Source organism: Nevskia sp. (assembly GCF_051860985.1).
In the GTDB taxonomy this organism is placed as follows: domain Bacteria; phylum Pseudomonadota; class Gammaproteobacteria; order Nevskiales; family Nevskiaceae; genus Nevskia.
The window spans coordinates 52994-167572 of record NZ_JBIMKV010000008.1 but is presented as its reverse complement, the minus strand read 5'-3'; the positions used below and the strand labels follow the sequence as shown (position 1 = coordinate 167572).

Below are 114579 nucleotides of genomic sequence, written 5' to 3'. Positions count from 1 at the left end.
TGAACCGCCGCATGTTTTCATCGTCCGTTCACGGCGAGCGTCGGCTTCGTAGCGTATTCTGACCACTACCGCTCCAAAAAAGAGTGCATTTCCCGTGACCATCAACAAGGAACTCACCCCCGTCACTGCCAGGGGCGAAGCCACCCGTCGCAAGCTGCTGGCCGCTGCGGAAATCGAAATCGGCGAAAAAGGCTTCCACGTCGCCTCGGTCAGTTCGATCACCACCCGCGCCGACGTCGGCCAGGGCACCTTCTATCTGTACTTCCATTCCAAGGACGAGATCTTCCTGACCCTGGTCCGGGACATCGGCTCGCGGCTGCGCAAGCACATGGCACTGGCCATCGAAGGCATCCGCGACCGCGTGGCCGCCGAGCGCCGCGGCCTGGAAGCGTTCTTCGAGTTCGCCCACGCCCATCCCGGCCTCTACCGGATCGTCCAGGAATCCCAGTTCGTCGACGAGGCAGTGTTCCGCGAGTACTACGAGCGGCTAGCCGAAAGCTATGCCGAAGACCTCGCCGAGGCGACCGGTCGCGGCGAACTGGCGCCCGGCAATGCCGTAGCCCGAGCCTGGTCGATCATGGGCATCGGCCACTTCATCGGCATGCGCTGGTGCCTGTGGCAGAAGCAGGTGCCGGGGCCGGACGTGGTCGACGGCGTGATGGACCTGATCGCGCGCGGCATCGCGCCGCGCTGATCGCGGCGGGCGGCCGGGGCATCCGACAGCGCGTTCAAGTCGCTGGCCGGCGGGGGCATCCGTATCATCAGTACGTTTGTTTCCCTTTTCGTCGATCCGCCCCATGTCCCGACCCGATGTCATCGGCTTCGCGCGCCTTGCCCTGCCCGGGCATGCGGCGATCCGTGCCGGTGACCAGGTCTGGACGTACCGGGATCTGGCGTTCCGCGCCCGCCGGCTGGCCTGGCGCCTGCACGAGCGCGGCATTGGCGGCGGCGACCGGGTGGCGATCCTCAGCCAGAACCACATCGCCCACTTCGACCTGCTGATCGCCGCGCCGATGGCGCGCGTCATCGCCGTGCCGCTGAACATCCGTCTCGGCCCGGCGGAACTGGCGGCCCAGGTCGCGCAGGTGACACCGAAGCTGCTGCTGGTCGACGCCGGATCCGAAGCCGTTGCCGCCACGCTGGGCCTGCCGACCTTGCGCCTGGCCGACTACGAGCGCTGGCTCGCCGACGTTCCGGCCGCCGCCCAGCCGCCGGCCGGCGACGCGCCGGGGCTCGACGACATCCACATGATCCTGTTCACCGGCGGCTCCACCGGCGCGCCGAAAGGCGCCTGCCTGCCATACCGGCAGACGCTCGGCAACGCCGACGACAGCGCCGAGGCCTGGGCGCTGCGGCCGGGCGATGTCGTGATCCAGGCCACGCCGTGTTTCCACGCGGCCGCCAACGTGCTGAGCCTGCCGCTGCTGCGGGTCGGCGGCACCGTGGTGCTGGTGCCGCGCTTCGATCCGGCCGACTACCTGCAGCAGGCGGTCGCCCACCGGGCGACGATCCTGTTCATGGTGCCGACCATGTTCGCGGCGCTGGCCGATGACCCGGGGTTCGCCAGCGCCGACCTGTCCTCGGTGCGCATGGCGCTGTCCGGCGGCGCGCCCTGCCCGCAGACGCTCTGCGACCGCTACCTGCGGCGCGGCATCCGCTTCCGCTGCGGCTTCGGCATGACCGAGGCCGGCGTCAACTGCTTCCTCGGCGGCGATCCGGCGGTCGACAACCCGCAGGCGGTCGGCCTGCCGATGCCGCGCGTGCGGGTCGACGTCCGGCGCGGCGACGGCAGCCGCACCGACGACGGCGAAGTCGGCGAACTGTGCCTGTCCGGCCCACAGATCTGCGCCGGCTACTGGGGCGCACATGATGCCGCCGCCGCGTTCCGCGACGGCTGGCTGCACACCGGCGACCTCGCCCGCCGCGACGCCGCCGGGCGCATCACCATCCGCGGCCGGCTCAAGGATCTCTACATCTCCGGCGGCGAGAACATCTATCCGTCGGAAATCGAGGCCGCCGTGCTGGAATCGCCGGAGATCGCCGAGGCCTGCGTGTTCGGCTGGCCCGACGCCCGCTGGGGCGAGGTCGGCATCGCTTTCGTGGTCCGCCACCCCGGACTGCCGTACGACGAGGCCCAGCTGCGCGCGGCACTGCGCCAGCGGCTGGCCGGTTACAAGATTCCGGCCGCCTTCGTCGTGGTGCCGTCGCTGCCGCGCAGCGCGGTCGGCAAGGTGCTGAAGACCGAAGCCCGCGAGCAGTACCGCGCGATGCTGCAGGACACCGGCCGATTCGGAAACGTGGCCTGATGCCGACGCCGGTCCGGGCCCGCGCCGCGCTGGCGGCCCTCGGCATGCTGGTCTGCGGACCGCTGGCCGCCCATCCCGACCTGCTGCTCGACAGCGGCCGCTACCTGGCCCGGCACCCCGGCCTGACCGTCGGCCTGAGCCTGCTGCACGACCCGCGCGACCGCAGCTTCGGTGCCGACGGCCAGCGCCAGCCGGGCGTAGCGCCCGCCTACGGACCCGGCAGCGAGTTTCCGCTGACCCAGGTCACGGTCGACCTCGAAAACCATTTCCCGCTGTTCGAAGCCGAAGCCCTGCCGTTCGTCTCGTCTCGGCTGTGGACCGCCCGCGCGATGTTCGGCTATGCCGAAACCGCGACCCGCGGACCGCTCGGCGCCGCTGCGGTGGCCGACGGCGCGCCGGCGTCGAAGTCCGGCATCCACGACCTTGACCTCGCCTTCGGCCCGGTGCTGTTCGGCTCGCAGGACTGGCGCAGCCGCAGCGCCACGCCGCTGTCGCTGATCCTGCTCGGCGAGCTGCGGGTGCCGATCGGTGCGCAGGACCCGGCCGCGCCGAACAATGCCGGCGGCGGCGTGTTCGCCTGGGGCGTCCGGCTGGGCGGCCACTGGCAGGCACAGAACCCCCAGCTGCGCGGCCTGCGGCTGGACGCCGGCCTGCGGCTGCGCTGGTACGAGGCCGACCAGGAACCGGCCTTCAACGCGCAGACGCCGACCCAGGCTGGCCGTGATCTCGAATTCGACGCCACGCTGGCCCAGCGGCTGTGGCGGAACGTCCACGCCCAGGTGTCGTACTACCGCCGAGACGGCAGCGCCAACGAGTACCGCCGGATCCGCAGCAGCGCACAGCCGCCCGCAGCTGGCCCGCTGCAGGACAGCTTCCCCGACCCCGCACCGCTGCGCGACACCGGCAGCCGCGAGCAGCGTCTGCAGCTTGGCCTTGGCGCCTTCCTGACGCCGCAGCTATGGCTGTCGTTGGCCTGGACGCGGCCGCTGGCCGGCGACAGCGGCCGCATCACCGTGCCATACCTGCAGCAGCCCGCCGGCTGCGGGGCGCTCGGCAGCTGCCGGCCGACCGCGAACGGCAGCGACGTCGTCGATGGCCTCGGCAACGCCCGGACCTATGCGTCGGACAGCGTGCTGCTGCGCCTGCGCTGGCAGCCGCGCGCCAGCCGGGCACAGCCGTGAGGTGGCAGCTGGCGGGTGCCGGCCTGCTGCTGGCCGCGCCGGCGCAGGCCGCGATCGTGTTCACCCCGCATGTCTCGGAATACGCCGTGCTGCCGCCCGGCGCCTACCTCGACACCACGGCGGTGCATAGCGCAATCGACCGGATCTGGGACGCCGACGGCCACAAGGTGCCGCTCGGCAACGCGGCGATCGCGCCGGGCGAGTCGATCAGCGCCACGCTGCTGCTGGGACGCTACCTGTGGATCGGCAACCTGTTCGAGGACAGCGGCCTGCCGTTCTTCGACGACCGCAACCAGGTGCTGCGGGTGATCGGCACCGCCGGCCGGCAGTCGGCCAGCGGCGCGATCAACGATCTGTCGCGTGAATTCGGCCAGACCTCGCGCGGCAGCGGCTTCGGCGACCTGTTCCTGCTGGCCGGCGTCTACGGCCGGCCGTATCACCGCGGCCCGCTGCACGGCAATGGCCTGTACACGCTGACGGTGAAAGCGCCAGTCGGCAGCTTCCAGCGCGATTCGCTGCTCAACCCGGGCACCCGCTACTGGAGCGTGATGCCGCAGCTGTCACACCACCAGGACTGGTTCGGCCGGCTGTCGATCGACGCCACCGCCGCGCTGCAGATCAACAGCGCCGCCTCGGAAACCGCCTACGGCGGGCTGACGCCGTCGAAGCCGGCCAGCGTGGTCAACCTGGAAGCGACCTTCGCGTGGAAGTTCAGTCCGCACTGGTTTGCCGAGGCCGGCCTGAGCCACTACCGCAGCCTCGGCAGCAACCGCTACGACGAAGTCAGCCTGAACCTCGCCGACCAGCCGGTCCCGCCGAGCACTGCCTGCAACAAGCTGCTGGTGCCGGCAGCGCAGTGCAGCCTGGCCGGCCTGTTCTACCTGGCGCCGGTGGCCGGCGAGTACCGCGATCGCGGCATCCGCAACAGCATCGCCACCGCCGGTTTCAGCTATGTCTACCGCAGCGCCGCCGTGGCCAGCGTCCGCGCCGCACTGCCGGTGGCCGGTCGCGGCTCGCAGTTCACGGTGCCCTACCACGTCTGCCTCAGTGCGCCCTGCACGGCCGACAACGAACTGCCGGGCCTGCGCCAGACGGCCCGCCTCAGCGGCGTGCAGGAAGCGGCGGCGATCAGCGCCTCGCCATATTTCGAGCTGCGCCTCGTGCTGCTGCTGTTCGCGCCTTGAAGCGCGCTGCACCGCTGCTGGTGCTGGCACTGGCCGCCTGCGCGACCGGCGGCGAGCCGCCGCCCCGCCCGCATGAACGCGCCTTTCCCGATGGCTTCCGGCCGCCGCTGAGCCAGGCCACCGGCCGGCCGGTTTACGGCTGGGGCGGCGCCCGCCGGCAACCGGAGGCCGCCGAGAACGCCAGCCCGAGCCGAACGCCGGTGCTGTTCATCCACGGCAACACCGAGGACGCCACCTTCTGGGAGGCCGCGCGTCGCAGCTTCCGCGACGCCGGCTGGAACGACGACGAACTCTGGGCGCCGAGCTACGGCTGGGCCTCGACCGCCCGCTTCGATGCCAACGACGCCACCGCCGTGACGCTCGACGCCTTCGCTGACGAGGTGCTGCGCTATCTCGGCGAGAAGAGCGGCCGGCCGATCCGCCAGTTCGACATCGTGGCGCATTCGCTCGGCGTCACCGCCGTGCGCCAGTGGCTGACCCAGAGCAACCGCTGGCACCAGGTGCGCAGCTTCGTCGCCGTGGCCGGCGCCAACCACGGCGTCTGGACGGCCAGGCCGGACGCGCGCGGCCCCAGCCGCACGTCGAGCTTCGAGCTGTATCGCGGCAGCCCGTGGCTGGCCCAGCTGAATGCCGGCGGCGAAACCATCGGCGCGATGCGGACGATGACGCTCTACGACGGCACCGGCCGCTACGACGCGCTGTTCCCGGCCGAGGACGCCGACAGCCCGGCGCTGGCCGGCGCGGTCAACCTCGCCTTCAACCGCGAGGCACGCGGCTGGGCCGGCGGCCAGGACCACCGGGAACTGGCGCGCGCACCGGCGACCCTGGCAGTGATCGCCGATTTCCTGCGTGCCGGTGCCGAGCCGCTGCCGAACGCCGCGCCGCCGACCATCGTCCGCGACGGCGACCAGCTGCGCGCCGCGCCCGCCGACGCCCGGCTGCACTGCGCTGGCGAAGGCCGCGATCCCGATCGCCAGACGCCGCCGCAGACCACGGTGACGCTGCCGCCGGGCCAGTGGCTGAGCTGCTACGCGCACAGCCCGGTCAGCGGCCTGTCGAGCCCGCTTGCCCGCCATGCCGCTGCGGCCGGGCGTGGTGACGGCGCCGCCCTGCGGCTGACCGCCGATCCCGCTGCCGGGCCGTTTCCGCAGCCGGTGACGGTGACGCTGCGCGCCAGCGATCCGGCGGCGCTGATCGTCTACTCGATCACCGGCCGGCCGCCGGACAGCGGCAGCGCCCGCTATCGCGGCCCGCTCTACCTGCCGGGCCCGGTGGCGCTGACCGCCGTCGCCATCGCCCCGGACGGCCGGCGCTCGGCACCGCTGCGGCTGCGCTACGACATCGGCCTCGAGGTCGACGAGGCGCTGCACAGCCTGCAACGCCAGCTCGATCCGACCGCCGCGCTTGACGACCAGGGCGATCGGGGCAACCGGCCTAACGGCGACTGAGCCGTGCTGCGCTGCGGGAACGGGCACAATTCGCGCCGGTCCTGTCGCTGTCCACGCACTCCCATGGAATCGAAAATCGTCTTCGTCACCGGCGCCAGTGCCGGCTTCGGTGCCGCCATCGCCCGCCGCTTCGTCGCCGAAGGCCATCGGGTCATCGCCGCCGCCCGCCGCACCGATCGCCTGGACGCGCTGCGCGCCGAACTGGGCGACGCCGTGCTGCCGGTGGCGCTCGATGTCACCGACCGCGCCGCAATCGAAGCGGTGATCGCCGGCCTGCCCGCCGACTGGGCGGCGATCGACGTGCTGGTCAACAACGCCGGCCTGGCGCTCGGCCTCGAACCGGCGCAGCGCGCCAGCCTCGAGGACTGGGAGCGGATGGTCGACACCAACATCAAGGGCCTGATGACCATGACCCGCACGGTGCTGCCGGGCATGGTCGCGCGCGGTCGCGGCCACGTGATCAACATCGGCTCGACGGCCGGCGAGTGGCCGTATCCGGGCGGCAATACCTATGGCGCGACCAAGGCCTTCGTCCGCCAGTTCACCCTGAACCTCCGGGCCGATCTGGTCGGCACCGGCGTGCGCGCGACCGACATCGAGCCGGGCCTGTGCGGCGGCACCGAGTTCTCGACCGTGCGCTTCCACGGCGACCAGGCCAAGGCCGATGCGGTCTACGCCGGAACCCAGCCGCTGTCGGCCGACGATGTCGCCGACGCCGTCTGCTGGGTGGCCTCGCGCCCGGCCCACGTCAACATCAACCACCTGCAGCTGATGCCGGAATGTCAGGCGATCGGGCCGCTGGCGGTGAAGCGTCGCGAGGCGGCGAACTGATGGCGGCGTTCAAGGATCACGGCGTCATCGTCATCGACGACGACGAATTCCACTGGAAGGTGCGCCACTGGGTCGGCGGGCCGGTCGCCGGTGGCGGCTGCGGCGGGCTGTCGGTGACGGTGTCGACCGATCCCGGCAAGCGCCGCGAGCTGATCGTCGAATTCCCGTACGTCGAATTCGGCCAGGGCAAGCCGAAGTCGGAGATCGGCTTCGCGAACCGGCTTCAGGGCTGCATCGAGGCCGCCATTGCCGATGGCTACCGCCCGAACTCGCGCGGCCGGCCGTGGATCTGGGAAGCCGAGCCGGTCTGAGCCCGGCAGCCCGCGCCGTACAATGTGCTGCTCCCACTGAAAGCCCGGCCGCAAGGCCGCCTGAACGCGTTCCGATGAAATCCCAATTGCAGGACCTGCTGCGCGCCGCCGTCGCCACCGTGATCGAGGGCAGCGCAGTACCCATGCCGCGCGACATCCTGGTCGAGCCGGCCAAGGACAAGAAGAACGGCGACTTCGCGACCAATGTCGCGATGACCCTGGCCAAGCCGCTGGGCAAGCCGCCGCGCGCGGTCGCCGAAGCGATCGTCGCCGCGCTGCCCAAGGGCGGCGTCATCGACAAGGTCGAGATCGCAGGCCCTGGCTTCATCAATTTCTTCCTCGCGGCCGGCGCGTTGCAGCAGGTGGTGGTCGAGATCCTGAACGCCGGTGACGCCTTCGGCATCGACCGCTCCGGCGCCCGCGGCAAGGCGATGGTCGAGTTCGTGTCGGCCAATCCGACCGGCCCGCTGCACGTCGGCCACGGCCGGGGTGCGGCGGTCGGCGACTGCATGGCGCGGGTGCTGGCGGCCGCCGGCTGGCAGGTGTCGAAGGAGTTCTACTACAACGACGCCGGTAACCAGATCGCCAATCTCGGCGTGTCGGTGCAGGCGCGTGCGCGCGGCATCAAGCCCGGCGATGCCGGCTGGCCGGAAGACGGCTATCGCGGCGACTACATCGACGATGTCGCCCAGTCCTACCTCGCCGGCGACACGGTGACCGCCGACGACCGCGCAGTCACCGCCAAGGGCGATGTCGACGATCTCGACGCGATCCGCGACTTCGCGGTGGCCTATCTGCGCCGCGAGCAGGATCTCGATCTGAAGGCATTCGGCGTGGCCTTCGACGTCTACTACCTCGAAAGCTCGCTGTACACCGAAGGCAAGGTCGACAGCACGGTGGCCGCGCTGCAGGCCAGCGGCCATACCTACGAGCAGGACGACGCGCTGTGGCTGCGCACCACCGGCTTCGGCGACGACAAGGATCGCGTGATGCGCAAGCGCGAAGGCGGCTACACCTACTTCGTGCCCGATGTCGCCTACCACGTCACCAAGTGGCAGCGCGGCTTCGTGCGGGTGATCAACGAACAGGGTGCTGACCACCACGGCACCATCGCCCGCGTGCGCGCCGGCCTGCAGGCACTGGACATCGGCATCCCCCAGGGCTGGCCGGAATACGTGCTGCACCAGATGGTCACCGTGATGCGCGGCGGCGAGGAAGTGAAGCTGTCGAAGCGCGCCGGTTCCTACGTGACCCTGCGCGACCTGATCGACGAGGCCGGACGCGACGCGACGCGCTATTTCCTGGTTGCCCGCAAGAGCGATTCGCAGCTGACCTTCGACATCGACCTGGCCCGCGCGCAGACCAACGACAACCCGGTCTATTACATCCAGTACGCCCATGCCCGGGTCTGCGCGGTGCTGCGCCAGCTCGGCGAACGCGGCCTGCAGTACGACCAGGCGCAGGGCTTCACGGCACTGGCCCAGCTGGCTGAGCCGGAAGCGGTGGCGCTGGTGGCGCTGCTCGGCCGCTTCCCGGAAACCGTGCAGTCGGCCGCTGCCAATCTGGAGCCGCATGTCATCGCCCAGTACCTGCGTGATGTCGCCGCCGCCTTCCACGGCTACTACCACGCGCTGCCGTTCCTGATCGACGACGCCGCGCTGCGCAACGCCCGTCTGGCGCTGGCCCAGGCCACCGGCCAGGTGCTGCGCAACGGGCTGGCGCTGCTTGGCGTGTCGGCTCCGGAGAAGATGTAGGCCATGGCGCGCGACTACGCCAAGCCGCGCAACCCGAACGCCGGCCGCAACGGCAACGGCCGGGGCGGCAACGGCCCGCGTCGGGGCGGCAACGGCGGGAGCGGCGGCGGTGGGGCACTGCCCGGCTGGGTCTGGCTGATCGTCGGCCTGGCGATCGGGCTGGTGGTAGCCGCCTTCGTCTACATCGACCGGCCGCAGCACAAGACCCGGCTCGGCGAGGCCGCGCAGGACGAGGCCAGCCTGAAGCCGCTGCTGGACGGCGACGACAGCAAGCCCGCCAAGCCGGCTGCCGGCAACGATGCCGGTGCGGCGAGCGTCGCCGGCAAGAACGGCAGCAAGCCGGCCCCCGCGCCGGTGCCCGCGCCAGACAAGGTGCCGCCGCGCTACACCTTCTATAACGAGCTGCCGAAGATCGAGGTGGCGATCCCGCGCGAGTACGCGCGTCCGGCCGCCGCGCCGGCACCGGGCAAGCCGGCCCCTGCCCCGGTGCAGCCGCCGCCGGCCGAGGTCAGCCGAGCACTGGCCGACCCAGGGGGCGCGTATCTGGTGCAGGTCGGCGCCTACAAGTCACGCGAGGAAGCCGACCGCCAGCGCGCCAAGCTGGCGCTGATCGGCTACGAGTCGCGGATCGAGCAGGTGACCCTGGCCGAACGCGACATCCGCTTCCGGGTGCGCGTCGGCCCGCAGCCGAACCTGGCCGCCGCGCAGGACGTGCTGGCGCGGCTGGAAAGCAATTCGATCAACGGCTTTCTGGTCAAGATCAAGGACTGAACACGATGGCCGGCCCCGGCTCCACGCAGCCCGACGACGCCGATTTCGGCAGCGCCGAGGAACGGCTGGCGTTCGCCGAAATCGCACTGGCCGGTGCGCCCGTTCATACGGCGCGGCCGGACGATCCCACCGTATCTCAAGCGCCGCCGGACGATCCGCTGGCGGCCTTTCCGGACTGAGCCGTTACGCGCGTTTCGTGCCGGCCGACTGCGGGTTCAGCGTCGTGGTCTGAGGTCGCACGTGCTGGATTCCGGCTTGCGCCGGAATGACGACGGGAGTTGAGGCCGTGGACGGGCGCCTCGACGCGAAGGCGCGAAGGCGCGAAGGCGCGAAGGCGCGAAGGCGCGAAACGATGCTTTTGCTGTCATTCCGGCGAAAGCCGGAATCCGGAGCCCGCCACGCCGCCGCCCCGATCAGCGTCGCAAACCTGCCTCGCGGCAGTCTCGATCAGCCCCGCAGGCCGGCCAGCACAGCAGCCGTCTCCGGCCGTACGCCGCGCCAGCGCTGGAACGCCTCGGCGGCCTGCTCGACCAGCATGCCGAGGCCGTCCGACACCCGGGCCGCGCCCTCGCCCTTCGCCCAGACCAGAAACGGCACGGCGGCCTGGCCGTAGTTCAGGTCGTAGGCGACACCGCCCTCGGCAAACAGCTTCGGGGGGAGGCGCGGAATCGCACCCGAGTGGCCGGCGCTGGTGGCGTTCAGGATCAGGTCGTAGCGGTCGCCCTTCAACGACAGATGGGTGCGCGGCACGATGTTGCCGAGCGGCTTCAACGCGGCAGCGATTTCTTCCGGCTTCCACGGATTGCGGTTGGAGATCGCCAGCTCCGCCGGGCCTTCGGCGAGTAGCGGCGCGAGGATGCCGCGCGCGGCGCCGCCGGCACCGAGCACCAGCACCCGCTTGCCCTTGACCGTCACGCCGAGGTTGGCGAGCAGATCGCGCAGCAAGCCGGCGCCATCGGTGTTGTCGCCATGCCAGCCGGTCGCGGTACGGATCAGCGTGTTGACCGCGCCGGCGGCTTCTGCGGCTTCCGAGCGGCTTTCGCACAGCGCGGCGCCGGCCTGCTTGTGCGGCACGGTCAGGTTGAAGCCGGCCCAGCCTTCGGCGTGAAGAGCCGACAGCCGTTCGGCGAGCGCGTCGGGGGCGACTTCGATCGCCTTGTACTGCAGCGTCTGGCCGAGGCTGGCGGCAAACGCCGCGTGGATGCGCGGCGACTTCGAATGGCCGACCGGCTGGCCGAGGACAGCGTAGCGATCCATCGGCTTCAGGCGTCCTTGAGCCAGGCAGCGGCCTGCTTCGAGAAGTAGCTGAGGATCATGTCGGCGCCGGCGCGGCGGAAGCACAGCAGCGATTCCATCACCACCTTCTTCTCGTCTAGCCAGCCGTTCTGCGCGGCGGCCTTGAGCATCGCGTACTCGCCGGACACCTGATAGGCGGCGACCGGTACGCGGAATTCGTCCTTCACGCGACGGATGATGTCGAGGTACGGCATGCCCGGCTTGACCATGACGATGTCCGCGCCTTCGGCGATGTCCATGCCGACTTCGCGCAGCGCCTCGTCGGTGTTGGCCGGGTCCATCTGGTAGGTGCGCTTGTCACCCTTCAGCGCTGTAGCCGAGCCCACCGCATCGCGGAACGGGCCGTAGAAGCCGCTGGCGTACTTGGCGGCGTAGCTGAGGATCATCGTGTTGTGGCGGTTGTCGCGCTCCAGCACGGCGCGGATCTGGCCGACCCGGCCGTCCATCATGTCGCTCGGCGCCAGCACGTCGGCACCGGCGCGGGCCAGCACCACGGCCTGCTTGCGCAGCGCTTCGACGGTGATGTCGTTGGCGACATAGCCGGCCTCGTCGAGGATGCCGTCATGGCCGTGGCTGGTGTACGGATCGAGCGCGATGTCGACGATCACGCCCAGTTCCGGGCAGGCGTCCTTGACCCGCTTGATGGCGCGCGGGATCAGACCGTCCGGGTTCAGCGACTCGCTGCCGGTGTCGTTCTTCAGCTCCGCCGGAATGACCGGGAACATCGCCACCGCCGACACGCCAAGCGCGGCCAGCGCGCGGCATTCGGCGACCAGCTGGTCGAGATCGAGGCGCGCCTGCCCGGGCATCGAGGCCACCGGGCCGCACAGCGGACCTTCGGCGATGAACAGCGGCTGGATCAGCTGGCCGGCGGCGAGGCGCGTCTCGCGGCTCAGTTCGCGGGAAAAGGCGGCCGAGCGCAGGCGGCGCGGGCGGGTGGCGGGATAGGCGGTTGGGACCACGACGGGCTCGAAGGGCGGACAGGTTTTCGGAAGCCGCGATTATAGGACGCGCTGCCCGCGACACCGGCATTTGCAGTGTCATCCGAAGTTGACGATCCGCCTTGATATGCTGCGCGCACGACATCTGCAGGTTCGACCGTCTGATGAGTTACAGCACCGCCGAAAACGAGCGTCTTGTTCGCCTGCTGGCCGATACCGGCCTCGGCGACCAACGGGCGTTCGCGCAGTTGTACGAAGCCTGCAGTTCGCATCTGTATGCGCTGCTGCTGCGTATTCTCAAACGTCGGGATTGGGCCGATGAAGCGCTGCAGGACTGCTTCCTGCGGGTCTGGCAAAAGGCCGACACCTATGCACCGGACAAGGGCACGCCGCTGACCTGGCTGCTGACCGTCGCCCGGTACCGCGCGCTGGACCTGCTGCGGATGAAGCGGCCGGAAGTGGAAATGCCCGAAGAGGGCGAGGAAGCGCCGATGACCTTTGCCGATGCCAGCGAAAGCCCGGAAGACCGAGCCGTGGAGCGCGAAGGCCTCGGCATGCTGCGCGACTGCATGCAGGATCTGCAGGACGAACAGAAGCGCAGCGTGCTGCTGGCGTACTACGAGGGCTACACGCACCAGGAGCTGGCGGTGGTGATGAAGGCACCGCTGGGCACGGTGAAGAGCTGGGTGCGGCGCGGGCTGGCCCGCCTGCGCGAATGTCTGGAACGGTAACGGCGGCGCGAGCACATCGATGAAGTACGACAACCCCAAGCTGCGCCAGATCCTGGCGGCCGAGTACGTGCTGGGCACGCTGCGCGGCCGGGCACGCCACCGCTTCGAACGGCTGGCGCGCGGCGAAACCGCTGTGCGCAGCGAGATCCGTTTCTGGGAATCGCGACTGGCCGGCCTGGCAGCGGATCTGGAGCCGAAATCGCCGCCGCCGTCGGTCTGGTTCGCGCTGCAGCACAAGATCGACAGCGCACGCGCCGTGGTCACGCCGATCCGCCGCCCGCTGCCGCCGCCGGTGCAGACCAAGGACGTGCCGCCGCCCACCTCGCCGTGGCGCATCCTGGCCGGCCTGGCGACGGCCGCCGGCGTGGTGCTGGCGGTGCTAATCGGCACCCGGGTGCCGCTGCCGGGCGAGCCGGCCAGCGGCCCGGTCGCGGTCGCCCCGCCGCCGGCGGTCAGCCCAGCACCGGCGCCGGTACCAGCGCCGATCTACGTGTCCCTGCTGCGGCTGCCGGAATCCGACATGCAGTGGACGCTGGCCGTGCGGCCGGCAGCGGATGAAGTGCTGGCGGTGGCCAGCGGGGCCTATCCGAAGCTCGGCGCGCACAGCCTGGAGCTGTGGCTGATCACCGAGGCCGGACCGGTGTCGCTGGGCCTGCTGCCGACGGCCGGCGAAGGCCGCCTGAAACTGCCGGCCGGCGTCAGCGGCGCGCAGCTGACCCTGGCGGTGTCGCTGGAACCGGTCGGCGGCTCGCCGACCGGCCAGCCGACCGGCCCGGTGCTGACCTCGGGCCCGGCGCTCAAGGCCGCCTGATCGCAGCGGGCGGCAAACAGAAACCGGCGACCCGCTCGCCGGTTTTTGTTTCTGCCGGCGCAGATCGCTAACGTGCGCCCGGCAGCATTCGACAGGCACAGCGCACCGGAGCATCCATGAGCACAGCGACACGCGGTTCGGCCTTGCTGGCGATCGACCAGGGCACCACCAGCACCCGCGCCATCGTCTTCGACCGGCTTGGCAACAAGCTCGGCGTGGCGCAGCGCGAGCTGCCGCAGTCGTTCCCGGAACCGGGCTGGGTCGAGCACGACGCGATGCGCATCTGGGACGACACCCTGGCCTGCGCCCGTGGCGCGCTGGCCGATGCGCAGCTGACGGCCGACGCGCTGGCCGCGATCGGCATCACCAACCAGCGCGAAACCACCGTGGTCTGGGATCGCGCCAGCGGCCAGCCGATCCATCCGGCCATCGTCTGGCAGGACCGCCGCACCGCCGATTTCTGCGCCGAGCGCAGCGAAGCCTTCCTCGGCCGGCACCTGAACGTGCGCACCGGCCTGCTGCTCGATCCGTATTTTTCAGCCACAAAGATCGCCTGGATTCTCGACCACGTGCCGGGCGCCCGGGCGCGCGCCGAAGCCGGCGAACTGGCCTTCGGCACCATCGACAGCTGGCTGCTGTGGCAGCTGACCGGCGGCAAGGTGCACGCCACCGACGCCACCAATGCCTCGCGCACGCTGCTCTACAACCTGCACACGGCCGACTGGGACGACGCGCTGCTCGCCTTCTTCAAGCTGCCGCGCGCCCTGCTGCCGAAGGTGCTCGACTCCGCCGCCGACTATGGCCGCACCGATCCGTCGCTGCTCGGCCACGCCGTGCCGATCGGCGCCCTGGTCGGCGACCAGCAGGCGGCGACGGTCGGCCAGGCCTGTTTCCAGCCGGGCATGATCAAGAGCACCTACGGCACCGGCTGCTTCGTGGTGCTGAACACCGGCGCCCAGGCCGTGCAGTCCCAGCACCGGCTGCTCGGCACGGTCGGCTATCGGCTCGGCGGGCAGACCACGCACGCGCTGGAAGGCTCGATCTTCGTTGCCGGCGCCGCCGTGCAATGGCTGCGCGATGCCGTGCACCTGATCGGCTCGGCGGCCGAGACCGAAGCGCTGGCGCGCACCATTCCCGACACCCAGGGCGTCTACCTGGTGCCGGCCTTCACCGGTCTCGGCGCGCCGTACTGGGACCCGCGCGCGCGCGGCGCAATCCTCGGCCTGACGCGGGATTCCGGCATCGCCCACATCGTCCGCGCGGCGCTGGAATCGGTCTGCTACCAGACCCGCGACCTGCTCGAGGCGATGGCCAAGGACGCCGTCGCGCCGACCGAGCTGCGTGTCGACGGCGGCATGGCGGTCAACGACTGGCTGATGCAATTCCTGGCCGACATCGTCCGGGTCACCGTGGTGCGGCCGCAGACAGTGGAAACCACGGCACTCGGCGCCGCCCAGCTGGCCGGGCTTTCGGCCGGCGTCTATGCCTCGCTCGACGAGATCGCCGCGCTGTGGCGCGCCGAGGCGCGCTTCGTCCCGCAGATGGACGCCGCGCGTGCCGATGCGCTGTACGCTGGCTGGTTGGAAGCCGTCGCGCGAACCCGCTGCGCCTAGACCGAAAAGCCTTTGCAATCAGCGGCGAACCAGAAGTTGCGCAGTGCAACATCCGGGCGTAACGTCGCGGCCTTGAACAGCCTGCCCCACTTTTCCCCGGCATGAAGATCGTGATCCTCGGCGCAGGTCAGGTCGGCTCGACCCTGGCCGAGAACCTGGCCCGCGAGGCCAATGACATCACAGTCGTCGATGCCAGCCGCGCGGCGCTGAACCACCTGCAGGAACGGCTCGACATCCGCACCGTGCTCGGCCATGCCTCGTATCCGGACACGCTGCGCCGCGCCGGCGTCAACGACGCCGACATGATCATCGCGGTCACCGACAGCGACGAGACCAACATGCTGGCCTGCCGGATCAGCCAGACGTTGTTCCACACGCCGACCAAGATCGCCCGCGTGCGCGCCGCCGAGTACCTCAACGAGGAAGACCGGCTGTTCCTGCCCGATGCGCTGAGCGTCGACATGCGGATCAGCCCCGAGCAGCTGGTCACCGAGGCGATCCTGCGACTGATCGAATACCCCGGCGCGCTGCAGGTGGTCGATTTCGCCGATGGTCGCGTGCAGCTGGTCGGCGTGCGCGCGTACTACGGCGGCCCGCTGGTCGGCCACGAGCTGAAGGAACTGCCCAACCATCTGCCGACCGGTGTCGACGCCCGCGTCGCGGCGATCTACCGGCGCGGCAAGCCGATCATTCCCGAAGGCTCGACGGTGATCGAGGCCGAGGACGAGGTGTTCTTCCTCGGCGCCCGCGAGCACATCCCGAAGATCATGGCCGAGCTGCGCAAGATCGACCGGCCGGTGAAGCGGGTCATGCTGGCCGGCGGCGGCAACATCGGCATGCGGCTGGCGCGGGCGCTGGAAAAAAAGCTGCAGGTGAAGATCATCGAGCGCAGTGGCGAGCGGGCGCGCTATCTGTCCGAGCAGCTGAACCACGTCGTGGTGCTGGCCGGCGATGCCGCCAACGAGGCGCTGCTCGAGGAGGAAAGCATCGAGGACACCGATGTCTTCTGCGCCGTCACCAACGACGACGAGGCCAACATCCTGTCGGCGATGCTGGCCAAGCGACTCGGCGCGCGCCGGGTGCTGTCGCTGATCAACCGGCTGGCCTATGTCGATCTGGTCGAAGGCGGTGCGATCGACATCGCCGTGTCGCCGCAGCAGGCCACCGTGTCGGCGCTGCTGGCGCACGTGCGGCGCGGCGATGTCGCCAAGGTGCACAGCCTGCGGCGCGGCGCGGCCGAAGCCATCGAGGCGGTGGCCCACGGCGACCGCCACAACTCGAAGGTGGTCGGCCGCCGGCTCGAAGAAATCAAGCTGCCGCCGGGCACCACGATCGGCGCGATTGTCCGAGGCGACGACGTGATCATCGCCCACCATGACGTGCTGATCGAAGCCGAGGATCACGTGATCCTGTTCATCGTCGACAAGCGCCGCACCAAGGATGTCGAAAAGCTGTTCCAGGTCGGCCTGACCTTCATCTGAGGTCGCGCCCGCTTCCGTTGCGGGGTCGGTCAATCCTTCCAGAACGTCGGCGTCAGCAGGACCACCAGCACGAACACTTCGAGACGCCCGATCAGCATCGCGGCCGTGCAGGTCCAGGTCTGGAAGCCGGTCAGCGTCTGATAAGTGCCGGCCGGGCCAACCACGCCAATGCCGGGCCCGGCATTGTTGATCGAGGCCAGCACGGCGCTGAACGAGGTCGACATGTCCATGCCGGACAGCACCAGCAGCAAGGTCAGGCTGACGATGCTGATCGTGTACAGGTGGATGAAGCCGAACACCGACAGCACCGTGCGGTCGGCAATCACCTGGCCGCCGACTTTCAGCGTCGACACCGCGCTCGGATGAACCAGGCTGGTCAGTTCGCGCGCGCTCTGCTTGAACAGGATCAGCAGGCGGATCATCTTGATGCCGCCGCCGGTGGAGCCTGCGGCACTCAGCACGCAGGACAGCATCAGCATCCAGAGGCTGGCGAACACCGGCCACTGGCCGTAGTCGGTGCTGGCCAGGCCGCAGGTCAGGCCAACCGATACGACGTTGAACCAGGCATGGCGAAGCGCCGTCCAGTAACTCGGGTAGAAACCGAGCAGCCAGACATACAGCGCGAGGCCCAGGCTGCTGACGACCACCAGCAGCAGCATGGTGCGGATCTCGGCGTCGCGCATGTAAGGCTGCAGGGAGCGGGCGCGCCAGCAGACGAAATGGGTGGCGAAGTTGATGCCGGCCAGCAGCATGAAAACGGCGGCGATCGTTTCGATCAGCGGTGAATCGAAGAAGCCGATGCTGGCATCGTGGGTCGAGAAGCCGCCGAGCGACAGCACCGAGAACGCATGGCAGACGGCATCGAACCAGCGCATGCCGCCGAGGTGGAAGGCGACGATGCAGGCCAGCGTCAGGCCTAAGTAGATCAGCCAGATCGAGCGCGCGGTCTGCACGAAGCGCGGCGTCAGCTTGGAGTCCTTGATTGGCCCGGTGGCTTCGGCGCGATACACCTGCATGCCGCCGACGCCGAGCAGCGGCAGTACCACCATCGCCAGGCCGATGATGCCGAGGCCGCCGAGCCAGGTCAGCTCGTGCCGCCAGAGGTTGTGGGCGTGGGGAATGTGATCGAGCCCGGTGATCACCGTGGCGCCGGTGGTGGTGACGCCGGACACGGTCTCGAAATAGGCGTCGGTGAACGACATGCCGAGCCCGAGGATCATCGGTACCGTGGCGGTGGCGGCGACCAGCATCCAGATCAGCGCCACCAGCAGGAAGCCGTCTCGCGATTTCAGTTCCCGCCGATGCCAGCGGCCGGCGAGCCACAACAGGAAGCCGACCGTGAAATTGACGGCGGCACCGGCCAGGAAAGCCGGCAGCGCGCCTTCGTCGAAATACAGCGACACGCCGATCGGCGGCAGGAACGCCACCGAAAATGCCATCAGCAGGATGCCGAGCGGCCGGATGACGTGGATCAGATCCTTCAGCAAGGCGAGCGATCGGCAGCGGGGACGACCGCAGTTTACAACGGCCGCCGGGCGGCTCCGCCGGCCATCCCTGCAACGGCGGCATTCCGTAAACTGCGCGGCGATCGTCCGATCGAAAGCCCACGCCGCTCATGTCCGTCTTCACCAAAGTCAGCCACGCCGAACTCGAAGCCTTCCTGCGGCACTACGATCTCGGCACGCTGATCGGCTACACCGGCATCGGCGAAGGCATCGAGAATACCAACTACTTCGTCGACACCAGCCACGGCCGCTGGGTGCTGACGCTGTTCGAACGACTGAACTACGACGACCTGCCGTTCTTCCTCGGCCTGATGGAACATCTCGCGCGCCACGGCTACGCCAGCGCGCTGCCGGTGGCCGACAACGACGGCCGCACGCTGTCGAGCCTCAACGGCAAGCCGGCCGCTCTCGTGGCCCGGCTGACCGGCCAGAGCGTGCTGTTCCCGACGCTGGCGCAGTGTGCGGCGGTCGGCCATGCGCTCGGCGAACTGCACAAGCTGACCGCCAGCTACAGCGGCACCTGCGGAAACAGCCGAGGCGTGGAATGGCGGCGCGCCACCGGCGAAACGCTGCTGCCGAAGGTGCCGGAAGATGCCCGCACGCTGATCGCCGACGAACTGGCCGCGCAGGCCCGGCTCGATCTCGCGGCACTGCCGCAGGGCGTCATCCACGCCGACCTGTTCAAGGACAACGTGCTGTTCGTCGACGAGCGCCTGACCGGCGTCATCGACTTCTACTACGCCTGCAACGACGCGCTGCTCTACGACCTGGCGGTGACGCTGAACGACTGGTGCGCCGAAGCCGACGGCAGCCTGAACAAGGCGCACGCGGCTGCCCTGCTGTCCGCGTACCGCGCCTGCCGGCCGCCGAACGCCGCCGAGAAAGCCGCGTGGCCGCTGGTGCTGCGCGCCGCCGCATTCCGCTTCTACCTGTCGCGGCTGTACGACTGGACCTTCCCGCGCGAAGGCGATCTGGTGCACATCAAGGACCCGGAGCCGTACCGGCGGATCCTGGTTCATCACCGCACGCAGGCGGCGCCGGCGCTATAGGTCGCCCGCCGCCGCCTCAGGCCGCTGGATAGCGTTGCAAGCGGGGCTAGACGGTCACCTCGCAACCGCAGCCCAGCCGCCGCGTGACCGGCGACACCAGCCGTTCGGTGCGATCAGCCGTGGCATGCAGCACCAGCAGGGTTGCCGGGTCGAAGACCAGCACATCCTTGACGCCCTGCGACAGGTAGAAATTCGGTGCGAACTGCAAGTCCTTGGCCTCGTAGCCCTTGCTGACCACTTCGACGACCGCCTCGGGAATCAGGGTCAGTGCTTGCGCGGCTTCCGCTTCAGTCGGTTCGCGGCAAAAGATCGACACGTCGGGGCGCTTCAGTCCGTCGCGGAACTGCACGTAGACGTCGATCGCATGCACGCACTGGCAGTCGACGACATCAGCCGTGGGACGAACGCTGCCGGCGATGCGTTCGACATGCTTCTGATGGCCATACAGCGGCATCGCTTCCCAGATCGACAGCCCGTTCATCACTTCGAGGCGAATGCCCAGTTGGTCAGCGCGCAACAAGTCTTGCAGGGTCATGGCTCGGTGCTCGAAAGGACTCACACCGAGTATAGGGAGAGGCTCGCCTCAGCAGCAGCGCGGATTGGCCGCCGAGCCGTAGCGCGCGTCCTGGCGTTCGCGGAAGAACTCCGCATAGCTCATCACCGGCTCGCCGGGATGGGCGGCGCGGCGGTGGCGGACGTAGGTGTCGTAGTCCGGCATGCCGACCGCAAGATTGGCGGTCTGCGCAGCCTTCTTCCAGGCGGCGTGCAGCCGCGCGATCAGGCTGGCATCCGGGACCTCAGGCGGCGGCCGGCGCATCGTCCACGGCCACGTACGGTGCTTCGCGGGCGGTGACCTCGCCGGACCGCAGACTTGCCCATGCGGTACGCACGGCCAGCAGGAAGACGATCACCACGACGCTGATGAACAGCAAGGCCAGCGTCGCGTCGATGCGGTCGTTGAGCACGATGCGGCTCATCTGCGCCAGCGACTTGGCCGGCGCCAGCACTTCGCCGTGGGCCAGTGCGGTGCCGAACTTGTCGGCATGGGCGAGAAAGCCGATGCGCGGATTGGCCGAGAACACCTTCAGCCAGCCGGCGTACAGGGTGCAGGTCAGCAGCCAGGTCATCGGCACAGCGGTGATCCACGCATAGCGGGCGCGCTTCATCTTGATCAGCACCACGGTGGCGAAGATCAGCGCGATGCCGGCCAGCATCTGGTTGGCGATGCCGAACAGCGGCCACAGCGTGTTGATGCCGCCGAGCGGATCGGTGACGCCCTGCATCAGGAACCAGCCCCAACCGGCGACGCACAGCGTGGTCGCCACCGCGTTCGCGGCCCAGCTGCGGGTGTTCTTCATCGGCGCGTAAAGGCTGCCGAGGAAGTCCTGGATCATGAACCGGCCGATGCGGGTGCCGGCGTCGATCGTGGTCAGGATGAACAGCGCTTCGAACAGGATCGCGTAGTGGTACCAGAAGGCCATCGAGGCCACGCTCGGCACCACCTGGTGCAGGATCATCGCCATGCCGACCGCCAACGTCGGCGCGCCGCCGGCCCGGCTCAGGATCGTGGTCTCGCCGATGTCCTTCGCGGTCTGCGTCAGCAGTTCCGGCGTCACCACGAAGCCCCACTGGGCAATCGCCGCAGCGGCGGTTTCGGCGCTGGTGCCGATCACGGCAGCCGGGGCGTTCATCGCGAAATAGATGCCGGGTTCGAGGATGCAGGCGGCGGTCAGCGCCATGATCGCCACGCTGGCCTCCATCAGCATCGAGCCGTAGCCGATCGGACGGGCATGGGCCTCGTTGGCCAGCATCTTCGGCGTGGTGCCGCTCGACACCATCGCGTGGAAGCCGCTGACCGCGCCGCAGGCGATGGTGATGAACAGGAACGGGAACAGCGGCCCGGCCCAGACCGGCCCGCTGCCGTCGATGAACGGCGTCACCGCCGGCATCTTCAGATCCGGCGCGGCGATCAGGATGGCGATCGCCAGCACGGCGATGGTGCCGATCTTCATGAACGTCGACAGGTAATCGCGCGGCGCCAGCAGCAGCCACACCGGCAGCACCGAAGCGGCGAAGCCGTAGGCGATCAGCATCCAGGTCAGGGTCGGCGCATCGAAGGTGAATGCCGCCGCCCAGTGCGGATCGGCGGCCACGGCGCCACCGGCGATCACCGAGGCGATCAGCAGCAGCACGCCGATCGCCGACACTTCGCCAACGTGGCCCGGCCGCAGGTAGCGGGCGTAGACGCCCATGAACAGGGCGATCGGGATGGTCGCGGCGACCGTGAACAGCCCCCAGGGGCTTTCCGCCAGCGCCTTGATGACGATCAGCGCCAGCACCGCGATCAGCATGATGGTGATCGCCAGGATGCCGCCCATCGCCACCATGCCGGCGACCGGGCCCAGTTCGCTCTTAATCATCTCGCCCATGCCACGGGCGTCGCGACGGGTCGACAGAAACAGCACCACGTAGTCCTGCACGGCACCGGCGAACACCACGCCGACCAGGATCCACAAGGTGCCCGGCAGATAGCCCATCTGCGCGGCCAGCACCGGGCCGACCAGCGGGCCGGCGCCGGCAATGGCGGCGAAGTGATGGCCGAACAGCACGGTGCGGTCGGTCGGCACGTAGTCGAGGCCGTCGTTGCGCAGCGCCGCCGGCGTCGCGCGGCGCGGGTCCACCTGCAGCGCCACGTCGGCGATGTAGCGGCTGTAGAAGCGGTAGCCGATCAGGAACACCGACGCGCTGGCCGCGATCAGCCACATCGCGCTGATGGTTTCGCCGCGCCGCAGCGCGACGGTGGCGAGGCAGGCGGCGCCGAAGATCGACAGCGCCAGCCACAGGGCGCGGCTCAACAGGGTGTTCATCGGATTCGGACAGACCTAGCGGGATCGAGGCAGCGTCCCGGACGGCGCTGCTGGCCGGCAAGATTCCGTGCTGCGCGCGGCCCGGTCAAGGCGGCGCACCGGCAGTTCCTTATGCTGGAAGCGCGTAGCTGCCGGTGGCGTGGGCGACCAGCGTGTCGTCGCCTTCGCTGTACATCAGCACCTCGACCATCGCCAGCCGCCGGCCGAGCTTGAGGATGCGGCCTTCGGCGATCACCGCCGCCGGCTTCGGGCGGCTCAGGAAGTTGATGTTGATGTTGGCGGTCACTGCCATCACCTGGTCGCCGATATGGGCCAGCACCACCGCGAACATCGCGGTGTCGGTGGCCAGCATCAGCACCGGCCCGGCCACGGTGCCGCCAGGACGGACCATCCAGGTCTCGTACGGCAGCCGCACGATCGCCAAGCCGGGGCCGATGTCGGTGACGCTGAAGCTGGCAAAGCTCGCCATCGGCAGCGCGTCGTAGATGATCTTCTCGACCGCAGCGGCGTCGAGCACCGGCAGCAGCGGCCGCGCGGAGGTTGGGCTTGCGCTCATGCAGGCATCAGGGGCAAAGGGCGGTGCCCGGCAGACAGGTCGAGATCAGTGTCGGTTGGCCGGTCTGCACCGCGTTCATGGTCACCGTGGCGGTGCCGAGTTGAATCCCGAGCAGCGCGAGCAGCGGATCGACCAGCGCCGTGGTCAGTCCGTTGACCAGATTCAGCAGCGGATTCAGCAAACCAACGATACCGTTGAGCAAATTCGAGACAAGGTCGGTCAGTACACCGACCAATCCGGTACCGGTCTGACTACTGGTGAGATCAAGACTGATATCGATTGTCGTCGGTGCCGAGATCGTCTGCGGGTTGGCAGCCACAGGCGCCTGCGGCGGCACGCCATCGGCTATGAACACCGGCTGCAGACGCGATCCGTCGACGGTTACCGGCGTGAATGCCACCACGGGATCCAGTGGCGCAGGCGCCGTCGCACCGACACCGACTCCGGTCAGCCCGAGGCCGACGCTCAGATTGGTGTTTCCCAGATTCAACAGGCACAGCCCGAGGGCGCCCACACATCTGGCGTCGATACCGACCGATGCAATCGGAAAGCTGTTGGTTGCCGTGTTCAATGCGGGAGCAGAAGAAGCCGCGCCAGTGAACGTGCCCACCGCGACGGTGGCGGTTGCGATCCGAGCGTCAAGATGGGCAACAGGATCGGAACGTCCGGACGTCGGGCATTCGAGCCGTTCAAGACTTGCTGCCCCCCCCGCCACTTCTACGTCGACTCCAAGGTTGAGCGGCGGAGGCACCACGACGACCGAGACATTGAGACCGAGCAGCGCGCCAACCAGGTTGAGAAGCCCATTCAGAAGATTATTGATGGCCCCCAGCAGCCCGTTCAGGATGCCGCCGGCCTCGATGCGGATCAGCAGGCGAATCTGCGCCGTTTTCGCTTCGGCCTGACCGGGGCGGCCGATGCCGAACTGCGGCGGCTCCAGCACGTTGATGAAGGTGGCGACATTGGCCACCCCCGGCACGCTCAGATTGATCGGCAGATTGATCGGCGTGACGCCGGTCGGATCGGCCACCGTGGCCTGGCCGGCGGCGATCAGCAGATCGAACAGGTTGACGATCGGGGTATCGCCGCCGAGGCCATCGACGACGCCGAGCAACTGGCCCAAGGGCACCTCGCGCGGGTTCGACGCGGCATTGGCCAGCCCCTGCACAAGCCCGACCACCGAACTGCTGGCGGTATCGCCCAGCGCACCGACCAGGCCACCGAGCAGTTCCGACAGGATCGGCGTCTGCGCCGCCAGGGTCAGCGGATCAGACAGGTCCTCCACCGACACACCGAGCGCCGTCGCCAGCTGGCCCAGCGAGATCTGCGTATTGACCAGACCCTGCGTGCCGCTGACCAGATTCAGCGACACGATCTTGTTCTGGCAGGTGACATCGCCCGGCGCGCACAGCAGCCCGCCGAGCAGGCCGTTGACGATGCCGCCGTTCAGCGACAGCAAGCCGGAACCGACGTTGAAGGTGCCGATCGCCGCCTGCTGCGCCGTCGCCGAGGCGTACAGATTGCCGGTGCCGAACACGGCGCCGAGCGGCCGCAGGAACGGCGCCGGCTGCGGCCGGGTCAGATTGATCCGCACCGCGTTGATCGTCGGATTGCCGTCCACCAGCGGCACGAAGCGGCGCAGGCCGCCGACCACATCGATGCGGCCCAGTTCGACGCCGGGGGAATCGTTGATTCCGGATGCCAGCAGCGCCGCCGCGCCGGCGGCGTCTCCGCGATTGTTGGCGGCGATGATGCGAATGACTTCAGCAGTGACGGCGGCCAGCTGGCCGGGCCGGCCATCGTTGGCGCAGCCGCTGGCGACCTGGGTCGCGGACAGCGCCGCCAGCGTCGCCTGCTTCTCGAGGTCGCGCTGGGCGTAGTAGAGCTGGCCGATGTTCAGCGCCAGCGCCAGGATCGGCACCAGCAGCAGCAGCGAGATGATCAGGAAAACGCCGGCCGCGCCGCGCTGCCGCGATCGCGGCGACGCTCGGCGCTGGGCGCGTTCGGACGAGGTCTGCACGGGATCGTGACTCCGGAAGGTCGGGAAGCGGGCCGCTGGAAGTGCCGGCCGCAGCAAATTAGAACCTAGTCACCGCAGCCGTGAAAGGCGCCGCCCGGATGCCTTGAGCCGGCGGCGGATGGACGGCCGGATTGCAGCGCCGAGCGGCGACGGCTGATGCAGCGTCGGGCCCCGGCGGGGCTCCCGGCGGCCTCAGCCGCCGACCGCCGCCTTCAGCTTGAGCATCTTCTTCTTGATCCGCTCGCGCTTCAGCGACGACAGGTAGTCGATGTAGAGCTTGCCGTCGAGGTGGTCGATCTCGTGCTGCACGCACTGCGCCATCAGCCCTTCGCAATCCAGCTCGAACGGCTGGCCGTGACGGTCCAGCGCCCGCACCCGCAGCCGGTTGAAGCGCTCGATGGTGTCGCGGATATCCGGGACCGACAGGCAGCCTTCTTCCATTTCCTGCCGCTCATCGGTCGACAGGATCTCCGGGTTGATCAGCACCATAGGCTCGGTCTTCGCTTCCGAGCAGTCCATCACCGACAGCCGCAGCAGCACGCCACACTGGTTGGCGGCAAGGCCGACGCCGGGGGCGTCGTACATGGTGTCGAACAGGTCGTCGATCAGCTTCTGCAGCTTGTCGTCGAACACGGTGACCGGCTTGGTCTTCTGGCGAAGACGCGGATCGGGATGGGTGAGGATCGGGAGAAGAGCCATGATGGACGACCTGCAGCATTGACGTAAGAGATCGACGACAACCAGGTGTCCCGGCAGGTTTGAGCGTCGGCATTCATGCCAGAATCCGGCGTCCGTCGAAGGGGCCGCACGAGAGTACTCGCCGCCATGTGGAAGTATAGCGCCTCGCCATTTCGGCTCCCGCGCCGCCGCCCGGCCCCGCTGGCCGCGTTCGCGCTGGCCACTGGCGCCCTAGCCGGCTGCGCGGCGACGCCGCCCGTCTCCGATGGCGCGCCGGTGGCACCCAGCATCGTGCCGGCATCGACCGCCGCCACCCGGCCCGCGCCGGCCGTCGCCACGCCGCTGGCCGACCTGCAGGCTGCGACTGCGGCCGCCGGCACGGTGGCGCTGCGCGAGGACGCGCCGCTGCGCTATGTCGTCAAGCGCGGCGATACGCTGTGGGACATCGCCGGCCATTTCCTGCGCGACCCCTGGCAGTGGCCGGAGCTGTGGTACGGCAATTCGCAGGTCCGCAATCCGCACCGCATCTACCCCGGCGACGTGCTGACGCTGGTCAGCATCGACGGCCGCACCCGGCTGGTCAGCGACGGGCCGCTGGAACGGCTGTCGCCGCAGGTCCGCGAGGAAGCGCTTGACACGGCGCTGCCGGCAATCCCGATCGAGGCGATCCGCAATTTCCTGCGCGGCCCCCGGCTGGTGACGCTGGAGGAAACCGAACGCGCGCCGTATGTCGTCGCTTTCGTCGACGAACGTCTCGCGGTCGGCGCCAACAGCGACATCTATGTGCGGAACCTGGCCGCCCCGGCGGCCGACCGCTACGCCGTGGTGCGGGTCGGCGAGCCGTACCGGGATCCGGACACCCGCAAGCTGATCGGTTACGAGGCGATTCCGGCCGGCGAGGCGGAGCTGCGCGCCCCCGACCTGCCACCCGGCAACCCGGCAGTGATGCGGGTCACCCAGTCGAGCCGCGAAGTGCTGATCGCCGACCGCCTGCTGCCGATCGAAGCGGAAAGCTTCGAGGCCCATTTCTATCCGCACGCCCCGCAGTCTGCGGTCAACGGCCGGATCATCTCGGTGTTCGACGGGCTGTCGCAGATCTCGCAGTACCAGATCGTCGCGCTCAACCGGGGCACCGAGCACGGCATCGATCCGGGCACCGTGCTCGACATCCTGCAGGCCGGCCGGGTGGTCGCCGACCCCTACACCCGGGAGGCCGTGCCGCTGCCTGACCAGTACGCCGGCGTGCTGATGGTGTTCAAGGTCACGCCCCGGCTCAGTTACGCGCTGGTGATGAATGCGACCCGGCCGCTGCACGTGCTCGACAAGGTCGTCCGGCCATCGCCGTCGGCCCGGCGCTGATGCGAGCCTGAAGGCCAGCGGCAAGGACGCCGCCCATGACCGACCACCCGCTTCCCACGCTTGCCCGCCTCTGCCTGCTCCGGGTACCGGGGCTCGGGCCGGCGCGGCAGCGCGCCCTGCTGCGCCGCTTCGGCAGCGCCGAAGCGATTCTGGCCGCCGGACCCAAAGCCTGGGCCGACGCCGGCTGCAGCGAACCGCTGATCGCCGGGCTGTCAGCACCGGACCGGGCCGCCGCCGAGCGCGACCTGCAATGGCTCGGCCGTTCGCCGCAGCACCATTTCATCGCCGACGACGATGCCCGCTATCCGGCCCGGCTGCGGTCCATCGCCGGCGCGCCGGTGGCGCTATTCGCGATCGGCGATCCCAGCCTGCTCGACGAGCCGCAGCTGGCCATCGTCGGCGCCCGGGGTGCCTCGAGCCAGGGGCGTGAAAACGCCCGTGCCTTTGCCGATGCCGCCAGCCGCATCGGTCTGCTGGTGACCTCGGGGCTGGCGCTCGGCATCGACGCGGCCGCCCATGCCGGCGCGCTCGACAGCGGCGCCGCCACGGTCGCGGTCTGCGGCAACGGGCTCGATCGCATCTATCCGCCACGGAATCAGGCGCTCGGCGAGCGCATCGCCGCCTGCGGCGTGCTGCTGTCGGAGTACCCGCCCGGGACGGTGCCCCGGCCGCAACATTTTCCGCAGCGCAACCGGATCATTTCCGGCCTGAGCCTCGGCGTGCTGGTGGTCGAGGCGCAGCTCGGCTCCGGCTCGCTGATCACCGCACGGCTGGCTGCCGAGCAGGGCCGCGAGGTGTTCGCCCTGCCCGGCTCGATCCACAACCCGCTGGCGCGCGGCTGTCACGCGCTGATCCGCGACGGCGCCGCGCTGGTCGAAAGCATCGACGACATCGTCGCGGCGCTGGCGCCGCAGTTGCGTCCGCTGCTGCCGACGCCGGCGAGTGCGACGGCAGCGACGGTCGAGTTGCCGGTGGACGACCCGCTGCAACGACGGCTGCTGGCGCAGCTCGGCGACAGCCCGGTCAGCCTCGACCAGCTGGCCGCGCAGCTGTCTTCCGGGGTCGCGGAACTCGGCGCGGCGCTGCTGGGTCTGGAGCTGGAAGGCCGCATCGAGGCCCTGCCCGGCGATCGTTTCGTCCGCCTGCATCGCCGCGTTTGAGGCGCTACACTGAGTCGGAGGCAGTTCGTCAACAACTGCACGCGCCTGGTCCCGGCGCATGTGAGAGCGCATGAAAGAGACCCTGCTCGATGTACTGATGTACCTCTTCGAGAACTACCAGGACGGCGAGTTCTCCGACTCCGACAACCAGGAAAACCTGCGGGTGGAGCTGTCCGCCGCCGGCTTCCCCGATGAAGAAGTGGCGCACGCATTCGCCTGGCTCGACGGCCTTGCGAACCAGCGCAATGCGCCGAGCCTCCGAGGTCGCACCGACACGCTGCGGCTGTACGCGCCGCAGGAGCAGGAGCGGCTGTCGGCCGAGTGTCGTGGCTTTCTCCTTTATCTGGAGCAGCTCGGCATCCTCAACAGCGAGAGCCGCGAACTGGTCATCGAACGCCTGCTGGCCTTCGAGGACGAGATCGACATCGAGCGCGTCAAATGGGTCTGTCTGCTGGTGCTGATCAACCAGCCGGGCTCCGAGGAAGCGGCCGTCCACCTCGAAGACATGGTCTATTACCACGGCGAATTCCTGCACTGACACGCCGCCGGGCGCACCTGCCCGGCGCTGCTGCGCGACAGCCGCCGTACTAGCCACTGGCAAGCTCTTTGCCGTATAAGCTGCCGCTCCACGCGTCACCGGGACGCGGGACAGGTGTGGGACACGCGGCGTCAATGAGCAAGAATCTGGTCATCGTCGAATCGCCCGCGAAGGCGAAGACGATCAAGAAGTACCTGGGCAAGGACTACGAAGTGCTGGCTTCTTATGGCCATGTGCGCGACCTCGTGCCCAAGGACGGCGCGGTCGACGTCACGCGCGGCTTCGAGATGAAGTACCAGCTGATCGACAAGAACCAGAAGCACGTCAACGCCATCGTTGCCGAGCTCAAGCGCTCCGACAACCTGTTCCTCGCCACCGACCCTGATCGCGAAGGCGAAGCGATTTCCTGGCACCTGCTCGAGCATCTGAAAGAGAAGGGGCTGGTCAAGAACAAGCCGGTCAAGCGCGTCGTCTTCTACGAGATCACGCCGCGTGAAGTGCAGCGCGCGATCGACGAAGGCCGCGACGTCGCCCAGGACCTGGTCAATGCCCAGCAGGCCCGCCGCGCACTCGATTACCTGGTCGGCTTCAACCTGTCGCCGCTGTTGTGGCGCAAGGTCGGGCCGGGGCTGTCGGCCGGCCGCGTGCAGAGCCCGGCGCTGCGCCTGATCTGCGAGCGCGAGGAAGAGATCCGCGCCTTCAAGCCGCAGGAATACTGGACGCTCGACGCCCGCGCCGAAAAGGACGGCACTGCGTTCAATGCCCGCCTGCTGGAGTTCGATGGACTGAAGGTCGAGCAGTTCACGCTCGGCAACGAAGGTTCGGCCGAAGCCGCGAAGCGGGCGATCGCCGAAGCGGCCAAGGGTGTACTCAAGGTCGCCAAGGTCGAGAAGAAGCAGCGCAAGCGCACGCCCGGCCCGCCGTTCACCACCTCGACCCTGCAGCAGGACGGCAACCGCAAGCTCGGCTTCACGGCCCAGCGCACGATGCGCACCGCGCAGCAGCTCTATGAAGGTGTCGACATCGGCGGCGAGACCGTTGGCCTGATCACCTACATGCGTACCGACGCGGTGAACCTGGCGCAGGACGCCCTGGTGGAACTGCGCGATGCGATCATCAAGCGCTACGGCGCGGCGGCTGCGCTGCCCGAGCCGCGCTACTACAAGACCAAGTCGAAGAACGCGCAGGAAGCGCACGAAGCGATTCGTCCGACCTCGTTCCTGCGCAGCCCCGAGGCAGTGGCCAAGTACCTGACGCCGGATCAGGCGCGTCTCTATGACCTGATCTGGAAGCGCACCGTCGCCTGCCAGATGCAGCCGGCGGTATTCGACACCGTGGCCGCCGAACTACGCGCCAGCGCCGACCACGCCTTCAAGGCCAATGGCCAGGTGCTGGTCGAGCCAGGCTTCCTCGCCGCCTATGGCATCGCCGTCGACGACGAGAACGAGGCCAAGGAAGACGACGAGAAGCGTCTGCCGCCGCTGGAAGTCGGCGACGTCGTCACGCTGCTCGAACTGCTGCCCGAGCAGCACTTCACCCAGCCGCCACCGCGCTTCACCGAAGCCAGCCTGGTCAAGACGCTCGAGGAATACGACATCGGCCGCCCGTCGACCTATGCCTCGATCATCTCGACCCTGCAGGCCCGCGACTACGTGCGCCTCGACGGCAAGGCGTTCACGCCGACCGACGTCGGCATGATCGTCAACCGCTTCCTGACCGAGCACTTCACCCGCTACGTCGACTACGAATTCACCGCCAAGCTCGAAGACGATCTCGACGCCGTGTCGCGCGGCGAACAGGCCTGGGTGCCGCTGCTGGCGAAGTTCTGGGGCATCTTCAAGCCGATGGTCGACGAGAAGATGGAACTGTCGCGCTCGGAAGTGTCCGAGACGCGCACCATCGGCATCGACCCTGCCAGCGGCAAGCCGGTCACTGCCCGCCTCGGCCGCTACGGGCCGTACGTGCAGATCGGCGCTCGCGTCGAGGAAGGCGACACCACCTCCGAGAAGCCGCGCTACGCAAGCCTCCGGGGCAACCAGCGCATCGACACCATCACGCTTGAAGAGGCGATGGAGCTGTTCAAGCTGCCGCGCAAGCTGGGTGCGATGCCGAACGGCGACGAGGTCGAGGTCAACATCGGCCGCTTCGGGCCGTATGCGCGCCACGGCAAGAGCTTCGTGTCGCTGAAGAAGGACGACGATCCCTACACGATCGAGCTGCCGCGCGTTATCGAGCTGATCGAGCAGAAGGCCGCCGCGCTGGACGCTGCGACCATCAGGACCTTCGACGGTACCGGCATCCGCATCATCAAGGGGCGTTTCGGGCCGTACATCACCGACGGCACGCGCAAGGCGCCGATTCCGCGCACCCGCGACGCCGAGAAGCTCAGCGTCTTCGAATGCGAGGCCTACCTCGCTGAAGCCGAAGCCGCCAAGCCGGCCAAGAAGGGCGCCAAGAAGAAGGCCGCTGCCAAGAAAGCTGCACCGGGCACCGATGACGCCGTGGTGGTCAAGAAGGCCGCCGTGAAGCGCGCGCCGGCCAAGAAGGCGGCCGCGAAGAAGAAGGCGACCAAGAAGGCAGCGCGTGCGCCGACGCTGACCAAGCGCACCGTCTACGCCAAGAAGGGCTGAAGGGTTTCGCCACCATGCTGAACGCAAGCAAGCTGGCACTGGCTGGTCGTCTGATGCGCACCGGCGGCGTCGTCGTCTACCCGACCGAAGCGGTCTGGGGCATCGGCTGCGACCCGCAGAACCGTCGGGCGGTCGAGCGGCTGCTGAAGATCAAGAACCGCGAATGGCAGAAGGGCCTGATCCTGATCGGCTCGACCCTGGAGATGATCGAGCCATACATCGAAGTGCCGTCGCGGATGGCCTGGCGGCGCGCCACGGCGACCTGGCCCGGCGCTTCCACCTGGGTGTTTCCGGCCAGCGAGCACTGCCCGCTGTGGATCAGCGGCGATCGCGACACCGTGGCCGTACGGGTCACCGCGCATCCGGTCGCGGCCAGGCTCTGCGATGCGTTTGGTGGGGCCATCGTGTCGACCAGCGCCAACCGCGCCGGCGATCCGCCGGCAGCAAGCCCGGGCGCGGCGCGCATCCACCTGCGCAACCAGTTCGACCTGCTGGTGCCCGGCGCCCTCGGCGGGCTCGACCGGCCGACTATCATTCGCGACGCCACCAACGGCAACATCCTGCGGCGCTGAGCCGGAAGCACGTCTAGCGCGCGCCGCGCCCACGCCGCACTACACTTCGGCGCATGACCAAGACTGAAACGCCCCGTCCGAAGGACGTCGAAACCTATCTCCGCAGCCTGCAGGACCGCATCTGCGCCGAAGTCGAGCGCATCGACGGCCGCGCGAAATTCCTTCGCGATGCCTGGCAGCGCGATGAGGGCGGCGGCGGCGAATCCCGGGTGCTGGCCGATGGCGCGGTGTTTGAACGCGCCGGCGTCAATTTCTCCGACATCCGCGGCACCCGGTTGCCGCCGGCGGCGACCGCCGCGCGGCCGGAACTGGTCGGCCGTGGCTTCCGGGCGATGGGCGTGTCGCTGGTCTTCCATCCGCGCAATCCCTATGCGCCGACCGTGCACGCGAACGTCCGCTTCCTGATCGCGGAGAAAGAGGGCGAGGAGCCGGTCTGGTGGTTCGGCGGCGGCTTCGATCTGACACCGTACTACGGCTTCACGGAAGACGCCGTGCACTGGCACTCGACCGCCCGCGACGCCTGCGCGCCGTTCGGCCCGGAGGTGTTCGGCAAGCTGAAAGCGCAGTGCGACGACTACTTCTTCCTCAAGCACCGCAACGAGCCGCGCGGCATCGGTGGCCTGTTCTACGACGACTGGACGGTCGGCGGCTTCGAGGCCAGCTTCGCGCTGATGCGGAGCGTCGGCGATCACTTCTTGCCGGCCTATGTGCCGATCGTCGAGCGCCGGCTCGGCATGCCGTACACGCAGCGCGAGCGCGACTGGCAGCTGTACCGGCGCGGCCGTTACGTCGAGTTCAACCTGGTCTGGGATCGCGGCACCCTGTTCGGGCTGCAGTCCAAGGGCCGCATCGAATCGATCCTGATGTCGATGCCACCGCTGGTGGCCTGGCACTACAACCACCAGCCCGAACCCGGCAGCCCGGAAGCGGCGTTCCTGGCCGACTTCCTGCGGCCGCGCGACTGGCTGGCCTGACATCGCAGCGCCACGCGCCCTGCGCCGGCAGCGTCCCGCTGCCGCGCCGCCCGCCGGCAGGCGGCTGATCCCGGCCTCGGTCTGCTTCGGCCTGGCCGGCTTCGGCGGCCTGTCCGGCTTTGCTGCGGCCGCCAGCGGCCAGCACGGGCTGGCGCTGATCGCCTACGGCATCACCGCACTCGGCGTGCTGGCCTGCCTGCTGTCGATCGTCCATGCCGTCGTGCAGCGGCTGCGGCAGCTGCTTGGCTGATCGACGGCAGCCTGCGACGGTCTAGAATCCGGCCCATCCGGCAGACGCCCGCAGCGGCGTCCGGCGCCCGCTCCCGTACCGATCGCCCATGACGCTGACCGAACTCCGCTATCTCGTGAACCTCGACAAGGAGCGCCATTTCTCGCGCGCCGCCGAGCGTTCTTTCGTCTCCCAGCCCACCTTGTCGGTGGCGCTGAAGAAGCTCGAGGACGAACTCGGCGTGACGCTGTTCGAGCGCATCCGCGGCGAAGCCAAGCCGACGCCGGTGGGCGCGCGGATCATCGAGCAGGCGCGCAAGGTGCTGGCCGAGGCCAAGCGCGTCGAAGACATCGCCCGCGAAGGCAAGGACGAGCTGGTCGGGAGCTTGCGGCTGGGCGCCATCTACACGGTCGGCCCTTACGTGCTGCCGACCCTGGTGCCGCTGATGCGCGACGCCGCACCGCTGATGCCGCTGATGATCGAGGAGAACTTCACCGGCGTGCTGCTCGAACAGCTGCGCGACAACGAGCTGGACGTCGCACTGCTGGCGCTGCCGATCGACCTGCAGGGCCTGTCGGCCTGGCCGATCTACGACGAGGAATTCGTGGTCATGCTGCCGCCCGGTCACCGCTGGGCGGCACTGCCGAACCTGCCGGCCAAGAAGCTGGCCGAAGAGCACCTGCTGCTGCTCGGCCCCGGTCACTGCTTCCGCGAACAGGTGATCGCCGCCTGCCCGAAGTGCGTGACCGCCGAAGGCGACGGGCCGCGGCCGGTGACCGGCAGCTCGATCGAGACGATCCGCTACATGGTCGGCTCCGGGCTCGGCATCACGGTGATGCCGAACGGCTCGATCGCCAACCGGCCGCCGGAGCCGAACCCGCTGCCGACCGTGCCGTTCGCGGCACCGGCACCGGGCCGCACCATCGGCATGGTCTGGCGGCGCAGCTTCCCGCGCCTGGCCGCGATCCGTGCGCTGCGCGACGGCATCCTCGCGTCCGGCATCAAGGGCGTGAAGCCGCTGCCGGATGCCGAACCGCAGCATCCCTGACGAGACCGCCCCATGTTCCAGGCCCTGATCGACGCCACCCGCAGCCAGTTCCAGGGCCGCATGCTCGGCCTCGTGCTGTGGCCGCTGGTCGGCTCCCTGCTGCTGTGGACGGTGCTGCTGATCCTGTTCTGGTCGCAGGGCATGGCGGCGCTGCGCAGCTTCGCGGAGTACCAGCCGGTCGATGCCTTCCTGAACGAATGGGGCATCTCGTGGATCGTCGGCGCGCTGACGCTGATCGTGATCTTCCTGTTCCTGCCGACCTTGGTGGCGGCGACGGCGATCTTCATCACCTCGGTGTTCGCGATGCCGGTCATGGTCGAGCACATCGCCCGCACCGAGTACCCCGAACTGGCGCGCGGCCGCTTCGGCAGCACCTGGGGCAGCGTCGCCAACAGCCTGGGCGCGCTGCTGGTCTACCTCGTGCTGTGGGTGATCGCGCTGCCGCTGTGGCTGATCGTGCCGTTCGCTTTCCTGATCCCGATCGCGCTGGCCGGCTACCTCAACGACCGCGTGTTCCGCTACGACGCGCTGGCGGAACACGCCACCGCCGAGGAATACCAGGAAATTCTTCGCCGCCACGGCAGCCCGCTGTTCGGGCTCGGCGTGGTGGCGGCGCTGATCCAGCTGATTCCGATCGTCAACCTGATCTCGCCGGTCTACTCCGGCCTTGGCTTCATCCATTTCGCGCTCGGCGAACTGCGCCGGCTGCGGGCCGAGCGGCCCGGCGCGCTGCTGATGCCGCGCGGCTGATTCCGGCACCCGCCGGCCGACCTACAGCCCCATCCGCCTGGCGACCGCGCGCGCCAGCGCCACCATGTTGCGCACCGTCGCCGACTCATCGCCGCGCCGGTAGACCAGGCTCATGCGCGCTTTTGGTGCATCGCCGACGATCCGCCGGTAGGCCACGCCGTCGGAATGGATCTGCTGCATTGAGGCCGGCACCAGCGACACGCCGAGGCCGGCGGCAACCAGGTTGACGATCGACGTCACCTGCGAGGCTTCCTGGCCGATGCGCGGGCTGAAGCCGGCGCGCCGGCAGGCGGCAAGGATGTCGTCGTACAGCCCGGCACCGACCGGCCGCGAAAACAGCACGAAGGCTTCCGCCTTCAGCTGCTCGACGCGCAGCTCCGGCTCGGCGGCCAGCCGGTGCGCCTGCGGCAGCGCGATCAGCACGTCCTCGTCGAACAGCGCTTCGCTGACCAGGTCGGGCTCGTCGCCCAGCAGCGGCCGGACGAAGGCGACATCGAGCTGATCCGCCAACACAGCGGCGGCCAGCAGTGGCGTCGAGTTCTCGTCCAGCGACAGCGCCACCTCCGGATACTGCTGGCCGTACTCGCGCAGCACGCGCGGCACGAACGGGTGGAACGGCGCCGAATTGATCATGCCGACGCCGATGCGGCCGAGATCGCCGCGGGCGACTCTGCGGGCGTGGTCGGTGGCGCGCTGGACGTGGGCCAGGATCGCCCGCGCGTCATCGAGAAAGCCGCGTCCGGCATCGGTCAGGGTCACAGTGCGCGCCTTGCGCTCGAACAGCGGCGTGCCGATTTCCGTTTCCAGCGCGCGGATCTGCTGGCTCAGCGGCGGCTGCTCCATGCCCAGCCGCTTCGCGGCACGCGTGAAGTGCAGCTCATCGGCCACGGTGACGAAATAGCGCAGGTGTCGCAGCTCCATGATAGGTACTCAGAAAGTATTGAAAGTGCTTGTTACATATATTGGACGTATCGAATAGCCCGGTCTAATGTCCGCGCCTCAGGTCGGCTGCTGGCCGACATCGTTGGGCGGACGGCATCGGCGCATCATCGGGATGCCGATGGAACGCCCGCCCTCACAGGATTGCGACTGCCATGACCGGACCCACAAGCTCTCCCCCGCCCGTCGTCGCCGACCGGGACCCGCAGGAAACCCGCGAATGGCTGGAGGCGCTCGCGGCCGTGCTGGAACGCGAAGGCCCGGAGCGCGCGCATTTCCTGCTCGAAGCGCTGCAGGAGAAGGCGCGCCTGAGCGGCGCCTACATCCCGTTCTCGCCGAACACCGCCTACGTCAACACCATTCCGCCGCACCTGGAGGAGCGTTCGCCGGGCGACCACGCGCTGGAGTGGAAGATCCGCTCGATCATCCGCTGGAACGCGATGGCGATGGTCATCAACGCCAACCGCGAGCACTCCGGCATCGGCGGCCACATCGCCAGCTTCGCCAGTGCTGCGACGCTCTACGACGTCGGCTTCAACCATTTCTGGAAAGGCCCGGACCACGCTGACGGCGCCGATCTCGTCTACTTCCAGGGTCATTGCACGCCGGGCATCTACGCCCGCGCCTTCCTTGAAGGCCGCCTGAGCGAAGACCAGGTCCGCCATTTCCGCATGGAAACCGAGGGCAAGGGCCTGCCGTCGTATCCGCATCCGTGGCTGGCGCCGGAGCTGTGGCAGTTCGCCACCGTCAGCATGGGCCTCGGCCCGATCCAGGCGATCTACCAGGCACGCCTGATGAAGTACCTGGAGAACCGTGGCCTGATGAAGCCGAGCGGCCGCAAGGTCTGGTGCTTCTGCGGCGACGGCGAGATGGACGAGCCGGAAAGCCTGGGCGCGATCGACATCGCCGCGCGCGAGAAGCTCGACAACCTGGTGTTCGTCGTCAACTGCAACCTGCAGCGCCTCGACGGCCCGGTGCGCGGCAACGGCAAGATCATCCAGGAGCTCGAAGGCGTGTTCCGGGGCGGCGGCTGGAACGTCATCAAGGTGATCTGGGGCGGTCTCTGGGACGGCCTGCTGGCGGCCGACCGCTCGGGTCAGCTGGTCAAGGTCATGAACGAGACCGTCGACGGCGAGTACCAGAACTACAAGGCCAAGGGCGGCAAGTACACGCGCGAGCACTTCTTCGCCAAGCATCCGGAAACGCTGAAGCTGGTGTCGACGATGTCCGACGAGGACATCGGCCAGCTGAACCGCGGCGGTCACGATCCGCACAAGATCTACGCCGCCTACGCCGCCGCCTCGAAGCACGTCGGCACGCCAACGGTGATCCTCGCCAAGACCGTCAAGGGCTATGGCATGGGCGAAGCCGGCGAAGGCCAGAACATCACCCACCAGCAGAAGAAGATGGGCGAGGACGCGCTCCGCGCCTTCCGCGACCGCTTCCGGCTGCCGATCTCCGACGATCAGATCAAGGACACGCCGTTCTACCGGCCGGCCGATGACTCGCCGGAAATCCAGTACCTGAAGGCGCGCCGCGCCGCCCTGGGCGGCTGCCTGCCGTCGCGCCGCGCCGTCGGCGAGTCGCTGGAAATCCCGGGCCTGTCGATCTTCGACCGCCTGCTGGCAGCGACCGGCGAACGCGAGATCTCCACCACCATGGCCTTCGTGCAGGCACTGCAGATGCTGCTGCGCGACAAGAAGATCGGCCCGCGCATCGTGCCGATCGTGCCGGACGAGGCGCGCACCTTCGGCATGGAAGGCATGTTCCGCCAGCTCGGCATCTATTCGGTGGTCGGCCAGAAGTACAAGCCGGAAGACGCCGACCAGCTCGCCTTCTACAAGGAAGACGTCAAGGGCCAGGTGCTGGAGGAAGGCATCACCGAATCGGGCGCGATGAGCTCCTGGATCGCGGCCGCCACCAGCTACTCGAACCACGGCGTGTCGCTGCTGCCGTTCTACATCTTCTATTCGATGTTCGGCTTCCAGCGCGTCGCCGATCTCTGCTACGCGGCCGGCGACATGCGGGCACGCGGCTTCCTGCTCGGCGGCACGGCGGGGCGCACCACGCTGAACGGCGAAGGCCTGCAGCACGAGGACGGCCACAGCCACCTCGCCGCCGCCACCATTCCGAACTGCCGCGCCTACGATCCGGCCTACGCCTACGAAGTGGCGGTGATCCTGTCCGAAGGCATGCGCCGCATGTACCCGTCAGACGGCAGCCCGCAGAAGGACGAGTACTACTACCTGACCCTGCACAACGAGAACTACGCGCATCCGGCGATGCCGGCCGGCGTCGAAGCCGGGATCATGAAGGGCCTGTACCTGCTCAGCGCCTGCGAAAAGCCGGCGAAGCTGCACGTGCAGCTGCTCGGTTCCGGCTCGATCCTGCGCGAGGTGATCGCCGCCGCCGCGCTGCTGAAGGCCGACTGGGGCGTGACCAGCGATGTCTGGAGCGCGCCGAGCTTCAACGAGCTGGCCCGCGACGGCCGCGATGCCGAACGCTGGAACCTGCTGCATCCGAACGAGGACGCGCGCGTGCCGTACGTCACCGAGGTGCTGACCGGCATGAGCGGCCCGGCGATCGTCGCCACCGACTACATGAAGGCTTATCCGGAGCAGATCCGCCCGTTCGTGCCGATGCCGTTCCATGTGCTCGGCACCGATGGCTACGGCCGCAGCGATTCGCGCGAGGCGCTGCGCAACTTCTTCGAGGTCGACCGCCGCTGGATCACCGTCAAGGCGCTCAGCGCGCTGGCCGACCTGAACCAGCTGCCGCGCGCGAAGGTCGCCGCCGCCATCAAGAAGTACGGCCTCGATCCGTCCAAGCCCAACCCGGTCACCGTCTGAAGCCATGGCAAGCGAACTGAAAGTCACGGTCCCCGACATCGGGGATTACAAGGACGTGCCGGTCATCGAAGTGCTGGTTGCCGTCGGCGATACCGTCGAGAAAGACCAGGCGATCGCCACGCTGGAATCGGACAAGGCCACGCTCGACGTGCCGGCGCCGGAAGCGGGCGTGGTGAAGTCGATCGCCATCAAGGTCGGCGACCGCGTGTCGATGGGCCATGCCGTGCTGGTGCTGGAAACCGCCAGCGCCGAACCTGCGGCGGCGGCAGCAGCACCGACCGCTGCACCAGCGGCACCGGCGAAGCAAGCCGCGCCGGCAAGCGCTGCCGCTGCACCGGCGCCTGCGCCTCCGCCAGCAGCGGCCGAAGCGCCGCCCGCAGCGGCAGCGGCGGCACCGATCGCGGTCACCATCCCGGACATCGGCGATTACAAGGACGTGCCGGTGATCGAGGTGCTGGTCGCCGATGGCGATACGGTCGAGAAGGACCAGACGCTGGTGGTGCTGGAGTCGGACAAGGCAACGCTCGACGTGCCGGCCCCGGCGGCCGGCGTCGTCAGCGGCCTGGTCATCAAGGTTGGCGACAAGGTGGCGATGGGCAGCGCGGTCTGCACGCTGACCGGTGCCGGCGCGGCTGCTGCCGCCCCCGCCGCGAAGGCTGAAGCCCCGGCACCGGCCGTCAAGGCCGAAGCGCCAGCCGCCGCACCGGCGCCGGCCGAGTCCGCCGCCAAGCCGGCAGCCACCGCTGCCGAGCCGCCCGCTCCGGCAACCGCCGACGGCAATGCCGCAGTGCCCTACGCCAGCCCGTCGATCCGCAAGTTCGCCCGCGAACTGGGCGTCGATCTGGCCCGGGTCAGCGGCAGCGGGCCGAAAGGCCGGATCACCCAGGAAGACGTGCAGGGCTACGTCAAGAAGGCGCTGAGCAGCCCGCCTCCGGCAGCAGCCGCAGCGGCATCCGGCGGCGCCGGCATCCCGCCGATTCCGGCGGTCGACTTCGCGCAGTTCGGGCCGATCGACACCAAGCCGCTGGCGCGCATCCGCAAGATTTCGGCGGCGCACCTGCACCGCGCCTGGCTGAACATTCCGCACGTCACCCAGACCGACGAAGCCGACATCACCGAACTGGAAGCCTTCCGCAAGGAGATGTCCGACGAAAGCGCGAAAGGCGGCGGCCCGAAGCTGACCCTGCTGCCGTTCATGATGAAGGCGGTGGCCAAGGTGCTGGACGCCTATCCGGAGTTCCGCGCCTCGCTGTCGCCGGACGGCGAAAGCCTGATCCAGAAGCACTACACGCACATCGGCTTCGCGGCTGACACGCCGAACGGGCTGGTGGTGCCGGTGGTGCGCGATGTCGACAAGAAGACCATCACCCAGCTGGCGATCGAAACCGGCGAGCTGGCCAAGAAGGCGCGCGACGGCAAGCTGACCGGCGCCGACATGAAGGGCGGCGTGTTCTCGATCTCAAGCCTCGGCGGTATCGGCGGCAGCCACTTCACGCCGATCGTCAACGCGCCGGAAGTCGGCATCCTCGGCGTGTCGAAGGCGGTGGTGAAGCCGGTCTGGGACGGCAAGGCCTTCCAGCCTCGGCTGATGGTGCCGCTGTCGCTCAGCTACGACCACCGGGTGATCGATGGCGCCTATGCGGCCCGCACCATCGTGCTGCTCGGCAAGCTGCTCGGCGATATCCGGCGGCTGGCGCTCTGACGTCCGGGGCTCCGGCGTCTCGGTACTGGCGCGCAGCGGTAAACTGCACGCCATGAGCAACGAACCGCCAAAGAAGAAATCCGCCGCCGAGATCCTCAAGGATGCGCTGGCGGCGAAGAAAGCCGCAGGTCCGAATGGCGGCGGCAAGCTGCGCCCGGTGATGGATACCGGCAAGGGCAACAAGGACGCCGAGCGCCTGAAGGGCATGTCGCGCAAGGTGCACTGAACCCGGCAGCCGGCTCGCCCCGGCGCCCCATACCGGGGCGAAGCTGCATCAGCTGCCCTTGAGAATCCGCTCCACCGCCTGCTGGGCGATCGGGTGATAGCCCGGGCCCAGCTTCGCGAAGAGCGCCCGCGCCTGGACACGGCCGGCATCGGTAGTGGCCAGCGCCCGGTAGATCGGGCTGATCAGCTTCATGCGGCCGACCCGGCCGAGGTACTCGGTCATCGCCGGCAACACCATCGCCACCTGGCCGCTGCCGACGGCCAGCGCGTACCAGTGGCTGGCGATGATCGCGTTGCCGCTGCCGGTCAGCTTGAAGGCGGCATCCAGTTCCTTGAGCTGCGCGGCGGTGACGGTCTTCGGGAAGCCTTCGAAAAAGTGCTCCCACTGATGCACGGTCCACTGGCCGGCGCCCATCGCGGTGATCGGCGTCTGGCCGGCCAGCCAGCGATCACGTGCGGCATCGACCTGGGTCAGCCCGTCGGACACCGCGTAGACGGCATCGGACGGCATGGCCGGCTGCGACACCCAGGCATCGATCTGCGCCGGGGTCACCGCACCCGGCCGGGTCTTGAGCAGACGCTCGTCGAGATAGGCCAGGAACTGCTCGCTGGTCGCGCTCTGGAACGCGTGGCTGTCAAACCAGCCGCGCAGGAAGGCATCGAAGGCTTCGCGACCGAATTTCGATTCCAGATAGACGAGGAACAGCGCGCCGCGCTGGTAGGGAATGCTGCTGAACACTTCGTCGGGATCGCGTGACGGAAAGCCGCGCTTGAGCTTGCGATCTTCATCGGAGGCCGCCTGCGCCAGCGCCTCGCGCAGCTCGGCCACGCCGATCACCCGCTCCATGTCGCCGCGCGCCTTGCCGAACTGCGCTTCGGTCAGCCGGAAGGTCAGGTATTCGGTAAAGCCCTCGTTGAGCCAGAAGTCTTCCCAGGTGGCATTGGTCACCAGGTTGCCGGACCAGCTGTGGGCCAGCTCGTGGGCGATCAGCGACACCAGCTGGCGATCGCCGGTGATGATGGTCGGCGTGACGAAGGTCAGCCGCGGGTTTTCCATGCCGCCGTACGGGAAGCTCGGCGGCAGCACCAGCAGGTCGTAGCGGCCCCAGCGGTACGGGCCGAACAGCTTTTCGCACAGCGCGACGGTGGTTTCGGTGTCGGCGAATTCCCAGGCGGCGGCCTTCAGGGTCGCCGGTTCGGCGTAGACGCCAGTGCGCGGACCGGTGCTCTGGAAGGCGAGATCGCCGACTGCAATCGCGATCAGGTAGCTCGGGATCGGCTGCGGCATCTTGAACGTCCAGTAGCCGGCGGCGTCGGGTGCGTCCGACATCTCCGCGCTCATCACCGCGCGCAGGCCCTTCGGCGTCTTCACGCGTGCCTCGTAGGTGGTGCGCACGGCTGGCGAATCCTGCAATGGAATCCAGCTGCGGGCGTGGATCGCCTGCGATTGCGAGAACAGGAACGGCTGTTTCTTGCCGGCGGTCTGCGCGGCTTTCAGCCATTGCAGGCCGAACGCTTCCGGCCGCGTCGCGTAGCGGATACGGACGCGCGTGGCCTGCGGCGGCAAGGTGACCGTCAGCGCCTGGCCAAGCACGGCATCGTTGTCGCCCAGCACGAAGCGTGTGGCGGTCCAGGTCTTGCCATCGGCGCTGGCCTCGGCGGCCTGCACGTCGAGCGCGCGGCTGTCGAGCACCAGACGATCGGCATCGGCCTTCAGCCGTTCGAAGCGGATCTCCACGCGCCCCTTCAGCCGCGAGGTCGCGAAGTCGACGTCGAGATCGAGCGCCAGATGGGTGCTGCGCACCTCGCTGCTGTTGGCGTGGGAATGCGGGTCGACGATCTCGCCGGCCAGTACGGGATTCAGCATCGTCGAGACACCCAGGGTCAGGGCTGCGCCGGCAGCGCGGAGGAAGGCGAAGGACATGAGGGTTTACGCAGATTCGGGGACCGGACGATGATACGAAAGTCCCCGCCCGGCCCTTTCCATCGCCCGATGCGTCCTGCCATCCGAACGCTGCTGCTGTGCAGCGCCCTGCTGGCCGCCAGTGCCTGCAGCCATCTTCCCTTTCGCGGTGCGGACAGCGCCGCCGCCCGCTTGGACACCCGCGTGATGACGCTCAACGAGATCGGCGAGCAGTACCTGCGGCTGGTGCTGGCGCTGGGCGAACACGATGCCGACCTGGTCGACGCCTATTACGGCCCGGCCGCGCTGCGCGACGAGGTCCGCCGGCAGGCGCTCAGCCCGGCCCAGATCGAGCAGGCCGCGCAAAAGCTGCTGGCCGCCGTGGACGGCGCCGACAGCCCGCAGTTCCAGACCCGGCCGGAGAAGGTCGGCCTGCGGCGCAGCTATCTGGTCAAGCAGCTGGCGGCACTCGTGGCCCGCGCGCAGATGCTGCAGGGCACACGCTTCCGCTTCGACGACGAGGCCCGCGCGCTGTACGACAGCGTGGCGCCGCACTACCAGGAAGCCGACTTCGCGCCGATCCTGGCGCGGATCGAAAAGCGGCTGCCGGTCGAGAAAGGCGACGCCAAGCGCACGCTGACCGAGCGCTACAACCGCTATCTCGACCGTTACGCGGTGCCGGCTGCGAAGCTCGAAAAGGTCATGGCACTGGCGCTGGACGAGGCCCGCACGCGCAGCTACCAGCACCTGCCGATGCCGATCGGCGAACACGTCGAACTGGCTCTGGTCAGCGGCAAGCCGTGGAGCGCCTACAACTGGTACCAGGGCCGGCTGCGGAGCCGCATCGAGATCAATACCGAGCTGCCGATTCCGGTGGCGCGCGTCATCGAACTGGCCGCGCACGAGGGTTATCCGGGCCACCACGTCTATAACGCGCTGCTGGAGAACGGGCTGGTGATCGGTGAGCAATGGCCGGAGTTCACCGTCTACGCGCTGTTCTCGCCGCAATCCCTGATCGCCGAAGGCACGGCCGATTTCGGCGTCGGCCTCGCCTTCCCCGGCAAGGATCTGCTGGCCTTCACCCGCCAGCTGTTCAAGGCCGCCGGGTTCAAGCCGGCCGAGGCGGCGCGCTATCTGGAGATCGTCGAGGCCGCGCAGGCGCTGAAGCCGGCCGGCATCGAAGCCGCACGGCGCTATCTGGACGGCGCCACCAGCGCTGAGGACACCGTGGCTTGGATGCAGCGCTTCCTGCTGTATTCCCCGGAGCGCGCCGCGCAGCGCCTGAAGTTCATCGAGAAGTACCGCGCCTACATCATCAATTACAGCTGGGGCGAGGCGCTGGTGCGCGGCCACGTCGAACGGCACGGCAATGCCAGGGCCGGCTCGCCGGAACAGTGGCAGCAGTTCTTCCAGCTGATCTCGATGCCGCGCACGCCGTCGATGCTGCTGGCGGAACCGCTGGCCAACGCGACCACGGCCGGCCAGCCGCAACCGACGTCGAGGTCAAAGTCGAAGCCCAAGGTGGCCGACGTCAACGACCTCGCCGACTTCGATCGCTACATCGCCACCCGGCCGACCGTAGCCGCGTTCCAGCAGCGCTATCCCACGGTATTCGTGGTGCTGCCCGGCTCCATCGCCACCCGCGAGCTCCGCCACGACCGCAGCCGCTACTTCGTGGAACTGGACTCGCAGGGACGCATCATCGCCGGCCACTTCGGCTGACGCCGCGTGGCATCACCGGTCACCAGCCTGCCGCCGCGCGAACCGCCGGCCGGGCACGCCCGCATCCTGATCCTGGGCTCAATGCCCGGCGTCGCCTCGCTGACCGCGCAGCAGTACTACGCCCACCCGCGCAACCGCTTCTGGCCGCTGATGCAGGCGCTGTTCGGCGTACCGCTGGCTGACGATTACGACACCCGCGTCACCGCGCTGAACCATGCCGGTGTCGCGCTATGGGACGTGCTGCACAGCTGCGAACGCCCCGGCAGCCTCGACAGCCGCATCGTGCGCGGCACCGAAGTGCCGAACGACATCGCCCGCCTACTGGTACGTCATCCGGCGCTTGAGGTCATCGCGCTGAATGGCGGTACGGCACGGGACGCATTCCGGCGATCGGTGGCACCGGCGCTCGGCACCCGGCTCGACGCTCTCCGTGTGCTGGCGATGCCGTCGACCAGTCCGGCCAATGCGGCGGTGGGGTTGGCGGCGCTTCAGAGTCGCTGGGCCGGGTTGCTAGGTCCGTGCGTGGGTGGCGGGTGATCTGCAGCGTGGTGCTGCGCCATTCAACGACGTGCTCGGGCGGTGAATGCACAGGCGTCGCGGGCTTATCGCACAAAGGTGAAGTCGACTGGATTCTGTCTCGAATCTGCGGGTTGTCCGCGCCACACCACGTTATCTTCCAGCATCGTCGGGCGTTTTTGCCTGATAACACTCCGATTTGATCGGCGATTTTGATGGCTAATTCAAATTAGGCCGCACCAACATTCGCATGAGCAGACTCAAGTTTCCGGATCACTTCCCACCAACGAATCCGTGGAAGAAGTTTTTCATTGGGGTCCGGTGGCTGGGACCGGATCTCTCGTTCTTCGGCCCGTTGAAGCGAGCGCAAGCGAGTCGCACTCCGGAATCAATGGCGATTTGGACAGGAAGGCAACTTGAGGTGGCTAGCGCGATTGGCGATTTACTTGCTTGTTGTCTTGGGTGGAAGTCGCCTTACTTCATGCCTGATGACATGGTGGATGTTGTGTTTCACGGTCCCTCGTTCGACTCCACTGACCCGGAGAGCGTCTTTGAAGCAGTCGTTGAAATGCTAGACGAGCGCTTCTCGATCCGGCCAACGGAAGAGTTCTGGCGTGGTCATGCGAACAGTACCTTTGGGCAACTGGTCGAAGGAATCGTCGCACACGGTGCAGCCTAACCCTTCGCTCGAGCGAGATAGCCCGGATAGAGGAACGCGAAATCCGGACAGCTTTCACTTCGCAGCCACCGTCTCCCGGATTTCGCTTCGCTCTATCCGGGCTACGCCGCTGCGGCGGGTCATCACCGGTCCTATGTCTTCGATCAAGGTCACGCAGATAGCTCGGACAGATACGTAGCATCCGCTTCGCGCATGATCACGCCATCACCGACCTGCAGAGTTAGCGCGCAAAGCGCACGCTATTTCTCGTGCCCCCCACTATCCCCCGGCAATGCTCAGCTTCCACACCCTCGACGTCTTCACCGAAACCCGCTTCGGCGGCAATCCGCTGGCCGTGGTGCTGGATGCCGATGGCCTGAACACGCGGCAGATGCAGACCATTGCCCGCGAGTTCAATTTGTCGGAAACGGTGTTCGTGCTGCCGCCGACGCGGGCGGAAGCGCTCTGCCGGCTGCGCATCTTCACGCCGGATGTGGAACTGCCGTTCGCCGGCCATCCAACCGTCGGCACGGCCTGCGTGCTCGCGGAGCTGGGGCTGGCGCCGCAGGGTGAGGACGTGCGCTTCGTGCTGGAGGAGAACGTCGGCCCGGTGCCGGTGCGGGTGCAGCGCGAGGTGGGTCGTGCGCCCTACGCGGAGCTGACCACGGCGGTGCTGCCGCAGCGCGGGCAGGAGCCGTGGCCGTCGAACGCGGTGATCGCGGCGATGCTGGGGCTGAGCGAGACGGATATCGGCGAGGTGGCCACGGTCAGCTGCGGCGTGCCGTACCTGCTGGTACCGTTGCGGACGCCGGAACTGCTGGCGGGCGTCGAGATGAACGTGGCGCTGTGGCGCGAGCATCTGCACGGCCGTTGGGCGCATCACGTCTATGTGACGGCGCAGGGTTACGAGGGCGAGATCCGCGCCCGGATGTTCGCGCCGGGCTCAGGGGTGATCGAGGACCCGGCGACCGGTTCGGCGGCGGTGGCGCTGGCCGGGCGGATGGCGCTGGAGTCGACGATCGAGAACGGCACGCTGCGCGCGGTGATCCATCAGGGGCTGGAGATGGGCCGGCCGAGCGTGCTGCACATCGAGGCCGATCGCGTGGGCGGGGCGGTGAGCGCCGTCCGGGTCGGTGGCCACAGCGTGGCGGTGCTGTCGGGCAACCTGCGGGTCTGAGCGCGGCCGCTGTCACCAAGCCGCGCATAGGCCGCCGCTATACTCCGGCAACACCCGAGCATCAGGCGTCGGGACCCCGCTCACGGAGATGCACGCGATGACCGATTCATTCCGCCGCCTTGCCCGGCTGGACGAGGAGTTCCCCGGCCTGCTGGCAGCGTTCAAGCCAGCGTTGAAGGGCTTGATTCCGGACGACATCAACTTCACCGAGGATTCCTACGACGAGCTGTTCATCATCCTCGCGATCGCGGCGTACTACGCGCGCGATCCGAAGCTGCGCAAGCAGTCGGCGAACCGCACCGGCGGCAATCCGAAGCTGGTCAGTGTGGTGATGGACGAAGGCCCGCAGGACAAGGATCTGGCGCTGGTCGACCGAATTCTCGACCGCATCGCGCCGTACGTGCCGGTGAGCGTGCTGCTGGCATCGCTGAAGACCATGCGCGCCAACCAGGACGAATTGTTCAAGGCCTACCACCAGGGCATCGAGCGGATCACGTCCGACCTGTTCCGGATCGCCGCCGGCTTCGCGCCGAACACGGCCTGCCCCGCCGCGCTGGTCAAGTGGGCATCGGGCCCGCTGCGCGCCGAGATCTACGAGCAGCTGCACAAGAGCTGATCGCGGCAGCCGACACGAAAAAGCGGCCGGTCATCCGAGATGACCGGCCGCTTTTTTATGGCGCGGGTCGCTGCCCGAAGCAGCGCCCGCGCCGTTCCGCCGTCTGGCTTACTGGCCGCCCTTGGCGCCGGCTTCGACGTTGACCGAGGCATCAACCTTGGCGTTGGCGGCGTTCGCTGCCGCGCCAGCGGCGGCGTTGACGCCAGCGCCCGCCGCGCCGCCGGCCGCATGCACCGTCGACCCGACCGCTGCCTTGGTGCCGACCGCCGCATCCTTCGCAACCCCGACGCCGGCCTTCGCCGTATTGCCGACCACGCCGGCCGTGCCCTTGACGGCATCGCCGGCAACGCCAGCCGTACCCTTCACGGCACCACCGACAGCACCTGCGGTGCCCTTCACGGCCTTGCCGAGACCCAGGCCGAGGCCGACGCCGGCCTTCGCGCCCGCCTTGCCCGCTTCGACGCCGGCTGCGGCATCGGCCTTGGCATCAACGGCCGCCTGGCTGGCGGCGGCGGCATCCGCCTGACCGGCGGCGGTGGCCTTGCCTGCTGCGGCCTCGGCCTTGAGCTTGGCGTTGGCGGCAGCGGCGGATTCGGCATCCAGCTTGGCCTTGGCGGCGGCATCGACATTGGTATTGAGTGCGCCGGCATTGACGCCCACGCCAACGCCGGCACCGGCGTCGAGACCGAGCGCCAGCGACGGGCCGGCAGCGGCAGTGAACAGGGTGGCGAGGATCGCGGCGGGGATCAGTTTGCGGTTCATCGGATGACTCCAAACGTGGGACCAACTGCTGGTAGAGAGCGTCGGCACGGCCTTGCTGGCCTGAATTCGACCCGCGCAGAATGCATCAGCTTGTCTGAACACGTCATGAATGCTGCGTCAGGCCTGAACTGCGGTCCGACGTCCGACCTCCCTGCCCTCCTTCTCTCCTGTCCTGACCATGCCGCCGATCCCGGAAGTGCCCGTGAATCCCGACAGCGCCCGACGCTGGGCCGAGCACTGGATCGCCGCGTGGAATGCGCGTGACGTCGAGGCCGTGCTGGCACTGTTCGCCGACGACTGCCGGTTTCACAGCCCCAAGGCGGCGACCCTCACGGGCCGCGGCATGGTGTCGGGAAAGGCGGCATTGCGCGATTACTGGACGCGTGCGGTCGCCGCGATCAGCCAGCTTCACTTCGAACTCGAATCGGCGCACTGGGATGGTCATGGCCGGACGCTGCTGATCCGTTATCTCGCGCGGCTGGGTGGACCTGCCGTGATCGCCGCCGAGGTATTCGACTTCGCTCCGGAAGGCCGCGTTCTGCGCGGCACGGCACTGTATGGCGCACCGGCCGACTGAAGCCCCGGCGCGGCGGCGGCAATCCGCGCACGAGCCGGCCGCCGATCTGGATGCTGCCGAAGCCGCCCGCCGAGCCATCCTGTCGACCATCGAACGGATACCGGCCGGCCGAGTCAGCACCTACGGCCAGATCGCCTGGATCGCCGGCTATCCCGGCCGCGCCCGCCTCGTCGGCCGGGTGCTGGGCGGCATGCTCGACGCCGGTTCGACGACGCCATGGCATCGGGTGATCAATGCCTGCGGGCAGATTTCCTTGCCCGCCTTCAGCGACGCCCACCGTGAACAGAAGCGACGCCTGCGCGCCGAAGGCGTGGTGTTCGAGAACGATCGGGTCAGCCTGCGTCGCTTCGGCTGGCAGGCCGCTGGCAGCGAATCGCCGCTGATCGATTGAGCGGTGATTGCCTTGCCCGGCATCCGGCTCGCTCTCTGCGGCAACAGGCAGCTAGGCGCCGAATGCACGCGCGATTCTGGCGGCGGCCAGCTGCAGGTGGAAACTGCCCGGCTCGGCGACCGCGCGGTGGTAGGCCAGCCACTCAATTCAGACAAGTTTCCCGGTCGACATCGGCGGCAGGGCGGGCCGTGAACACGAAATGACGGCGGTGGCTCCGGCTCGGCAGAATGATCGCGCAACACGGCCCGAACCGCCGGGTGACCGGGGGTCGCGCGTTCGACATCGTCCTTCAAGCGTCGTCTGAGGACCCGGATAACTTGCCAAAATGTTGGTTTTGTGACGCTGTCGGCGATAGCGGCGCGCTAGTGCACTTTTGTTCCTGTGACAGCCTGCAGGGACTCCGTATACTTGTTGCGCTGCAGCGACCACGCGGCCGCGGTCCGGCGCCGCCCTCGCCACGATGTGGCTGATGGCGTGTCGGAAATTCCTATCCCGACCAAAGCCTTGCGCCTCGGAATATTGGGTGTGGCGCGAAACGTGCAATCGGCAGAGAACCTTCGGGGCTTGCTCAAAGCGGCGCAAGCAGCTCCGCTGGCCACATCGTCAATGTCGTAACTTGATTATTTTCGAGCGCTCTGCGGAGCGCGATCGATCCGGACAACCAGGGAGTCAACAGTGCAAATCAGCATTTTCGGAATGGGCTACGTCGGTGCCGTCTGCGCGGCGTGCCTGTCGGACTACGGCCATGACGTCATCGGCGTCGACGTGTCCGCGCTGAAGGTCAAGCTGATCAATTCCGGCCAGTCGCCGATCGTCGAGCCAGGCCTCGGCGAACTGCTGGCCAAGGGCGTTGCCGCCGGCAAGCTCAAGGCCACCACCGATACGGAAGAAGCGATCCTCGGGTCTTCCCTGACGATGATCTGCGTCGGCACGCCGAGCAAGCGCAACGGCGACCTCGACCTGCGCTACGTCGATCAGGTGTGCCGCGAAATCGGCGCCGTGTTGAAGACCAAGGCCGCGCGCCACACGGTGGTGGTCCGCAGCACGGTGCTGCCGGGCACGGTCAAGAACGTCGTCATCCCGGCGCTCGAGCAGTCGTCCGGCAAGAAGGCCGGCGTCGACTTCGGCGTGGCGGTGAACCCGGAGTTCCTGCGCGAAAGCACCGCGATCGCCGACTACCGCGAACCGCCGATGACGGTCATCGGCGAACTCGACGCGGCCTCGGGCGAAGGCCTGGCCGAGATCTACTCGGTGCTGCCGGCGCCCGTGTTCCGCCGCCCGGTCGAAGTGGCGGAGATGGTCAAGTACACCTGCAACGTCTGGCACGCCACCAAGGTCACGTTCGCCAACGAGATCGGCAACATCGCCAAGGCTTGCGGCGTCGACGGTCGCGAAGTGATGAAGCTGATCTGCGAAGACGACAAGCTGAATCTGTCGGCCTACTACATGAAGCCGGGCTTCGCCTTCGGCGGCTCCTGCCTGCCGAAGGACCTGCGCGCTCTGAACTACCGCTCGACGCAGGTCGAGTCGGACAACCCGATGCTGGCCTCGATCATGCGCAGCAACGCCACCCAGGTCGAGCGCGCGTACAACCTGATCGCCGGCTTCGGCAAGCGCAACGTCGCCCTGCTGGGCCTGGCATTCAAATCCGGCACCGACGACCTCCGCGAAAGCCCGCTGGTCGACCTCGCCGAAATGCTGATCGGCAAGGGCTACTCGCTGAAGATCTTCGACCGCAACGTCGACCACGCCCGGGTGATGGGCACCAACAAGGACTACATCGACTCGAAGATCCCGCACGTCTCGAAGTTGCTGACGTCGAGCCTCGCGGACGTCGTCGACAGCGCCGAGGTCATCGTGCTGGGTAACAAGGACCCGGAATTCGCCGAGGTGGTGGCCAAGCTGAAGCCCGGCGTGAAGCTGGTCGACCTCGTCGGCTTCATGCAGACGACTTCGACGGCCGACGCCCAGGGCATCTGCTGGTAAGTTCGTCCCCCGCCGTCCCCGCGAGCCCGTCATGAGCGAATCCAGCCCGGTTGATGCACCGCAATCCGATTCTTCGTGGCAATCGTTGCTTGACGATGCTGCGGGCTGGCTGCTGCTGCTCGCAGCCGTGGGAGGGCTGGCGCTGCTGCTGCCCGGCTTCACGTTCGATCCGGCCGAGTCCCACTTTCTGATCGCGGTCGGCGTCGTCGGGCTGTGGAGGTACGCACTTCGCGCATTGCATTTCGTACGGGCGATGTGGTTTCTGTACGTGGCTTATCCGCGGATGCGCGAACGGGCGGTGAAAGCCGGCGCAGCCTCGGATCCATCGCACGCCTATTTCATGGTCACCAGCTTCCGGATCGACGTCGAGACGACGGCCCGCGTGTATCGCGCGATCTTGGAGCAAGCCATCGAATGCGGCTACCGCAGCACCGTCGTTGCCTCCATCGTCGAATACGGCGATGAGTTGCTGTTGCGCGCGCTGTGGGAAACCTATCAGCCCCCTGAACGCATCTCGTTGAAGATCGTCCGCATCCCCGGCACCGGCAAGCGCGATGGTCTGGCGCACGGCTTCCGCGCCATCGCCCGCGATTGCCCCGATCACCGTGCACTCGTCGCGGTCATCGACGGCGACTCCGTTCTCGTCCCCGGCATGATGCGCAAGTGCGCGCAGATGTTTCATCTGCTGCCGGACGTGGGCGCGATGACCACCAACGAGTTCTGCACGGTGCTCGGCTCGAAGCTGATGAGCGAGTGGCACAAGCTGCGCTTCGCGGAACGCCACCTCAACATGTGCTCGATGGCGCTCAGCCGCCGCGTGCTGACGCTGACTGGCCGCATGTCGGTATTCCGCGCGCAGATCGTCACTCAGCACTCGTTCATCTCGGACGTCGAGAATGACTCGATCCTGCACTGGCGCCTCGGCCGCGTGAAGTTCCTGACCGGCGACGACAAATCATCGTGGTACAGCGTCGTCAAACACGGCTGGCGCACGTTCTATTTGCCGGATGCCGCGATTCAGACCATCGAGCATCCGCCCAGCCCGAGCCTCTGGAAGAGCAGTCGCACGCTGATGTTCCGCTGGTACGGCAACTCGCTGCGCCAGAATGGTCGCGCCCGCGAACTCGGACCGACCCGGCTCGGCTGGTTCACCTATTACGTGTTGCAGGATCAGCGAGTGCAGATGTGGACCGGCCTGCTCGGTCTGCTTGCCTCGCTGCTCGCCAGCATCCATTTCAACTTCAATTACCTGATTGCTTTCCTGGTCTGGATCGCGATTACCCGCTGTCTGATGTGCGTGATGCTGATGGTGGCAGGGCACCGGGTCGGGCCGATGTACCCGCCGCTGATGTACTACAACCAGATCCTCGGATCAGTCATCAAGATCATCGTGTTCTTCTTCCCCGATCGCCAGTCCTGGACGCGGCAGAAGACCACGCTGACCAAGCACCTTGACCCGTTTCACGCCCGCTTCAACACGCTGTCGTCCCGGATCATGCTGTTCTCTGCCTGCAGCGTGTTCGCGGCAGCAGTGATCACGATCGCGACTTTCAAATCATCATTCGGCTGATCAGTCCCCACTCTCACGTCACGGAAACACTTGCATGGCTCAATCCAGCCCCTCCCGGATCGTCCACGAATCCGAAGCGCAACGTCAGTTCGTCAGAGTCAAGCTGCCGGCGACGATCCAGTTCACCTCCGATGGCACTCGCAAGCAGTTTTCGCTGCATGACATTTCGGCCGGAGGCTTCAGCTTTGATCCTGGTCAAACTCCGTTCAAGGTCGGCGCGGTGTTCACCGGCCACGTAGTGCTGAATGTTGATTCGGTCGGCTTCACGATCCCGGTGACCTTTGAGGTCCGCACAGTGGACGCCCAGACCGGCCGTGTCGGTTGCTTCTTCCAGGAACTGGGCATCAAGGAAGTCTCGGCGTTGCGGCAGATCATCACCTCGTTCCTCGGTGGCGAACTGGTCAGCACCGGCGAAATGCTGACCACGCTGTCGCGCGAAAACTTCGTGCGTGCACGCAGCGCTGGCGGCGGTCTCAGCGCTGGCGGCAAAATTCGCGCGGTCCTCGGCACTGCTGTAGCACTTGCCGTCGGCGTGATTGCCTTTGGTTACGCTTCTTTCAAACTGTACGATTTGGTCTTCGTAACTCACGCAACGGCAGCGAAGGTTGCGGCAACGACATTCACCATCTCGATGCCTCGTGACGGAACATTCTTTCCTCTGGTCGAGGAAGGTGGATCCATCAAAAAGGGGCAAGCTACCGGCCAGTTCGAAACTGCCCTCCTCCAGGTGGTCGAGGGAATCTCCGGCTCCTTCAAGCTCACCGCCCAGCAGCTGACGGAACTGGTGGGGCAGCAGTTGCGCGGCTCCATTGCTAGTCCTTGTGATTGCATTGTCCAGAAGTCATATGCAGTCGGTGGCCAGTACGTGCTTCGCAACCAGGCCGTGATGGAACTGGTGCCAGAAGGAACAAAGCCATACATTTTGGCCCGATTCCACTACGACCAGATGAAGCGACTCCCGATCGGCCGTGAAGTCGTTCTGAGAGTCAACGGATCTTCGGAAACCCTCACCGGCAAAGTCACCAGCCTGCGAGTGCTTCCGGCACCGACCATCGACAGCAATGGTCTGAACGACCTAAATGGTCTCGACACGAGCGCAGCCATTACTGACATCATCGTTGTCATTACCCCAGATGTCGAACTTGAAACCAGCAGAATCGATCAGCCGGTCGAGATCTTCGCCGATCCGCTGCACAAGTACTTCTGGTGATGGTGTGATGCGTAAAGTCGTCATCGCCGGACTCACACTCGTTAGTGTCGTTGGTGCGGGCTGCTCGTCGGTCGGCTTCAACACAGGGCTACCGGTATTGACCAAAAATGGGCGAGGCATTCTTGTCAGCGAAACGGCAGGACCACCAGATCTTGAGCGTGGACGACATGCCCGACTAGTCGGGAAGCCGCAGGAAGCACTTCTGGATCTCAAACCACTTGCTGAAGCCGGCTATCCAGACGCGATGACGTTGTTGGCAGCGACGTACCTTGATTTTGGTACCGTCGATTCTCGAGCTGAAGCCGAAAAATGGTATCGACGTGCGCTCCACGCGCGACCGGACGCCGGCTTGTCTCTCGCACGACTTCTGATCGGTTATGGCAAGCGTGATTATCTTCCTGAAATCAACTCGCTCATCGACGATGCCGCGCGCCGTGGGAATGAAGAAGTCGACAGCGTCAAGCTGCAGCGCTACATGCAGTTCCCCGATCTCGACACCAAGAACGACGGCGACCTTATCGCTCAACGTGGGCTACGGTCGGATTTTGTAAGCGTTCAGGTTCAGTCGCTCGTATGGCTGCGGCAGAATATCGCCAAAGGAAACAATGCTGCCCTCCTCGAAGCGAATTGCCGGACTCTGCTAAGTGTCGAACCGGGTTGCTACATCGACCTCGCACACTTCTACAGGTATCAGCACAAGCAAGATCAGCTTGAAAAGATTCTCGACGCTGCTTTGCTCGCGTTTGCTGCAGGTGCCAACAGCACCGCACAAATCGACGACTCAGCACGTCTCTATCAGCCGCCAACGCAGTACGCGTCGCTGGCTGGTCGCCTCGCAGCTGCAATGGTCGACGAGATTAACGAAACCAGCGACGGCGATGTACCGGAGCAGGAGAGCGCGGCTGCTTCCCCTGGTCAACCCGATCTGGATTTTGAGGACGACGATTTCGAGGGTACCAACCCGAAAGCGCCGTCAGCCGCTGACGTGTCGGTCGCTACTCCGGAACGCAAGGAGCCACCTGCGCCTGGTACCGCCCCCGCTGAGGGCAATGCGTCTTCGCAGAACGTCGAACTGGCGAACAAGGTCTTGAGGTGGATGCTCGCACGGGGTGGCGAGTTCTCTGTGGAAGCGGCCATCGTTGCCGTGCATTATCCGTTCCTCCTTCCTGACGTAGATCTCGAAGCGACTCTGCGCCCCGCAGCGAACGACAAAAACCCTGCGGCTGTTTCAGCCCTTGCCGACCTTCTGTTCAATAGCCAAAGAATTGCAACCCGCCGCCCGCTCGAAGCGGTTGCACTTTATAAGCAATGTCTGGGTTACGTCGCCACCGAAACGCGTGCGAACTCACGGCTAGGTCGGGTGTATTCCATGGGAATCCTCGGCGATCCCAATCCGCAAATGGCTCTGAAGCACTACTTGAAGGCAGCACGGGCTGGTTCGGTCGAATCGTATGCAAGCCTCGCTCGGATGTTTCTCGGCATGTCGGGTATTCAGGTCAACCGAGTCAATGGGTACGTCTTTGCAAAGCGATCTGATGACGCCGGACGACCGATGATGATGCGAATTCGCAAGCTGAAGCGCCTGAACGAGCTGAAACTCGACCTTGAGTCTGCCGACATGTTTGAGGTGCTCCAGGTAAAGCTGCTTGATCAGATCACCAGCGAAATGACGGCAGCCGAGCTTGCCGAGGCACAACGCCTGTATCAAATGGAACGTGCAATCCAGCCGGTACTCAAGCAGCCCATACCGTCTGACATCTACACCAGAGGCCAACAACAATGACAACAAAATTCTCTGCAGCCTTAGCTTCTGCCGTCCTCTTAGCTGTGCCGCAGGCGTTTGCCCTGCAGATTAACAGCGCGCTTCGAACTGCCGTCGGCGGGCAGGCAGATGGCCCCCGCGACTTGGGTCAGAACGATCTATCGAGCAATGAAGTTGTTTACTTGAATTTCTCACCTCGAGTTTCAATCGAGTTCAGTCAGGATTGGACGATGTACCTCCGTGGGAGAGCGTTTCTCCCCTCAGGTGATGTCATTGACAACGATGAAACTCAGTCAACCCTGCAACGCGAGACAAAAAGCTTTGTCAAGTTAGACGAAGCCTGGATTCGCTATAGCGGATTCACTAGCTACCCTGGCGAATCTGTGAGAATCGGGCACCAATTCGTCCGCGAGAACGATCGCAGCTGGCTGGGTCGTGACGTCGATGCGATTTATTGGGTCCTCAATACCACTCGGTTTACATCCAGCGCCGGCGTCTTCTACCAGTTTTCGCCATATCGTTCCGACGGCATTGACCTTCCGCCAGAACAGCGTAAACGGATGTACGGCCACGGCAATTTTTCGACCGATTGGCTCCCGGAACATCAGGTCGGTTTCCGAGCGCTGCATGCACGCGATGTCGATGGCTCATTGCCAAGCCTCGCTGCGACAACAGCAGCAGACTCGAAGCTCGAGGCCGTCAATCTGACCTGGCTGGGCGTCTATTTCAGCAATGGTTATCTGAATGCTCGCAATCCCAATTCGATCAAGTATTGGGCCGATGTCACCTATTTGTTCGGAAATACAGTAACAGCAGGTCTGGCAAGCGATCGATCTGTCGCGCGATTCAATCGGCAAAGCATTGGGGCAGTCGCAAGCACCGTCGCCGTTCGTTGGCGTCCGGGCGTTTTGCCAATTTCGGTTGGCGCCGAGTATGCCTACAGCGGCGGCGGCGGAAAGAGTCAGTACCGCCAGAGTGGAATCCAGGGCAATTCGGTTCAGTTCACTGGTGCCTCCGCCAGTTCCTATCGATATAACGAAGCATTGAGAGCTCAGCTTGGCAATCTTCGAATTGCCACTCTTTATGCGTCTTTGAACCTGCCTTCAAACGATTTCTCCATCGTCCTTCAGAAATTTAACAAGGACGATCGCTTCGCCCCGATTGTGACGAACAATTTGTCGGTCGGCACCGTCGGAGGCTCAACCGATGTTGGATACGGTCTCGATTTCGTCGCAAGCCATTATCTGCAAATTCCTGCAGTACTACGAAGCCTCGACGATGGCGGCGGCCTGGTGACTGAAGATCCGCGGTCATCAATTCGCCTTCGTGCTTCATTGTTCAATCCAGGAAACGCCTACGCCGCCGGGTCCGACATTAATTATCGAGTCATCGTTGAGGCGACGCTATGGTGGTTCTGAGCCGCCAGATGCTGGTCAAGCTGATTGCGTTCTCATTCGCAATTGTTGTTGCCATTCAACCCTGCTATGTAAATGCAGCGGCTGATGACGATGCGGGTCAGGACGCTGATGGCGCCTTGAACGATGAATCATACGGCGAGGACGGAGCCGATGATCTGGAAAGCAACTCGAACTTACGAAAGCTGACGGACGCCGAAGTTCGAGCGGCGTATGCGCTCAAGAAAGAAGAGCCCGAGTCACTTCCCGCATTTCAAGCACCGAAGCTCCCTGATCTCAGCGGCTACAACTACGGCGCTGTCTTGCGCAAAGTCGACAAGAGCAAGAAAGGAACGGTATCCCTCGGTTCAATTCTTTCTGAACCGGGATTCAAGGTTCTTACCTATAACGGATCGGTTGGGCTCTCGGCATTCGCTCGACTTCAAGGTGGCGGACTCCGTGCCATTGTTATCAGTGGCGGCTTAGTAACCCTCAAGGATATTGCGGCTGCGATATCCGGCGACTATTTCCAGGACCTTGGCCAAGGCAGGTATCTCGCACGGCTCCCCATCCTTGTTCGCCACGGCGCTACGTTACTCGTTGACAAATCGGTCAAACAGTTTCGGCTCGGCGCGGAAAAGGGCTCACTCCTCTCAATTGAAGGGCGTCTGGTACTGAGTGATTCGGAGATTGTCGGCTGGGACGAAACTCGCAATCGAACTGCCGAACTAAAAGACCCCAAAAAATTCCGCCCGTTCATCGTGAGCTGGGGTGGATCCGATATATATCTTGCACGCAGCCGCGTAGCACATCTTGGTTATGCCGCGAAGAAGGCCTATGGCCTCTCGCTTTCTCAGTATGGCTCGCTTCAGCTTCAGTCAAAGGTATGGCCCCGTCCCACTGGATGGATTATCGAAACGGTAATCGAGGACCTTTGGTACGGTCTATACACATGGGAAGCTGACGGCGTTGTGATGCATTCAAATGTCATGAAGAACAACATACTTTATGGCTTTGACCCTCATGACCGCTCGCGACATCTCATCATCGCGAACAACGATGTTTACGGAACGAAAATCAAGCACGGCATCATTATTTCCCGTGAAGTCAACAACAGTTGGATTTTCGGCAACAGGACTCATGACAACCATAAGGCCGGGATTGTTCTAGATCGTCAATGTTCAAACAATGTTGTCGCAAACAATATCGCGACCCAGAACGGTTCAGATGGAATCATCATATCTGAAAGCTCAAAAAATATTGTTTGGAACAATGTGGTTTCCGGAAACAACAACCACGGCATTCGGCTCAGGAACAGTACAGAGGTACGCGTGCAGGACAACGTGGCTCTGGCAAATGGATTGACCGGGGTGTACGGTGCTGCTGTTGATCTGTCAGGAACCACTCGTGATTTCGTCCACGACTCTTACACGAAACAGCTGGGAATGACCGTTGTTGGAGGACAGTACACTTCTAATGGAAGTGGGCCGTTCGGCTTGGACTATCCGACGAAGGCGTCGTTCTATCAGGTGGACCTCAGGACACCGCAGCGGCAGCTGGGATTCAGATTGGGCGGGATGCTTCCGCCGTTTCAAATTGAACTTCTGGATATATTGCTGAATCAAAACAAGGTTGCTGTTGTCCAGGCTAGAAAGTAACTCATTCCGCACCAGTTCATTTTTGAATTTCCCGAGGAAAACATCATGGTCCGACTAAAAACTTGGTTTGGTGCTCTCATCTTTCTGATGACAGCGGTACTCCCGATGCAATCGCAGGCGCAGCTTTATGCAAAGGGTGCGCCTCCCGGATCGGCGTTCGTCCGCGTTTTGAACGGTACAGCCGCGCAAAGCCCGTCAGGCTTTATCGGTGAAACTGCACAACCTGCGCTGCCTGCTTTCACTGCAGGGCAATTTATCTTTCTGCCGCCTGGCGACTATCCCGTACAGCTCGGCAGCAGGAAAGAAACATTCAAACTTGAAGCCGATCGCTTTTACAGCATCGCGTATCTTCCGGACTCGATGCGGAGTTTTCAGCTCGAAGGCTTCAAGAGCCAGCTGAAGGCAATGGTCATCATGATGAATCTCCTGCCCGACAGAACACTGTCGTTGAAGACGGCGGATGGCAAGGTTACCGTCCTGGATGCCATTGCCCCCTTCAAAGCTGGACAGCGGGAGATCAATCCGCTCTCAGTTTCTCTTGGTCTTTTTGATGGAGATAAGAAAATCATCGATGTTCCTGCGGCCACGTTCGAACGTGGTAAGGCGTCGAGCTTGATTGTCGGCGGCACTTCTACTGTCCCGATCCTTGCTTGGGATGAGCAGAAGTAAACGTATAGGTCTGAGCTAACGCGGGAATCCACCATGTATTCAGTTGGACGCAACATTGCCGTCGGAATGCTGATCGCTAGCGCACAGCTCGCGTCAGCTCCGGCGTATGCAGAAACGACAGATGGTGCTGGCGACTTCAAGTATTCAGCCGAAACATGTTGCACTGTCTGCCCGAAGGCTGCCGATCGCGATGCTTACGTCAGTGAGTACATGCGTGGATATCGCGTCGTCGTGGAAGGCAAGGACGGCTGGTTATTCAGAACTGAAGCAGAGCTGCAGTGGCTTGAACCGAATGATCCGGAGATGTGGTCGTCGTTGAAGCGTTTGATTGCTGCACTTAACGCTAGGGGCACCCAAGTCCTGATGTTTCCTCAACCACCACGCGGCTTGGTGGAAACCAGGATGTTGAAAGACGAAACATTGCAGAAATTCGACATTAATGAGTTGCAGCGTCGATATAGCCAGCTTGTCGATCAATTGAGGTCGATCGGCGTACTGGTCGCCGATGGAACAGCATTTAGCCATAACACGGAAAGTCAGTACTTCTATAAGCGCGACGGTCACTGGAAAGCATCTGGTTCTCAGCGCGCTGCGGAGATGATTGCATCAAAAGTTCGCGAAGCTGGCTTCGATTTTCCGGCGAAACAGTATGAAACATTGGAAGTCGGCCTCGTTGGCTCGCGTGGCACGATGTCCCATGTTGTTTCAACCCTATGCGGATTGATGTACCCGATGGAGTATGGTCCCGCTTATCAGACCAAAGCGCCGGCGACGGATGACCTGTTCGGTGATGAAGCGGCTCCGGAAGTTGCGCTAGTAGGTACAAGCTTTAGTGCAACCCCGACCTATAACTTTCTGGGCTTTCTTCGAAAAGCACTGAACACTGATATCTATCAAGCCGCGATGGCCGGCGGTGGCTTTGACGGCGCCTTGTCGCAATACCTAGTGTCGGACCTTTATCAGCAACACCCTCCCAAGCTCATTGTTTGGGAGTTCCCCTATCAGCAGTTGCAAAGAACCAACACCGCCGTTATGCGGCGTGTGCTTCCTCTGGTCGGCAATGGTTGCCGTGGCAAGAAGCCGATCATGAGTAACACTGTGAAGCTCTCGGGGAATAATGAGCTCGTCGAGGCTGTGGTTAACGGCGGGGAGCAATTCAGTCCCATACCAGCGAAAGATCTCTGGTTGGATTTTCAGTTCTCGGATCCGAACGTCCGCGTCATGAAGGCCGAAGTCTGGTACGCCGACGGCAAATCTCAAATCCTCAACGGCCGTTATAACTCTTACACGAAAATGGACGGTCGGTTCGCACTCGAAACGAACTACACGCCTGACGCCGAAGTGCAGCCAATCGTGTCGGTCCGAGTTCAGAGCATTACTGAGACGGCAAAGAACACGACCGTGACCACAACTGTGTGCAAACGCAATTGATCGATATGTCACGCATACGTCCTATCTTATTGCTACTCCTAGCGGGAACTGGAACACTGTTGCAGCCCCGGTGTTTTGCGGCCAACGACTCTTTAGTAGCGCCGCAGGGATTCTCTTCGTCGATTCATTCGAATCAACGTACATCGTCGGATTGTGAAAATGCGCCGGAACCATTCACTGGCGCGCTGAACTTCCCCAGCAAGTATGAAGGCTCTGGGTCGTCACGGGACGAGTTGAATGTCGACGCCGAGCGCCGATACAAGGATGCGACGTCGTCAATTTCATCTTTTGAAATAGGCATCGCGTCTCTTTCTTCACGCTATATACAGCGCGGATCCGACGCCGATGTCGGTTGTGTGCTTTCTTGGCTCGACGATTGGGCTGAACATGGTGCGCTGCTCGGCAAGGCAGAAACGCACACCGGAAAATCCGTTCGAAAGTGGGCGCTTGCCGCCATCAGTACGTCTTATCTTCGACTGCAACAGTCAAGGAGTGCACCCCTCGAGAAGCATGCAAGCGAGCGAAGTCGTATTGAGGCCTGGTTACGAGCCATTGCAGTTAAGGTTGCTGCGGAGTGGCCCGTGGACGCGCCAATCAACAAGATTAACAACCATTTTTATTGGGCTGCCTGGAGTCTCGTTTCTACTGGAACGGTATTGAACGATCGTGCCATGTTCAACCAAGGCCTTGAAATCTACAGAATTTTCGAACGGCAGATCACTACCGACGGCTTGCTTCCCAACGAGGTCGGTCGGCGGTCGAGAGCACTTGGTTATCACGCATATGCGCTTGCTCCGTTGGCAATGATTGCAACTTTTGCAGTTGCTAACGGCGAAGCCGTCGATACTGGACCAAAGTCGCCCATTTCCCGCCTTGCGAAAACCGTTTTTGATGGTTTTCAAGCGCCAGCAGGGTTTGCAGGTCTTGTCGGCAGCAAGCAGGAGGTCAGCACGAATGTCGCCACCAACTTCAGTTGGCTAGAACCCTACTGCTCGATCGCGGCCTGCGACGCCTCGATGACAGAGTTTTTGCAACGGAATCGTCCGTTCAAGTCAACGCGACTGGGGGGAGATCTCACTACGCTATTCGGAACGAAGCAACCATGACGCGCTTTCATGCAGCAGTATGTGCTTCGTTGATGCTCTCGCTTTCGTGCGCGGACGCAAACGAGGCCGATGCGCGAAAGTTCATGGCGTACTGCGAACATGAGCTGAACGACACCAAAAATTACGACGAAGCGGGAAAGATTTGTAAACGCGTCCGAGAAGATATCAAGGTTCTTTTGGGCGTTTCGCCGCTTTATCTGCAAAGCGTTGTCAATGAAGCCGATTCCAAGTGGGCCTTAGGGAATTATCCCGAGGCTTTCAATCTTTATTCCGAAGCGGCAGACGTCGCCATCAAGCTCGGCGACATAAACAAAGTTCGAGAATTGCGAATCCGGCAGGCAGAAGCCGAATTGTTTCGCGGAAAGTCCTTTGAAGCTGAAATATTGCTACGTGATGCCCTGCGACGTCTTCAAAGCTCTCGCGGAAGCAACCCGCTTCAGGAAGCCGATCTTCTGTCGCGTCATGCGGAAGTGCTTGTGACGCTGGGCCAGACAAAGGCAGCGATGCAAGGCTATCTTGCTGCCTTCGCCAAGCTTGATGCTGACTCCATCAAGCACCGTCCCATCCTGCTGAAGACGCAACTGCGCTACGCAGAGCTTTTTGAGAGACAGAGCCGATACTCGGGCGCAACGGCCAGCTATTTGAAATTGTTACAAATCGCCTCGTCCAAGCCGTCGGCTCCCGAGTATATGGCTATTGCCTACGGGCGCTTGGGATGGATCTCGGAGACGTTAGGCAAACCTGCAGACGCTCTGTCCTATTACCGGCGGCAGCTTGAAGTTATCGAGAAGGATCCGGCTCAAGTTGCTGCGGTTGACGAGTTGCGCAAAAAAATCGTTCAGCTTGAAAAGAGTTAATCCTGAATCTTTATCAAGTATTCAGTACAGGGCCGTTTCACGCCCACATTCTTAAAGCCAGGGAATTTTGATGAGTAAGAATCACCCGTCGTCCGAGCCGGAGCTGCATAGCGCGAGCCGCAGTTATGCCCCAGTGGGCGTCGTCTTTGCATTGACGGTCGGTGTACTTTCGGCCCTGAGCGTTCCCTCTTTACTGTCTTATCGTGCTCCGCCGGTCAAAGTGATCAACGGAGACCTAGTCAGGAATTTCGAGGAGCATTTCGACAAAGAGTTCCCGCTGCGTACCGCCAGCATCAATTTCTGGACCGCTTTGCAGTTGGTGTTGTTCCACGAAGGCAAGACCGGTGTTCTGCTGGGTACTGATGGCTGGCTCTACACGAACGAAGAGTTTCATGTGCTGCCGCGTTGGGAGCAGATCGTCGAGCAGAACCTCGAACTGATTCGCTGGACGCAGGCCACTCTTGCGGAAGCCAAAGTTCCGTTGGTCGTCGTCGTGGTACCGGAAAAGGCGCACGTCTATCCGGAGTACCTCAACGGTCACCGCCAGGCCAGCGCCCACGCCAAGGTGATGGAGCGGCTGCGCGCCGCCATCAGCGAGCAAACCACGCTGATCACGCTCGACGACACATTCGCAGCGGCGAAGGCCCAGCAGCCGCTGTTCTTCCATACCGATACCCATTGGACTCCGGCTGGTGCCAAGCTGGCTGCACAAGCAGTGACTCGCGCGATGGCCGCGAAGGGGTTGGCCACCAAGACTGGCGATGCCGATGCCTTCGAGACCACCGAGCAGCCAGAAGCCACGCTGGTCGGCGACCTGCTGTCGTTCCTGCCGCTGGAGCCGATGTTTCCGAGCCTGATGCCGAAGGCCGATACCTATGTCCCCGTGGTGACGAAGGCGATCGAAAAGGAAGCCAGCGCCGAATCCCTGCTCAGTGACGAGTCGATTCCGGAAGTCGCTGTGGTCGGCACCAGCTATACCGCCAACGACCGCTGGAACTTCCAGGGCTTCCTGAGCGAATTCCTCAACGAGCCACTGGCCGACTATTCGAAGGAAGGCATCGGCCCGTTCCCGCCGATGGCGCAGTTCCTGACGAGTCAGGACTACGCCGGGCACAAGCCGCGCGTGGTGATCTGGGAAATCCCGGAGCGTTCACTGCTGGGCAAGGCCGCCCTGAAAGGCATCGACCTGCCAGAAGCACTCACCACCAAGCTGGCGTCCATCCACCCGAGATAGAACGTGGTCTTTTCCTCGAACGCGTTCCTGCTGCTGTTCCTGCCGCTGTTCCTGTTGCTGTACTACCTGACGCCGAACACCCGCCGCCTGCGCAACTACGTGGTGCTGGTGGCCAGCTATGTCTTCTACGGCTGGTGGCGTATCGATTTCCTGACACTGCTGGTTTTCGTCACGCTGTTCAATTTCTGGATCGGCGGGCAGATCGGCGCGGCTGGCGCGCGCACTGAAAAGGCGCGCAGCTGGATGCGCTTCGGCGTCACCATCGATCTGGCAGTGCTCGGCTACTTCAAGTATCGCGACTTCGGCATCGATAGCTTCAATTCGATCATCACGGCAACCGGCCTCGAGCCGTTCAGCCTGTCCGAACTGCTGCTGCCGATCGGCATCTCGTTCTACATCTTCGAATCGATCAGCTATGTGATGGACGTCTACCGCGGCAGCGTGAAGCCGACGCGACATCTGGCCGATTTCGCGATGTTCATCACGATGTTCCCGCACCTGATCGTCGGCCCGCTGTTCCGCTACAAGGAACTGGCGTCGCAGTTCGAGCATCGCGTCCATTCGATGGACATGTTCGGTCGTGGCGCGGTTCGCTTCATGCAGGGATTCGCCAAAAAGGTCATCATCGCCGACACGCTCGCGCCGATGGTGAACTACTGTTTCGCGCTTCCCGATCCGAGCACGGCCGATGTCTGGATTGGCGTGCTGGCATACGGTGTGCAGCTGTATTTCGACTTCTCGGGATACAGCGACATGGCGATCGGTCTCGGCCTGATGATGGGATTCAAGTTCGTCGAGAACTTCAACAAACCCTTCATCAGCCAGAGCGTCACCGAGTTCTGGCGCCGTTGGCACATCAGCCTCAGCAACTGGCTGCGTGACTACGTGTTCTATTCGCTCGGCGGTTCGGCGCGCAAGACGCGGATGCGTCTGCACTACATGACGTTCATGACGTTTCTGATTGGCGGCATCTGGCACGGTGCGGACTGGACGTTCGTGCTTTGGGGAGCACTTCAAGGAGGATTGCTACTGATCGAAAGGGTGTTGGGTGTGACGGGAAATCCGACCGGTTTCAAGCTGCATCACTGGGCAACGACCTTCATCGTTGCCGTGGCGATGAGCATGGTGCTGTTCCGCGCCGATAGCGTGTCGTCTGCGGTCCAGATGTACAAATCGATGCTGTTCCTGCAGAACGTCGGCTGGATCAGCGAACCGTTCGCAGGTGCGATCAGCACGATGCAGATCGCGACGCTGGTTCTGGCGTACGGCCTCGTCATCTTCGAGGGGCTGCGCGAGTACGGCCCGAAGATTCAGCTCGGCAGCGAGCGGGTCAGGGTCGTGTCATCGGTGCTGCTGCTGACGCCGCTGTTCTTCCTTGCGATCACGAAGCTGTCGGCGCAAGGGTACTCGGCGTTTCTGTACTTCCAGTTTTGAAGGGCCGATAGAGCTCGCACGCCGCACAATAGCCCCCTGGTGAGGCCCAATGGTTTTTTCGTCGAATGTCTTTTTGCTGCTGTTCCTGCCGCTGTTCCTGTCGGTTTACTACCTGACACCGAACAAGCGCCGGATCCGCAACTACGTGATCCTGGCCGGCAGCTATTTCTTCTACGGCTGGTGGCGCATCGATTTCCTCGGCCTGTTCGCCGCAGTCACGATCTTCAACTACTTCGTCGGCTCAGCCATCGGCAATGCCGGTGTCGGGCAGCCGTTGGCACGCCGCTGGATGAAGCTCGGCGTGGTCGTCAACCTCGCGGTGCTCGGCTACTTCAAGTACGCCAACTTCGGCGTCGCCAGCTTCAACGAGCTGATGACCGGGCTCGGCTTCGAGCCGTTCGTGATGGCAAGCGTGCTGCTGCCGATCGGCATCTCGTTCTACATCTTCGAGTCGATCAGCTACATCGTCGACGTCTATCGCGGTGACGCCGAAGCAACCAAGCACCCGGTGGATTTCGCGACCTTCGTGTCGCTGTTCCCGCACCTGATCGCCGGCCCGATCTTTCGCTACAAGGACCTTGCCGACCAGTTCGAGCAGCGCGATCATTCGGCGCGCCTGTTCGGTCTGGGGGCGACCCGCTTCATGCAGGGGTTCGTGAAGAAGGTGATCGTCGCCGATACCGTTGCGCCGCTGGCGGACTACTGCTTTTCGCTGACCAATCCGTCGACCGCCGACGCCTGGCTCGGCGCGCTGGCCTACACGGTACAGCTGTATTTTGACTTCTCCGGCTACAGCGACATGGCGATCGGCCTTGGCCTGATGATCGGCTTCCGCTTCATGGAGAACTTCAACGCACCGTACATCTCGCAGAGCATCACCGAGTTCTGGCGGCGCTGGCACATCAGCCTGTCGAGCTGGTTGCGTGACTACCTCTATATCCCGCTCGGCGGCAACCGCAACGGCAACGCGGCCACCCATCGCAACGTGATCATCACGTTCTTCCTTGGTGGCGTCTGGCACGGCGCGAACTGGACCTTCCTGGCCTGGGGCGCGATGCAGGGCTTCATGATCTTCATCGAGCGTGTGCTCGGCATCAGCGGGTCGCCGAAAACCTTCCGCGTTACGCGCTGGCTGATCACCTTCATCCTGGTGATGATCAGCTGGACCGTGTTCCGCGCCGCCAGCATCAGCGAGGCTTGGCGGATGTACCAGCCGATGTTCCTGCTGAAGAACGTCGGCGGCCTCAGCGATCCGATGCTGACGATGATTTCCGGCCTGCAGGTGTCGATGCTGGTCTTCGCCGCCTTCTTCGTGCTGACCGAAGGCGTGCTGGCCTATGGCCCGAAGCGCGCGCCGATATCGGGCCGAACCCGTACGGCCCTGATCATCGGCCTGCTGCTGCCGCTGTTCGCGATGTCGATCATGAAGCTGTCGGCACAGGGCTACTCGGCGTTCCTGTACTTCCAGTTCTGAGGAACCGGGCACCATCGCCGCATGCGCGGCGCTGGTGCCTCGTCTGCCGGCAGCCACTGCCTGCGGCGGCCGGGTCGAGAGCAGGCTTCACGCGCCTGGCTTCAGGCTTCAACTGAGGTCTTGTCCGGACTCAGTCCGGGTCCAGCCGCCGATGCTGGCGCAAGGCATGCCAGCCGGCCGGCGTCAGCGCATAGCGCCCTTCGCCCGGCACCTTTTCCTCGATCAGCGCACAGGGTGCCAGGCGCGCTGCCGTCGCCGCATCCACTGCGCAGCGGCCATGCTCAATGGCCTCCAGCGTGGCCCAGTCGTCCGCCGTCAGTCGATTCATCTCGTTGGCTCCTCTGCACGAATGATCGCCGGCCAGTCTGTGCCAGCCGTTTGCTGCCGATCTTCAACGAAAAAGGGCCGGTGTCGCCACCGGCCCCTCAGGCTTCACGCAGTCCGTCCGCGCGTGCTCACCAGATGCTGACCCGCGCCTCCGGCGGCAGGTACATCTTGTCGCCCGGCTTGACGTTGAAGGCGTTGTAGAAGCCGTCCTGGTTGACCAGCGCGCCATTGCCCCGGATTGCCGACGGCGAGTGCGGATCCACGGTCAGGCGGCGGATCGCTTCCGGCTCGCGATCCTTGCCGCGCCAGACCTGGGCCCAGCCGAGATAGAAGCGCTGGTCGCCGGTCAGACCGTCGATCACCGGCGCCTCCTTGCCGCCAAGCGACAGCTTGTAGGCCCGATAGGCAATGGCCAGGCCGGAGTTGTCGGCGATGTTTTCGCCCAAAGTCAGCTCGCCGTTGACGTGATAGCCCTTCACCGGCTCGTAGGCTGCGTACTGGGCCACCAGCGCCGCCGTGCGCGCCTTGAAGTTCTTCAGATCCTCGTCGGTGAACCACTGGCGCAGATTGCCGTCGCCGTCGTACTGGCCGCCCTGATCGTCGAAGCCGTGGCTGATCTCGTGCCCGATCACCGCGCCGATGCCGCCATAGTTCGCCGCATCATCGGCCGCGATGTCGAAGAACGGCGGCTGCAGGATGGCTGCCGGGAACACGATCTCGTTCTTCTCCGGGTTGTAGTAGGCATTCACCGTCTGCGGCGTGATGCCCCACTCCTCGCGGTCGATCGGCTTGCCAAGCTTGGACACCTCCATCTGGTAGCTCACCGCGCGCGACCGGGCGACATTGCCGACCAGGTCATCGGCCACGATCACCAGCTTCGAATAGTCCTTCCAGCGCAGCGGATAACCGATCTTCGGCGAGAACTTGGCGAGCTTCGCCCGCGCCTCCTTCCGGGTCGCCTCGGTCATCCATGGCAGCGTGTCGATCGAGCTCTTGTAGGCAGCCAGCAGATTGCCGACCAGCAACTCCATCCGCGCTTTGTTCTCCGGCGGGAAATGCTGGGCGACGTAGAGCTTGCCCAGCGCTTCGCCGACCGCGCTTTCCACCAGCTCCACGCCTCGCTTCCAGCGCGGCCGGTTTTCCGGAATGCCACGCAGCACGGTGCCGTAGAACGCGAAGTTCTCGTCCGCGAACGCCTTCGGCAGGTACGGCGCGTACTCGCTGATCACCCGCCACTGCAGATAGGTTTTCCAGGTCGCCAGCGGCACGGTTTCCATCAACCGCGCCATGCCGGTGAGATAGCTCGGCTGGCTGACGATCAGATAATCCAGCTTGCCGGCAAGGCCGGCCGCTGCCAGCCAGGCCGTGAAATCGAAGCCCGGCGCCAGCGCCGCCAGCCGCGTCAGCTCGACCTTGTTGTAGGTCTTCTGCGGATCGCGGTTATCAACCTTCGTCCACTGGATCTTCGCCAGCGCCGCCTCAAAGCCGTACACCGCCCGCGCCTTCGCCGCCGCCTCGGGATCGCCGGCCAGCTTCAGCATCTTCTCGATGTGCGCCTGGTACTGACGGCGGGTCTGGACGTACTTCTCGGTATCCGCCAGGTAGTAGTCCCGGTCCGGCAAACCGAGGCCGTACTGATACAGATCGACGATGTAGCGCGTCGAATCCTTGTTGTCCTGATGCACGAACGGCACGAACGGCGTGCCGACGCCAAGGATCGTCAGTGTCGCCATCGTCGACGCCACGCCCTTGGCGTCCGGGATCGCAGCGATGCCCTTCAGCGCATCCTCCAGCCCCTTCAGGCCGCGCGCCTCGACCTTCGCCTCGTCCATGAAGCTCCGGTACAGATCACCGATCTGCTGCGTCTCGCTGCCCGGCTTCGCGCCACTCGTCGTACTCGCCTTCTCGACGATCACCTTCAGGTTCGCCTCGGCCTCATCCGACAGCTTGGAAAACGCGCCATAACGCGCCTTGTCGGCCGGAATCTCGAAGCCATCCAGCCACTTGCCGTTCAGATGCCGGTACAGATCGTCCTGCGGACGAACCGCAGCATCGATGTATTGGCCGTCGATGCCGGATGTCAGCGGCAATGCCGGCTTCGGCGCTTCGGCCGTCCTGCCGCAAGCGGCCAGCAAGGTGACGGCCGAAGCCATCAGGATCGTGTGTTTCACGGGTCTCCACCTCTCGAAGAAATCGGGTGCCGCGTCAAGCGCGGCGACAAGCCGTCTGACGCTTGGGCAATCGCAAAGGTTGCATGGCGATGCGGGTGATACGTCTGTCCGAGCAACGGGCTGACAGAGAAATCCAGCTCCGAACCGACGACTTGCGGCAGCGCGACCGGAATGCCGTTGGCACGCCTCCGCTTCAGTCTCTTCACCCATGCCCCCTCTTCATAACGGCATTGCCGATCACCCGCGCGCTACACCGCCCAGGTCTCGCGCAGCGTCTTCAGGGCCTTGATCCGCCGGGTCCGCAGTTCGGCACCGATGGCGGCACCGGCGTAGCCGTCGGCGGTGACCGATGCCACCTGCACCGCCTGCGCGCGTTTCAGCGCTTCGCGCAGGTACAGCGGCTGCGGATAGTCGCGATCCTCGAGGCCGGTGCGGCCGCGGGCATCGCATTCGCAGGCGAGCAGGAATTCCTCGAAACGGGCCGGCCGGCGCAGCGCGTCGAGGCGTTCCAGCAGTTGCATCAGGGTGCCGGGTGTCAGCTCGCGCGCCTGGTGCACCAGCAGGTGCTCGCGGCAGACGTGCAGCGCCAGTTCTCGGCAGTCGGCCGGCACCTTCAGCCGGGCGCTGAAGGCTTCGACGCAGGGCACGCCGCTGGCTTCGTGGCCGTAGTGGCTGGGCAGGATTTCTGCCGGCGTCAGCGCCTTGCCGAAGTCATGGCACAGCGCCGCATAGCGCACGGTCAGCGGCGCGTTGCAGCGGGCCGCGCAGTCGAGCGTCAGCATCACGTGCAGGCCGGTGTCGATTTCCGGATGGTGCTTCGCCGGCTGCGGCACGCCGAACAGCGCGTCCAGTTCCGGCATCAGCCGGGCCAGCGCGCCGCATTCGCGCAGGGTCGTGAAGTACAGCGACGGCTGCGGCTGCATCAGGGCCCGCTCGGTTTCTTTCCAGACCCGCTCGGGTGTCAGGTGGTCGACTTCGCCGGCCTCGACCATCTGGCGCATCAGCGCCAGGGTGTCGGCCGCGACGGAGAACCCGAGGTAGGCGTAGCGCGAATGGAAGCGGGCCGTGCGCAGCACCCGCACCGGGTCTTCGGCGAAGGCGTCCGACACATGGCGCAGCAGCCGGGCGTCGAGGTCGGCGACGCCGCCGTAGGGGTCGATCAGCGCGCCGGTTTCGTCCTCGGCCATCGCGTTGACGGTCAGGTCGCGGCGGATCAGGTCCTGTTCGAGCGTGACATCAGGCGCCGCGTAGACGGTGAAGCCGTGATAGCCGCGGCCGGACTTCCGCTCGGTGCGCGCCAGCGCGTGCTCTTCCTTGGTCTGCGGGTGCAGGAACACCGGGAAATCCTTGCCGACCGGCTTGTAGCCGAGCGCCACCATTTCTTCCGGCGTGGCGCCGGTGACCACCCAGTCGTGCTCCAGCACCGGGCGATCGAGCAGGCGGTCGCGCACGGCGCCGCCGACGCGGTAGCGGCGCATCACGGCAGGCCTTCGTCACCGGCCACGACCGACGGCTGCGCGATCGGTGCCAGCCACTGCTCCACCGGCTGCGGCTTGCCATCAGCCGCCAGCCAGGCGAACACCAGCGAATGCCACAGCACCCGTTGCACGTAGTTGCGGGTTTCGTTGAACGGAATGTTCTCGATCCAGATATCCGCCGGCAGCGGTCGCTCCGGCAGCCAGCGGGCAGCGGCGTTGGGGCCGGCGTTGTAGCCGGCGATGGCCACCGGAACCTGGCCGGCAAAACGGTCGACCAGATCGCGCAGATGGGCCGCCCCCAGCGGCACGTTGGTGGCTGGATCGAACAGCGCGTCGCGGTTCGGCACCGGCCGCGCCCACTTGCGCGCGGTGCGGGCGGCGGTCTCGATCAGCATCTGGGTCAGGCCGTAGGCGTTGGCCGATGACACGGCATCGGCGCGGTACAGGCTTTCCTGGCGCAGCAGGCCGTAGATCAAGGTCGGTGGCAGGCCGGACAGCGCCGCGCCGGCCTTGACCGGCGCGTCATAGGGACGCGGATAGAGCGTGGCGTAGTCTGTGAAAATCTTCTGCCGCGATGCCGTGGCCACACCCTGCTCGTACCAGCCCCACCGCATCGGCAGGAACACGGCCTGCGGGCGGGCGGCGGCCTCCAGCGATTCGTAGGCGACCGCGAACTCCACCGACGCCGGTGTGCGCTGCGCGACCCGGAACAGCTCGCGTGCGCGGATGAAGCCGGGCAGCGCGTCGAGCTTGGCGATCCGCGCTTCGTCGACGCCGAGCGGCTGCGGATGCGGCGCGTAGCGGGCGCCCGCCTGGGCTGCGGCCAGCGCCGGATACCAGCCGTCCTCGCCGGCCAGCGTCGCCAGCTGCGCCTTGGCGGTTTCATCGCCACCAGCCGCTGCCGCCCGCGCCGACCAGTAGCGCCAGCGTTGCTCGCTGCGGCTGGCCTCCGGCAGCAGCGCGATGGCCCGCGTCACCTGCGGCCAGTCGCCGCTCCACAGCGCGGCACGCGCCCACCATTCGGCGGTCACGACATCGACATCGGCCGGCAGCGTCTTCGCGAACCAGTCGAGCGCCGCCGGCTTGCGGCTCCAGGCCAGCCCCAGCGCCAGCGCGCGGGCGTAGCGGCTGGCGGCGGTGTCGTCGAGCCGGCGCGCCTCGCGCAGCGCCGCGAACCGTGCGGCGGCGGCTTCCGGGTCCTTGCGGGCGTAGCGCTGCCAGCCATCGAGCAGGGCTTCGTCGTCGACCGGCCGGGCCGGATCGGCGATCAGCGCGTCGAGGGCCTTCTGCGGCGCGTCGATCAGCGCCGCCCACTGCGAGATGCGAGCGCGGATATCGGCCGCCAGCGGTGTCGCGATCACCTTGGCCAGTGCGCCGTAGCCGTTGCCGGCCACCCGGCGCGCCCGCGCCTCGATCAGCGCGGGTGTCAGCAGCTGCTGGCCCTTCGCCCAGTCGAACGCGGCATCGCAGGCCGGCAGCGCGCGGTCGGCCGCCTGCCACTGTTCGATCACCTGCGGGCCCAGGCCGTCGGTCTGGTTCAGGGCGATGCGCGCTGCCAGCTGCTGGCAGCGCAGCACGCTGTCGCCGGCTGCCAGGCTGGCCGGCAGGTTGGCCAGAAAGGCTGGCCATTGCTGGCGGCCGGCGAGGCTGTTCAGCCAGGCGCGGCGCAGCTCGCGAGTCACCGGCGCATCGCCGTTGGCCTTCAGGAAGGCCGCCACGGCCTCGTCAGTGCCGGTGTCATCCACGGCGGCCAGGCGGGCCAGCCGCAGGCGCAGCCGGGCGGCGAGCAGATAGGGATGCAACGGATAGGCGCGCAGCCGATCGCTGTCGACGCCATCAAGCGTGCCGGCATCCACCGCCGCCAGCGCTGCCGCGAATTCGCTGCGCGCGGCGGCCAGCGGATCATCGGCAGCCCGGGCCGGCGCCGGCAACGCGGCAAGGACGATCGCCGACAGCACGGCCGGCACCAGGACAGCTCGGAGGGAAAAACGGAGGTTCATCATCACGCTGTGACCGGCAGACTGCCTGCAGGGTTCGTGTAGCCTTTGCCACCGCGCCATTCTACGGCCTGCATCCGGCCGCCCCGAGACCCTCCGCCGTCCATGGAAACCATCGCCGTCTTTCTCGCCACCGGCGCTGCCGCCGGCCTGCTGGCCGGGCTGTTCGGTGTCGGCGGCGGGCTGATCATCGTGCCGGCGCTGGCGGTGATCCTGCCGAAGCTCGGCACCTCTCCGGAGGTGGTGATGCAGTCGGCGATCGGCACCTCGCTGGCGGTGATCGGCCTGACCGGCATTTCCTCGACCCGCGCGCATCACGCCCGTGGCGGCGTGATCTGGCCGATCTTCTGGCGGCTGGCGCCCGGCATCGTCGCCGGCAGCCTGATCGGCGCGGTGGTGGCGCACCACGTGGCCAGCGACACGCTGAAGAAATGCGTCGGCATCGGCGCGCTGCTGATCTCGATCCAGATGCTGATCGACGCCACGCCGAAGGCCACGCGCAGCGCGCCGGGTGCGGTCGGCCTCGGCATCGTCGGCAGCCTGATCGGCGCCCTGTCGGCGCTGATCGGCATCGGCGGCGGCTCGCTGACCGTGCCCTACCTGACCGCCTGCAACATCGACATGCGCCGCGCGGTCGGCACCTCAGCGGCCTGCGGCATGCCGATCGCCTGGGCCGGCGCCGCCGGCTTCGCCTTCAATGGCTACGGACTGCCGGGGCTAGCGCCGTGGAGCCTCGGCTACGTCGACCTCGCCGCGTTCGCCGGCATCGCCGTGACCAGCGTGCTGACCGCGCCGCTCGGTGCCCGGCTGGCGCACGGCCTGTCGCCGAAGCTGCTGAAGCGCGCTTTCGCGCTGTTCCTGGCGGCGATCAGCCTGCGCATGCTGCTGTCCTGAGCCACGCGGCTCAGCGGCCGACGCTGGCCTCGGCGACCGTCAGCGCGGTCATGTTGACGATCCGCCGCACCGTCGTGCTCGGCGTCAGGATGTGGACCGGACGCGCACAGCCGAGCAGGATCGGGCCGACCGCCACATTGTTGCCGGCCGCCGTCTTCAGCAGGTTGTAGGCGATGTTGGCGGCGTCGATGTTCGGCATCACCAGCAGGTTGGCGGTGCCGGCAAGCGTCGACTCCGGCAGGATCCGCCGGCGTAGCGCTTCATCCAGCGCGCAGTCGCCGTGCATCTCGCCATCCACTTCCAGCGCCGGCATGCGTTCGCGCAGCAGCGCCAAGGTCTGCCGCATCTTCACGGCCGAAGCCGAATCGTGGCTGCCGAAGTTGCTGTGCGACAGCAACGCCACTTTCGGCGTCAGGCCGAAGCGGCCCACGGCTGCGGCCGCCAGCCGGGTGATCTCGGCAAGCTGGTCGGCGTCCGGATCGGCGTTGATGTGGGTGTCGACGATGAACAGCTGGCGGTCCGGCAGGATCAGCGCATTCATCGCCGCATAGACCGGGCTGCCGGGCGCGCGACCAATCACCTGATCGATGAACTGCAGGTGTCGGGCGGTGCTGCTGATGGTGCCGCAGATCATGCCGTCGGCCTCGCCCTTGCGCAGCAGCATCGCGCCGATCAGCGTGCTGCGCCGGCGCATTTCCAGCCGCGCGTACTGCGCAGTCACGCCGTGGCGGCCCATCAGCGCGCGGTACTCGCTCCAGTAGGCATGGTAGCGGTCGTCGTGCTGCGGGTTAACGATGACGAAGTCGCTGCCGCTGCGCAGCCGCAGGCCGTAGCGGCGGATGCGCGCCTCGATGATCTCCGGCCGGCCGATCAAGGTCGGCCGCGCCAGCCGCTCGTCGACGACGATCTGCACCGCCCGCAGCACCCGCTCCTCCTCGCCCTCGGCGTACACCACGCGGCCGCAGTCGGCAGCCGCACGGCGCGCCACCGTGAACACCGGCTTCATGAAGGTGCCGCTCTGATAGACGAACTGCTGCAGCTTCTGCCGGTAGGCCTCGAAGTCCTCGATCGGCCGGCGCGCGACGCCGCCCTCGATCGCCGCCTTGGCGACTGCAGGCGCGATCTGCACGATCAGGCGCGGATCGAAGGGCTTGGGGATGATGTAGTCCGGGCCGAATGACAGGCTGTCGGTACCGTAGGCCTCGGCGACGACATCGCTCTGCTCCATGCGCGCCAGTTCGGCGATCGCCCGCACCGAGGCGATTTCCATCTCCCGCGTGATGGTGCTGGCGCCGACATCGAGTGCGCCCCGGAAGATGAACGGGAAGCACAGCACGTTGTTGACCTGGTTCGGGTAGTCGGTGCGGCCGGTCGCAATGACCGCGTCATCGCGCACCGCGCGCACCTGCTCAGGCAGGATTTCCGGCGTCGGATTGGCGAGCGCGAAGATCACCGGCCGGGCCGCCATCGCCTGCACCATCTCGGGCTTCAGCACGCCGCCGGCGGACAGGCCGAGAAACAGGTCAGCATCCGGAATCACCTCGGCCAGGGTTCGCGCATCGGTGGCTTGCGCGTAGCGGGCCTTGTCCGGGTCCATCAGCTCGGCACGGCCCTGGTAGACGACCCCGGCCAGATCGGTCAGCCAGATGTGTTCGATCGGCAGACCGAGGTCGACCAGCAGATCGACGCAGGCCAGCGCCGCCGCCCCCGCGCCGCTGACCACGAGCTTGACCGTATCGATCGTCTTGCCGACCACGGCCAGTGCGTTCAGCGCGGCGGCCGCGACGATGATCGCGGTGCCGTGCTGGTCGTCGTGGAAGACCGGAATCTTCATCCGCTCGCGCAGCCGGCGCTCGATGGTGAAGCACTCCGGGGCCTTGATGTCTTCGAGATTGATGCCGCCGAAAGTCGGCTCCAGCGCGGCGATGATGTCGACCAGCCGATCGGGGTCGGTCTCGGCGATCTCGATGTCGAACACGTCGATGCCTGCGAACTTCTTGAACAGCACCGCCTTGCCTTCCATCACCGGCTTGGCCGCCAGCGGGCCGATCGCACCCAGCCCCAGCACGGCGGTGCCATTGGTGATCACCGCCACCAGGTTGCCACGCGCGGTGTAGCGATAAGCCTGCACCGGATCGGCGGCGATCTCCTCGCAGGCGGCTGCGACGCCCGGCGAATAGGCCAGCGCCAGATCATGCGGATTGGTCAGCTGCTTGGTCGCGGTGACCGCGAGCTTCCCGGGCGTCGGAAACTCGTGATAGTCGAGGGCGGCCTGGCGCAGGCCTTCGCGGACCTTGCTGGGGCCGGATGTCGGTTGGCTCATGGTGTCCTCGGCGATCGAAAGGAGGCGACGGGTCAGGTGCCGGGGCAGGCGCTGCGGCGCGGCGAGTATAGGAGCGGGCTGCAGCCGGACCACCGCTGCGGGCCTAGTACATTCGGGTTAGCCGACGACACGGCTCGCAGCCGGGCGCAGCCGCCTACTACCATCCGGCTATTTCTCGGATGCCGGGGCGCGGGCAGCATCCAGTCGCCCCAGCCCGGCGGCTGCCATCCGCGACGAGGATTCTCATGACCACGACACACACGCCGTCCGGGACTTCCCGACGTCTCTACCTCTGGGTGCTGCTGGCCATTGCGATCGGCGGCACGATCGGCCACTTCCTGCCCGATACCGGCGTGGCGCTGAAGCCGCTTGGCGATGCCTTCATCAGCCTGATCAAGATGCTGATCGGGCCGATCATCTTCCTGACCGTGGTGATCGGCATTGCCGGCGTCGCCGACGTGCGCAAGGTCGGCCGGGTCGGCGTCAAGGCGATCCTGTATTTCGAGGTGGTGTCGAGCTTCGCGCTGGTGATCGGCCTGGTGGTCGTCAACCTGCTGAAGCCGGGGGCCGGCTTTCATGTTGATCCGGCCACGCTCGACGCCGCTGCCGTGCAGAAGTACACGACCGCCGCACACGACCAGAGCACCGTCGGCTTCCTGCTGCACATCATTCCGAAGACCTTCCTTGATGCCTTCACGGCCGGCGGCGACCTGCTGCAGGTGCTGCTGGTGGCGCTGCTGTTCGGCTTCGGCCTCAGCGCGGTCGGCGAGGCCGGACGGCCGGTGATGGTGTTGCTCGACTCGGTCTCGCGGGTGTTCTTCCGGATGATGAACACGATCATGCGGCTGGCGCCGATCGGGGCCGGTGCGGCGATGGCGTTCACGATCGGCAAGTACGGCCTCGACAGCCTTGGCCCGCTGGTGCGGCTGATGGGCAGCTTCTACCTGACCTGCGCGCTGTTCATCGTGCTGGTGCTTGGCAGCATCGCCCGGCTGACCGGCTTCAGCATCTTCCGCTTCCTGCGCTACATCCGCGAAGAACTGCTGCTGGTGCTTGGCACCTCGTCGTCGGAATCGGCGCTGGTGCCGCTGATGCAGAAGCTGGAGCGGCTCGGCTGTGGCCGGCCGGTGGTCGGCCTGGTGGTGCCGAGCGGCTATTCGTTCAACCTCGACGGCACCAACATCTACCTGACGATGGCGGCGATCTTCATCGCCCAGGCGGTCGACGTGGACCTGACCCTGACGCAGGAGCTGACCCTGCTCGCGGTCGCCATGCTGACCTCCAAGGGCGCTTCCGGCGTCACGGGCGCCGGCTTCATCACCCTGGCCGCCACGCTCGCCGTAGTGCCGTCGGTGCCGGTTGCCGGTCTGGCGCTGATCCTCGGCATCGACCGCTTCATGAGCGAGGCGCGGGCGCTGACCAACCTGGTCGGCAACGGTGTGGCAACGATCGTCGTCGCCGGCTGGGAGCAGGAACTGGACCGCAACCAGCTGGCGCGCGAACTGGCCCGCGGGCCGGATGCCGCGCTCGAGCCCGTACGGGATGACACCGTAGCGGTCATCGGCGTGCCGGAATCCCGTGGCTGAAGCGCGGCGCGCGCCGGGTCCGCAGCCGCCTGACCGACGGCTGCGGCGCATCGCGCTGGTGCTGCTGGTGCTGGCGGTCACCTGCGGCGCGATGCTGCTCGCCGGTCGCTGGGCGACGCGGCAATCGCTGCTGCAGTCGGCAGCGCGCGGCAACGTGCAGCTGGGCCTGTATGCCGGCGCCATGCAGGCGTTCATCGACCGCCATCGCATGCTGCCGATCCTGCTGTCGCTGGACCCCGAACTGGGCGCGGCGCTCGCCGGCCCGATCGACGACCGCAGCCGCGCGCAGCTGAACGCGCGGCTGGAAACGGTCAACAGCGCGGCCCGCACGGCGACCCTGACCCTGCTGGACCGCGACGGCATCGGCGTGGCCGCCAACAACTGGCGCGAACCGGGCAGCAACGTCGGCGTCGACTACCGCTTCCGGCCGTACTTCCGACAGGCGATGCAGGAAGGCAGCGGCCGCTTCTACGGCATCGGCATCACCACTGGCCAACCCGGCTATTACATGGCCGAGGCGGTGCGCGATGCGCGGGGCCAGTACATCGGCGCGGTGACCGTCAAGGTCGATCTCGGCGTGCTCGAGCGCGACTGGGCGCGCAGCGACGACGTCGTGCTGGTCAGCGATGCGCACGGCATCGTGTTTCTCGGCAACCGGCCGGACTGGCGCTACCGGCTGCTGCGCCCGCTGCAGCCAGCCGATCTCGACGAACTCGCGCAGAGCCAGCAGTACGGCCACCAGCCGCTGCTGCCGGTCGCCCTGCAGCGACGCCCGTTCTCGGCCGACGGCGAGCAGCTGACGGTGGGCAGCGCAGGCCTGCAGGGCGATTACCTGGCGCAGACGCTGGCCTTGCCGGCCGAAGGCTGGACCCTGCATCTGCTGCATCCGCGGCGCGGCAGCGTGGTGGCCGGCCGCGTCGCCGCGCTGGCGGCCGGCGGTGCGCTGCTGAGCCTGCTGTTCCTCGGCCTGCTGCTGCAGCAGCGGCTGCGGCTGTCGCGGCTGCGCCAGCGCAGCCGCTCGGAACTCGAACAGCTGGTGCGCCAGCACGCCGAAGCGCTGCACAGCGCGCGTGACGGCGTGGTGCTGGCTGCGGAGCGTGCGCGCATCGGTGAGCGGCAGAGCCTGGAGCACCTGCCGCAGGGCGTCAGCGTGATCGATGCCGAACTGCGGCTGACGGCGTGGAACCGGCGCTATGTCGAGATCTTCGGCTACCCGCCGGAGCTGATTCGCGTCGGCCGGCCGATCGAGGACCTGCTGCGCTACAACGCCCGGCGCGGCCTGCTCGGCAACCACGATGTCGACGACGCCGTGCAGCGCCGGCTGGAACATCTGCGCGCGGGCCGGCCGCATATGTTCGAGCGCGAATGGGCCGATGGCACGGTGCTGGAAATCCGCGGCAATCCGCTGCCTGGCGGCGGCTTCGTGACCTCGTACGCGGACATCACCGCCTATCGCAATACGGCGCGCGAGCTGCGCACGCTGGCGGTGTCGCTGGAACGCCGCGTCGACGAGCGCACCCGCGATCTCGACGGCGCCCGCCGCGAGGCGGAGCGCGCCAACCGCTCCAAGACCAGCTTCGTCAGCGCCGCCGTGCACGACCTGCTGCAGCCGCTGAACGCCGCCCGCATGTACACCTCGGCGCTGCGCGAGCGGCTTGGCGAGCATCCGGCCACGGCGCTGGCCGACCACATCGAGGAAGCGCTGGTCGCCGAGGACAGCATCCTGTCGAGCCTGCTCGACATCTCCCGTCTGGAATCCGGCGCGCTACAGACCCAGGTGCAGGATCTGGCGCTGCAGGATCTGTTCGATACCCTGCGCCGCGAGTTCGAACCGAGTGCTGCGGCGCGCGGCCTCGGGCTGCGCGTGGTCGCCACCCGGGCGGTCGTCAGGAGCGATGCCGCCCTGCTGCGCCGCATCCTGCAGAACTTCCTGTCCAATGCACTGCGCTACACGGCGCGCGGCAACGTGCTGATGGGCCTGCGCCGGGCTGGCGACGGCCATCTGCGCATCGAGGTCTGGGATACCGGCTGCGGCATCGCCGAGGCGCAACACGAGGCGATCTTCGAGGAGTTCCGCCGGCTCGATGGCGGCGCCGACCCGCAGGATCGCGGCGCCGGCCTCGGCCTGGCGATCGTCGAGCGCATCGCCCGGCGGCTCAATCACCGCATCGGCCTGCGCTCGTGGCCGGGACAAGGCAGCGTGTTCAGCGTCGAGCTGCCGCGCGGCGACCGGCAGGCACTGGCAGTGCCCCGAGCGCTCGCGTCCGAGCCGGCGACGGCGCTGCAGGATCGCCACATCTGGTGCATCGACGACGATCCACGGGTCCGCGAAGCGGCAAGGGCGCTGCTCGAAGCCTGGGGCTGCGAGGTGACGCTGCTCGGCAGCGCCGAAGCTGCACTGGCCAGCACGACCGGCACGCCCGATCTGGTGCTGCTCGATCACCGGCTCGGCAGCGTCACCGGTGCCGAACTGATGCCGTCGCTGTTCGCCCGCTGGGGCCGCGAGCCGCCGGTGATCGTGATCTCCGCCGAGCGCGAAGCGGCATCGGAGGTGGCGGCGACGGCCGGCTGGGCCTTCCTGCCGAAGCCGGTGCGACCGCCGGCCTTGCGGGCGCTGATGCGTCAGCTGCTGCTGCGCAGCGCCGGCGACGATCCGCCGTGATGGACGCAGCCGGCGCGCTTCAGGCGCTGTCGTCCGGCTCCGGCAGCAACCCCTTCACCTTCACCGCAGCCTGGGTGCGGCTGTAGCAGTCGAGCTTGCGCAGCACGGCGGTGATGTGAACCTTCACGGTGTTCTCGGCCAGGCCCAGTTCGTGGGCGATCTGCTTGTTGAGCAGACCTTCGGCCATCGCCATCAGCACCCGGAACTGCTGGGGTGTCAGCTGCGCCAGCTGCTCGGCCAGCTTCGCATCCTCGGCGTCGCGTGCCGCACGCTGCGGCGGAAACCATTCATCGCCATTCATGACAGCACGCAGCGCATTCAGCAACACCGCCGGCGGTGCCGATTTCGGCACGAAGGCGGCAGCGCCGAACTGCTGGGCCCGGCCGATGGTGCGCGGGTGGTCGTTGGACGAGATCACGATCACCGGCAGCGCCGGCCGCTCGCCGCGCAGGTAGACGAGCGACGAGAAGCCCTGCGCGCCGGGCATGTTGAGATCGAGCAGCACCAGATCCAGCTCCGGATCGGCGGCGACCACAGCCGCCAGCGTGGCGAAGCTGGATGCTTCGACGATGCTGCCACCCGACCCGGCGAACGGCTGCAGCGCGTGGACGATGGCGGCGCGGAACAGCGGGTGATCGTCGGCCACCACAATGCGCAGCGCGCCGTCATCGAGCGCGGTCATGGCTGCGGCCGCGCTGTCGCGACAAGTACGCCATCGAAGGAAGGAACAGGATGCATGCCGGCAGTGTAGGCAAACGCTCCGCCTGCAGGAATCTGGTCCGTCCCACCGGGGACTAGCTCCATGGTGTTATTTCCCTGCGTTCGCGCGGCGACCAAGATGGCGTCATTCACCGGCTGTCATGGCGACCGCCCTGCAACCGGCCAGTCGAGTCCCGACCGTTCCCTGACGCGCTGCCCGACTGCGGGCGGAGCGGCTGCGGCCTGCGGCGAGGCATCGAGCCCGATCAACGTGCGAGGAGCCGTGCATGTCCTGGAAGCCGCCGCTGTCGCTGCGCATCTGCTGCGGCGTGTTGTGGGCGACGCTGGCGCTGGCCGCCGGGGCTGCAGACAGCCCGGCTTCCACGACAACCGCGCCGCCGGCGCCGAGCGGCTATCCAGCCGCCGCGACCGGACAGGGCGGGATTGCCAACGGCTACTCCGCCGTGCGCTGGATCGAGGACTGGCAGCGCATGCGCGATCCCGGCCAGCGGCGCGATTTCCTCGACCGCCTCAAGTACCTGCCGCTGGGTCGGCCGGATGTCTATCTGACGCTGTCCGGCGAACTGCGCGGCCGCATCAACCACACCGAGCACGCGCAGCTCAACGGCGGCGAGCAGCGGCAGGACATCTACCGCGTGTTTCTGGGCACCGATCTCCATCTGGGGCCGAAACTGCGGCTGTACGGGGAACTCGGCCATGGCTTCATCGATGGCCGCAACATCGGCCAGCCGTCCGGTACGATGCGCAACGACCTGTTCCTGCAGCAGCGTTTCATCGACTGGACCGACCATTACGGCGATGTCGAAGTCGGCGCGCGCTACGGGCGACAGGTGTTCATCGACGGTCCGAACCTGCTGGTCGCGGCGCGCGACAACAACACGCTGCACTTCACCGTCAACGGCCTGCGCACCTGGATCAACGGCGAACACCTGCGCGCCGATCTGTTCGATTTCCACTTCAACCGCCTCGGCAACGGCGGCATCGACGATGACCACAGCGATGGCAATCGCCGGTTCTCGGGTATCACCGGCGGCATCGTGCTGCCGCGTCGCTGGTTCGACAGCCCGCTCTATCTCGATCCGTTCCTGTGGCGCCAGCGCCAGCGCAAGGTGACCTGGGGCGCGCTGTCGGCACGCGAGGAACGCTATTACGGCGGCCTGCGGCTCTGGGGCGAGATCGGCAAGGCGACGCTGGACTGGACCGTCAACCACCAATGGGGCGATCACGACGGGCGCCGGCTCGAAGCCTGGCAGGCGCTGTTCGCGCAGAACTGGCGGCTCGGCGCGGACCGCCTGGCGCCACGTCTCGGCTTCCATGCCGACTACGCCAGCGGCGGCGGCGCCTATGGCGGGCAGACGTTGCGCAATGCCTCGGCGCCTTACGGCAACAACATCTACTACGCCTACGGCCTGTTCCTGACGCCGACCAATCTCGCCGCACTCGCGCCCAATCTGGTGCTAGCGCCATTCGCCACGGTGCGGGTGACACTGGAATACCAGTGGACCTGGCGCGTCGACCGCGACGATGCCGTCTACCGCGCCAACGGCACGGCCTATGCCGGCACCGCCGGTGTGGGCGGCAACCACAGCGCCGATGTCGCGCGCCTGCAGGTGGTGTGGACCGTCACGCCGAGGCTGTCGCTGACCACGCGGCTCGAACATCTGGAAGCCGGCTCCGCGCTCGAACAGGGCGGCTACCGCAGCTCGAACTTCGCCGCTGTGTTCGCCAGCTACCGCTTCTGAACCGCAGCCGGCCTGCACGGGCGGCTCGGCTGGGGATCGGGAGTCAGTCCGAAGTCTCGATCCGGTAGTAGTCGCGCAGCAGGCCGTACAGCTCCGGGTGCAGAAGCCGCAGCTCGGTGCCGCGCTGGAAATAGGCTTCGGTGGCCACGGCGAAGAACTCGGTCGGGCCTTCCAGGCCGTAGTCGTCCAGCACCTGGGAGGAGCGCCGTTCGAGTGCGCGGTACTCGCGCATCATCACCTTCGACCAGCGCGTGTAGTCCGGCAGCAGCGGCGCGCCTTCGGTCTCCGGATTCTCGGCATCGAGCTGATGGGCGAATTCGTGCACCAGCACATTGACCGCATCGCCAGCCAGCGCCGCCTCGACGTCTTCCCAGCTCAGGATCACCCGCTCGCCGTTCCAGGATTCGCCGAGCCGCAGCTCGGGTTCGTCGCTGACCAGCCCAAGCTCGTCCGGCTCCTGGTGGCGCACCCAGAACGCCCGTGGATAGACCAGCACGGTGCGCAGGCCGCGGAACACGTAGGCATCGGGCCGCAGCAGCATCAGGCAGGCCATGCCGGCGATCAGCAGCCGGACCTCGTCGGTGACCAGGAAGCCGTTGCAGCCCTTGATGCGGATGTCGGCCAGGAACTCGACGACCCGCCGTTCGTGCAGGCGCCGCTGCTCCGGCGTCAGCCGCTGCAGCAGCGGGCCCATCCGGCGCTCCAGCCGCGCCCGCCATTCCGGGCGGAACGGCGCCAGCTCGCGCCGCCGGCGCGCCTGCTGCCGGCGCCAGGCAGTGAGCAGCAGCACCACGGCCAGCAGGCCGGTCACGAATGCGATGAAGCCGTCAGTCCAGATCATCGGACAGAGGTGGGTGTTTCGCCGCCGGGATCAAGGGCGATGCCGTGGCCGCGTGCCGGCCTTCTGAAACGACATCGCCCGCCGTGCTTGCGCACGGCGGGCGATGGCCCCGCGAACCTCAGGCGACGATCAGTTCTGCACGCAGACGCCGTAGACCTTCAGCGAGTTCAGCGCACGGACGACCGAGCCGTAGGTGATGCGCACGGCGTCGAAATCGGCCGTGGCCACGCCGCCGAGCAGCGCCAGGTCCTTCGAGTTCAGCAGGCCGAGCAGGTCGAGCTTCAGCAGGCCGCCGACCGCGAAGGTCTGGCGATCAACACCGTTCAGGCTGGTGGTGACGGTGGCGCCGCGCAGCAGGTCGGCGGTGAGCAGCGAATCCGGGTTGCGGATCACCACGCCCACGCGCCGCGGCAGCAGCGGGCCGGCGATATAGCGGGTGGCCGTGTCGGTCACGCCGAGCGACACCGCAGAAGCGACGCCGACCGTCGTGCGCAGCGTCGCGAAGGTGCTGCGCGTGCGGTCGACCACGTTGCCCGGATTGTCGACACCGCACAGCAGGCAGATGCCGGCGATGTCCTTGCTGACCACGGCGGACGGCGCCAGCAGCGGTTCCATCGGGCCGCCGGGGCGGCAATCGGCCATCGAATCGACGGCCATGGCTTCGGTGCTGATCACGCCGGCGAGCAGCACGGCTCCCATCAGCGTCTTTGCGGCAGTACGCAGGTGCTTATGAATATTCATCTTATTTCCCCCGAGCAACGTGTTGAACGAAGCCCGATCGTAGCCCGCTACCGCCGCTTATTCCAATTGAATCGGTTATCAGGTGTGACCGGTTACAAGACTTGACCGCATTCACGTCGCCGTGACAGCCCTCGAAAACGGCCGCGTCACCAGAAACCGCTGGGCTTGTCGGGGTCGTCCGGATTGTCATCGTCGGCCGGCGGCTTCCTCGCCGACAAGCGCCGCGCCTTGTAGTGCGACACCGCCCGCAGCGTGGCGAACGGACCGACGATCAGCACGACGACCAGCACCAGCACCCAGACGACGGTGGCGTTCATAGCTTCTCCAGATGCGCGTAGGACAGCATCAGCCATTTGGTGCCGGCATCGCGGAACTTGATCTCGATGCGGGTGCGGTCGGCGTCGCCGTCGAAGCTCAGGATGGTGCCTTCGCCGAACTTGGCGTGGCGCACGCGATCGCCAAGCCGGAAGCCGCCCGGCCCTTCACCGGTGGTCGCCTGGTTCATCTTGGTGCGAGCAGGCGGCACATCGGCGGCGCGGGCATAGCGGTTTCCGCCACCGCCATAACCGCCGCCGTAGGAACTGCCGCCACCGCCATAGCTGCTGCTGCCGCCGGATGATGACGAGCCGCCGCCGTAAGCCGGCCGCAGGATGCCGGCGCGCGGCCGGGTTTCGACCACCGTTTCGGCCGGAATCTCTTTCAGGAACATCGACGGCATGCCGATCTGCTCCTGGCCGTGGATGCGCCGCACCTCGGCATAGGTCAGGTACAGGTGCTGGCGCGCGCGGGTGACGCCGACATAGGCCAGCCGCCGCTCTTCCTCCAGCGAGCCGCCATCGACGGCGCGCTGGCTCGGGAACAGGCCGTTCTCCATGCCGACCAGGAACACCACCGGAAACTCCAGGCCCTTGGCCGAGTGCAGGGTCATCAGCTGCACGCAGTCCTCGCCGACGCCGGCCTGCCGCTCGCCGGCTTCCAGCGAGGCATTGGCCAGGAAGGCATTCAGCGGATCGAGGCCCTCGTCCTCCGGTGGCCGTTCGAAGCCGCGCGCGGCGTTGACCAGTTCGTCGAGGTTGTCGAGCCGCGCCTCGGCCTGCTCGCCCTTGTCCTTCTTGTAATGCTCCTTCAGCCCCGAGCGCTCGATGGTCAGCTTCATCAGCTCGGCCAGCTTCAGGTTGGCGCCGTCACGGGCCAGCCCGTCGATCAGATCGAGAAAGCCCTTCAGGTTGCCGCTCGATCGGCCCAAGGTGGCACCGGCACCCAGCGCCGCCTTCCACTGCGATACCTGTGCATCGCGAGCAACGGCGCGCAGCTTTTCCACCGTCGTCGCGCCGATGCCGCGCGGCGGCGTGTTGACCGCGCGCTCGAAGCTGGCGTCGTCGTCGCGATTGGCGATCAGCCGCAGGTAGGCCAGCGCATCCTTCACTTCCTGACGCTCGAAGAAGCGCAGGCCGCCGTAGATGCGGTACGGCAGGCGGTTGCGGATCAGCGCTTCTTCGAGCACGCGCGACTGCGCGTTGGAGCGGTACAGGATCGCGCAGTCGTTGAGCGCAAAGGTGCCCTCATGATGCGCCTTGATCCGGCCGACGACGAACTCGGCCTCGTCGAATTCGTTGAACGCGGCATAGAGCTGGATCGCGTCACCGTCCTGGCCGTCGGTCCACAGCACCTTGCCGAGCCGCCCGGAATTCTTCGCGATCAGCCCGTTCGCCGCTTTCAGGATGGTGCCGGTGGAGCGGTAGTTCTGCTCCAGCCGGATCACCTCGCAGCCCGGAAAATCCTTGCCGAGCTTGGCCATGTTCTCGACCTTGGCGCCGCGCCAGCTGTAGATCGACTGATCGTCATCACCGACCGCGAACATCGTGCCGGTATTGCCGGCCAGCACGCGCAGCCAGGCGTACTGCAGGGTGTTGGTGTCCTGGAACTCGTCGACCAGGATGTGCCGGAAGCGCTGCCGGTAGTGCTGCTGGATCTGCGGCACGTCGCGGCACAGCTCGTGGGCTCGGAGCAGCAGTTCGGCGAAATCGACCAGGCCGTTCTGCGCGCACTGCGCCTCGTAGGCGCTGTAGATGCGCACCAGGGTGCGCTGCGCGAAGTCGCCCTGATCGGCCATCGCCGTCGGCCGCCGACCCTCTTCCTTCTGCGCGTTGATCCAGCCGGTGACCACCTTCGGCACCCACTGCTCTTCGGAAAGATCCAGCGCCCGGATCACCCGCTTGACCAGCCGCTGCTGGTCGTCGGCATCGAGGATCTGGAAGTTCTGCGCGAGATTGGCTTCCTTCCAGTGCAGGCGCAGCAGGCGATGGGCGATGCCGTGGAAGGTGCCGACCCACATGGTCCGCACCGGCACGGTCACCAGCTGCTCGATGCGGCTGCGCATTTCGGCGGCGGCCTTGTTGGTGAAGGTGACGGCCAGGATCGAATGCGGCGATACGCCTTCCACGGCGATCAGCCAGCCGATGCGATGGGTCAGCACCCGGGTCTTGCCGGAGCCGGCACCAGCCAGCACCAGCCGGTGCTCGGGCGGCGCGGTCACCGCTTCGCGCTGCGCCGGGTTCAGGCCCTGGCAGAGGCGGTCGATCTCCGGCGAATCGCCGGTCGGTAGCCCGATCGCCATCGTCAGCGCAACGCCGAGGCCGACAGTTCCGCCATCTTCCGGCGCATCCGCAGGTTCAGGAATTCCACCGCCACCGAGAAGCCCATTGCGGTGTAGACGTAGGCCTTGTCGACGTGCACGTCGACGCCTTCCAGCACCAGCACGCCGCCGATCAGCACCAGGAAGGCCAGCGCCAGCATCTTGATCGTCGGGTTGGCGTCGACGAAGCGCGACAAGGGACCGGCGAAGAACATCATCACGATCACCGCCGTGACGATCGCCGCAATCATTACCGGCAGGTTGTCGGTCATGCCCACGGCGGTGATCACCGAATCGAGCGAGAACACGATGTCGAGGACCATGATCTGCACGACGATGCCGGCGAAGGTCACGCCGCGGTCGCCGCCGCGATCGCCCACTTCATGGCTTTCGCCGCGCAGCATCAGCAGGATTTCCCCGCCCGCCTTCCAGAACAGGAACAGGCCGCCGAGCGACAGGATCAGGTCGCGCCCCGAAAAGCCCATGCCGGCAATGCTGAACAGGTCGGCGGTCAGCTTGGCGATCCAGCTCAGGGACACCAGCAGCGCGATGCGCGTGCCCATCGCGCCGGCCAGGCCGATGGTCCGCGCGCGCGCCTGCTGATGCAGCGGCAGCTTCGCCGCCATGATCGACAGGAAGATGATGTTGTCGATGCCGAGCACGATTTCCAGCGCGGCCAGCGTCAGGAAAGCGACGATCAGTTCGGGGTCGAGCAGGTTCAAGGCGGGGGTCGGGGCGGCGGCGGGACGGGCGATTATGATGGAATCGCCTGACGCGGGATCAGGCCAGGAGCGCGGCGATGGCGGACACGGCAGGCGCGGTTGCCACGGAGCCCGGGGCCATGGATCGCGCCGTGCAGTGGCTGATCGTGGTGATCGCCGAGCTGGCCGCCGTGCTGCTGGTGCTGCACGAAGGCATCGACCGCCAGTGGCCGGGCTTCGCCGATCCGGGCCTGCGGATGCTCGTGTACACGCTGGCGATCGCACCGCCGCTGATGCTGGCGCTGGCGATCGACCGCGCCGGCGAGCGTTTCTCCTTCATCGCGATCGGCCTGCTGGCGATGCTGCTGGCCGCCATCGCCGTGCATACCGGCAGCGACTGTCCGCCCGGATCGTGGACGAGCCGGGCGGTGTCGATGCCGTACTGGACCAGCCTGACGATCGCCCTGTTCGTGCTGCTGCCGTTCCTGCAAGCCTGGCGCGACGCCGGAACCCGGCTGCCGATGGGCCTGCCCTACAGCGGCCTGTACCACCACGCCTGGGACAATGCGCTGGCCCTGGCGGCCACCGTCGCCTTCGTCGCGGCAGCCTGGGCCGTGCTGTGGCTGTGGGCGGCGCTGTTCGCGCTGGTCGGCATCCCGGAGTTCCGCGAGCTGTTCGCGCAGCCGCGCTTCGTCTACCCGGTCACCGGCCTGATCACCGGCTTCGGGCTGGTGATGAGCCGCGCCCAGCGCGGCGCGCTGCGTGCCGTGCTGCGGCTGTGCCTGAGCCTGGCCCGGGCACTGCTGCCGCTGGTGATGCTGCTGGCGCTGCTGTTCCTGGCCGTGGTCACGCTGAAAGGGCCGGATGCGCTGTGGCAGACGCGCCGCGCCGCCTCGCTGCTGCTGTGGCTGGTGCTGTTCGGCGTGGTGCTGGCCAACGGCGTCTACCAGGATGGCGGCGCCGAAGCGCGTTACCCGCGCTGGCTGCGGCATTTCGTGTCGGCCGGCCTGCTGAGCCTGCCGGCCCACGCGGCGCTGGCGATCTGGGCGATCTGCCTGCGGGTCGGGCAATACGGCTGGACGCCGGACCGGCTGACCGCGCTGCTGGTCGCCGTGATCCTCGCGCTGCATGCGCTGCTGATGGCCTGGGCAGTGCTGCCGACGCGCGATGGCCGCTGGCTGGCACGGCTGTCGACCGGCAATCCGCTGCTGGCCGCGATGGTCGTCGCGCTGCTGCTGGCCTCGCAATCGCCGCTGCTGGATTTCCGGGCGCTCACCGTGGCGTCGCAACTCGAACGGCTGACGCGGGGCGAGCTGCGGCTTGCCGCCGCTACCACTGATGCCTGCGCCCGCAGCGACACCGCCGCGACCGCCGACGCCGCTTCCGCAGCACCGGCCTGCCGCGAAGGCGACCCGGCTGCACGGCCGGTGGAGCGCTTCGATCTCCGCCTGTTCGGCCAACAGCTCGGTGTCCAGGGCCGGCAGGCGCTGGAACGGCTGAAGCGCGACCCGCGCTACGCCGGCGACACCCGGCTGCTCGCCGAGATCGACGACGCCCTGGGCGACCAGTACGCCCGCCCCGAAAAGCCGCGCGCGCTGGCGGCAGACGATCTGCGCGTGCTGCCGGCCGGCACCGCTGTGCCGGTCGGTCTGTTCGAATCGATCGCGGCCGACCTGAATCCGGGCACCCCGACCGATGCCGTCGAGTCCCGGCCGGACTGCCACCCCGAGCTGCGCATCTGCGTGCTGATGGCCATCGATCTCGGCGGGCCGGATGGCATCGAGTGGCTGTTCGTGCCGTCGCGTACGGACTTCAGCCCGCCGCCGCTGGTCTATGGCAGGACCGCCGACGGCAGCTGGCAGCTGATGGCCTGGGTGGCGGAGTCCTACAACAGCGTCGGCGCGTTCACCGCCGATGCCCTGCTCGACCAGGCGCCTACCGCCGCCGCCAGCCGCTGGTGGGCGTTGCGGGTCGGCGATAGGTCATTCCCGATCATCGACGGCCGCCCAGCGTCGCTCGACCGCCGCCCGGTAACGCCATCCGCCGGCCCCTGACCCGTCGCCGCAAGGCTGTCATCGAACCGTCATCGAACCGTCATCCGGAAGTTACCGCCGCCACCTACCGTGCCTCGTGAATCCGCCCGACACGACAACGGGGAGCGGCAAGGACATGAAGATCGCCTACGGCGTGATGGGCTACGGCCGCGGTCACGCGATGCGCACGATGGCAGTGCTGCCGAGCCTGATGGCCGAGCACGACGTCACCGTGTTCGCCGGCGGCGATGCCTACGACGTGCTGGCGCCGCTGTTCCCGACCGTGCGCATTCCCACCATCGGCTACGTCTATCAGGCCAGCGGCAGCCATTCGGTGCCGAAGACCATCGCCCGCAACCTGACGCCGATGGCCGACCTGTTCTTCGGCGGCGAAGGCTCGGACACCGTCGAACGCGAGATCAAGGCGCGTGGCATCGAGCTGGTGATTTCCGATTCCGAAGCCTGGACCCACCGCGCCGCGCGGAAGCTCAAGCTGCCGCGCATCAGCTTCGACCACGTCGGCATCATCGCCTACTGCAAGCCGCACTTCCCGCCCGATCTCTGGCTGCAGGGCATGCGCGACGCGATCGGCTACCGCAGCCTGATGGGCATCCCGGAACGCATCCTGATCGCCAGCTTCTACCCGGCCGAAGGCGCCTACCCGGGTGTCAAGGTCATCGGCCCGATGCTGCGCGACGAAGTACTGCGGACCCAGCCCCGCGACGGCGATTTCCTGCTCGCCTACTTCAACAAGGGCGAGCACCAGTACCGGCCGAACATCGACCACGCGCTGCGCCAGCTCGACTGCCCGGTGGTGATCTACGGCACGCCGTATCGCGGCAAGGTCGAGAACCTCGACTTCCGCGCGCCGAGCAACGAATGGTTCGTGCACGACCTCGCGAACTGCCGCGCGGTGATGTCCACCGCCGGCAACCAGACCATCGGCGAAGCGATCCACTTCGGAAAGCCCATTCTGGCGCTGCCGGAAGAAGCCTTCGAACAGCGCCTGAACGCCTGGATGATCGAACGCATGGGCGTCGGCATGCGCGGCAACCGGCTGCACCTGACGCCGAGCGACGTCGACCGCTTCATGGGCAACTACGACTTCTACAAGTCGAACATGCGCGACCACGCCGGCGACGGCCGCGCCGAAGCCATCGCCACCTTGCGGCGCTACATCGACGAGCTATCGGCCGAACTCAAGAACCCCGCCCGCAGCCGGCCCCGGCGCGGAACGGCGGTGTCGGTGGCCTGAGGCGAGGCCCGCGCGCCCGGCGGGCATCGCCGGATACGCGGGTTCACCGGGCCTGCCGCCGCACGACGCGGAAGGCTTAGCCGCCCGAGCGCCGAAGGCCAACGCCAGGCCGGCGCGCTAAAGTGCACGGACAATTCCAAAGATCCCGTGCGAGAACCCGATGGCGACCCTCTTGAAGCCGCTCGATGCGTCCTGGCTGTATGTCGAATCCAGGACCACGCCGATGCATGTGGCCGGCCTCAACATCTTTTCGCTGCCGGACGATGCGCCGCCGGACTTCCTGGCCCGGCTGGTGGCGCAGCTAAAGGACGCCAAGAGCTTCGCGCCGCCGTGGAACCTGCGGCTGAAGGCCTCGCTGCTGAAGAGCGTGGCGCCGGCCTGGGAGATCGACGACGGGCTGGACCTGGACTACCACGTGCGCCATTCGGCGCTGCCGCACCCGGGCGGCGAGCGCGAGCTGGGCGTGCTGGTGTCGCGCCTGCACAGCCACGAGCTGGACCTGAACCGGCCGCTCTGGGAATGCCATGTCATCGAAGGGCTGGAGAACCGCCGCTTCGCGCTGTACATCAAGATCCACCATGCGCTGATCGACGGCGTCGGCGGCATCCGGCTGACGGCGCGGGCGTTCTCGACCAGCCCGAGCCAGCGCGGCATCACGCCGCCGTGGTCGATCGGCACCGAGATGAAGAAGCGCCGCGCGCGCCGCGACGAGGCCGCCGACAACACGCCGCCGCCGTCCACGCTCGACCGGCTGCGCGAGCAGCTGGCGCAGCAGGTCGAGCTGGTGCCGCAGGTGTTCAATGCGCTGACCAAGATCTGGAGCGGCAAGAAGCCGCACGACGCGCTGGCCACGCCGTTCAAGGCGCCGAAGTCGGTGCTCAACGACCGGGTCGACGGCCAGCGCCGTTTCGCCACCCAGCAGTACGACCTGGCGCGGCTGAAGGCGATCACCGAAAAGGCCGGCGTCACGCTCAACGATGTCGTGCTGGCGATCTGCGCCGGCGCGCTGCGCCGCTTCCTGAAGGAGCTGAACGCGCTGCCCCGGCGCAGCCTGACCGCCGGCCTGCCGGTATCGGTGCGGCCGAAGGGCGATCTGGAGCTGGGCACGGCGATCAGCTTCATGCTGGCCGATCTCGGCACCTCGATCGCCGATCCGGTCAAGCGCCTGCACTGGATTCACGAATCGACGCTGGGCGCCAAGGAACACCTGCAGAGCCTGCCGAAGAGCGGCCTGAACAACTACACGACGCTGTTCATGGCGCCCTACATCATGGGCATCCTCACGGGTGCGGCCGGGCGCATCAAGCCGATGTTCAACCTGGCGATCTCCAACGTGCCGGGGCCGGACCAGACGCTGTATCTGGGCGGCGCGAAGCTGGAGGCGATGTATCCGGTCAGCGTGCTGATGCACGGCCAGGCGCTGAACATCACCTGCCTGTCATACGCCGGCAAGCTGAACTTCGGCTTCACCGGCGCCCGCGATGCGCTGCCGCACATGCAGCGGCTGGCGGTCTACACCGGCGAAGCGCTGGACGAGCTGGAAGCGGCCGTGCAGAAGGCGGCCGGCCGGTAAGGCGGCGCGCGCCCGCTCCGGCAACGGCTAGCCGATCACCACCGGGCCAGCCGGCCGGCGCAGGCGGGAAGCGGCGCGGCGCAGCACCGGCAGCAGGCCGAAATGGATCGCCGTCGCCGCCAGCGGCGCAAACAGCAGCCAGGCCGCGATGCCGCCGAGCGCAACGCTGGCGAACTCGCGGATGAACGGCAGCGGCGCGGCCTCGAAGCGCGCCATCAGCTCCGGAATCGACAGGCTCACATGTGGCGCGCCGAACCATTCGCCGGCCCGCCAGAACGGAATCAGCAGCGCGAACTGCAGCGGGTAGCAGAGGTAGTTGACCAGCTGGATGATCGGCTGGTTGAGGCGCAGCGCCCAGGCGGCCAGGCCGCACAGCAGCGTGGTCGAGCCGAGGATCGGGAACACCGCGATCACGGCGCCGAGCGCAGCGGTCAGCGCGATCCGCTCCGGCGTGGTGCCCTGGCGCAGCTGGTTGAGGATCGGCGTGACGATGCGTCGCCGCCACCAGCTGTCCGTCACCACCACCGGCACGGCACTCATCGGCGGGCCGGCGGCCGGCGCAGCAGGAAATCCTCGATCGTCGCGCCGGCCGGCAGCCGATACAGCTGGATCAGCGCGTAGGCCGCCATCGCCATGTTGCCGGTGGCCAGCACCAGCAGCAGCCAGACCAGCCGCGCCAGGTTCGAGGTTTCCTTGTAGGCGATCCATAGCCAGAACCACAGGAAGCCGAAGTAGGTGTCGAACAGCGTGGCGACGAACCACGGGTTGTTGCCGGCCGCCGGGTTGGCGAGCAGGTCCTGGATCGCCGGCACGATGCTCTGGTGGCCGGTGGCCCAGACCGAGGCGCCGATCAGTGCGCCGAAGGCGACGACCGCAAACATGCCGATGCCGAATTTCATCGTCGCGCGCCTCAGGCCGGCTTGTTGAGGGTGAGATGCATCAGGTCGATCGAGCCGGTGCGGAAGCCGCATTCGCAGTAGCTCAGGTAGTAGCGCCACATGCGCAGGAAGCGTTCGTCGAACTGCCGGACGATCTGCTCGCGCACGCCGAGCACGTTGCGGTGCCAGGCGGCCAGCGTGTCGGCGTAGTCGCGGGCGTAGAACTTCGGATCGGCCGGCATCAGTCCGGCCTTGCGGGCCAGGTCCTGGAACAGCCCTGGCGGGCACAGCATGCCGCCCGGGAAGATGTACTTCTGGATGAAGTCTCGCTTGGTCCGGTAGTTGTCGAAGATCGCCGGGTTGATGGTGATGCCCTGGATCGCGGCGATGCCGCCGGGCTTCAGCGCCTTCGAGATCGCGGCGAAGTAGCCCGGCCAGTACTCCTCGCCGACCGCTTCATACATCTCGATCGAGACCACGCGGTCGTAGGTGTCGGTGACATCGCGGTAATCGCGGATCTCGAACGTCACCCGGTCGGCGACACCGGCCTTTTCGGCGCGCAAGCATGCTTCGGCGTACTGCTCGTTGGACAGCGTGATCGAATGCACGCGGCAGCCGGCATGCTTGGCCGCATAGATCGCGAAGCCGCCCCAGCCGGAGCCGATCTCCAGCAGCGTGTGCTCAGGACGCAGGTCCAGCCGCTCGAACATCAGCCGGAACTTGTTGATCTGGGCGTCCATCAAGGTCTCGTTCGGCTTGATGTACATCCCGCTTGAGTACGCCATCGTCTCGTCAAGCCACATCTTGTAGAACGCGTTGCCGAGGTCGTAGTGGTACTCGATGTTCTTCTTGGCGGTGCGCTTGGTGTTGGCTTTCAGCTTGTGCTTGACCATGCCCCAGAAGCGGCCCAGCCAGTTGATCTCGAACGGCCCCTTGTAGTGCGGCTCGTTGAGGTACATGACCATCAGCAGCCGGGTCAGGTCCGGGGTTTCCCAGCAGTCGTCGAGATAGGCATCGCCGATGCCGACTTCGCCGCCGGTCAGCAGGTGGCGCATCAGCCGTTCGCTCTTGATCTGCCAGAGGCCGTGCGGGCCGGGCTCGCTGCCTTCGAAGCGCCGGGTGCTGCCGTTCGGCAGCACGATGTCGAGCGTGCCGATGCGCACGCCGGACATCATGTACATCAGCACCCGCAGGCCAAGGCTCAGGCCCCGGTTGTCGCCGTGGGTCGCGAAGGTGTCGGGCAGGTCGGGCGAAAAGCCATCGCGCTGGATGATCTTGTCGAGCGGCTCGCGGCGATCGTCGTGGGTGTCGTCGTGCTTCATGGCGTCAAAAGGTCGGATTCGCAGGATGTTCGACGTTCAGCTGACATCGTGTTCCGGTGCCGCCGGCTTGCCGTGGAAGCGGCCGCCGCGCAACCAGATCTTCAAGGCTTCCCAGTGAATGCCGGCGACGACCTTCAGGGTCATCAGCGGCATCCGCAACACCTGCGCCAGCACCGCGCCGTCGCGCAGTGGCCGACGTTCCCCGGCCAGGGTCGCGTCGAGAATCGGCAGGCCGTCGCGCGTTTCGTGGATCACCACGCGCAGCCGCTCGCCGGGATCTTCCAGCGTGAAGCGGTAACGGCCGACGAGGTCGAAGAACGGTGACACGTGGAAGCACTTGTCCTTCTCGTGTGGCTGCTGATACGGCATCGGCTCGCCACCGGATGCGAGCAGGTAGCAGTGCTTCTCGCCGAAGGTGTTGCGCACCTCGGCGATCACTGCGCGCAGGCGGCCATCGCGGTGCTCGCAGTACCACAGCGAAATCGGGTTGAAGGCGAAGCCGAGCAGCCTCGGAAAGGCCAGCAACCGGATGCGGCCGCCGTCCAGCGCGATGCCGGCCTGCGCCAGCAGGTCTTCGGCCCAGCGGCGCAAACCGCCCGGCGCGCCGCTGCCGTGGTCGCGGTCATGGAAGGCCAGCAGGTTGAAGCGGTTGCGCGACACCAGCCGCAGGCCGGCCACTGCTTCGTCGATGCGGTCGATGTCCCAGACGATGTAGAACACCCGGTAGACGAAGCGGTACAGCGGCGCCACCCGGCGGCGGTGCATGACCCGGCTCGGATACAGCGCTGCCGCCTCGGCGGCAGCCGACGGGCCGGCAGCGGCGGGGCTGCCGCTCACAGCGTCGCCCACTCCGGCAGACAGTTCGCGTCGATGCCCTGCACCGCCCGCAGTCCGGACTTCAGGCCGTCCTCATGGAAACCGTAACCGGTCCAGGCGCCGGCCCACCACAGGCCGCCATTGCCCTGGATGGCCGGCAGCTTGGCGTGCGTGATCTGGCTGGTCGCGGTGTACAGCGGGTGGTGGTAGACGGTGTCGTAGATGACCTTGTCGGCCGGCACCTCGCGCTGCGGGTTGAGGGTGACGATGTAGTTCACCGGTCCCGGGATGTGCTGCAGCAGGTTCATCCAGTAGCTGCCGGAAATCCGCTGGTCGTGCACTGCCGACACCGGATGCGTGTAGTTCCAGCTGGCCCAGGCGGCGCGGCGCTTCGGCAGGAAGCTGTCATCGGTGTGCAGGATCACCCGCGATTCGCTGTACGGAATGCCGGCCAGCACTTCGCGCTCGGCGGGGCTTGCATCCTCCAGCAGCCGCAGCGCGGTATCGGAATGGGTGGCGCAGACCACACGGTCGAAATGCTGTTCGCCATCGGCCAGCCGGACGATCACGCCGCCTTCGGCAGCCCGGCGGATGCCGAGCGTCGGCGTTTCCAGGCGCAGCGCGCCGCGATAGCGGGCCAGCAGCTTGCGGACGTAGACATGGCTGCCGCCGGTCACCGAATGCCAGGTCGGCTGCTGGGTGGCGGTGAAGAGGCTGTGGCTGTCGAAGAAGCGCATGAAGTCATCGGCCGGATACTGCGCCGCCGCCTGCGGCGAGCAGCTCCAGATCATGCCGGCCATCGGCAGCAGGTAGTCCTGCTTCAGGCCTTCCGAATAGCCTTCGCGATCGAGGAACTCGCCGAGCGAACCCTTGGGCAGCTGGCCCGATTTCAGCAACGCGTTGCAGCGCCGGTTGAGCTTGAGGATGTCCAGCAGCATCCGGATGTGGCCAGGCTTGAACAGGTTGGTCCACTGCGCGAAGACGCTCCAGATCTGGTCGCTGCCCTTCCATTCGTAGCGGCCGTCGCCGATCGACACCGCGAACGACATGCTGGTCGGCCGCGTCACCACCTCCAGTTCCCTGAACAGCGCGGTCAGGTTCGGATAGTTGATGCCGTTGTAGACGATCCAGCCGGTGTCGACGGCGATCGGCCCGGCCGGCGTCGAGATCGGGATGGTGTTGGTGTGGCCGCCGACGCGGCTGTCCTGCTCGATCAGCGTGACCGTGTGCTGGCGAGCCAGGAAATAGGCGGCGGACAGACCGGAGATGCCGGAACCGATGACGGCGATGTTCATGAGCGAGAGATGGAAAGGGCCGGCGTGTATTTGCCGCGCGCGCTGTTACGGCGCAGCGGCGGCCCGGGATGCAGCCGGCGCGCGCAGCACCGGCACCAGCTGCGGCCAGACGGCGTCGAGCAGCAGCGGCTGGGCCGCCGTGTTGGGGTGAATGCCGTCGTCCTGGAACCATTTCGGGCGGTCGTCGGCCACCGGTGCCAGGAAGAACGGCACCAGCTTCGTGCCAGTGGCCTCGGCGACCTCGGCGAACGCCTTCTGGAAGCGTTCGGTCACCCGCTGCCCGTAGTTCGACGGGATGCGCATCTCGAACAGCAGCGGCGTCGCCCCGGCCTTGCGCACCAGCGCGATCATCGTTTCGAGATTGGCGCGCATGGCCTTCAGGCTCAGGCCGCGCAGGCCGTCATTGCCGCCCAGTTCGATCAGCACCAGCGCCGGCCGGTGACGGGCCAGCGCCGCCGGCAGCCGCGACAGCCCGCCGGCGGTCGTTTCGCCGCTGACCGAGCCGTTGACCACGGTCCAGCCACGCAGAGCTGCATCGGCTTGAGTTCCGAGCTTTTGTTCCAATAAACGAACCCATCCGCGCTGGCTGTCGACGCCATAGCCGGCGCTCAGCGAATCGCCCCAGACCAGGATCGTCTGCGCGGCGCGCAGCGGCCCGGCGGCGATCAGCGCGACGGTCAGCAGCAACCATCGAATCAGGAGTGTTGGACGCATGAGCGCAGACGCCAGCGGAGTGGGAACGACCGTGATTGTGGCTGAAAGGCTGACACAAAAGATCGTCAGCGGCGGCGAACAGATCGCCATTCTGGATGACCTGAGCCTGTCGATCCGGGCCGGCGAAACGGTGGCGATCGTCGGCGCGTCCGGCTCCGGCAAGACCACGCTGCTGTCGCTGCTGGCGGGGCTGGATTCGCCCACATCGGGTTCGATCATGCTGGCCGGCCAGCTGCTTTCAAGCCTCGACGAGGACGGCCGCGCCGCGCTGCGCGCCGGCCGGGTCGGCTTCGTGTTCCAGTCGTTCCAGCTGCTGGCCGGACTGACCGCGCTGGAGAACGTCATGCTGCCGGCCGAACTGGCCGGCCGCGCCGATGCCGAAAGCCTGGCCCGCGACACGCTGGCCAAGGTCGGCCTCGGCACGCGCACCGGCCACTACCCGTACCAGCTGTCCGGCGGCGAGCAGCAGCGGGTGGCGATCGCCCGCGCCTTCGCCGCGCAGCCGGACATCCTGTTCGCCGACGAACCGACCGGCAATCTCGATGCCGCCACCGGCGCACGGATCATCGACCTGCTGTTCCAGCTCCACCGCGAACGCGGCGCGACGCTGGTGCTGGTTACCCACGACATGGCGCTGGCAGCCCGCTGCGACCGGGTGCTGCGGCTCAACGCCGGGCGCATCGAATGAGCGCGCCGGGCACGGCCAGCACGGTCCGCTTCGCGCTGCAGCGGCTGCGCCGGGGCTGGACCAGCGGCGAGCTGCGGGTGCTGGTGCTGGCGCTGGCGATCGCGGCGGCGGCAGCGATCGCCGTCGGCCTGTTCACCGACCGCGTGCGGCGGGCGCTGGAAGCCGGCGCCGGCGAACAGCTGGGCGCCGATGCCGTGATCAACGGCCGCGATCCGCTGCCGGAATCGACGCGGGTGGCGCTGCGCGCGACCGGCGCCCGGCTGGTCGCCGTGACCAGCTTTCCGAGCGTCGTCGCCCGGGTCGACGGCGAGGACACGCAGCTGGCGACGATCAAGGGCGTGGAAGCCGGCTATCCGCTGCGCGGGGCGCTGCTGCTGGCGCGCGAACCGTTCGGTGCCACCGAGACGGCGCCGCCGCAGCCGGCCGCCGGCGAGGTCTGGGTCGACCTGCGGCTGTGGACCACGCTCGGCCTGCAACAGGGCGCCCAGCTGCAGGTCGGCAACCGGGCGCTGACGGTCAGCCGGCTGATCGTCGAGGAACCGGGCCGCACCGCCGGCTTTGGCGATCTGGCGCCGTCGCTGCTGATCAACGCCGACGAGTTGCCAGCCACCGGCCTGATCGGCCCGGGCAGCCGCCTGCAGGTCAGCGTGCAGCTCGGCGGCACCCCGGCCGCGCTGGCGGCGGCTGCCGCCGTCACGCTGCCGCCGGGCTACCGCTATGTCACGCCGGAGAACGCCCGCCCGGAAATCCGCAATTCGATGGACCGCGCGCGCAGCTTCCTGAACATCGCCGTGCTGGCCACCCTGCTGCTGGCGGCGGCGGCGGTGGCGCTGTCGGCCCGCCAGTACAGCCAGCGGCTGCGCGACGAGGTGGCGCTGCTGAAGGTGCTCGGCGCGCGCCGGGCCTTCATCCGCCGCAGCCTGCTGCTGCAGGTGCTGCTGCTGGGCCTCGTCGCCGGCGGGCTCGGCGCGCTGGTCGGCGTCGGCGGGCAGGCGGTGCTGGCCGCCGTCGCCGCGCCGGTGATGAAGATCGCGCTGCCGCCGCCCGGCTGGCTGCCGCTGCCGGCGGTGCTCGGCCTGGTGCTGCTGATGCTGGCCGGCTTCGCGCTGCCGCCGGTGCTGGCCTCGGTCGACAGCGCGCCGGTGCGGGTGTTCCAGCGCGCCGCCGATCACCAGCGCCGCCGTCCCTGGGGTGTGCTGGCAGCGGTGGCGGCGGTCGCCGCGCTGCTGTGGCTGCAGGCCGGCAGTCTGAAGCTGGCCGCCGTGGTGTTCGGCGGCGCGCTGCTCACGGCCGGCGTGCTGGCGCTGTTCGCCTGGCTGCTGGTGCGCGGTCTGGCCGGCGTCCGCGCGCGCGGCGGCGTCGAGTGGCGCTTCGGCCTCGGCAACATCGCCCGACGCAAGGCGGCAGCGGTGGCCCAGATCGTCGCGCTGGGCATCGCGCTGATGGCGCTGCTGCTGGTGACCGTGGTGCGCCAGGACCTGCTGGCGAGCTGGCAGGGCAAGCTGCCGCCGGAAACGCCGAACCAGTTCCTGATCGGCATCCTGCCGGAGCAGATCGCGCCGCTGCAGGCGTTCTTCAAGGCTCGCGGCGTGCCCGAGCTGACGCCGCAGCCGATGGTCCGCGCCCGGCTGACGGCGCTGCGCGGCGCGGAGGTCAACGCCGACAGCTTCGAAGATCCGGAGACACGGCGCTGGATCAACCGCGAGTTCAACCTGAGCTGGACCGCCACGTTCGGCGACGACAGCCGCTTCCTCGAAGGCCAGCCCTGGGGCGCAGAGGCGCGCGGCAAGCCGTGGCTGATCGTCGACGACTACGCGGTCGAACGGCTGAAGCTGAAGCTGGGCGACACGCTGACCCTGGATCTCGCCGGCACGCCGATCACGCTGGAGGTGCACGCGGTGCGCAAGATCAAGTGGGATTCGTTCAAGCCGAACTTCTTTCTGGTCACCCCGCCCGGCGTGCTCGATGCCGAAGGCCTGAGCGCGCCGCTGCAGTGGATCGCCAGCTTCTATCTGCCGCGCGAACAGCGGGCGCTGCTGCGCGAACTGATCCGGGAATTCCCCAACGTCACCGCGCTGGATCTGGACGCCGCGCTGAACCAGGTGCGCGGCATCGTCGATCGCATCGTCGGCGCGCTGGAGTTCATCTTCCTGTTCACGCTGCTGGCCGGCGTGGTGGTGATGATGGCGGTGATCGAGGGCTCGCGGGCCGACCGGGTGCGCGAAACCGGCGTGCTGCGCGCGCTCGGCGCCTCGCGGCGGGTGATCCGGCGCGGCCTGATCGCCGAGTACGCGGTGCTCGGCGGGCTGGCCGGCGCGGTGGCCGCGTTCGCCGCCCAGGCGCTGGCCTGGGGCCTGGCAGCCGGCGTGCTGGAGCTGCCGTACGGGCCGCGGCCGCTGCTGTGGCTGGCCGGCACGCTGGCCGGCGCGCTGATCGTCACCGCCGCCGGTTACCTGAGCCTGCGCCGAGTGCTGGACACCCCGCCGCGCACGGTGCTGGCCGGAGGCGCGGCATGAGCGCGGCCCGCGAAGCGCGGCTGCCGCCGGCCACGCTGGACGCCATCGAGGCCGAAGCCTGGACGCTGCTCGAAGCCGGCGGCCGCTCGTTCAGGGCGCCGTTCCACAGCGGCCAGATCGCCAGCATCGGCGCCGACGGCCCCAACGTCCGCACGGTGATCCTGCGCGGCGCCGATGCCGCCGGCCGGCGCATCTGGTGCCATACCGATCGCCGCTCGCCGAAATTCGCCGAACTGGCCGCCGATCCCCGGGTCGCCTGGACGCTGTACGACGAAGGATCGCGGCTGCAGTTCCGCGCCTGGGGCCACGCCCGTCTGCACCATGACGACGCCGTGGCCGACGAACGCTGGGCCGCCACCGTGCTGAACAGCCGGCGCGTCTACCAGGTGCAGGACGCACCCGGCAGCACCAGCGCGGTGCCGACCGCCGGCACGCCACCGGAACTCGACGACAGCCGCTGGACGATCGACTTCAGCGAGCGCGGCCGCGCCCATTTCGCGGTGGTGGAGACCGTCGTCCACCGGCTGGAAGCGCTGTATCTGCACCACGCCGGCCACCGGCGGGCGAGCTTCCGCTACGGCGCCGACGGCCACCGCACGGCGGCGGACTGGCGAGTGCCGTGACCCCGGCCGGCCGCGCCGGAACCACGCGGCGCCGGCAGCGGGCGCGCACTGACGGCATCAGCCGGCCGATTGCGCCAATAATCGTGATACCCGGCGCGCGTCTGGCCGGCAACCGTCCGTCCTGTCCGCCCAAACCAGGTTCCCCGTGCTCCGATCCCTGCTCGCCCTGCTCTGCTGCGCCATCCTGCTGCCGTCGGCGTTCGCCGACACCTGTCTGAACACCGACAAGCAGCGCTACGCCGACAACGATCCGCGTTCCTACGACTACGGCAAGTGCCAGTCGGCCACGCCCACCGACAACTACGGTTCGCTGACCGTGATCGGCAAGCAGCTGGAAGGCATGCTGCAGCAGAAGGATCATTCGGACCCGCGCCTGAACATGAGCAGCGCCGACCGCGATTCGCTGTACGCCCGTGATCGCGCCACGTTCGCCAAGGCCGAGTACGCGATCCTTTGCGAGGTCCAGGCCTGCGTCGACCGCCCGCAGCCGTATCCGAACGCCGCCATTCCGGCCGAGCAGCAGCAGGCCATCCGCAGCGAGATCAGGGCGGCTATCGCCGAGGGCCAGCTGATCGCTCGCCATGGCGATGACAGCCTGGCGAAGAAGTGGGTCAGCAGCAGCGATCCTGCGGTCAACTGGAAACGCTGCGAAGTCGCCACCGCGCTGACTCGCGCCTATGTCTACGGCAACGCGGCGGGCGATGCCGGGAAGGACCCGGCCAAGGGCTTCGCGATCGCCCGCGCCGGCTGCGCCGCCGGCTGCGGCGGCACCTGCTACGAGCTGGGCCGCATCTTCGCGGCGGGCGACGCGGTCGCCCCCGGCGTCGACAAGGTGCTCGGCAAGACCCCGCACGACCAGACCGTGTTCGCGTTCGAGACTGCGATCCGCAACGGCGTCACCGCCGCCTACGAACCGCTGGCCGATCTGAACCGCCAGATGCCGGCCCGCTACGTCGGCAAGACCTACTTCAAGCTCGCCGAACTGGACAGCTACAGCTACTGGATCAACAGCTACACCGACCGCCGGCTGGCCTATCGCCAGTACCAGAAGTGCCTGAAAGCCGAGCCGACCAACCTGAACTGCGCGCGCGGCATCAACCTGCTGCTGCAAGACGTGACGCCGAACCAGGGCTACAACTTCGAGCTGAAGGGCGACGTCAGCCTCGAGGACATCGCTTTCTACAAGGACTACCAGCAGAAGCTCGAAGCGCTGCTGTCCGCCGCCCAGAGCCCGGCCACGCCGGCGCCCTGAGCGGCGGCACGCCGCGCGCCGGTCAGCCGGGCGCGGCCATTCCGGCGGCACGGCGGCCGGCCGGCGGCTCGACGATCACCGTGCAGGTCAGGCCGGAGACCAGCACCACGCCGTCCGGAACGGTGTCGAGCGCGATCCGCACCGGCACCCGCTGGGCCAGTCGCACCCAGTTGAAGGTCGGGTTGACGTCGGCCAGCAGGCGCGGGCCGAGCGGGTTGTCGCGGTCGGTGATGCCGCGCGACACGCCGTCGACATGGCCCTGCAGTTCCGGGCCGCCGCTCATCAGGCGGATGCGCACCGGGTCGCCTTCGTGCAGGTACGGCAGCTTGGTTTCCTCGAAGTAGCCGTTGACCCGGAACGAGTGGGCGTCGACCAGCGCCAGCAGCGGCCGGCCGGCGCTGGCGTAGTCGCCGGCATGAACCTCCAGGTTGGTGATGTAGCCGTCGACCGGCGCCCGCAGCTCGGTACGCGCCAGGTTCAGCGCGGCGGTGTCGCGCGCCGCCTGGGCCTGGTGGTAGAGCGCGGCAGCAGCGGTCGCCGTGGACGCCGCCGACTCGCGGCTTTCGCTCGACACCACGACGCCGGACAGGCTGGCGCGGCGCGCTGCCTCGCTGCGCTTCAGCGCGTAGTCGGCCTGGCGGGCGCTGACGGCGGCTTCGGCTTCGGCCAGCGCGTGGCGATAGCGCTCGGCATCGATGCGCAGCAGCGGCTCGCCCTGGCGGACGCGCTGGTTCTCCTGCACCAGCAGCTCGGTCACCGGCCCGGAAACGTCCGGGGCGATGGCGATCACATCGGCCTTGATCCGGCCGTCGCGGGTCCACGGCGAATACTGGTAGTGGCGCCACAGCGCCAGGCCGACGACCACGGCCACGGAGAAGATCAGAACGGTCAGCAGCGGGCGCAGCAGGTGTCGGACAGACATGGGCGGAACCATCGGGGTTAGCGGTACAGGGCCAGCCCGAGCGCCCCGAACAGGCAGACGAACAGGCTGAAGCGGAACAGCGCGGGATGCCAGACGCGGCCGTAGACGCCGAGCCGGCCCAGGCGGTTGTCGATCAGCCATTGCAGCCCGAAGGCGAACAGGAAGATCGGCAGCAGGGTCGGCACGAAGAAGCCGAACAGTTCGATTTCACGCGGCATCGGGGGGCACCTGCGGCAAGGGTTCGGGATCGGTGCCGGCGTCGGGCGACGACAGCGCGGCGTGGCTGCCGTCATCGCCCAGCAGGCTGCGCAGCAGATGCAGGGCGGCGCGCGCCCGCCGCAGCGCGGCCTGCTCGCCGATGTCGGCCGCTACGTCATCGCCGGCGTCGACGATGACTTCGGGGGCAGACGGCAGCAGGCGGGTGTCGATGCGCGCCAGCGCGGCCAGCGCCTGCTGGCGGCGCAGCGCGTCGGGCGTGTCGAACAGCCGGGCGATCACCCGCACCGCCGCGTTCAGGCCGGCCCGCGTGCCGATCGGCAGGCCGCCGCTGCCGGCGACCTCGCGCAGTTCGATCACCGCGCGGCCGGCTTCCAGCACCGCCATCGCGCGCGCCAGCAGCGCGCGGTCCTCGCCGGTGCCGCGATCGGCGCCGGCCAGCAGCTGGCCGAGCAGGTCGCGGGTGCTGTTCTCGAAACGGTGACGCAGGCCGGCGGTCGGCGCGAAGCAGGCCATCCGCAGCTGCTGGTGCAGGCTGCCCGTCAGGTGCCGGCGCAGCCGGCGGCTGCCGGCCGGCACGATCAGCGCGAACGCCAGCGTGGCGACCAGCGCGCCGAGCAGCGCCGCGAAGCCTTCGTTGAGCAGCAGCGCCGGGTCGTAGCGGGTGAGGTTGTCGAGGCCGATGGTGCTGCCGAACATCAGGCAGTAGCCGGCGCCGATGCCGGCGTGGCGCGGCGTGGCCAGCAGGCGCACGCCGATCATCACGAACGGCGCCATGCCGGCCGCCAGCAGGCCGAAGCCGTCGAGCTGCGGCAGCACCAGCAGGCCGCAGCAGAACGAGGCGATCAGGCCGGCGGCGAAGCCGATCGACAAGCCCTTGGCCGCCGCCACCGGTGCCGGCAGCGCGGCGAACAGGCAGCAGACGATGCAGGCGATGCTGACCGCACCGATGCCGCTCGGCCAGGCGCTGGCGATCCAGAACACGCTGACCGCCAGCAGCACGGCCACCGCCCGCAGGCCGGCCAGCGCCGCGCCCAGGCGATCGCCGTGCGGCACGTAGGCCGGCGCCGGGCGCGGCGGCTGGCCGCCCGGCGTGGCCAGCGAGCGGTAGCTGTCGGTGTAGTCGTGCAGTTCGCCGGCGAAGCGCTGCAGCAGCTCGCAGACGGTGTCGGCATCGAGCTGCTCGCCGGGTGTGGCCAGCTGTGCGCGGGCGGCGGCCGCCCGGGCCGGCAGCGCGGCACGGTACGCCGCCAGCCGCGCCAGCAGCGGCGGGGTGTCGGCAGCCCGGGCCGGCAGCGCCTCGCCGGCCGGCTGCACGGCTTCGGCCAGCGCCGCGTACAGCGGCTGCAGCGCCGCCAGCACTGCCGTCTGCTGCCGCGTCAGCAGCCGCAGCCGGGCCTGGTGCAGCAGGTGGATGCCGGTGGTCGCGGCCATGAAATCGGCGTTCATCAGCCGCAGGCGGCCGCTGCGCAGGCGCGCCTCCGGGCTTTCGAAAAAAGCGGCGTCGCGCTGCGCCTCGAAGGCGATGACCTGGGCCAGGAAGCGGTCGTGCGCCTGCTCGATCGCGCCGGCATCGAGCCGGCCGTGCAGCGACTCGACGACGAAGCGGGCGAACGCCTGGTGGCCGTCGCGCACGGTGGCGATCAGGCCGCTGCCCAGCGTCTGCGGCAGCAGCAAGTCGCTGACCACACCGGCGCAGAAGATGCCGAGCAGCACTTCCGACACCCGGGTGACGGCGATCGCGAAGCTCAGTTCCGGGTGCTGCGCCGCCGGCAGGCCGATCAGGCAGGCGGTGTAGCCGGCCAGCACATAGCCATAGGCGCGGAAGTTGCGCGTGCGCGTGGCGCCTGCCGTGCACAGGCCGATCCACAGCGCCAGCGCGCCGAGGAACAGTTCGCGCTGCTGCGCGAACAGCGCCAGCAGCAGCAGCGCCATGGCACTGCCGACCAGCGTGCCGGCGGCGCGGTAGAAGCCCTTGGCGAGCACCAGCCCGGTCTGCGGCTGGGCGACGATGAACACCGTCAGCATCGCCGTGCGCGGCGAGCCGAGGCCGATGCGGAAGGCGATCCACAGCGCCAGCAGCGCGGCGATGAAGGTCTTGGCGACGAAGATCCAGGCGCGGCCGTCCTGCGCCTGCCAGGTTCGCAGCGCCGCGCGCCACGGCTCCGCACCCGTACCGGGACCGGGGCCGACTTCCGGCGCGGTTGCGGCGCTGCTCACGGCAGCGCCGGCGTCGACGACGGCGCGTCGGTACGGACCAGCACTTGGCGCAGCAGCGTGGTCAGCGCGGCGATCTGTGCAGCGTCGAAATCACCGTACAGCTGCTGCAGCGCCTGCCGGATGCCGGGCTGCAGCGCGACGATCAGCGCCTCGCCGGCCGGGCTCAGGCGCAGCACCACCTGGCGGCGGTCGGCGGTGCTGGCGCTGCGCTCGATCAGGCCGCGCGCCAGCAGCTCGTCGCAGACGCGGGTGACGTTGGTCGGCTTCTCGCCGGTGGCCTGGCTCAGCGCCGACGGCGTCAGCGTCTGCTCCGGCGAGCCGTACAGCATCATCAGCGCCGTGTAGGTGACCATGTTCAGTTCGTGCGGCTTCAGCGCGGCGTTGCAGAGGTCGGTCTGCCGCTTCTGCACGTGGGTGACCAGCCTCGCCAGCAGCACCTGTTCGTGCGGATAGCCGCGCAGGCGCTTGCGGGTCAGCGCCACCCGCTGCTCGACTTCCCGGAAGCTGTCGGTCATGGCGCAGCCTCGATGGTCGGGTCCTGGTAGCCGCCGCCGAGCGCCGCCATCAGAGCGGCGTGGCTTTCGATCTGCTGGGCGACCAGCTGCGCCTGCTGGCGCTGCTGCTGCAGCAGCGTGGCCTGGGCGTCGAGCACGTTGAGGTAGTCGGTCAGCCCGGCCTTGAAGCCCTGCTCGGCCTGCCGTTCGGCGCGCCGGGCGCTGTCGAGCGCGGCGGCGTTGAGCGCCAGCTGCTGGCCGATCGAGTGCTGCCGGGTGATCTCGTCGGCCACCTCGCGCAATGCGCCGATCACCGCCGCGTTGTAGCGCTCCACCGCCTCGTCGTGACGGGCGGTCTGCTGCTGCAGGTTGCCGCGCAGCCGGCCGCCATCGAACAGCGGCAGGCTGATCGCCGGGCCGAAGCCGGCGGTGCCGAGATCGGCCAGGCTACCGGTGACCAGCGTCGTCAGGTTCAGGCTGGCGACGCCGGCGAACGCGGCGAGGTCGATGTCCGGATAGAAGCGGGTTCGGGCCACCGCGATGTCGGCACGACGCGCCTCCACCCGCCAGCGCTGGGCGACGATGTCCGGCCGCCGGCCGAGCAGGTGCGCCGGCAGCGCCGCCGGCAGTTCGGCCGCATGGTCAAGCGCCAGCCGCGGCCGGCCGATCGCCTCGCCGGCCCCCGGCCCCTGGCCGGTCAGCGCCGCCAGCTGGTGGCGGCCGATCGCCAGGTTCTCGTCGATCTGCTCGATCTGCGCCTCGGTCACCGGCAGCTGGGTGGCCGTGCGGTTCAGTTCCAGTTCGGTGCCGAGGCCGGCGGCAAGGCGGCGGCGGGCGATGTCGAGCAGGGTCTGCTGGCGCGCGAGATTGGCCGCCAGCACCTCGCGCAGCGCCTGCTGCATCGACAGCTGCGCATAGGCCTGCACCACCGCCGTCGCCAGCGACAGCCGCACGGCCTGCGCTTCGGCGGCGCCGGCGCGCACCTGGTCGAGCGCGCCTTCCAGCGCCTGTTCGTCCCGGCCCCAGAGATCCAGCGCATAGCGGGCGCGCAGCAGCAGGTCGGACTTCCAGTAGGTGTGGGCGAAGGCCGGCGACGGGCTGAATTCCTGCTGGGTCTGATAAGTGCGCTGGAAGCCGGCCTCGGTGTCGAGCTGCGGCACGGTCGCGCCCTGGGCGATCTGCGCCGCGCCCTCGGCCTGCGCGATGCGGGCACGGGCGGCGCGCAGGTCCGGATTGCCGGCCAGCGCCGCGTCGACCAGCGCATCGAGCTGGGGATCGCCATAGCGCTGCCACCAGCGCTCGTCCGGCCAGGCCGCATCGCCACCGGCGGACTGCAGCAGCGGGCCGGCGTCGAGCGCCTGCGGGTCCTGCAACTGCGTCTGCGGCGCGATGCCGCCGAAGCCGGCGCAGCCGGTCAGCGCCGCCGTCAGCGCGATGGCGGCGGCCAGCCCCAGCTGTCGTCGCGCCGGGCACGCCATAAAATCCAGATGTTGATATTTCATTAATGAAATATAAGCCGACTCTGGATCGACGTCAAAACCGAAAGGCGGCAGGGCCGGCCAGGCCGACCGGCGGCGCCGTCGCGCCGCGCGCGGGCCTCGGACGAAGGCGCGCCGGCCGCGCCGCCTCAGCCGCCGGCCAGCGCCGCAGCGACTTCGGCAGCCACCCGCTCGCCCGATTCCAGCGCGCCGTCGAGGTAGCCGGTCCAGCGCACGGCGGTTTCGGTGCCAGCCCAGTGCACGCGGCCGCAGGGCGCCCGCAGCGCGTGGCCGATGCTGGTCAGCGTGCCGGGCGTGGTGTAGCCGACGTAGCAGCCCTGGCTCCACGGATCGGAGATCCAGTCCTTGTCGACATAGCCGATCGGCTCGGCCGCCGCCGGGCCGAAATAGCGGCACAGCGAGGCGACCGCCGCAGCCTGTCGCTGCGCCACCGGCTGGCCGGCCAGCCGGCGGCTGTGAGCGCCGTCGAAGAAGCCGACCAGGAAGCCGTGCGCACTGCCCGGCGGCGTGGCGTCGAATACCGGGCCGAACGGGCCGGCATCGCTGATCACCTCGCCGGACAGGCCGCCGGTCTTCCAGAACGGCGTCGGATAGGCGACCAGCGCCTTGATCACCGAACCCATCGGCATCCGGCTGTGCAGCTGCAGCCGCGCAGCGGGCAGCGCGGCATCGAAATGGATGCCGGCCGCCAGCGCCGGTGGCGCGGCGATCACCAGCCGCCGGACGCGCAGGCTGCCGCCGGCATGGCGCAGCAGCACCGTGTCGGCCGACTGCGTCACCGCGTGCACCGGCGCATTCAGCTGCAGCACGCCGGCCGGCAACCGTTCAGCCAGCCGGCGGGCGATCTGGAACGCGCCGCCGCTGACCTTGTACTTCTGCGCGCCGTCGCCGTGCACTTCGGCCAGCGTCTCGATGCGCCCGGCGGCGGCGACGTAGTTCAGGAAGCAGAGCAGCGACACCTCGTGCGGGTCGCAGGTCATGATCGCCCGCACCATGATCGTCATCAGCGTGCGGCCGCCCCGGGTCGGCATCGCCGCGCGCAGCCACTGGTCGACCGTCTGGCGATCCAGCACGGCAGCCTCGGCAGCCGCCCAGGGCGCGGCGGGATCGATGCGGCGGGCGGCGCGGTTCAGCCGCTGCATCGCCTGGTAGGCGTCGAGCAGGCCGTGCAGCGACATCTTCGGCACCGTGCCGCGATAGCGGCGCAGGCGGCCGTCGATCTCCATCAGCCGCCAGCCGTCGGCGAACTGCGGATGCAGCGCCAGCCCCAGTTCCTCGCAGGCGGCGATCACGCGGGTCTGGGTCGGGCCGACCCACTGGCCGCCGACGTCGACCGGCTCGCCGCACAGCAGGCTGCCTTCGGTGCGGCCGCCGACCCGGTCGCGCGCCTCCAGCAGCCGCACCCGCAGCCCCTGCCCGGCCAGCGCCTGAGCGGCGCGCAAGCCGGCCAGCCCGGCACCGACGATGCCGACGTCGATGATCTCGTCCGCAGCAGTGCTCATCGGCCGGCCACCATCGGCAGGGCGTGGCTCGCGGGCATCGGCAGGGCTGGCATCATGGTCGCGACCTCAATTAAATGTACGCGTATATTTATTTCACATGAGCCCCCCCGTTGCCAAGCCCCGAGGGCGTCCACGCCGGCCGGACGCCGACCAGCAGCAGGTGCGCGCGGACATCGTCGCCGCGGCCCGGCGGCTGTTTCTGCGCGATGGCGTCGACGCGGTGTCGATGCGCAACCTGGCTGCCGAGATCGGCTGCTCGCCGATGGCGCTGTACCGCTACTTCCCGCGCAAGCAGGACATCCTGTCGGCGATCTGGGACGTGTTCCTCGACGAACTGTTCGCGCGGCTGGCCGAGGTCGACGAGGCCAGCCCCGGCCTGCGGCTGGAGCGGCTGGCGCTGGCCTATCTCGACTACTGGCTGGCCCATCCGCAGCACTTCCAGATCGTCTTCCTGCAGCGCGACCTGGAACCGGGCGCGACCCGTCAGTACCTGGAAACCTCCGGCGTGACGGCCCGCTACGCGCTGTTCAGCGCCACCGCCGCCGAAGCCATCCAGGCCGGCGCACTGCCCGGACCGGACGCCGAGCCAATCGCCCAGGGTCTGGTCTGCCTGCTGCACGGGCTGGCGTTGAACCTGACCACGCTGCCCGACTACGGCTGGTGCGATGCGACCACGCTGGCCCGGCTGGCCGTGCGCCGCTACCTCGCCGGCGCGGCCGGCTGAGCGACAGCGCTGCGGCCGGCCCCGCCGGGTTCGCCGCCCTGCGGCTGCAAACGGCATAATTCGCCGCCCGAAAAGCACGCCACACCCTTCTCAGCCCGAACAACAGGAAACTTTTCCATGAAGAAGCCCGTCAAGGTCGCCATCACCGGCGCCGCCGGCCAGATCGCCTACTCGCTGATTTTCCGTGTCGCCTCCGGCTCGATGCTCGGCCCGGACCAGCCGGTCATCCTGCAGCTGATCGAAGTGCCGGTGCCGGAAGTGCTCGAGAAGCTGAAGGGCACGATCATGGAAGTCGAGGACTGCGCGTTCCCGCTGGTCCACTCGATCGAACTGCATTCGAGCCCGGAAACCGGCTTCGAAGGCACTGACTACGCGCTGCTGGTCGGCGCCCGTCCGCGCGGCCCGGGCATGGAGCGCAAGGACCTGCTCACCGCCAACGGCGGCATCTTCGGCCCGCAGGGCAAGGCGCTGGCCACCAAGGCCTCGAAGAACGTCAAGGTGCTGGTGGTCGGCAACCCGGCCAACACCAATGCCCTGATCGCCGCCACCGCCGGCTCCAAGGAAGGCCTGAACCCGCGCCAGGTGCACGCGATGGTGCGCCTCGACCACAACCGCGCGATCAGCCAGCTGGCCTCGAAGACCGGCGTCCACGGCAACGACATCGACAACGTCATCATCTGGGGCAACCACAGCTCGACCCAGTACCCGGACGTCAGCCACACGACGATCGGCGGCAAGAAGGCCAAGGACCTGGTCACCCAGGAATGGCTGGAAAAGGACTTCATCCCGGTCGTGCAGCAGCGCGGCGCGGCGATCATCAAGGCCCGCGGCCTGTCGTCGGCCGCCTCGGCGGCGTCCGCTGCCGTCGACCACATGCGCGACTGGGCGCTGGGCTCGAACGGCAAGATCGTGTCGATGGGCGTGCCGTCGGACGGCAGCTACGGCATCGCGCCGGGCATCGTCTACGGCTACCCGTGCATCTGCAAGAACGGCGACTACGAGATCGTGCAGGGCCTGTCGGTCGACGAATTCTCGCGCGGCCGCATGACGGTCACCGAAAACGAGCTGCGTGAAGAGCGCGCCGCCGTCGAGGACCTGCTGAAGTAAGCGGCACCCCGCCTGCGGCGGCCGGATCGGCTTCGGTCCGGCCGCCGCAAGCGCCCTTTTCCATCCTTGCTGTTCCGGCACCGGAGATCGGCCGTGACCACTCCCTGGCTCCGCGTCGCCGCGCTGGCCGCGCTGGCCGCGATCACCTTCCTGGTCGCCATGCCGGCCCGCGCGTTCGAGATCCGCGCGCGCAGCGACAACCCGCTGATCAGCGCCGACGCGATGAAGGCGCGCGCGCTGGAAATCGCCGCCGAGATCGGCACCCGCATTCCCGACGACCCGCGCATCCGCGTGTCCGTCTACAGCCGTTCGCATGATTCCCGGATCGCCGGCTCGCAGATCTACCTGCACCGCATCCAGCTGACCAAGGCCTTCACCAGCACCGCGCCGTATCCGTACGCCGGCTACCTGCCGCTGCGCTCGGTGGAGCGCTACGGCGTGGACGCCGAGGCCGGCGTCCGCGAGCAGTTCGACGAAGCCCTGCGCGCGTTCTTCCGCCAGATGCTGGCGCAGGACCCGAACCGCGAACTCGAATAGCGCCGCCGCGCCCGATGCAGATCTACCGGCTCAACCGGCAGGGCGAATGCCCGGTGCGGCTCGACAGCGTCGATGCGCTTCCGGCCGAAGGCTTCATCTGGCTGGACTTCACCCGCAACGATGCCCGCGAATGGCCGCAGTGGGCCGAACGGCTGACCGGCGAGAAGGTCCACGACGCCCACATCTCCGACAGCTTCAACGGTGATCATCCGTCGTACTACGACGGCACCGAGGACTACGACATGCTGATCTTCCGGGGCCTGACGCCGGAAGACTGCGAATCGGCCACCGATCTGATCGTCACCAAGTCCGCCGCCTTCTTCCTCTTCGACCGCCTGCTGATCACCGTGCACGCGGCCGAGAACGTGTCGTTCCAGCGCGTGAAGGAGAAGTTCTGCGAAACCCGGCTGCGCTTCCCGTCGACACCGGTCGGGCTGGTGCACGCGATCCTCGACATCATGGTTGACCGCTACCTGACCATCGTCGACGAGCTGGAGGACCGGCTGGAAAAGCTGCAGGACGCGCTGCTCGATCCGAATGACCCGTTCGACGACTGGCAGGAGCTGCTCAACTACCGCAAGCAGGCCCACCAGTTCGAGCTGCTCTGCGAGCACAACCTGCAGACCATCGGCACCTGGCGCCGGCGGATGCGCATCGAGCTGACCGAGAACCAGCGCGTGCGGCTCGACGATCTGGTCGAGCATCTGACCCGCGTGCAGGTGCACGGCGACGCGCTGCAGAAGGATGTCGAGGTCGCCGTGCAGCTGCACTTCGCGGCGATGAGTCACCGCACCAACGAGATCGTGCGCACCCTGACCGCAGTGTCGATCGTGTTCTTCCCGCTGACGCTGATCACCGGCATCTACGGCATGAACTTCGAGTACATGCCGGAACTGAAATGGCGCTACGGCTATTTCGGCGTGCTGGCGCTGCTGGCCAGCCTCGGCATCGGTCTGGTGCTCTGGCTGAAGCGCCGCAAGGTGTTCTGAAGCCCGCAGGCCGGGCCGCTACTGCGGCACCCAGCGCTTGGCCAGCTTGCGCGCCAGCGTGCGCCGGTGCATGCCGAGCCGGCGCGCGGTTTCCGAGATGTTGAAATTGGTCTCGGCCAGCACCTCGTGGATGCGCTCCATTTCCAGCGTCTTGATCGAGGTCGGCCGGGCGGTCAGCGGCGTGTCGGCCGCTTCCGCCGTCGCTTCGCCGTTGAACGCCGCTTCGATGTCGTCGGTGTTCGACGGCTTGACCAGGTAGTTGCTGGCGCCGAGCTTGATTGCTTCCACCGCCGTGGCGATGCTGGCGAAGCCGGTCAGCACCACGATCAGCAGCTCCGGATCGTGCTCGTGCAGATGGCGCACCACCGCCAGCCCGGATTCCTGGCCCAGCTTCAGATCGACCACCGCATGCGTCGGTGTCACCGTGGCCAGCAGGCTGCGCGCGGCATCGAGGCTGGCGGCGGCATGCACCGCATAGCCGCGCCGCTCGAAGGAACGGCGCAGGGTACGGGCGAAGGCCTCGTCATCCTCGACCAGCAGCAGGGTTCGGGGGTCGGTCATCGTGTTCAGGCCTCGACCATCAGCGCCGCCATCGGCAGCCGCAGGGTGACCACCGCGCCGCCCTCCGGCGCATTGGCGGCCCGGGCCTCGCCGCCGAGCTTGCGCATCACGTTGACGACCAGGAACAACCCCAGGCCGCTGCCCGGCCTATCCTTGCTCGACTGATACGGCTTGCCGAAATTCGCCAGCATCGCCGGGCTGAAACCGGGGCCACGGTCGCGCACCGTCACCGCCAGCTCGCCGCCGTGGCAGCGCAGGCTTAAACACACCCAGCCCGGCGATACCTCGCGGGCGTTGTCGAGCACGTTGAACAGCATCTGCCGCAGCGAGGTGTCGGAAACGATCGGCGTACGCCGGAACGCGACCTCGTCGAGCGGCGTCTCGAGGATCACTTCCAGCGGCACGCCCGGCGACACCTCGCCCCAGCGGTCGACCAGCGTGGCCAGCGATTCGGCCACCGTGGTCAGCGCCGGCGCCTCGCCACGCGCTTCGCCGGCGGTCATCAGGATGCCGCCGACGATGCCCTTGCAGCGCTGCAGCGCGGCGTCCATGTCGTCCAGTTCCTGGCGCAGGTCCGGGTCGTCGCGGAATACCGCCATCCGCTTCCAGTCGCCGAGGATCACCGACAGCGTGGCCAGCGGCGTGCCCAGTTCGTGGGCGGCGCCGGAGGCCAGCAGGCCGATGCGGACGATGTGGTCGTGCTCCGCCGCCTGCTGGCGCAGATCGGCCAGGCCCTGGTCGCGACGGCGCAGGTTGGCGCTGATCTGGCCGGTGAACAGCACCAGCAGCACCACCACCAGCAGGAAGCAGACGAACATGCCGGCGATATGCAGCTGGAACTGGTGCGCCGCGTCGCCGGCGGCACTGCTCACCACCAGCGGCACGTGGAAGCGCATCAGCAGACCGAAGCACAGGCAGGCCAGCGCCGCCAGCACCCAGGTCGACCAGGCTTCGAGCAGCACCGCGCCGAGCGTCACCTGCAGCACGTACAGGAACGCGAACGGGTTGCTGGCGCCGCCGCTCAGGTACAGCAGCGCGGTCAGCGCGCTCAGGTCGAATACCAGGCCGGCCATCAGCTCGGCATTGCGCACCTCCCCGCCCATGCGCGGCCGCAGCATGCTGACCAGGTTCAGCAGCACCAGCAGGCCGACGATGCCGAACATCGGCGCCATCGGCAGCTGCAGGTCGAGCAGCAGCGTGCCGAGCACGATGGTGAAGGCCTGACCGAACACGGCCAGCCAGCGCAGCTGCACCAGCAGCATCGCGTTCTGCTGGTTGGCGGTTTCGCCGAGCGAGTCGAGCAGCGACAGCCGGCGCGCGGAGGACAGGACTTCGGACATGCCGCGCATGCTAGCGCCGATCCCCACGATCAAGTGCTGCCCGGCAGGTTCCTCGTCGGCCGCAGCAGCAGGCCGATCGCCGCCAGCACCATCAGCGCCAGCCCGTACCAGGTCAGCGCGTAGACCAGGTGGTTGTCGGCGAAGCGGATCACCGTCAGGCCGCCGGCCGGGCCGCCGGGAACGCTCGATTCGGCATCGGCATCGAGGAAGTACGGCGCCACGCGATCCGGCGGCAGGCCGCGGGCGGCGGCGATCGCCGCGACATCGCG

General features: G+C 67.3%; 99 protein-coding genes (1 of these 99 running past the window's edge). 61 read left to right on the top strand and 38 right to left on the bottom strand.

Features of this window, described 5'->3' with window-relative positions:
* Positions 1-94: 94 nt before the first annotated feature.
* From ACTIGJ_RS10245 to ACTIGJ_RS10200, 10 genes are all read left to right on the top strand, one after another.
* Complete coding sequence (locus tag ACTIGJ_RS10245) at positions 95-694, top strand: TetR/AcrR family transcriptional regulator (protein WP_439640210.1); 600 nt, start codon at positions 95-97, stop codon at positions 692-694.
* Between the two features lie 103 nt (positions 695-797).
* Positions 798-2306: a class I adenylate-forming enzyme family protein gene (locus ACTIGJ_RS10240; RefSeq protein ID WP_439640209.1), complete on the top strand. Its 1509-nt coding sequence runs from the start codon at positions 798-800 to the stop codon at positions 2304-2306.
* Entirely contained in the window at positions 2306-3487 is a 1182-nt protein-coding gene (locus ACTIGJ_RS10235) for a transporter (RefSeq protein WP_439640208.1), read from the top strand. Before ACTIGJ_RS10240 ends, ACTIGJ_RS10235 begins: the two co-directional genes overlap by 1 nt.
* The gene (locus tag ACTIGJ_RS10230) at positions 3484-4671 is read left to right on the top strand and encodes a transporter (RefSeq protein ID WP_439640207.1); all 1188 of its coding nucleotides are present in this window, start codon (positions 3484-3486) and stop codon (positions 4669-4671) included. Before ACTIGJ_RS10235 ends, ACTIGJ_RS10230 begins: the two co-directional genes overlap by 4 nt.
* Positions 4668-6119, top strand: coding sequence for a chitobiase/beta-hexosaminidase C-terminal domain-containing protein (locus tag ACTIGJ_RS10225; RefSeq protein WP_439640206.1), 1452 nt, complete (start codon positions 4668-4670; stop codon positions 6117-6119). Before ACTIGJ_RS10230 ends, ACTIGJ_RS10225 begins: the two co-directional genes overlap by 4 nt.
* Before the next feature lie 63 nt (positions 6120-6182).
* Complete coding sequence (locus ACTIGJ_RS10220; RefSeq protein ID WP_439640205.1) at positions 6183-6950, top strand: SDR family NAD(P)-dependent oxidoreductase; 768 nt, start codon at positions 6183-6185, stop codon at positions 6948-6950.
* Positions 6950-7261 (top strand): hypothetical protein, encoded by a 312-nt coding sequence (locus ACTIGJ_RS10215; protein WP_439640204.1) that lies wholly within the window; start codon positions 6950-6952, stop codon positions 7259-7261. Before ACTIGJ_RS10220 ends, ACTIGJ_RS10215 begins: the two co-directional genes overlap by 1 nt.
* 74 nt (positions 7262-7335) lie before the next feature.
* Complete coding sequence (argS, locus tag ACTIGJ_RS10210) at positions 7336-9015, top strand: arginine--tRNA ligase (RefSeq protein WP_439640203.1); 1680 nt, start codon at positions 7336-7338, stop codon at positions 9013-9015.
* Between the two features lie 3 nt (positions 9016-9018).
* Positions 9019-9786, top strand: a complete 768-nt coding sequence (locus ACTIGJ_RS10205) for an SPOR domain-containing protein (RefSeq protein ID WP_439640202.1) — start codon at positions 9019-9021, stop codon at positions 9784-9786.
* 5 nt (positions 9787-9791) lie between these two features.
* On the top strand, positions 9792-9965 hold the full coding sequence (locus ACTIGJ_RS10200; protein ID WP_439640201.1) for a hypothetical protein: 174 nt from the start codon (positions 9792-9794) through the stop codon (positions 9963-9965).
* Positions 9966-10233: 268 nt separating this feature from the next.
* Here the strand turns inward: ACTIGJ_RS10200 and aroE are convergent, their stop codons facing one another.
* Together aroE and hemB are read right to left on the bottom strand one after the other, a co-directional pair.
* Positions 10234-11043: a shikimate dehydrogenase gene (aroE, locus tag ACTIGJ_RS10195; protein ID WP_439640200.1), complete on the bottom strand. Its 810-nt coding sequence runs from the start codon at positions 11041-11043 to the stop codon at positions 10234-10236.
* Between the two features lie 5 nt (positions 11044-11048).
* Positions 11049-12044, bottom strand: coding sequence for a porphobilinogen synthase (hemB, locus tag ACTIGJ_RS10190; RefSeq protein WP_439640199.1), 996 nt, complete (start codon positions 12042-12044; stop codon positions 11049-11051).
* Positions 12045-12187: 143 nt separating this feature from the next.
* Here hemB and ACTIGJ_RS10185 point away from each other — a divergent pair, with 143 nt between their 5' ends.
* The 4 genes from ACTIGJ_RS10185 (at position 12188) to trkA (ending at position 16659) form a co-directional block, all read left to right on the top strand.
* Positions 12188-12754 carry a sigma-70 family RNA polymerase sigma factor gene (locus tag ACTIGJ_RS10185; RefSeq protein WP_439640198.1) on the top strand — a complete coding sequence of 189 codons (567 nt, stop codon included), beginning with the start codon at positions 12188-12190 and terminating at the stop codon, positions 12752-12754.
* A 19-nt stretch (positions 12755-12773) separates the two neighbouring features.
* Positions 12774-13565: an anti-sigma factor gene (locus ACTIGJ_RS10180; protein ID WP_439640197.1), complete on the top strand. Its 792-nt coding sequence runs from the start codon at positions 12774-12776 to the stop codon at positions 13563-13565.
* A gap of 116 nt (positions 13566-13681) precedes the next feature.
* Positions 13682-15178, top strand: a complete 1497-nt coding sequence (glpK, locus tag ACTIGJ_RS10175) for a glycerol kinase GlpK (RefSeq protein ID WP_439640196.1) — start codon at positions 13682-13684, stop codon at positions 15176-15178.
* A gap of 101 nt (positions 15179-15279) precedes the next feature.
* The gene (trkA, locus tag ACTIGJ_RS10170) at positions 15280-16659 is read left to right on the top strand and encodes a Trk system potassium transporter TrkA (RefSeq protein WP_439640195.1); all 1380 of its coding nucleotides are present in this window, start codon (positions 15280-15282) and stop codon (positions 16657-16659) included.
* A gap of 29 nt (positions 16660-16688) precedes the next feature.
* On the opposite strand, the gene ACTIGJ_RS10165 is transcribed toward trkA, so the two are convergent.
* Positions 16689-18143, bottom strand: a complete 1455-nt coding sequence (locus ACTIGJ_RS10165) for a TrkH family potassium uptake protein (protein WP_439640245.1) — start codon at positions 18141-18143, stop codon at positions 16689-16691.
* 131 nt (positions 18144-18274) lie between these two features.
* On the opposite strand from ACTIGJ_RS10165, the gene ACTIGJ_RS10160 reads away from it, so the two are divergent.
* The gene (locus ACTIGJ_RS10160; protein ID WP_439640194.1) at positions 18275-19213 is read left to right on the top strand and encodes a homoserine kinase; all 939 of its coding nucleotides are present in this window, start codon (positions 18275-18277) and stop codon (positions 19211-19213) included.
* A gap of 46 nt (positions 19214-19259) precedes the next feature.
* On the opposite strand, the gene ACTIGJ_RS10155 is transcribed toward ACTIGJ_RS10160, so the two are convergent.
* The 6 genes from ACTIGJ_RS10155 to def form a co-directional block, all read right to left on the bottom strand.
* Complete coding sequence (locus ACTIGJ_RS10155; RefSeq protein WP_439640193.1) at positions 19260-19748, bottom strand: Uma2 family endonuclease; 489 nt, start codon at positions 19746-19748, stop codon at positions 19260-19262.
* A gap of 48 nt (positions 19749-19796) precedes the next feature.
* Entirely contained in the window at positions 19797-19994 is a 198-nt protein-coding gene (locus ACTIGJ_RS10150; RefSeq protein ID WP_439640244.1) for a YbdD/YjiX family protein, read from the bottom strand.
* A 16-nt stretch (positions 19995-20010) separates the two neighbouring features.
* Positions 20011-22080, bottom strand: a complete 2070-nt coding sequence (locus ACTIGJ_RS10145) for a carbon starvation CstA family protein (RefSeq protein ID WP_439640192.1) — start codon at positions 22078-22080, stop codon at positions 20011-20013.
* A gap of 109 nt (positions 22081-22189) precedes the next feature.
* Positions 22190-22636 (bottom strand): PaaI family thioesterase, encoded by a 447-nt coding sequence (locus tag ACTIGJ_RS10140; RefSeq protein WP_439640191.1) that lies wholly within the window; start codon positions 22634-22636, stop codon positions 22190-22192.
* A gap of 7 nt (positions 22637-22643) precedes the next feature.
* On the bottom strand, positions 22644-24557 hold the full coding sequence (locus ACTIGJ_RS10135; protein ID WP_439640190.1) for a TadG family pilus assembly protein: 1914 nt from the start codon (positions 24555-24557) through the stop codon (positions 22644-22646).
* A 291-nt stretch (positions 24558-24848) separates the two neighbouring features.
* A complete protein-coding gene (def, locus tag ACTIGJ_RS10130; protein ID WP_439640189.1) occupies positions 24849-25355 on the bottom strand; it encodes a peptide deformylase in 507 nt (168 codons plus the stop codon).
* Between the two features lie 126 nt (positions 25356-25481).
* Between def and ACTIGJ_RS10125 the strand changes: the two genes are divergently transcribed.
* The 8 genes from ACTIGJ_RS10125 to ACTIGJ_RS10090 all read left to right on the top strand — a co-directional run bounded on the left by ACTIGJ_RS10125 (position 25482) and on the right by ACTIGJ_RS10090 (position 34594).
* Positions 25482-26693, top strand: a complete 1212-nt coding sequence (locus ACTIGJ_RS10125) for a LysM peptidoglycan-binding domain-containing protein (protein WP_439640188.1) — start codon at positions 25482-25484, stop codon at positions 26691-26693.
* A gap of 35 nt (positions 26694-26728) precedes the next feature.
* Complete coding sequence (gene dprA, locus ACTIGJ_RS10120; protein WP_439640187.1) at positions 26729-27853, top strand: DNA-processing protein DprA; 1125 nt, start codon at positions 26729-26731, stop codon at positions 27851-27853.
* A gap of 70 nt (positions 27854-27923) precedes the next feature.
* Complete coding sequence (locus ACTIGJ_RS10115; protein ID WP_439640186.1) at positions 27924-28391, top strand: DUF494 family protein; 468 nt, start codon at positions 27924-27926, stop codon at positions 28389-28391.
* A gap of 134 nt (positions 28392-28525) precedes the next feature.
* Positions 28526-31021 (top strand): DNA topoisomerase I, encoded by a 2496-nt coding sequence (locus tag ACTIGJ_RS10110; RefSeq protein ID WP_439640185.1) that lies wholly within the window; start codon positions 28526-28528, stop codon positions 31019-31021.
* A 14-nt stretch (positions 31022-31035) separates the two neighbouring features.
* Complete coding sequence (locus ACTIGJ_RS10105) at positions 31036-31593, top strand: L-threonylcarbamoyladenylate synthase (protein WP_439640184.1); 558 nt, start codon at positions 31036-31038, stop codon at positions 31591-31593.
* A gap of 53 nt (positions 31594-31646) precedes the next feature.
* Positions 31647-32567, top strand: coding sequence for an oxygen-dependent coproporphyrinogen oxidase (hemF, locus tag ACTIGJ_RS10100; RefSeq protein ID WP_439640183.1), 921 nt, complete (start codon positions 31647-31649; stop codon positions 32565-32567).
* A 338-nt stretch (positions 32568-32905) separates the two neighbouring features.
* The gene (locus ACTIGJ_RS10095) at positions 32906-33844 is read left to right on the top strand and encodes a LysR substrate-binding domain-containing protein (protein WP_439640182.1); all 939 of its coding nucleotides are present in this window, start codon (positions 32906-32908) and stop codon (positions 33842-33844) included.
* Positions 33845-33856: 12 nt separating this feature from the next.
* Entirely contained in the window at positions 33857-34594 is a 738-nt protein-coding gene (locus ACTIGJ_RS10090) for an EI24 domain-containing protein (RefSeq protein WP_439640181.1), read from the top strand.
* A gap of 21 nt (positions 34595-34615) precedes the next feature.
* On the opposite strand, the gene ACTIGJ_RS10085 is transcribed toward ACTIGJ_RS10090, so the two are convergent.
* Entirely contained in the window at positions 34616-35515 is a 900-nt protein-coding gene (locus ACTIGJ_RS10085) for a LysR family transcriptional regulator (protein WP_439640180.1), read from the bottom strand.
* A gap of 173 nt (positions 35516-35688) precedes the next feature.
* Between ACTIGJ_RS10085 and aceE the strand changes: the two genes are divergently transcribed.
* From aceE to ACTIGJ_RS10070, 3 genes are read left to right on the top strand one after another with little or no spacing between them, the layout of a single operon-like run.
* On the top strand, positions 35689-38382 hold the full coding sequence (aceE, locus tag ACTIGJ_RS10080; RefSeq protein ID WP_439640179.1) for a pyruvate dehydrogenase (acetyl-transferring), homodimeric type: 2694 nt from the start codon (positions 35689-35691) through the stop codon (positions 38380-38382).
* A 4-nt stretch (positions 38383-38386) separates the two neighbouring features.
* The gene (gene aceF / locus ACTIGJ_RS10075) at positions 38387-40084 is read left to right on the top strand and encodes a dihydrolipoyllysine-residue acetyltransferase (protein ID WP_439640178.1); all 1698 of its coding nucleotides are present in this window, start codon (positions 38387-38389) and stop codon (positions 40082-40084) included.
* A 52-nt stretch (positions 40085-40136) separates the two neighbouring features.
* Positions 40137-40310 carry a hypothetical protein gene (locus ACTIGJ_RS10070; RefSeq protein WP_439640177.1) on the top strand — a complete coding sequence of 58 codons (174 nt, stop codon included), beginning with the start codon at positions 40137-40139 and terminating at the stop codon, positions 40308-40310.
* Between the two features lie 48 nt (positions 40311-40358).
* Here ACTIGJ_RS10070 and ACTIGJ_RS10065 read toward each other — a convergent pair whose 3' ends face one another.
* Positions 40359-42233, bottom strand: a complete 1875-nt coding sequence (locus ACTIGJ_RS10065) for a M1 family metallopeptidase (RefSeq protein ID WP_439640176.1) — start codon at positions 42231-42233, stop codon at positions 40359-40361.
* A gap of 69 nt (positions 42234-42302) precedes the next feature.
* Between ACTIGJ_RS10065 and ACTIGJ_RS10060 the strand changes: the two genes are divergently transcribed.
* The 5 genes from ACTIGJ_RS10060 to ACTIGJ_RS10040 all read left to right on the top strand — a co-directional run bounded on the left by ACTIGJ_RS10060 (position 42303) and on the right by ACTIGJ_RS10040 (position 46901).
* Positions 42303-43934 (top strand): hypothetical protein, encoded by a 1632-nt coding sequence (locus ACTIGJ_RS10060; RefSeq protein ID WP_439640175.1) that lies wholly within the window; start codon positions 42303-42305, stop codon positions 43932-43934.
* Positions 43935-43940: 6 nt separating this feature from the next.
* Positions 43941-44471, top strand: a complete 531-nt coding sequence (locus tag ACTIGJ_RS10055) for a DNA-deoxyinosine glycosylase (protein WP_439640174.1) — start codon at positions 43941-43943, stop codon at positions 44469-44471.
* Positions 44472-44700: 229 nt separating this feature from the next.
* Complete coding sequence (locus tag ACTIGJ_RS10050) at positions 44701-45129, top strand: hypothetical protein (protein ID WP_439640173.1); 429 nt, start codon at positions 44701-44703, stop codon at positions 45127-45129.
* Positions 45130-45400: 271 nt separating this feature from the next.
* Positions 45401-46285 carry a PhzF family phenazine biosynthesis protein gene (locus tag ACTIGJ_RS10045; protein WP_439640172.1) on the top strand — a complete coding sequence of 295 codons (885 nt, stop codon included), beginning with the start codon at positions 45401-45403 and terminating at the stop codon, positions 46283-46285.
* Between the two features lie 97 nt (positions 46286-46382).
* The gene (locus ACTIGJ_RS10040; protein WP_439640171.1) at positions 46383-46901 is read left to right on the top strand and encodes a hypothetical protein; all 519 of its coding nucleotides are present in this window, start codon (positions 46383-46385) and stop codon (positions 46899-46901) included.
* A 108-nt stretch (positions 46902-47009) separates the two neighbouring features.
* Here the strand turns inward: ACTIGJ_RS10040 and ACTIGJ_RS10035 are convergent, their stop codons facing one another.
* Entirely contained in the window at positions 47010-47663 is a 654-nt protein-coding gene (locus tag ACTIGJ_RS10035; RefSeq protein ID WP_439640170.1) for a hypothetical protein, read from the bottom strand.
* Positions 47664-47841: 178 nt separating this feature from the next.
* Between ACTIGJ_RS10035 and ACTIGJ_RS10030 the strand changes: the two genes are divergently transcribed.
* The 15 genes from ACTIGJ_RS10030 (at position 47842) to ACTIGJ_RS09960 (ending at position 66416) form a co-directional block, all read left to right on the top strand.
* Entirely contained in the window at positions 47842-48240 is a 399-nt protein-coding gene (locus ACTIGJ_RS10030) for a nuclear transport factor 2 family protein (RefSeq protein ID WP_439640169.1), read from the top strand.
* Positions 48221-48631, top strand: a complete 411-nt coding sequence (locus ACTIGJ_RS10025) for an MGMT family protein (protein ID WP_439640168.1) — start codon at positions 48221-48223, stop codon at positions 48629-48631. The genes ACTIGJ_RS10030 and ACTIGJ_RS10025 overlap by 20 nt, the downstream gene beginning before the upstream one ends.
* Before the next feature lie 675 nt (positions 48632-49306).
* Positions 49307-50617: a nucleotide sugar dehydrogenase gene (locus ACTIGJ_RS10020; protein WP_439640167.1), complete on the top strand. Its 1311-nt coding sequence runs from the start codon at positions 49307-49309 to the stop codon at positions 50615-50617.
* A 31-nt stretch (positions 50618-50648) separates the two neighbouring features.
* Positions 50649-52187, top strand: a complete 1539-nt coding sequence (locus ACTIGJ_RS10015) for a glycosyltransferase family 2 protein (RefSeq protein WP_439640166.1) — start codon at positions 50649-50651, stop codon at positions 52185-52187.
* 34 nt (positions 52188-52221) lie between these two features.
* Positions 52222-53397, top strand: coding sequence for a PilZ domain-containing protein (locus ACTIGJ_RS10010; RefSeq protein WP_439640165.1), 1176 nt, complete (start codon positions 52222-52224; stop codon positions 53395-53397).
* Positions 53398-53404: 7 nt separating this feature from the next.
* Positions 53405-55180, top strand: coding sequence for a hypothetical protein (locus ACTIGJ_RS10005; RefSeq protein WP_439640164.1), 1776 nt, complete (start codon positions 53405-53407; stop codon positions 55178-55180).
* Positions 55177-56577 (top strand): alginate export family protein, encoded by a 1401-nt coding sequence (locus tag ACTIGJ_RS10000; protein ID WP_439640163.1) that lies wholly within the window; start codon positions 55177-55179, stop codon positions 56575-56577. Before ACTIGJ_RS10005 ends, ACTIGJ_RS10000 begins: the two co-directional genes overlap by 4 nt.
* Positions 56578-56585: 8 nt before the next feature.
* Entirely contained in the window at positions 56586-58211 is a 1626-nt protein-coding gene (locus tag ACTIGJ_RS09995; protein WP_439640162.1) for a right-handed parallel beta-helix repeat-containing protein, read from the top strand.
* A 45-nt stretch (positions 58212-58256) separates the two neighbouring features.
* Positions 58257-58880: an alginate O-acetyltransferase AlgF gene (locus ACTIGJ_RS09990; RefSeq protein WP_439640161.1), complete on the top strand. Its 624-nt coding sequence runs from the start codon at positions 58257-58259 to the stop codon at positions 58878-58880.
* Between the two features lie 33 nt (positions 58881-58913).
* On the top strand, positions 58914-60311 hold the full coding sequence (locus tag ACTIGJ_RS09985) for an alginate O-acetyltransferase (protein ID WP_439640160.1): 1398 nt from the start codon (positions 58914-58916) through the stop codon (positions 60309-60311).
* Between the two features lie 5 nt (positions 60312-60316).
* Positions 60317-61417 (top strand): mannuronate-specific alginate lyase, encoded by a 1101-nt coding sequence (locus ACTIGJ_RS09980; RefSeq protein WP_439640243.1) that lies wholly within the window; start codon positions 60317-60319, stop codon positions 61415-61417.
* A complete protein-coding gene (locus ACTIGJ_RS09975; RefSeq protein WP_439640159.1) occupies positions 61414-62274 on the top strand; it encodes a hypothetical protein in 861 nt (286 codons plus the stop codon). The genes ACTIGJ_RS09980 and ACTIGJ_RS09975 overlap by 4 nt, the downstream gene beginning before the upstream one ends.
* 70 nt (positions 62275-62344) lie before the next feature.
* Positions 62345-63508, top strand: a complete 1164-nt coding sequence (locus tag ACTIGJ_RS09970) for an alginate O-acetyltransferase AlgX-related protein (protein WP_439640158.1) — start codon at positions 62345-62347, stop codon at positions 63506-63508.
* Between the two features lie 3 nt (positions 63509-63511).
* The gene (locus ACTIGJ_RS09965) at positions 63512-64942 is read left to right on the top strand and encodes an MBOAT family O-acyltransferase (protein WP_439640157.1); all 1431 of its coding nucleotides are present in this window, start codon (positions 63512-63514) and stop codon (positions 64940-64942) included.
* A gap of 49 nt (positions 64943-64991) precedes the next feature.
* Positions 64992-66416: an MBOAT family O-acyltransferase gene (locus tag ACTIGJ_RS09960; protein WP_439640156.1), complete on the top strand. Its 1425-nt coding sequence runs from the start codon at positions 64992-64994 to the stop codon at positions 66414-66416.
* A 130-nt stretch (positions 66417-66546) separates the two neighbouring features.
* Here ACTIGJ_RS09960 and ACTIGJ_RS09955 read toward each other — a convergent pair whose 3' ends face one another.
* The 4 genes from ACTIGJ_RS09955 to ACTIGJ_RS09940 all read right to left on the bottom strand — a co-directional run bounded on the left by ACTIGJ_RS09955 (position 66547) and on the right by ACTIGJ_RS09940 (position 72359).
* Positions 66547-66744: a hypothetical protein gene (locus ACTIGJ_RS09955; RefSeq protein WP_439640155.1), complete on the bottom strand. Its 198-nt coding sequence runs from the start codon at positions 66742-66744 to the stop codon at positions 66547-66549.
* A 127-nt stretch (positions 66745-66871) separates the two neighbouring features.
* On the bottom strand, positions 66872-68896 hold the full coding sequence (locus tag ACTIGJ_RS09950; protein ID WP_439640242.1) for a M13 family metallopeptidase: 2025 nt from the start codon (positions 68894-68896) through the stop codon (positions 66872-66874).
* A gap of 266 nt (positions 68897-69162) precedes the next feature.
* The gene (locus ACTIGJ_RS09945) at positions 69163-70392 is read right to left on the bottom strand and encodes a multifunctional CCA addition/repair protein (RefSeq protein WP_439640154.1); all 1230 of its coding nucleotides are present in this window, start codon (positions 70390-70392) and stop codon (positions 69163-69165) included.
* The gene (locus tag ACTIGJ_RS09940) at positions 70392-72359 is read right to left on the bottom strand and encodes a transglycosylase SLT domain-containing protein (RefSeq protein ID WP_439640153.1); all 1968 of its coding nucleotides are present in this window, start codon (positions 72357-72359) and stop codon (positions 70392-70394) included. Before ACTIGJ_RS09940 ends, ACTIGJ_RS09945 begins: the two co-directional genes overlap by 1 nt.
* Positions 72360-72494: 135 nt before the next feature.
* Between ACTIGJ_RS09940 and ACTIGJ_RS09935 the strand changes: the two genes are divergently transcribed.
* Entirely contained in the window at positions 72495-73283 is a 789-nt protein-coding gene (locus ACTIGJ_RS09935; RefSeq protein ID WP_439640152.1) for a sulfite exporter TauE/SafE family protein, read from the top strand.
* Between the two features lie 10 nt (positions 73284-73293).
* Here ACTIGJ_RS09935 and ACTIGJ_RS09930 read toward each other — a convergent pair whose 3' ends face one another.
* A complete protein-coding gene (locus ACTIGJ_RS09930) occupies positions 73294-75606 on the bottom strand; it encodes an NADP-dependent malic enzyme (RefSeq protein ID WP_439640151.1) in 2313 nt (770 codons plus the stop codon).
* A 245-nt stretch (positions 75607-75851) separates the two neighbouring features.
* Here ACTIGJ_RS09930 and ACTIGJ_RS09925 point away from each other — a divergent pair, with 245 nt between their 5' ends.
* Entirely contained in the window at positions 75852-77192 is a 1341-nt protein-coding gene (locus tag ACTIGJ_RS09925; RefSeq protein WP_439640150.1) for a dicarboxylate/amino acid:cation symporter, read from the top strand.
* Positions 77193-77283: 91 nt separating this feature from the next.
* The gene (locus tag ACTIGJ_RS09920) at positions 77284-79854 is read left to right on the top strand and encodes a hybrid sensor histidine kinase/response regulator (RefSeq protein WP_439640241.1); all 2571 of its coding nucleotides are present in this window, start codon (positions 77284-77286) and stop codon (positions 79852-79854) included.
* Positions 79855-79873: 19 nt separating this feature from the next.
* Here the strand turns inward: ACTIGJ_RS09920 and ACTIGJ_RS09915 are convergent, their stop codons facing one another.
* Entirely contained in the window at positions 79874-80536 is a 663-nt protein-coding gene (locus tag ACTIGJ_RS09915) for a response regulator (protein WP_439640149.1), read from the bottom strand.
* Between the two features lie 304 nt (positions 80537-80840).
* Here ACTIGJ_RS09915 and ACTIGJ_RS09910 point away from each other — a divergent pair, with 304 nt between their 5' ends.
* Complete coding sequence (locus ACTIGJ_RS09910) at positions 80841-82316, top strand: alginate export family protein (RefSeq protein ID WP_439640148.1); 1476 nt, start codon at positions 80841-80843, stop codon at positions 82314-82316.
* Positions 82317-82359: 43 nt separating this feature from the next.
* Here ACTIGJ_RS09910 and ACTIGJ_RS09905 read toward each other — a convergent pair whose 3' ends face one another.
* From ACTIGJ_RS09905 to ACTIGJ_RS09885, 5 genes are all read right to left on the bottom strand, one after another.
* The gene (locus tag ACTIGJ_RS09905; RefSeq protein WP_439640147.1) at positions 82360-83157 is read right to left on the bottom strand and encodes a zinc-dependent peptidase; all 798 of its coding nucleotides are present in this window, start codon (positions 83155-83157) and stop codon (positions 82360-82362) included.
* Between the two features lie 129 nt (positions 83158-83286).
* The gene (locus tag ACTIGJ_RS09900; protein ID WP_439640146.1) at positions 83287-83898 is read right to left on the bottom strand and encodes a hypothetical protein; all 612 of its coding nucleotides are present in this window, start codon (positions 83896-83898) and stop codon (positions 83287-83289) included.
* Between the two features lie 146 nt (positions 83899-84044).
* On the bottom strand, positions 84045-84215 hold the full coding sequence (locus ACTIGJ_RS09895) for a hypothetical protein (RefSeq protein ID WP_439640145.1): 171 nt from the start codon (positions 84213-84215) through the stop codon (positions 84045-84047).
* Positions 84212-86515 carry a DNA helicase II gene (uvrD, locus tag ACTIGJ_RS09890; protein ID WP_439640144.1) on the bottom strand — a complete coding sequence of 768 codons (2304 nt, stop codon included), beginning with the start codon at positions 86513-86515 and terminating at the stop codon, positions 84212-84214. The genes ACTIGJ_RS09895 and uvrD overlap by 4 nt, the downstream gene beginning before the upstream one ends.
* Before the next feature lie 2 nt (positions 86516-86517).
* Entirely contained in the window at positions 86518-87255 is a 738-nt protein-coding gene (locus ACTIGJ_RS09885; RefSeq protein ID WP_439640143.1) for a TerC family protein, read from the bottom strand.
* A 119-nt stretch (positions 87256-87374) separates the two neighbouring features.
* Here ACTIGJ_RS09885 and ACTIGJ_RS09880 point away from each other — a divergent pair, with 119 nt between their 5' ends.
* From ACTIGJ_RS09880 to ACTIGJ_RS09870, 3 genes are all read left to right on the top strand, one after another.
* Entirely contained in the window at positions 87375-89288 is a 1914-nt protein-coding gene (locus ACTIGJ_RS09880; protein WP_439640142.1) for a DUF4153 domain-containing protein, read from the top strand.
* Between the two features lie 76 nt (positions 89289-89364).
* A complete protein-coding gene (locus ACTIGJ_RS09875; protein ID WP_439640141.1) occupies positions 89365-90522 on the top strand; it encodes a glycosyltransferase family protein in 1158 nt (385 codons plus the stop codon).
* A 160-nt stretch (positions 90523-90682) separates the two neighbouring features.
* On the top strand, positions 90683-92095 hold the full coding sequence (locus ACTIGJ_RS09870) for a WS/DGAT/MGAT family O-acyltransferase (protein ID WP_439640140.1): 1413 nt from the start codon (positions 90683-90685) through the stop codon (positions 92093-92095).
* A gap of 27 nt (positions 92096-92122) precedes the next feature.
* On the opposite strand, the gene ACTIGJ_RS09865 is transcribed toward ACTIGJ_RS09870, so the two are convergent.
* From ACTIGJ_RS09865 to ACTIGJ_RS09840, 6 genes are read right to left on the bottom strand one after another with little or no spacing between them, the layout of a single operon-like run.
* Positions 92123-92635 (bottom strand): DUF2062 domain-containing protein, encoded by a 513-nt coding sequence (locus ACTIGJ_RS09865; RefSeq protein WP_439640139.1) that lies wholly within the window; start codon positions 92633-92635, stop codon positions 92123-92125.
* The gene (locus tag ACTIGJ_RS09860) at positions 92632-92994 is read right to left on the bottom strand and encodes a DUF1475 family protein (protein WP_439640138.1); all 363 of its coding nucleotides are present in this window, start codon (positions 92992-92994) and stop codon (positions 92632-92634) included. Before ACTIGJ_RS09860 ends, ACTIGJ_RS09865 begins: the two co-directional genes overlap by 4 nt.
* An 11-nt stretch (positions 92995-93005) precedes the next feature.
* Positions 93006-94295, bottom strand: a complete 1290-nt coding sequence (locus tag ACTIGJ_RS09855; protein WP_439640137.1) for a class I SAM-dependent methyltransferase — start codon at positions 94293-94295, stop codon at positions 93006-93008.
* 36 nt (positions 94296-94331) lie between these two features.
* Complete coding sequence (locus tag ACTIGJ_RS09850) at positions 94332-95132, bottom strand: DUF1365 domain-containing protein (RefSeq protein ID WP_439640136.1); 801 nt, start codon at positions 95130-95132, stop codon at positions 94332-94334.
* Positions 95129-96406, bottom strand: coding sequence for an NAD(P)/FAD-dependent oxidoreductase (locus tag ACTIGJ_RS09845; protein ID WP_439640135.1), 1278 nt, complete (start codon positions 96404-96406; stop codon positions 95129-95131). The genes ACTIGJ_RS09850 and ACTIGJ_RS09845 overlap by 4 nt, the downstream gene beginning before the upstream one ends.
* A gap of 45 nt (positions 96407-96451) precedes the next feature.
* A complete protein-coding gene (locus ACTIGJ_RS09840) occupies positions 96452-97120 on the bottom strand; it encodes an arylesterase (RefSeq protein WP_439640134.1) in 669 nt (222 codons plus the stop codon).
* A gap of 31 nt (positions 97121-97151) precedes the next feature.
* Here ACTIGJ_RS09840 and ACTIGJ_RS09835 point away from each other — a divergent pair, with 31 nt between their 5' ends.
* The 4 genes from ACTIGJ_RS09835 to ACTIGJ_RS09820 all read left to right on the top strand — a co-directional run bounded on the left by ACTIGJ_RS09835 (position 97152) and on the right by ACTIGJ_RS09820 (position 102199).
* Positions 97152-97808: an ABC transporter ATP-binding protein gene (locus ACTIGJ_RS09835; protein WP_439640133.1), complete on the top strand. Its 657-nt coding sequence runs from the start codon at positions 97152-97154 to the stop codon at positions 97806-97808.
* Positions 97805-100324: an ABC transporter permease gene (locus tag ACTIGJ_RS09830; RefSeq protein ID WP_439640132.1), complete on the top strand. Its 2520-nt coding sequence runs from the start codon at positions 97805-97807 to the stop codon at positions 100322-100324. The genes ACTIGJ_RS09835 and ACTIGJ_RS09830 overlap by 4 nt, the downstream gene beginning before the upstream one ends.
* Entirely contained in the window at positions 100321-100947 is a 627-nt protein-coding gene (locus ACTIGJ_RS09825; protein WP_439640131.1) for a pyridoxamine 5'-phosphate oxidase family protein, read from the top strand. Before ACTIGJ_RS09830 ends, ACTIGJ_RS09825 begins: the two co-directional genes overlap by 4 nt.
* Before the next feature lie 145 nt (positions 100948-101092).
* Positions 101093-102199, top strand: coding sequence for a hypothetical protein (locus ACTIGJ_RS09820; RefSeq protein ID WP_439640130.1), 1107 nt, complete (start codon positions 101093-101095; stop codon positions 102197-102199).
* Between the two features lie 22 nt (positions 102200-102221).
* On the opposite strand, the gene ACTIGJ_RS09815 is transcribed toward ACTIGJ_RS09820, so the two are convergent.
* The 6 genes from ACTIGJ_RS09815 to ACTIGJ_RS09790 all read right to left on the bottom strand — a co-directional run bounded on the left by ACTIGJ_RS09815 (position 102222) and on the right by ACTIGJ_RS09790 (position 109052).
* On the bottom strand, positions 102222-103121 hold the full coding sequence (locus ACTIGJ_RS09815; protein WP_439640129.1) for an efflux RND transporter periplasmic adaptor subunit: 900 nt from the start codon (positions 103119-103121) through the stop codon (positions 102222-102224).
* Between the two features lie 17 nt (positions 103122-103138).
* A complete protein-coding gene (locus tag ACTIGJ_RS09810) occupies positions 103139-103339 on the bottom strand; it encodes a DUF1656 domain-containing protein (RefSeq protein WP_439640128.1) in 201 nt (66 codons plus the stop codon).
* Positions 103329-105557: an FUSC family protein gene (locus ACTIGJ_RS09805; RefSeq protein WP_439640127.1), complete on the bottom strand. Its 2229-nt coding sequence runs from the start codon at positions 105555-105557 to the stop codon at positions 103329-103331. The genes ACTIGJ_RS09810 and ACTIGJ_RS09805 overlap by 11 nt, the downstream gene beginning before the upstream one ends.
* Entirely contained in the window at positions 105554-106072 is a 519-nt protein-coding gene (locus ACTIGJ_RS09800) for a MarR family transcriptional regulator (protein WP_439640126.1), read from the bottom strand. The genes ACTIGJ_RS09805 and ACTIGJ_RS09800 overlap by 4 nt, the downstream gene beginning before the upstream one ends.
* Positions 106069-107553: an efflux transporter outer membrane subunit gene (locus ACTIGJ_RS09795; protein WP_439640125.1), complete on the bottom strand. Its 1485-nt coding sequence runs from the start codon at positions 107551-107553 to the stop codon at positions 106069-106071. The genes ACTIGJ_RS09800 and ACTIGJ_RS09795 overlap by 4 nt, the downstream gene beginning before the upstream one ends.
* A gap of 125 nt (positions 107554-107678) precedes the next feature.
* Positions 107679-109052 carry a flavin monoamine oxidase family protein gene (locus ACTIGJ_RS09790; RefSeq protein WP_439640124.1) on the bottom strand — a complete coding sequence of 458 codons (1374 nt, stop codon included), beginning with the start codon at positions 109050-109052 and terminating at the stop codon, positions 107679-107681.
* 97 nt (positions 109053-109149) lie between these two features.
* On the opposite strand from ACTIGJ_RS09790, the gene ACTIGJ_RS09785 reads away from it, so the two are divergent.
* From ACTIGJ_RS09785 to ACTIGJ_RS09770, 4 genes are all read left to right on the top strand, one after another.
* Complete coding sequence (locus ACTIGJ_RS09785; protein WP_439640123.1) at positions 109150-109776, top strand: TetR/AcrR family transcriptional regulator; 627 nt, start codon at positions 109150-109152, stop codon at positions 109774-109776.
* Between the two features lie 117 nt (positions 109777-109893).
* Entirely contained in the window at positions 109894-110883 is a 990-nt protein-coding gene (locus ACTIGJ_RS09780; RefSeq protein ID WP_439640122.1) for a malate dehydrogenase, read from the top strand.
* A gap of 93 nt (positions 110884-110976) precedes the next feature.
* The gene (locus ACTIGJ_RS09775; protein WP_439640121.1) at positions 110977-111420 is read left to right on the top strand and encodes a hypothetical protein; all 444 of its coding nucleotides are present in this window, start codon (positions 110977-110979) and stop codon (positions 111418-111420) included.
* A 14-nt stretch (positions 111421-111434) separates the two neighbouring features.
* Entirely contained in the window at positions 111435-112409 is a 975-nt protein-coding gene (locus ACTIGJ_RS09770) for a magnesium transporter CorA family protein (RefSeq protein WP_439640120.1), read from the top strand.
* A gap of 18 nt (positions 112410-112427) precedes the next feature.
* Here the strand turns inward: ACTIGJ_RS09770 and ACTIGJ_RS09765 are convergent, their stop codons facing one another.
* The 3 genes in view from ACTIGJ_RS09765 to ACTIGJ_RS09755 are tightly spaced (at most 29 nt apart) and all read right to left on the bottom strand, a layout consistent with a single transcriptional unit that may run on beyond the window.
* Entirely contained in the window at positions 112428-112970 is a 543-nt protein-coding gene (locus ACTIGJ_RS09765) for a response regulator transcription factor (RefSeq protein WP_439640119.1), read from the bottom strand.
* Positions 112971-112975: 5 nt separating this feature from the next.
* A complete protein-coding gene (locus ACTIGJ_RS09760) occupies positions 112976-114310 on the bottom strand; it encodes an ATP-binding protein (RefSeq protein ID WP_439640118.1) in 1335 nt (444 codons plus the stop codon).
* Between the two features lie 29 nt (positions 114311-114339).
* Positions 114340-114579, bottom strand: partial view of an SURF1 family protein gene (locus ACTIGJ_RS09755; RefSeq protein ID WP_439640117.1) — the 3' end only. It continues 483 nt past the right edge of the window; 240 of the gene's 723 nt are visible here — the last part of the coding sequence; its start codon lies beyond the right edge, outside the window; its stop codon occupies positions 114340-114342.

Excerpts from the sequence above, each read along its gene's own strand:
- uvrD (WP_439640144.1), bottom strand. The coding sequence starts at position 86,515 with ATGGCGATCGGGCTACCGACCGGCGATTCGCCGGAGATCGACCGCCTC.
- ACTIGJ_RS10145 (WP_439640192.1), bottom strand. The coding sequence starts at position 22,080 with ATGAACACCCTGTTGAGCCGCGCCCTGTGGCTGGCGCTGTCGATCTTC.
- aroE (WP_439640200.1), bottom strand. The coding sequence starts at position 11,043 with ATGGATCGCTACGCTGTCCTCGGCCAGCCGGTCGGCCATTCGAAGTCG.
- ACTIGJ_RS10050 (WP_439640173.1), top strand. The coding sequence starts at position 44,701 with ATGAGCAGACTCAAGTTTCCGGATCACTTCCCACCAACGAATCCGTGG.
- ACTIGJ_RS10205 (WP_439640202.1), top strand. The coding sequence starts at position 9,019 with ATGGCGCGCGACTACGCCAAGCCGCGCAACCCGAACGCCGGCCGCAAC.
- ACTIGJ_RS09860 (WP_439640138.1), bottom strand. The coding sequence starts at position 92,994 with ATGAAATTCGGCATCGGCATGTTTGCGGTCGTCGCCTTCGGCGCACTG.
- ACTIGJ_RS10215 (WP_439640204.1), top strand. The coding sequence starts at position 6,950 with ATGGCGGCGTTCAAGGATCACGGCGTCATCGTCATCGACGACGACGAA.
- ACTIGJ_RS10015 (WP_439640166.1), top strand. The coding sequence starts at position 50,649 with ATGAGCGAATCCAGCCCGGTTGATGCACCGCAATCCGATTCTTCGTGG.
- ACTIGJ_RS09935 (WP_439640152.1), top strand. The coding sequence starts at position 72,495 with ATGGAAACCATCGCCGTCTTTCTCGCCACCGGCGCTGCCGCCGGCCTG.
- ACTIGJ_RS09800 (WP_439640126.1), bottom strand. The coding sequence starts at position 106,072 with ATGACCGACAGCTTCCGGGAAGTCGAGCAGCGGGTGGCGCTGACCCGC.
- ACTIGJ_RS09830 (WP_439640132.1), top strand. The coding sequence starts at position 97,805 with ATGAGCGCGCCGGGCACGGCCAGCACGGTCCGCTTCGCGCTGCAGCGG.
- ACTIGJ_RS10240 (WP_439640209.1), top strand. The coding sequence starts at position 798 with ATGTCCCGACCCGATGTCATCGGCTTCGCGCGCCTTGCCCTGCCCGGG.
- ACTIGJ_RS09810 (WP_439640128.1), bottom strand. The coding sequence starts at position 103,339 with ATGCCGCGTGAAATCGAACTGTTCGGCTTCTTCGTGCCGACCCTGCTG.
- argS (WP_439640203.1), top strand. The coding sequence starts at position 7,336 with ATGAAATCCCAATTGCAGGACCTGCTGCGCGCCGCCGTCGCCACCGTG.
- ACTIGJ_RS09910 (WP_439640148.1), top strand. The coding sequence starts at position 80,841 with ATGTCCTGGAAGCCGCCGCTGTCGCTGCGCATCTGCTGCGGCGTGTTG.
- ACTIGJ_RS10155 (WP_439640193.1), bottom strand. The coding sequence starts at position 19,748 with ATGACCCTGCAAGACTTGTTGCGCGCTGACCAACTGGGCATTCGCCTC.
- ACTIGJ_RS09905 (WP_439640147.1), bottom strand. The coding sequence starts at position 83,157 with ATGATCTGGACTGACGGCTTCATCGCATTCGTGACCGGCCTGCTGGCC.
- ACTIGJ_RS09760 (WP_439640118.1), bottom strand. The coding sequence starts at position 114,310 with ATGTCCGAAGTCCTGTCCTCCGCGCGCCGGCTGTCGCTGCTCGACTCG.
- hemF (WP_439640183.1), top strand. The coding sequence starts at position 31,647 with ATGACCAAGACTGAAACGCCCCGTCCGAAGGACGTCGAAACCTATCTC.
- ACTIGJ_RS09970 (WP_439640158.1), top strand. The coding sequence starts at position 62,345 with ATGAGTAAGAATCACCCGTCGTCCGAGCCGGAGCTGCATAGCGCGAGC.
- aceF (WP_439640178.1), top strand. The coding sequence starts at position 38,387 with ATGGCAAGCGAACTGAAAGTCACGGTCCCCGACATCGGGGATTACAAG.
- ACTIGJ_RS10095 (WP_439640182.1), top strand. The coding sequence starts at position 32,906 with ATGACGCTGACCGAACTCCGCTATCTCGTGAACCTCGACAAGGAGCGC.
- ACTIGJ_RS09920 (WP_439640241.1), top strand. The coding sequence starts at position 77,284 with ATGCTGCTCGCCGGTCGCTGGGCGACGCGGCAATCGCTGCTGCAGTCG.
- ACTIGJ_RS10035 (WP_439640170.1), bottom strand. The coding sequence starts at position 47,663 with ATGAACCGCAAACTGATCCCCGCCGCGATCCTCGCCACCCTGTTCACT.
- ACTIGJ_RS09855 (WP_439640137.1), bottom strand. The coding sequence starts at position 94,295 with ATGAAGCACGACGACACCCACGACGATCGCCGCGAGCCGCTCGACAAG.
- ACTIGJ_RS09915 (WP_439640149.1), bottom strand. The coding sequence starts at position 80,536 with ATGACCGCGCTCGATGACGGCGCGCTGCGCATTGTGGTGGCCGACGAT.
- ACTIGJ_RS10070 (WP_439640177.1), top strand. The coding sequence starts at position 40,137 with ATGAGCAACGAACCGCCAAAGAAGAAATCCGCCGCCGAGATCCTCAAG.
- aceE (WP_439640179.1), top strand. The coding sequence starts at position 35,689 with ATGACCGGACCCACAAGCTCTCCCCCGCCCGTCGTCGCCGACCGGGAC.
- ACTIGJ_RS09995 (WP_439640162.1), top strand. The coding sequence starts at position 56,586 with ATGCTGGTCAAGCTGATTGCGTTCTCATTCGCAATTGTTGTTGCCATT.
- ACTIGJ_RS10025 (WP_439640168.1), top strand. The coding sequence starts at position 48,221 with ATGGCGCACCGGCCGACTGAAGCCCCGGCGCGGCGGCGGCAATCCGCG.
- ACTIGJ_RS10065 (WP_439640176.1), bottom strand. The coding sequence starts at position 42,233 with ATGTCCTTCGCCTTCCTCCGCGCTGCCGGCGCAGCCCTGACCCTGGGT.
- ACTIGJ_RS09930 (WP_439640151.1), bottom strand. The coding sequence starts at position 75,606 with ATGAGCCAACCGACATCCGGCCCCAGCAAGGTCCGCGAAGGCCTGCGC.
- ACTIGJ_RS10000 (WP_439640163.1), top strand. The coding sequence starts at position 55,177 with ATGACAACAAAATTCTCTGCAGCCTTAGCTTCTGCCGTCCTCTTAGCT.
- ACTIGJ_RS09960 (WP_439640156.1), top strand. The coding sequence starts at position 64,992 with ATGGTTTTTTCGTCGAATGTCTTTTTGCTGCTGTTCCTGCCGCTGTTC.
- ACTIGJ_RS09950 (WP_439640242.1), bottom strand. The coding sequence starts at position 68,896 with ATGGCTTCGGCCGTCACCTTGCTGGCCGCTTGCGGCAGGACGGCCGAA.
- ACTIGJ_RS09765 (WP_439640119.1), bottom strand. The coding sequence starts at position 112,970 with ATGACCGACCCCCGAACCCTGCTGCTGGTCGAGGATGACGAGGCCTTC.
- ACTIGJ_RS09795 (WP_439640125.1), bottom strand. The coding sequence starts at position 107,553 with ATGAAATATCAACATCTGGATTTTATGGCGTGCCCGGCGCGACGACAG.
- ACTIGJ_RS09945 (WP_439640154.1), bottom strand. The coding sequence starts at position 70,392 with ATGCGCCGCTACCGCGTCGGCGGCGCCGTGCGCGACCGCCTGCTCGAT.
- ACTIGJ_RS10160 (WP_439640194.1), top strand. The coding sequence starts at position 18,275 with ATGTCCGTCTTCACCAAAGTCAGCCACGCCGAACTCGAAGCCTTCCTG.
- ACTIGJ_RS09925 (WP_439640150.1), top strand. The coding sequence starts at position 75,852 with ATGACCACGACACACACGCCGTCCGGGACTTCCCGACGTCTCTACCTC.
- ACTIGJ_RS09825 (WP_439640131.1), top strand. The coding sequence starts at position 100,321 with ATGAGCGCGGCCCGCGAAGCGCGGCTGCCGCCGGCCACGCTGGACGCC.
- ACTIGJ_RS09895 (WP_439640145.1), bottom strand. The coding sequence starts at position 84,215 with ATGAACGCCACCGTCGTCTGGGTGCTGGTGCTGGTCGTCGTGCTGATC.
- ACTIGJ_RS10085 (WP_439640180.1), bottom strand. The coding sequence starts at position 35,515 with ATGGAGCTGCGACACCTGCGCTATTTCGTCACCGTGGCCGATGAGCTG.
- ACTIGJ_RS10185 (WP_439640198.1), top strand. The coding sequence starts at position 12,188 with ATGAGTTACAGCACCGCCGAAAACGAGCGTCTTGTTCGCCTGCTGGCC.
- ACTIGJ_RS10090 (WP_439640181.1), top strand. The coding sequence starts at position 33,857 with ATGTTCCAGGCCCTGATCGACGCCACCCGCAGCCAGTTCCAGGGCCGC.
- ACTIGJ_RS09870 (WP_439640140.1), top strand. The coding sequence starts at position 90,683 with ATGGCGACCCTCTTGAAGCCGCTCGATGCGTCCTGGCTGTATGTCGAA.
- ACTIGJ_RS09815 (WP_439640129.1), bottom strand. The coding sequence starts at position 103,121 with ATGTCTGTCCGACACCTGCTGCGCCCGCTGCTGACCGTTCTGATCTTC.
- dprA (WP_439640187.1), top strand. The coding sequence starts at position 26,729 with ATGACCGACCACCCGCTTCCCACGCTTGCCCGCCTCTGCCTGCTCCGG.
- ACTIGJ_RS10125 (WP_439640188.1), top strand. The coding sequence starts at position 25,482 with ATGTGGAAGTATAGCGCCTCGCCATTTCGGCTCCCGCGCCGCCGCCCG.
- ACTIGJ_RS09975 (WP_439640159.1), top strand. The coding sequence starts at position 61,414 with ATGACGCGCTTTCATGCAGCAGTATGTGCTTCGTTGATGCTCTCGCTT.
- ACTIGJ_RS10060 (WP_439640175.1), top strand. The coding sequence starts at position 42,303 with ATGCGTCCTGCCATCCGAACGCTGCTGCTGTGCAGCGCCCTGCTGGCC.
- ACTIGJ_RS09990 (WP_439640161.1), top strand. The coding sequence starts at position 58,257 with ATGGTCCGACTAAAAACTTGGTTTGGTGCTCTCATCTTTCTGATGACA.
- ACTIGJ_RS09985 (WP_439640160.1), top strand. The coding sequence starts at position 58,914 with ATGTATTCAGTTGGACGCAACATTGCCGTCGGAATGCTGATCGCTAGC.
- ACTIGJ_RS09785 (WP_439640123.1), top strand. The coding sequence starts at position 109,150 with ATGAGCCCCCCCGTTGCCAAGCCCCGAGGGCGTCCACGCCGGCCGGAC.
- ACTIGJ_RS09955 (WP_439640155.1), bottom strand. The coding sequence starts at position 66,744 with ATGAATCGACTGACGGCGGACGACTGGGCCACGCTGGAGGCCATTGAG.
- ACTIGJ_RS10010 (WP_439640165.1), top strand. The coding sequence starts at position 52,222 with ATGGCTCAATCCAGCCCCTCCCGGATCGTCCACGAATCCGAAGCGCAA.
- ACTIGJ_RS10110 (WP_439640185.1), top strand. The coding sequence starts at position 28,526 with ATGAGCAAGAATCTGGTCATCGTCGAATCGCCCGCGAAGGCGAAGACG.
- ACTIGJ_RS10115 (WP_439640186.1), top strand. The coding sequence starts at position 27,924 with ATGAAAGAGACCCTGCTCGATGTACTGATGTACCTCTTCGAGAACTAC.
- ACTIGJ_RS10200 (WP_439640201.1), top strand. The coding sequence starts at position 9,792 with ATGGCCGGCCCCGGCTCCACGCAGCCCGACGACGCCGATTTCGGCAGC.
- ACTIGJ_RS10045 (WP_439640172.1), top strand. The coding sequence starts at position 45,401 with ATGCTCAGCTTCCACACCCTCGACGTCTTCACCGAAACCCGCTTCGGC.
- ACTIGJ_RS10140 (WP_439640191.1), bottom strand. The coding sequence starts at position 22,636 with ATGAGCGCAAGCCCAACCTCCGCGCGGCCGCTGCTGCCGGTGCTCGAC.
- ACTIGJ_RS09790 (WP_439640124.1), bottom strand. The coding sequence starts at position 109,052 with ATGAGCACTGCTGCGGACGAGATCATCGACGTCGGCATCGTCGGTGCC.
- ACTIGJ_RS09900 (WP_439640146.1), bottom strand. The coding sequence starts at position 83,898 with ATGAATATTCATAAGCACCTGCGTACTGCCGCAAAGACGCTGATGGGA.
- ACTIGJ_RS09770 (WP_439640120.1), top strand. The coding sequence starts at position 111,435 with ATGCAGATCTACCGGCTCAACCGGCAGGGCGAATGCCCGGTGCGGCTC.
- ACTIGJ_RS10235 (WP_439640208.1), top strand. The coding sequence starts at position 2,306 with ATGCCGACGCCGGTCCGGGCCCGCGCCGCGCTGGCGGCCCTCGGCATG.
- ACTIGJ_RS10040 (WP_439640171.1), top strand. The coding sequence starts at position 46,383 with ATGACCGATTCATTCCGCCGCCTTGCCCGGCTGGACGAGGAGTTCCCC.
- ACTIGJ_RS09865 (WP_439640139.1), bottom strand. The coding sequence starts at position 92,635 with ATGAGTGCCGTGCCGGTGGTGGTGACGGACAGCTGGTGGCGGCGACGC.
- ACTIGJ_RS09880 (WP_439640142.1), top strand. The coding sequence starts at position 87,375 with ATGGATCGCGCCGTGCAGTGGCTGATCGTGGTGATCGCCGAGCTGGCC.
- ACTIGJ_RS10220 (WP_439640205.1), top strand. The coding sequence starts at position 6,183 with ATGGAATCGAAAATCGTCTTCGTCACCGGCGCCAGTGCCGGCTTCGGT.
- trkA (WP_439640195.1), top strand. The coding sequence starts at position 15,280 with ATGAAGATCGTGATCCTCGGCGCAGGTCAGGTCGGCTCGACCCTGGCC.
- ACTIGJ_RS10180 (WP_439640197.1), top strand. The coding sequence starts at position 12,774 with ATGAAGTACGACAACCCCAAGCTGCGCCAGATCCTGGCGGCCGAGTAC.
- glpK (WP_439640196.1), top strand. The coding sequence starts at position 13,682 with ATGAGCACAGCGACACGCGGTTCGGCCTTGCTGGCGATCGACCAGGGC.
- ACTIGJ_RS10030 (WP_439640169.1), top strand. The coding sequence starts at position 47,842 with ATGCCGCCGATCCCGGAAGTGCCCGTGAATCCCGACAGCGCCCGACGC.
- ACTIGJ_RS09980 (WP_439640243.1), top strand. The coding sequence starts at position 60,317 with ATGTCACGCATACGTCCTATCTTATTGCTACTCCTAGCGGGAACTGGA.
- ACTIGJ_RS09840 (WP_439640134.1), bottom strand. The coding sequence starts at position 97,120 with ATGCGTCCAACACTCCTGATTCGATGGTTGCTGCTGACCGTCGCGCTG.
- ACTIGJ_RS09845 (WP_439640135.1), bottom strand. The coding sequence starts at position 96,406 with ATGAACATCGCCGTCATCGGTTCCGGCATCTCCGGTCTGTCCGCCGCC.
- ACTIGJ_RS10105 (WP_439640184.1), top strand. The coding sequence starts at position 31,036 with ATGCTGAACGCAAGCAAGCTGGCACTGGCTGGTCGTCTGATGCGCACC.
- ACTIGJ_RS09780 (WP_439640122.1), top strand. The coding sequence starts at position 109,894 with ATGAAGAAGCCCGTCAAGGTCGCCATCACCGGCGCCGCCGGCCAGATC.
- ACTIGJ_RS10005 (WP_439640164.1), top strand. The coding sequence starts at position 53,405 with ATGCGTAAAGTCGTCATCGCCGGACTCACACTCGTTAGTGTCGTTGGT.
- def (WP_439640189.1), bottom strand. The coding sequence starts at position 25,355 with ATGGCTCTTCTCCCGATCCTCACCCATCCCGATCCGCGTCTTCGCCAG.